82 protein-coding genes and 2 pseudogenes (1 of these 84 running past the window's edge) are annotated in these 115,343 nt (G+C 72.2%); 42 read left to right on the plus strand and 42 right to left on the minus strand.

All coding sequences use genetic code 11. The annotated features are described in order from the left end of the window. Positions 1-1,067 (plus strand): 2-oxoglutarate dehydrogenase, E2 component, dihydrolipoamide succinyltransferase (sucB, locus tag ABD330_RS15800; protein WP_344465328.1); only part of this gene is annotated, 1,067 nt, incomplete at its 5' end. Between the two features lie 176 nt (positions 1,068-1,243). Beyond that, positions 1,244-1,759, plus strand: coding sequence for a DUF4240 domain-containing protein (locus ABD330_RS15805; RefSeq protein ID WP_344465553.1), 516 nt, complete (start codon positions 1,244-1,246; stop codon positions 1,757-1,759). Between the two features lie 8 nt (positions 1,760-1,767). Here the strand turns inward: ABD330_RS15805 and ABD330_RS15810 are convergent, their stop codons facing one another. Beyond that, on the minus strand, positions 1,768-2,265 hold the full coding sequence (locus ABD330_RS15810; RefSeq protein ID WP_344465330.1) for a GNAT family N-acetyltransferase: 498 nt from the start codon (positions 2,263-2,265) through the stop codon (positions 1,768-1,770). A gap of 81 nt (positions 2,266-2,346) precedes the next feature. On the opposite strand from ABD330_RS15810, the gene ABD330_RS15815 reads away from it, so the two are divergent. Both ABD330_RS15815 and ABD330_RS15820 read left to right on the plus strand, forming a co-directional pair. Next, positions 2,347-3,261 (plus strand): TIGR01777 family oxidoreductase, encoded by a 915-nt coding sequence (locus ABD330_RS15815; protein WP_344465332.1) that lies wholly within the window; start codon positions 2,347-2,349, stop codon positions 3,259-3,261. Positions 3,262-3,700: 439 nt separating this feature from the next. Continuing rightward, a complete protein-coding gene (locus tag ABD330_RS15820; RefSeq protein WP_344465335.1) occupies positions 3,701-5,044 on the plus strand; it encodes an NAD(P)/FAD-dependent oxidoreductase in 1,344 nt (447 codons plus the stop codon). A gap of 135 nt (positions 5,045-5,179) precedes the next feature. Here the strand turns inward: ABD330_RS15820 and ABD330_RS15825 are convergent, their stop codons facing one another. Then, positions 5,180-6,817, minus strand: a complete 1,638-nt coding sequence (locus tag ABD330_RS15825; protein ID WP_344465337.1) for a S53 family peptidase — start codon at positions 6,815-6,817, stop codon at positions 5,180-5,182. 249 nt (positions 6,818-7,066) lie between these two features. Next, positions 7,067-9,826 carry a helix-turn-helix transcriptional regulator gene (locus ABD330_RS15830; RefSeq protein WP_344465339.1) on the minus strand — a complete coding sequence of 920 codons (2,760 nt, stop codon included), beginning with the start codon at positions 9,824-9,826 and terminating at the stop codon, positions 7,067-7,069. Positions 9,827-10,031: 205 nt separating this feature from the next. Between ABD330_RS15830 and ABD330_RS15835 the strand changes: the two genes are divergently transcribed. Continuing rightward, the gene (locus tag ABD330_RS15835) at positions 10,032-11,258 is read left to right on the plus strand and encodes a cation:proton antiporter (RefSeq protein WP_344465341.1); all 1,227 of its coding nucleotides are present in this window, start codon (positions 10,032-10,034) and stop codon (positions 11,256-11,258) included. Positions 11,259-11,383: 125 nt separating this feature from the next. Here ABD330_RS15835 and ABD330_RS15840 read toward each other — a convergent pair whose 3' ends face one another. After that, positions 11,384-13,096, minus strand: a complete 1,713-nt coding sequence (locus ABD330_RS15840; protein ID WP_344465343.1) for an NsdA family TPR-like regulatory protein — start codon at positions 13,094-13,096, stop codon at positions 11,384-11,386. Between the two features lie 605 nt (positions 13,097-13,701). Between ABD330_RS15840 and lipB the strand changes: the two genes are divergently transcribed. From lipB to ABD330_RS15860, 4 genes are all read left to right on the plus strand, one after another. Next, positions 13,702-14,472 (plus strand): lipoyl(octanoyl) transferase LipB, encoded by a 771-nt coding sequence (gene lipB, locus ABD330_RS15845; RefSeq protein ID WP_425555550.1) that lies wholly within the window; start codon positions 13,702-13,704, stop codon positions 14,470-14,472. Positions 14,473-14,591: 119 nt separating this feature from the next. Next, a complete protein-coding gene (locus tag ABD330_RS15850; RefSeq protein WP_344465347.1) occupies positions 14,592-15,545 on the plus strand; it encodes a lipoyl synthase in 954 nt (317 codons plus the stop codon). A 226-nt stretch (positions 15,546-15,771) separates the two neighbouring features. After that, positions 15,772-15,969, plus strand: coding sequence for a hypothetical protein (locus ABD330_RS15855; protein WP_344465349.1), 198 nt, complete (start codon positions 15,772-15,774; stop codon positions 15,967-15,969). Positions 15,970-16,201: 232 nt separating this feature from the next. Continuing rightward, the gene (locus tag ABD330_RS15860; RefSeq protein ID WP_425555544.1) at positions 16,202-16,900 is read left to right on the plus strand and encodes a DUF4191 domain-containing protein; all 699 of its coding nucleotides are present in this window, start codon (positions 16,202-16,204) and stop codon (positions 16,898-16,900) included. 106 nt (positions 16,901-17,006) lie between these two features. Here ABD330_RS15860 and ABD330_RS15865 read toward each other — a convergent pair whose 3' ends face one another. Next, positions 17,007-17,474, minus strand: a complete 468-nt coding sequence (locus tag ABD330_RS15865; RefSeq protein WP_344465353.1) for an RDD family protein — start codon at positions 17,472-17,474, stop codon at positions 17,007-17,009. A gap of 311 nt (positions 17,475-17,785) precedes the next feature. On the opposite strand from ABD330_RS15865, the gene glnA (ABD330_RS15870) reads away from it, so the two are divergent. Next, positions 17,786-19,198, plus strand: a complete 1,413-nt coding sequence (glnA, locus tag ABD330_RS15870; RefSeq protein WP_344465355.1) for a type I glutamate--ammonia ligase — start codon at positions 17,786-17,788, stop codon at positions 19,196-19,198. Positions 19,199-19,453: 255 nt separating this feature from the next. Here the strand turns inward: glnA (ABD330_RS15870) and ABD330_RS15875 are convergent. Next, positions 19,454-19,609 (minus strand): annotated as a pseudogene (locus ABD330_RS15875) (DUF255 domain-containing protein); the annotation flags it as partial. 126 nt (positions 19,610-19,735) lie between these two features. Between ABD330_RS15875 and ABD330_RS15880 the strand changes: the two are divergent. The 3 genes and pseudogenes from ABD330_RS15880 to ABD330_RS15890 form a co-directional block, all read left to right on the plus strand. Then, positions 19,736-20,185, plus strand: a pseudogene (locus ABD330_RS15880) (hypothetical protein); the annotation flags it as partial. 20 nt (positions 20,186-20,205) lie between these two features. After that, complete coding sequence (locus tag ABD330_RS15885) at positions 20,206-20,745, plus strand: hypothetical protein (protein ID WP_344465357.1); 540 nt, start codon at positions 20,206-20,208, stop codon at positions 20,743-20,745. A gap of 253 nt (positions 20,746-20,998) precedes the next feature. Further along, the gene (locus ABD330_RS15890) at positions 20,999-21,565 is read left to right on the plus strand and encodes a Uma2 family endonuclease (RefSeq protein WP_344465359.1); all 567 of its coding nucleotides are present in this window, start codon (positions 20,999-21,001) and stop codon (positions 21,563-21,565) included. A gap of 451 nt (positions 21,566-22,016) precedes the next feature. On the opposite strand, the gene ABD330_RS15895 is transcribed toward ABD330_RS15890, so the two are convergent. Next, positions 22,017-33,110, minus strand: a complete 11,094-nt coding sequence (locus tag ABD330_RS15895) for an isopeptide-forming domain-containing fimbrial protein (RefSeq protein WP_344465361.1) — start codon at positions 33,108-33,110, stop codon at positions 22,017-22,019. Between the two features lie 176 nt (positions 33,111-33,286). Here ABD330_RS15895 and ABD330_RS15900 point away from each other — a divergent pair, with 176 nt between their 5' ends. Beyond that, positions 33,287-33,916, plus strand: coding sequence for a hypothetical protein (locus ABD330_RS15900; RefSeq protein ID WP_344465363.1), 630 nt, complete (start codon positions 33,287-33,289; stop codon positions 33,914-33,916). A gap of 302 nt (positions 33,917-34,218) precedes the next feature. On the opposite strand, the gene ABD330_RS15905 is transcribed toward ABD330_RS15900, so the two are convergent. From ABD330_RS15905 to ABD330_RS15920, 4 genes are all read right to left on the minus strand, one after another. Continuing rightward, positions 34,219-36,345, minus strand: coding sequence for an InlB B-repeat-containing protein (locus ABD330_RS15905; RefSeq protein WP_344465365.1), 2,127 nt, complete (start codon positions 36,343-36,345; stop codon positions 34,219-34,221). A 132-nt stretch (positions 36,346-36,477) separates the two neighbouring features. Then, positions 36,478-36,882 (minus strand): TetR/AcrR family transcriptional regulator C-terminal domain-containing protein, encoded by a 405-nt coding sequence (locus ABD330_RS15910; RefSeq protein WP_344465367.1) that lies wholly within the window; start codon positions 36,880-36,882, stop codon positions 36,478-36,480. Positions 36,883-36,981: 99 nt separating this feature from the next. After that, complete coding sequence (locus tag ABD330_RS15915; RefSeq protein WP_344465369.1) at positions 36,982-37,167, minus strand: DUF6011 domain-containing protein; 186 nt, start codon at positions 37,165-37,167, stop codon at positions 36,982-36,984. A gap of 152 nt (positions 37,168-37,319) precedes the next feature. Further along, a complete protein-coding gene (locus ABD330_RS15920) occupies positions 37,320-38,537 on the minus strand; it encodes a cytochrome P450 (RefSeq protein WP_344465371.1) in 1,218 nt (405 codons plus the stop codon). A gap of 159 nt (positions 38,538-38,696) precedes the next feature. Between ABD330_RS15920 and ABD330_RS32485 the strand changes: the two genes are divergently transcribed. Continuing rightward, positions 38,697-39,284: a lytic transglycosylase domain-containing protein gene (locus ABD330_RS32485; RefSeq protein ID WP_425555545.1), complete on the plus strand. Its 588-nt coding sequence runs from the start codon at positions 38,697-38,699 to the stop codon at positions 39,282-39,284. Between the two features lie 114 nt (positions 39,285-39,398). Continuing rightward, positions 39,399-39,758 carry an ArsC/Spx/MgsR family protein gene (locus tag ABD330_RS15930; RefSeq protein WP_344465374.1) on the plus strand — a complete coding sequence of 120 codons (360 nt, stop codon included), beginning with the start codon at positions 39,399-39,401 and terminating at the stop codon, positions 39,756-39,758. Positions 39,759-39,866: 108 nt separating this feature from the next. On the opposite strand, the gene ABD330_RS15935 is transcribed toward ABD330_RS15930, so the two are convergent. Then, a complete protein-coding gene (locus tag ABD330_RS15935) occupies positions 39,867-40,337 on the minus strand; it encodes a pyridoxamine 5'-phosphate oxidase family protein (protein ID WP_344465376.1) in 471 nt (156 codons plus the stop codon). Positions 40,338-40,403: 66 nt separating this feature from the next. Here ABD330_RS15935 and ABD330_RS15940 point away from each other — a divergent pair, with 66 nt between their 5' ends. Then, positions 40,404-40,955 carry a DUF1697 domain-containing protein gene (locus ABD330_RS15940; protein ID WP_344465378.1) on the plus strand — a complete coding sequence of 184 codons (552 nt, stop codon included), beginning with the start codon at positions 40,404-40,406 and terminating at the stop codon, positions 40,953-40,955. A 63-nt stretch (positions 40,956-41,018) separates the two neighbouring features. On the opposite strand, the gene ABD330_RS15945 is transcribed toward ABD330_RS15940, so the two are convergent. From ABD330_RS15945 to ABD330_RS15960, 4 genes are all read right to left on the minus strand, one after another. Next, positions 41,019-41,744, minus strand: coding sequence for a class I SAM-dependent methyltransferase (locus ABD330_RS15945; protein WP_344465380.1), 726 nt, complete (start codon positions 41,742-41,744; stop codon positions 41,019-41,021). Positions 41,745-41,819: 75 nt separating this feature from the next. Beyond that, on the minus strand, positions 41,820-42,542 hold the full coding sequence (locus ABD330_RS15950) for a tRNA-dependent cyclodipeptide synthase (protein ID WP_344465382.1): 723 nt from the start codon (positions 42,540-42,542) through the stop codon (positions 41,820-41,822). Further along, on the minus strand, positions 42,539-44,056 hold the full coding sequence (locus tag ABD330_RS15955; RefSeq protein WP_344465384.1) for a class I adenylate-forming enzyme family protein: 1,518 nt from the start codon (positions 44,054-44,056) through the stop codon (positions 42,539-42,541). The genes ABD330_RS15950 and ABD330_RS15955 overlap by 4 nt, the downstream gene beginning before the upstream one ends. 307 nt (positions 44,057-44,363) lie before the next feature. Further along, positions 44,364-45,326 (minus strand): DUF1152 domain-containing protein, encoded by a 963-nt coding sequence (locus ABD330_RS15960; RefSeq protein WP_344465386.1) that lies wholly within the window; start codon positions 45,324-45,326, stop codon positions 44,364-44,366. A gap of 54 nt (positions 45,327-45,380) precedes the next feature. Here ABD330_RS15960 and ABD330_RS15965 point away from each other — a divergent pair, with 54 nt between their 5' ends. After that, on the plus strand, positions 45,381-46,001 hold the full coding sequence (locus ABD330_RS15965; RefSeq protein WP_344465388.1) for a DUF6891 domain-containing protein: 621 nt from the start codon (positions 45,381-45,383) through the stop codon (positions 45,999-46,001). Between the two features lie 196 nt (positions 46,002-46,197). On the opposite strand, the gene ABD330_RS15970 is transcribed toward ABD330_RS15965, so the two are convergent. Together ABD330_RS15970 and ABD330_RS15975 are read right to left on the minus strand one after the other, a co-directional pair. Continuing rightward, positions 46,198-46,926, minus strand: coding sequence for a hemerythrin domain-containing protein (locus ABD330_RS15970; protein WP_344465390.1), 729 nt, complete (start codon positions 46,924-46,926; stop codon positions 46,198-46,200). A gap of 453 nt (positions 46,927-47,379) precedes the next feature. Next, the gene (locus tag ABD330_RS15975) at positions 47,380-48,405 is read right to left on the minus strand and encodes an alpha/beta hydrolase (protein WP_344465392.1); all 1,026 of its coding nucleotides are present in this window, start codon (positions 48,403-48,405) and stop codon (positions 47,380-47,382) included. A gap of 590 nt (positions 48,406-48,995) precedes the next feature. On the opposite strand from ABD330_RS15975, the gene ABD330_RS15980 reads away from it, so the two are divergent. After that, positions 48,996-49,766: an SDR family oxidoreductase gene (locus tag ABD330_RS15980; RefSeq protein WP_344465394.1), complete on the plus strand. Its 771-nt coding sequence runs from the start codon at positions 48,996-48,998 to the stop codon at positions 49,764-49,766. Between the two features lie 97 nt (positions 49,767-49,863). Here the strand turns inward: ABD330_RS15980 and ABD330_RS15985 are convergent, their stop codons facing one another. Further along, the gene (locus tag ABD330_RS15985) at positions 49,864-51,597 is read right to left on the minus strand and encodes a carbohydrate-binding module family 20 domain-containing protein (protein WP_425555546.1); all 1,734 of its coding nucleotides are present in this window, start codon (positions 51,595-51,597) and stop codon (positions 49,864-49,866) included. Positions 51,598-51,872: 275 nt separating this feature from the next. Here ABD330_RS15985 and ABD330_RS15990 point away from each other — a divergent pair, with 275 nt between their 5' ends. Continuing rightward, complete coding sequence (locus ABD330_RS15990) at positions 51,873-52,379, plus strand: SigE family RNA polymerase sigma factor (protein ID WP_344465396.1); 507 nt, start codon at positions 51,873-51,875, stop codon at positions 52,377-52,379. Between the two features lie 58 nt (positions 52,380-52,437). After that, positions 52,438-53,265: a hypothetical protein gene (locus ABD330_RS15995; protein WP_344465398.1), complete on the plus strand. Its 828-nt coding sequence runs from the start codon at positions 52,438-52,440 to the stop codon at positions 53,263-53,265. Between the two features lie 164 nt (positions 53,266-53,429). On the opposite strand, the gene ABD330_RS16000 is transcribed toward ABD330_RS15995, so the two are convergent. Together ABD330_RS16000 and pulA are read right to left on the minus strand one after the other, a co-directional pair. Beyond that, positions 53,430-55,760, minus strand: coding sequence for a M4 family metallopeptidase (locus tag ABD330_RS16000; protein ID WP_344465400.1), 2,331 nt, complete (start codon positions 55,758-55,760; stop codon positions 53,430-53,432). Positions 55,761-56,343: 583 nt separating this feature from the next. Further along, positions 56,344-61,833, minus strand: coding sequence for a pullulanase-type alpha-1,6-glucosidase (gene pulA, locus ABD330_RS16005; RefSeq protein ID WP_425555551.1), 5,490 nt, complete (start codon positions 61,831-61,833; stop codon positions 56,344-56,346). A 315-nt stretch (positions 61,834-62,148) separates the two neighbouring features. On the opposite strand from pulA, the gene ABD330_RS16010 reads away from it, so the two are divergent. Continuing rightward, positions 62,149-63,111 carry a phosphatase PAP2 family protein gene (locus ABD330_RS16010; RefSeq protein ID WP_344465404.1) on the plus strand — a complete coding sequence of 321 codons (963 nt, stop codon included), beginning with the start codon at positions 62,149-62,151 and terminating at the stop codon, positions 63,109-63,111. A 202-nt stretch (positions 63,112-63,313) separates the two neighbouring features. Here ABD330_RS16010 and ABD330_RS16015 read toward each other — a convergent pair whose 3' ends face one another. From ABD330_RS16015 to ABD330_RS16045, 7 genes are all read right to left on the minus strand, one after another. After that, on the minus strand, positions 63,314-64,978 hold the full coding sequence (locus ABD330_RS16015; protein WP_344465406.1) for an MFS transporter: 1,665 nt from the start codon (positions 64,976-64,978) through the stop codon (positions 63,314-63,316). 191 nt (positions 64,979-65,169) lie between these two features. After that, on the minus strand, positions 65,170-68,211 hold the full coding sequence (locus tag ABD330_RS16020; RefSeq protein WP_344465408.1) for a bifunctional [glutamine synthetase] adenylyltransferase/[glutamine synthetase]-adenylyl-L-tyrosine phosphorylase: 3,042 nt from the start codon (positions 68,209-68,211) through the stop codon (positions 65,170-65,172). Positions 68,212-68,469: 258 nt separating this feature from the next. Then, positions 68,470-69,603 (minus strand): FAD-dependent monooxygenase, encoded by a 1,134-nt coding sequence (locus ABD330_RS16025; protein WP_344465410.1) that lies wholly within the window; start codon positions 69,601-69,603, stop codon positions 68,470-68,472. 26 nt (positions 69,604-69,629) lie between these two features. Beyond that, the gene (locus ABD330_RS16030) at positions 69,630-70,226 is read right to left on the minus strand and encodes a GTP-binding protein (RefSeq protein ID WP_344465412.1); all 597 of its coding nucleotides are present in this window, start codon (positions 70,224-70,226) and stop codon (positions 69,630-69,632) included. A 5-nt stretch (positions 70,227-70,231) separates the two neighbouring features. Further along, positions 70,232-70,594, minus strand: a complete 363-nt coding sequence (locus tag ABD330_RS16035) for a DUF742 domain-containing protein (protein ID WP_344465557.1) — start codon at positions 70,592-70,594, stop codon at positions 70,232-70,234. 56 nt (positions 70,595-70,650) lie between these two features. Then, positions 70,651-71,085: a roadblock/LC7 domain-containing protein gene (locus ABD330_RS16040; RefSeq protein ID WP_344465414.1), complete on the minus strand. Its 435-nt coding sequence runs from the start codon at positions 71,083-71,085 to the stop codon at positions 70,651-70,653. Continuing rightward, the gene (locus tag ABD330_RS16045; RefSeq protein WP_344465416.1) at positions 71,082-73,562 is read right to left on the minus strand and encodes a sensor histidine kinase; all 2,481 of its coding nucleotides are present in this window, start codon (positions 73,560-73,562) and stop codon (positions 71,082-71,084) included. The genes ABD330_RS16040 and ABD330_RS16045 overlap by 4 nt, the downstream gene beginning before the upstream one ends. Positions 73,563-73,906: 344 nt before the next feature. Here ABD330_RS16045 and ABD330_RS16050 point away from each other — a divergent pair, with 344 nt between their 5' ends. Further along, on the plus strand, positions 73,907-75,184 hold the full coding sequence (locus tag ABD330_RS16050) for an acyltransferase family protein (RefSeq protein WP_344465418.1): 1,278 nt from the start codon (positions 73,907-73,909) through the stop codon (positions 75,182-75,184). On the opposite strand, the gene ABD330_RS16055 is transcribed toward ABD330_RS16050, so the two are convergent. Then, a complete protein-coding gene (locus tag ABD330_RS16055; protein WP_344465420.1) occupies positions 75,151-76,362 on the minus strand; it encodes a hypothetical protein in 1,212 nt (403 codons plus the stop codon). The genes ABD330_RS16050 and ABD330_RS16055 overlap by 34 nt on opposite strands. A gap of 437 nt (positions 76,363-76,799) precedes the next feature. On the opposite strand from ABD330_RS16055, the gene ABD330_RS16060 reads away from it, so the two are divergent. Then, complete coding sequence (locus ABD330_RS16060; protein ID WP_344465422.1) at positions 76,800-78,191, plus strand: lysine N(6)-hydroxylase/L-ornithine N(5)-oxygenase family protein; 1,392 nt, start codon at positions 76,800-76,802, stop codon at positions 78,189-78,191. A 181-nt stretch (positions 78,192-78,372) separates the two neighbouring features. Here ABD330_RS16060 and ABD330_RS16065 read toward each other — a convergent pair whose 3' ends face one another. Together ABD330_RS16065 and ABD330_RS16070 are read right to left on the minus strand one after the other, a co-directional pair. Next, complete coding sequence (locus ABD330_RS16065) at positions 78,373-79,290, minus strand: LysR family transcriptional regulator (protein WP_344465424.1); 918 nt, start codon at positions 79,288-79,290, stop codon at positions 78,373-78,375. Positions 79,291-79,357: 67 nt separating this feature from the next. After that, entirely contained in the window at positions 79,358-80,122 is a 765-nt protein-coding gene (locus ABD330_RS16070) for an SDR family oxidoreductase (RefSeq protein WP_344465426.1), read from the minus strand. A gap of 638 nt (positions 80,123-80,760) precedes the next feature. Between ABD330_RS16070 and ABD330_RS16075 the strand changes: the two genes are divergently transcribed. Further along, entirely contained in the window at positions 80,761-81,222 is a 462-nt protein-coding gene (locus tag ABD330_RS16075) for a prevent-host-death family protein (RefSeq protein WP_344465428.1), read from the plus strand. Positions 81,223-81,459: 237 nt separating this feature from the next. Here ABD330_RS16075 and glnA (ABD330_RS16080) read toward each other — a convergent pair whose 3' ends face one another. Next, complete coding sequence (gene glnA / locus ABD330_RS16080; RefSeq protein WP_344465430.1) at positions 81,460-82,821, minus strand: type I glutamate--ammonia ligase; 1,362 nt, start codon at positions 82,819-82,821, stop codon at positions 81,460-81,462. A 274-nt stretch (positions 82,822-83,095) separates the two neighbouring features. Between glnA (ABD330_RS16080) and ABD330_RS16085 the strand changes: the two genes are divergently transcribed. Beyond that, on the plus strand, positions 83,096-84,880 hold the full coding sequence (locus tag ABD330_RS16085) for an NAD+ synthase (protein WP_344465432.1): 1,785 nt from the start codon (positions 83,096-83,098) through the stop codon (positions 84,878-84,880). A gap of 35 nt (positions 84,881-84,915) precedes the next feature. On the opposite strand, the gene ABD330_RS16090 is transcribed toward ABD330_RS16085, so the two are convergent. From ABD330_RS16090 to ABD330_RS16105, 4 genes are all read right to left on the minus strand, one after another. Beyond that, positions 84,916-85,482 carry a maleylpyruvate isomerase N-terminal domain-containing protein gene (locus tag ABD330_RS16090; protein WP_344465559.1) on the minus strand — a complete coding sequence of 189 codons (567 nt, stop codon included), beginning with the start codon at positions 85,480-85,482 and terminating at the stop codon, positions 84,916-84,918. A gap of 23 nt (positions 85,483-85,505) precedes the next feature. Then, positions 85,506-86,522 (minus strand): endonuclease/exonuclease/phosphatase family protein, encoded by a 1,017-nt coding sequence (locus tag ABD330_RS16095; protein WP_344465434.1) that lies wholly within the window; start codon positions 86,520-86,522, stop codon positions 85,506-85,508. A 120-nt stretch (positions 86,523-86,642) separates the two neighbouring features. After that, on the minus strand, positions 86,643-87,317 hold the full coding sequence (locus tag ABD330_RS16100; RefSeq protein WP_344465436.1) for a TetR/AcrR family transcriptional regulator: 675 nt from the start codon (positions 87,315-87,317) through the stop codon (positions 86,643-86,645). A gap of 130 nt (positions 87,318-87,447) precedes the next feature. Beyond that, a complete protein-coding gene (locus tag ABD330_RS16105) occupies positions 87,448-89,058 on the minus strand; it encodes an MFS transporter (RefSeq protein ID WP_344465438.1) in 1,611 nt (536 codons plus the stop codon). A gap of 250 nt (positions 89,059-89,308) precedes the next feature. On the opposite strand from ABD330_RS16105, the gene panB reads away from it, so the two are divergent. From panB to ABD330_RS16120, 3 genes are all read left to right on the plus strand, one after another. Beyond that, positions 89,309-90,193 carry a 3-methyl-2-oxobutanoate hydroxymethyltransferase gene (gene panB, locus ABD330_RS16110; protein WP_344465440.1) on the plus strand — a complete coding sequence of 295 codons (885 nt, stop codon included), beginning with the start codon at positions 89,309-89,311 and terminating at the stop codon, positions 90,191-90,193. A 202-nt stretch (positions 90,194-90,395) separates the two neighbouring features. Next, positions 90,396-91,439 (plus strand): ATP-binding cassette domain-containing protein, encoded by a 1,044-nt coding sequence (locus ABD330_RS16115; RefSeq protein WP_344465442.1) that lies wholly within the window; start codon positions 90,396-90,398, stop codon positions 91,437-91,439. Further along, positions 91,436-92,245 (plus strand): ABC transporter permease, encoded by an 810-nt coding sequence (locus ABD330_RS16120; protein WP_344465444.1) that lies wholly within the window; start codon positions 91,436-91,438, stop codon positions 92,243-92,245. Before ABD330_RS16115 ends, ABD330_RS16120 begins: the two co-directional genes overlap by 4 nt. Before the next feature lie 52 nt (positions 92,246-92,297). Here the strand turns inward: ABD330_RS16120 and ABD330_RS16125 are convergent, their stop codons facing one another. After that, positions 92,298-95,624 (minus strand): ATP-binding protein, encoded by a 3,327-nt coding sequence (locus ABD330_RS16125; RefSeq protein WP_344465446.1) that lies wholly within the window; start codon positions 95,622-95,624, stop codon positions 92,298-92,300. Between the two features lie 288 nt (positions 95,625-95,912). On the opposite strand from ABD330_RS16125, the gene ABD330_RS16130 reads away from it, so the two are divergent. From ABD330_RS16130 to ABD330_RS16140, 3 genes are all read left to right on the plus strand, one after another. After that, entirely contained in the window at positions 95,913-96,728 is an 816-nt protein-coding gene (locus tag ABD330_RS16130; protein WP_344465448.1) for a site-2 protease family protein, read from the plus strand. 198 nt (positions 96,729-96,926) lie between these two features. Further along, positions 96,927-98,942: a transglycosylase domain-containing protein gene (locus ABD330_RS16135; protein WP_344465450.1), complete on the plus strand. Its 2,016-nt coding sequence runs from the start codon at positions 96,927-96,929 to the stop codon at positions 98,940-98,942. 432 nt (positions 98,943-99,374) lie between these two features. Then, positions 99,375-101,171, plus strand: coding sequence for an ABC transporter substrate-binding protein (locus ABD330_RS16140; protein ID WP_344465452.1), 1,797 nt, complete (start codon positions 99,375-99,377; stop codon positions 101,169-101,171). A gap of 130 nt (positions 101,172-101,301) precedes the next feature. Here ABD330_RS16140 and ABD330_RS16145 read toward each other — a convergent pair whose 3' ends face one another. Beyond that, positions 101,302-101,490: a hypothetical protein gene (locus ABD330_RS16145; RefSeq protein ID WP_344465455.1), complete on the minus strand. Its 189-nt coding sequence runs from the start codon at positions 101,488-101,490 to the stop codon at positions 101,302-101,304. A 109-nt stretch (positions 101,491-101,599) separates the two neighbouring features. Next, entirely contained in the window at positions 101,600-102,292 is a 693-nt protein-coding gene (gene npdG / locus ABD330_RS16150; RefSeq protein WP_344465457.1) for an NADPH-dependent F420 reductase, read from the minus strand. A gap of 46 nt (positions 102,293-102,338) precedes the next feature. Here npdG and ABD330_RS16155 point away from each other — a divergent pair, with 46 nt between their 5' ends. Further along, complete coding sequence (locus tag ABD330_RS16155) at positions 102,339-102,920, plus strand: hypothetical protein (protein WP_344465459.1); 582 nt, start codon at positions 102,339-102,341, stop codon at positions 102,918-102,920. A 36-nt stretch (positions 102,921-102,956) separates the two neighbouring features. Here ABD330_RS16155 and ABD330_RS16160 read toward each other — a convergent pair whose 3' ends face one another. Continuing rightward, on the minus strand, positions 102,957-104,048 hold the full coding sequence (locus ABD330_RS16160) for a DUF4190 domain-containing protein (protein WP_344465461.1): 1,092 nt from the start codon (positions 104,046-104,048) through the stop codon (positions 102,957-102,959). A 134-nt stretch (positions 104,049-104,182) separates the two neighbouring features. Between ABD330_RS16160 and ABD330_RS16165 the strand changes: the two genes are divergently transcribed. Beyond that, positions 104,183-105,499 (plus strand): MFS transporter, encoded by a 1,317-nt coding sequence (locus ABD330_RS16165; protein WP_344465463.1) that lies wholly within the window; start codon positions 104,183-104,185, stop codon positions 105,497-105,499. A 61-nt stretch (positions 105,500-105,560) separates the two neighbouring features. Here the strand turns inward: ABD330_RS16165 and ABD330_RS16170 are convergent, their stop codons facing one another. Then, positions 105,561-105,779: a hypothetical protein gene (locus ABD330_RS16170; protein WP_344465465.1), complete on the minus strand. Its 219-nt coding sequence runs from the start codon at positions 105,777-105,779 to the stop codon at positions 105,561-105,563. A 121-nt stretch (positions 105,780-105,900) separates the two neighbouring features. On the opposite strand from ABD330_RS16170, the gene map reads away from it, so the two are divergent. Next, a complete protein-coding gene (gene map / locus ABD330_RS16175) occupies positions 105,901-106,746 on the plus strand; it encodes a type I methionyl aminopeptidase (protein WP_425555547.1) in 846 nt (281 codons plus the stop codon). A 49-nt stretch (positions 106,747-106,795) separates the two neighbouring features. On the opposite strand, the gene ABD330_RS16180 is transcribed toward map, so the two are convergent. Then, complete coding sequence (locus ABD330_RS16180) at positions 106,796-107,497, minus strand: bifunctional DNA primase/polymerase (protein WP_344465467.1); 702 nt, start codon at positions 107,495-107,497, stop codon at positions 106,796-106,798. A gap of 371 nt (positions 107,498-107,868) precedes the next feature. Here ABD330_RS16180 and ABD330_RS16185 point away from each other — a divergent pair, with 371 nt between their 5' ends. The 7 genes from ABD330_RS16185 to ABD330_RS16215 all read left to right on the plus strand — a co-directional run. After that, the gene (locus tag ABD330_RS16185) at positions 107,869-108,090 is read left to right on the plus strand and encodes a hypothetical protein (RefSeq protein WP_344465469.1); all 222 of its coding nucleotides are present in this window, start codon (positions 107,869-107,871) and stop codon (positions 108,088-108,090) included. 350 nt (positions 108,091-108,440) lie between these two features. Further along, positions 108,441-109,475 (plus strand): alpha/beta hydrolase, encoded by a 1,035-nt coding sequence (locus ABD330_RS16190; protein ID WP_344465471.1) that lies wholly within the window; start codon positions 108,441-108,443, stop codon positions 109,473-109,475. Between the two features lie 544 nt (positions 109,476-110,019). Next, on the plus strand, positions 110,020-111,111 hold the full coding sequence (locus ABD330_RS16195; protein WP_344465473.1) for an ATP-grasp domain-containing protein: 1,092 nt from the start codon (positions 110,020-110,022) through the stop codon (positions 111,109-111,111). Continuing rightward, positions 111,108-112,334, plus strand: a complete 1,227-nt coding sequence (locus ABD330_RS16200; RefSeq protein ID WP_344465475.1) for an AMP-binding protein — start codon at positions 111,108-111,110, stop codon at positions 112,332-112,334. The genes ABD330_RS16195 and ABD330_RS16200 overlap by 4 nt, the downstream gene beginning before the upstream one ends. Continuing rightward, positions 112,331-113,635, plus strand: coding sequence for an MFS transporter (locus tag ABD330_RS16205; RefSeq protein WP_344465477.1), 1,305 nt, complete (start codon positions 112,331-112,333; stop codon positions 113,633-113,635). Before ABD330_RS16200 ends, ABD330_RS16205 begins: the two co-directional genes overlap by 4 nt. Continuing rightward, positions 113,632-114,543, plus strand: coding sequence for an SDR family NAD(P)-dependent oxidoreductase (locus tag ABD330_RS16210; protein ID WP_344465479.1), 912 nt, complete (start codon positions 113,632-113,634; stop codon positions 114,541-114,543). The genes ABD330_RS16205 and ABD330_RS16210 overlap by 4 nt, the downstream gene beginning before the upstream one ends. A gap of 29 nt (positions 114,544-114,572) precedes the next feature. Further along, positions 114,573-115,343: the 5' portion of a phenylacetate--CoA ligase family protein gene (locus ABD330_RS16215; protein ID WP_344465481.1), read on the plus strand. The gene runs 486 nt beyond the window's last position; 771 of the gene's 1,257 nt are visible here — the first part of the coding sequence; the start codon lies at positions 114,573-114,575; its stop codon lies off the right edge, out of view.

The raw sequence follows: 115,343 nt of genomic DNA on the forward strand, positions 1-115,343 counted from the left end.
CGCCGGCCCCGGTGGCTGCCCCGGCCCCCGTCGCCGCGCCGGCCCCGGCGGCCGCGCCCGCCGCCCCGGCTCCGGTCGCCGCCGCCCCGGCCCCCGTGGCCGCTCCGGCTGCCCCGGCCGCCCCGGCTGCCGACAGCTCCGACGCGTACGTCACCCCGCTGGTCCGCAAGCTCGCGGCCGAGCAGGGCGTGGCGCTCTCCGCCGTCACCGGCACCGGTGTCGGCGGGCGCATCCGCAAGCAGGACGTCATCGCCGCCGCGGAGGCCGCCAAGGCCGCCGTCCCGGCCGCCGCTCCGGCCGCCGCCGCTGCGAAGGCCCCGGCGACCATCGCCGAGGTCTCGCCGCTGCGCGGCACCACGGTGAAGATGTCCCGCCTGCGTTCGGTGATCGCCAAGCGCATGGTGGAGTCCCTCCAGGTCTCCGCCCAGCTGACCACCGTGGTCGAGGTGGACATCACCAACATCATGCGGCTGCGCAACAAGGCGAAGGCGGGCTTCCAGGCCCGCGAGGGCGTCAAGCTCTCGCCGATGCCGTTCTTCGTCAAGGCCGCCATCGAGGCCCTCAAGGCCCACCCGGTGGTGAACTCGCAGATCAACGACGCCGAGGGCACCGTCACCTACCACGGTGCCGAGCACGTCGGCATCGCGGTGGACACCGAGCGCGGTCTGCTCGTCCCGGTCATCCACGACGCGGGCGACCTCAACATCGCCGGCATCGCCAAGAAGACCGCCGACCTGGCCGCTCGCACCCGCGACAACAAGGTCACCCCGGACGAGCTGGGTGGTGGCACCTTCACCATCACGAACACCGGCTCGCGCGGCGCCCTGTTCGACACCCCGATCATCAACCAGCCGCAGGTGGCCATCCTGGGCATCGGCGCTGCCGTCAAGCGTCCGGTGGTCATCAACCACCCGGACCTGGGCGAGACGATCGCGGTCCGCGACATGGTCTACCTGGCCCTGTCCTACGACCACCGGATCGTGGACGGCGCCGACGCCGCCCGCTTCCTGGGCACCGTCAAGGCCCGCCTCGAAGAGGGCGCCTTCGAGGGCGACCTCGGTCTCTGAGCCGGCCTCCGGGAGCCCGCTCCCACGCCTGACCGCCGAGCCCCTGTCCCCGTCTGCCGACGGGGACAGGGGCTCGGCGCCGTCCGGGCCCGCCACCCGCTCCGGCGGGCGCGCGCCACTCCCGGGCGCGCCTATCACGTGCGTGGGTGCGGTCGACCAGCGATGCTGTAGCAGTGATGTACGAGACGGACTTCTGGCAGCTGATCGACGAGAGCAGGGACGCCGCCGACGGCGATCCGGACGACCAGGCCGATGCGTTGGTGGAGCGGCTCGCCCAGCTGACTCCGGACGACGTCATCGACTTCGCCCGGCTGTTCGAGGCCCGGTTCCAGCGGGCGTACCGCACGGACCTGTGGGGTGCGGCCCACCTGCTGCTCGACGGGGCCTCGGAGGACGCGTTCGACTTCTTCCGGTGCTGGCTGATCGGGCAGGGCCGGGAGGTCTTCGAGGGCGGTCTGCACCACCCCGACGACCTGGCCGACCTGCTGTCCGACTTCGACGACGAGGAGGACGGCGACGCCGAGGACCTCGGCTACGCCGCCGACGAGGCGCACGAGCAGCTCACCGGTCTGCCGCTGCCCGACCTGGGCATCGAGCAGCCGCGCGCACCCGAGGGCGAGCCGATCGACTTCACGGACGCGGTCGCGATGGCCGACCGGTTCCCCAAACTCTGGGAGCGGTACGGGGAGTAGGCGGCGGGTCAGCCGTTCAGGCGGCGGCTCATCCAGACGTCGTCCACGTACGCGCCGTTGATCCGGAACTCCTCCGGCGAGACGCCGTCGACCTGGAAGCCGCAGCGGCCGTAGAGCCGCCGGGCGGGGGCGTTGTGCGCCAGCACCCGGAGGGTCATCCGGCGGATGCCCTCGGCCCTGGCCTGCTCGCAGGCCGCCTCGACCAGGGAGCGGCCGATGCCCCGGCCACGGGCCCCGGGCGAGACGGCGAGACCGCGGATCTGGCGGACGTGACTGTTGCTGGCGAGCGGGGTCGGCGCGGCCTGGCGGATGTACCCGAGGATCAACGGGCCGGCCTCGGCGACCAGGAACTGTCCGGGCGGGCAGCGCTCGTCGAAGACCTGGGCGTCCTCGGGCGGCTGCGGGACGACGTCGCTCAACCAGGACCAGGCGGCCCGGTCCAGTACGGCGAGCGGCCGCTCGTCCGCCGCCCGCGCGGTGCGTATCGTCACAGTCTCGGCTCGCATCCCGACATGCTAACGACCCGTCGGGCGGGCGGGCAGGCGATTCTCCGGAGAGCGGCCGGGCGGACCTGCGAGGATGGCCGCATGCGTATCGCGGTGACAGGTTCCACGGGTCTGATCGGCTCCGCACTCGTCCGCTCGCTGCTGGCGGACAAGGCGGGCGGGCACGAGGTGGTGCGGCTGGTCCGCCACCGGAGCCGGACCGGACGGCAGTCGGACGGCACGGTCGGGGTCGGCTGGAACCCCCACCTGCTGCAGGTGGACCGGCACGGGCTGGACGGCGTGGAGGCCGTCGTGCACCTGGCCGGCGCCGGGGTCGGGGACCGGCGGTGGACGGACGCCTACAAGCGGGAGATCCGGGACAGCCGGGTGCTGGGCACCGAGACGATCGCCGCCGCGCTGGCCGAGGCGGAGCAGCCGCCCCGGGTGCTGGTGAGCGGTTCGGCGGTCGGCTACTACGGGCAGACGGCGGCCCGGGTGATCGACGAACAGGCCCCGGCCGGAGACGACTTCCTGGCACAGGTGTGCGTGGAGTGGGAGGCCGCCACCCGGCCCGCCGCCGATGCCGGCGTGCGGGTCGCCCACGCGCGGACCGGGCTGGTGCTCTCCGCCGCCGGTGGTGCGGGGGCCCGGCTGTTCCCGCTGTTCCGGCTGGGGCTGGGCGGCCGGCTGGGCTCGGGCCACCAGTTCTGGAGCGTGATCTCGCTGGCGGACGAGGTCGCGGCGCTGCGCTTCCTGATCGACACCCCGGGGCTCAGCGGGCCGTTCAACCTGACCGGCCCCGAGCCGGTGACCAACCGTGAGCTGACGGAGGCGATGGGGCGGGTGCTCGGGCGGCCGACGCCCTTCCCCGTACCGGAGTTCGCCCTGAAGGCGGCACTCGGCGAGATGGCCGTCGAGGTGGCCGGCAGCCACCGGGTGGTACCGCAGCGGCTCCTCGACGCGGGCTTCGCCTTCCGCCACCCGGACATCGACTCGGCGGTTCGAGCCGCGCTCTAGGCTCCGCCGGTACACCTTCGCCTCGGGGCCCTTGCCCGTACGGGTGGCCACGGACGGGGACGCGTGGAGGCGGCCAGGCGCGTACGGACGGCCACGGCAGGGGCGCCGGGGCATCCCTCCGTGTACGGCGGGTCATCGCGGACACGGGTGCGAGCCCCCCGGAGGGTGGGGCGGCGCGGGGGCGCACGGTTGCACGGATACGGCGCGCCGCACGCCCCCGGTGACCGTACGCGCCTGCTCGGGCGCCGCTTCGGCGTCCCGGGAGCACGCTGCGTGACCGCGCTCCCGTCCCGTGCCGCCGCGCCCCTCCCGTCCCGACGATTCGAGCGGATGTCCCTGCCTGATCGCCGCTTTGACGGGGCATCACATGGATGGACCGTGTCCCGGCGCCCTGTGGCCCTCCTCGGCCGCACCCCGGGGCCAGGGAGGGAGCACGCTCGTGCCCGCATATGACTTCACCCGCCGCACCCGCCGTCAGTCCGACCCGGACGTCGTCGTGGTGGGCGCCGGACTCGCGGGCCTGGCCGCCGCCCGCGCGCTGACCGGCCGCGGCCTCACCGTCCAGGTCCTGGAGGCGACGGAGAGCATCGGCGGCCGGATGGCCGGCCGTCAGCTCGACGGCTTCCGGCTGGACAACGGCAGCCAGCTGCTGAACACCGACTTCCCCGAGCCCGCCCGCCGGCTCGACCTGGACCGCCTGGAGCTGCGCCCGCTCGCCCCCGGCGTCCTGCTGCACAGCGCGGGCCGCCGCTACCGGGTCGGCGCCCCGCAGCAGAGTCTCGTCCGGCAGACCACCGTCCGGCAGGCCGCCGCCCGGGGCCCGCTGGGCAGCCCGCTCGACAAGGCCAGGCTGGGCAACGCGCTCGGGCGGCTCGCCGTGACGCCGGTCTCCCGCCTGCTCGCCAGGCCGGAGACCACCGCCGCCCAGGCCCTGGCCGAACGCGGCCCGGGCCCCCGGACGGCGGACGGGCTGCTGCGCCCGCTGCTCGGCGCCCTGCTCAGCGACCCCGCGCTCGGCACCAGCAGCCGGGTGGCCGACCTGGTGCTGCGCTCGTACGCGCGCGGGCGGCTCTGCCTGCCCGCCGCCGGGGTCGCGGCCGTGCCGGACCAGCTCGCCGAGGGCCTGCCGCCCGGGACGCTCCGGCTCGGGGTGCAGGTCACCTCGATCGCGGCGGACGGTGTCGACACGGCCGCGCACGGCCGGATCGCCGCCCAGGCCGTGGTGATCGCCACCGATGCCAGGTCCGCGGCCGTCCTGCTGCCCGGGCTCCGGCTGCCGGACTTCCACCCGGTGACGACGTACTTCCACGCCGCCGACCGCTCACCGCTCGACGAGCCGGTGCTGCTGCTGGACGCCGACCGGCCGGCCGGCCGCTCGGGGATCTCGCACTCGCTGGTGCTGAGCGAGGTCGACCCGTCGTACGCCCCGCCCGGGCGGGCGCTGGTGGCCACCACCGTGCTCGGCCGCCGGACCTTCGACGGCGGCGGCCCGGCCGGGCACGAGCCGGTGGTGCGGCGGCGGCTGGCGGAGCTGTACGGGACGGCGACCGCGGGCTGGGAGTTCCTGAGCGTGCGGCACCTGCCGGACGCCGTACCGGTGATGCCGCCGCCGCACAACTTCCGGCGGTCGGTGCGGGTGCTGGCCGGGCTGTACGTCTGCGGCGACCACCGGGACACCAGCACCGTGCAGGGCGCGCTGGTCTCCGGGCGGCGCGCGGCGCAGGCCGTGCTGCGGGACCTCGGGCTGCCGGCGCCCCGGCAGGCGGCCGAGGCCGCGGCGTGACGGCCCGCCCGGGGAAGGCCCGCCCGGGAACGGCCTGAACCGGGGAAGGCCCGCCCGGGGAAGGCCTGAAGGGGCGCTGCGCGGCATCGGTACCGGCCGATGCCGCGCAGCGCCCCTCACCGGTGGCGGGCCGGGTCAGCCGAGCTGGGCCTTCAGGAAGTTCGCGCCGTTGTAGGAGCCCCAGCCGGTGACCTTGTCGTAGCCGGCGGCCGCCTTGTAGGCGCCGTTGCTGCCGCTGGTCACGTCGTGGAAGGCGCTGCCGTAGTTGGAGCCGGCGGCCAGCGCGTAGACGGTGCCGTTGGCGAAGCCGAAGGACGGCTTGCCCTTGGCCGCGGCCTCGCTGTTGTAGACGGCGGTGAAGGCCGCCCAGTTGGGCGCGGCCGCGCTGGTGCCGCCGAACACCTGCCAGGAGCCCTGGGTGTAGATCGCCCAGCCCGAGGACGGGTTGGCGACCGCCGCGACGTCCGGGACGGCGCGCTTGGCGCCGGTGTTGACCTTGCTCTGGAAGCTCGGGGTGGCGAAGCCGGAGGAGACGCCGCCGCCGCTGCCGGACCAGGCGGTCTCCTTGCTCCACGCACCGGACGAGGAGGTGGTGAGGGTGGTGCCGCCGGTGCCGGTCACCCACGGGTCGGAGGCCGGGAAGTCGACGCTGGTGCCGCCGTTGCCCTGGTCGTCCGAGCCGCTGTCACCGGACGCCGCGTAGACCGACTGGCCCTGCGCGGCGGCCTCCTTGAGGTCGGTGTCGACGGCGACCAGGTTGCTCGGGGTCTCGCCGGCCTCGTAGGTGCCCCAGCTGATCGAGACGACCGGGACGTTGTCGCTGACCAGCTTGGCGTAGATCGCGGTCTCGCCGGCGTCGCTGTTCGGCGCCTCGTAGACCTTGACCGCCGCGCCGGGCGCCAGCGCCTGGACCACCTCGATGTCGAGCTCGACCTCGTCCTGGCCGGACAGGTCGGTGGTGCCGCCGCCCGCGTTCACCACGGTCGGGGTCGACGGGGTCAGCGAGAACTGCTTGTCGTAGGCGGCGATGTTGGACTGCTGGAAGCCGGAGAACTCGACCAGGCCGACCGTCGATCCCTTGCCGGTGTACCCGGCGTTGATCGTCGAGGTCAGGTTGTACGCGCTGCGGGCCTTGGCGGGGGTCAGGCCGGAGATGTTCGGCTTGGCGGCCGGAGCACCCTGCGCGGTGCTGAAGTGGGTGTACTTGGCGAAGTCGTTCAGACCCGAGACGTCGCTCACCACGGCGGCGATGCCGGCCGGCAGGACGGGGGCGGCGGTGTTGGCGAAGAAGTCCCGGCCGGAGGCGTTGTCGTGGAAGGCCGCCAGGCTGGTGCCGAACGCCTTCTGCACCTGGGCCGCGCTGCCGGAGGCCTCGATGGTGAGCCGGTTGGCCGTCGTCGCGCCGACCTTGAGGCCCTGCGCCTTCAGGTAGGACACCACCTTCGCGACGGACGCCGGGGCGGCGCCGAAGCGGTCGGCGAACTGGTCGACCGTCAGGTAGTGCTGGTACTGCGCCGACTTCGGATCGGTCACCTGGGCGAGGAAGGCGTCCAGCCCGGCGGCGTCGCGGGACTGCAGGCTGACGGCCAGTGATATCTGCCGGTCGGCGGCCACCGTGCCGGTGCGGGTGGCGTGGCTCACCGCCTGGACGACGTCGCCGCGCAGCGCCACCTGGGCGTCGGGGGCGACGGCGAGGGCCGGGGAGGCGGCGAGGGCGAGGATCGGGAGCGGCGCGGCGATCAGGCCGATGAGGGGCTTGAGACGGGACTTCACTGGGGTCCTCCTGGGACGGTGGGGTGTCGCACGGGAGCTGATGGGTTCCACGTTAGAAATGTCGAGCCACCGTCAAAAGCGGGGTTACCCTTGCCTTGCTTGTGAACGAACCGTGTCCTGTGATTGCCCCGGATGTCGGTGCGTTCCGGCCGGGGACGGCCCGGCCCCGCGCACGCGGCCCGGACCCACCGCGTGCGCGGGACCGGCGGAACGGGACCGGTGGGACCGGCGTCGCCCTCCCGGCGGGCCCTACCGCACCGGAGCGGACAGGGCGCGGGCCAGCGTCATCCGGGAGCTGACGCCGAGCTTGCGGTAGATCCGGGAGAGCGTCCCCTCCACCGTCTTCACGCTGACGAAGAGTGCGGCGGCCACCTCACGGTTGGTCGCCCCCTCCGCCACCAGGCCGGCCACCCGGTGCTCACCGGCCGTCAGCTGCTCCGCCGTCAGCCGGACCGCCGCCGGACCGGAGCGGTCCCCCGGGCCCAGCCGCTGGAGTTCCCGCTCGGCGCGCTCCCGCAGTGGCGGCGCCGCGTGCGCGAGGCAGAGCTCGCGCGCCTCCAGCAGCGCGGCCCGGGCGGCCGCCCGGCGCCGGGCCCGGCGCTCCACGGCGCCGAGCGCGGTCAGGGTGGCGGCCAGTTCGAGCGGCAGCGCCGAGGCGCGCAGCCGCTCGGCCGCCTCCCGCAGCAGCGTGGCGCCCTCGGCCGGATGCCCGAGCGCGGCCTGCCGCAGCCCCTCCGCCCGGTCCAGCGCCGCCGTCGCGCTCGCCGCCCGGTCCGGGAGGTTCCGGGCCTCGGCCAGCACCTGCGCGGCCTCGCCGTGCTCCCCCAGCGCCACCAGGCCCTCGGCCAGCAGCGCCAGGCGGTGCACCGCGGCCGCGTCGGCCAGCTCCATGGCGGCGGCCGACGGCCGGGTCTGCTGGAGGGCCTCGACGGCCAGCGCGGTGGCGGCCGGTTCGCCGGTGAGCAGCAGCGCGCGGGCGAGCACCTCCGTCGAGCGGAGCAGGAAGAGCTGGTCACCGTCCGAGGTGGCGGCGTCCACCGCCTCCTCCGCCAGCTCGACCGCCCGGCGCAGCTCGCCGCCCGCGAGTTCGGCCAGCGCGCCGGCGTAGGCCGCCGGCGCGGAGCGCACACCGCTGCCGGCGAGCAGGCGGCGAGCGCGCCCGGCCGCGTCGAGGGCGGCCCGGCAGCGCCCGGCCCGGACGTCGAGCCGGACGGCCGCCACCAGGGTGGCCAGCACCTCCTCGACGGCGGTGCCGTCCTGCGGGAGGGCGTGCAGCTCGGCGATCAGCGCCTCGGCGGCGGCCACCCGGTCGGCGTCCAGCTCGATCAGCGCCCGACGGCGGATCAGCCCGGCCGAGACGGCCGGGGACAGGCCGGGGGCCTGGGCCTGCCGCAGGGCCTGCCGGGCCCGGTCGTCCTCGCCGCGCATCGCCCGGACCGTCCCGAGCAGGCCGAGCGCCGCCGCCCGGGTGTCGGCGTCGGCGGCGAGGTCGGCGGCGTGTCCGGCGTACTCGGCGGCGTGGTCCGTCCGGCCGCCGAGCAGTGCGCGGACGGCGGCTCCGTGCCAGAGCGGCGCCGCGAGGGCGGGGTGTCCGGCGGTGTCCAGCAGGCCGTCGCGGAGCACGTCGCCGCTGGCCTGGAGCGCCTGGCCGGCGGCTTGCAGCAGGAGCAGGCGGGCCCTGGTCCGGCGGGCCAGGTCGGGCGGCGGTCCGTCCAGGACCGGGCGGACGGCGCGGCGGGCCTCCTCCGGCAGGCCGCCGTCGCAGGCGTACCCGGCGGCGGCGAGCAGGCGGTCCCAGCGCCGGGCGGGCGGGCCGGGCGGGGTGCGGGCGGCGGCCAGCGCCGCCAGCTCGTACGCCGTCCGGTGGGCGCCCCGGCGCCGGGCCGCGGCGGCGGCCTCGGTCAGCTCGGCGGCGACGCCCTCGTTCTGCTCCGGGTGGGCGAGGGCGAGGTGCCGGGCCCGTTCGGCGGGCTCGGGGACGGCCGCGGCCAGGGCCTGGTGGGCCCGCTGCCTGGCCTCGCGGGCAGCGTCGGCGAGCAGGGCGGCGGGCAGCAGCGGGTGCCGGAACCGGGCGGTGCCGTCGGCCGCCAGGTCGAGCACCCCGAGGGCCGCCCCCAGGGCCAGCGCGGACGGGGCGTCGGCGGCCCCGGCGGCCGTCAGCAGGGCGGCGCTCGGGCGGGAGGCCGCGGCGGCCAGCAGCAGGACGTACCGGGCCTCCTCGGGGAGTCCGCGCAGGCGGTCCAGCAGCAGTGTGCGCAGGCGTTTGGGGACGGGCAGCTGCTCGCCGGGGGCGCGTGGGCCGGTGGTCCGGGCCAGTTCCAGGGCGTAGTGCGGGTTGCCCGCCGCCGCGCGGCCGATCTCGCGCAGTTCGGGGGCCAGCTGCCGGGCGCCCGGCCGGGTGGCGAGCAGCTCGGCCATCGCGCCGGGCGCGAGCGGGGGGACGGGCAGTTCGGCGGTGCCGGGCGGGCAGGGCTCGGGGGCGCCGGGCTCGCGGGGGCCGGGCAGTTCGCCCTCCGGTACGCGCTCGGTGGCCAGGATCCGGACGCCGATCGCGCCGGCCCGGCGGGCGACGAAGTCGAGCACCTCGGCGCTCGGGCGGTCCAGCCACTGGATGCCGTCCAGCACCAGCAGGACGGGCGCCAGCGCCCGCAGCAGCTCGACCACGGCGACCGGGACGGCGAGCCGCCCGAGGTCGCCGTCCGGGTACGCGCCGCGCAGCAGGGCTGTCCGCAGGGCCGTGCGCGGGGCGTCCGCCAGGGCGTCGATCCGGGCCTCCGGGAGCTGGCCGAGCAGGTCGATCAGGCCGACGAACGGCATCGCGCGCTCCCGCTCGGCCGGGGTGCAGCGCAGGACGGTGACGCCGGAGCGCCGGGCCTCGGCGGCGAGCGCGGCCACCACCGTGCTGCGGCCGATGCCGGGCGGCCCGTACAGCAGCACCCCGGTGTGTTCGCGCAACAGGTCACTGGCCGTGGCCAGTAGTTCGGCCCGGCCGATCGCCCTACTCGGCATCCGCCACCCCCTTCTCGCCATGCACCTGGCAATCCCCACTCGCCATCCCAGCCCAGGACCTGGCGGACCGTCAACAGCCGGGCGGCACCGGAGCACGCCCGAAACGAGATGTTCACGGCCCTTGATCACCCGGCCACGGACACCCGGCGTGCCAGTATTCCGATATGACGCACAGTGGGACATTCCTCGCATCCGGCCGACGCCGGTGACCGCCCCCGCCGTCGACCCCCAGTCCCTGGTCCTGATCCCCGCCTGCGCCCTGGCCGCGCCGCTGCTCGCGGACCGGCTCGACCGGTGGCTGGCGGTGCCGACCGTGGTGTTCGAGATCGTGCTCGGCGTCCTGGTCGGGCCGGACGTACTGGGCTGGGCGAACGTCGGCGACCTGCTGAACACGCTCTCCCAGTTCGGGCTGGCGATGCTGATGTTCCTCGCCGGGTACGAGCTCGACTTCGTCCGGCTGCGCGGCGGGCCGATCAGGCGCGCCGGCGCCTCCTGGCTGGTCACGCTGACCGTCGCGCTCGGCGCGGGCGCGCTGGCCGACCGCAGCGCCCTCGACGGCACCTTCGCCGGACTCGCGCTGACCACCACGGCGCTAGGCACCATCCTGCCCGTCCTGCGGGACGCGGGAGACCTGCCGACCCCGTTCGGAGCGATGGCGATGGCCACCGGCGCGGTCGGCGAGTTCGGGCCGATCATCGCCGTCGCCCTGCTGCTCAGCGGCAACGCCCCGGCCAGGTCGGCCGTCATCCTGGCGGCGTTCGCCGTGCTGGCCGGGGTGGCGCTCGCCTACGCGCGGCGGCCCCGGCCGGCCTGGATGAGCAGACTGATCGGCCGGACCCTGCGCACCTCCGGGCAGTTCGCGGTGCGCACCGTGATGCTGGTGCTCGCCGCCATGGTCGCCACCGCGATCTGGCTCGACCTGGACATGCTGCTCGGCGCGTTCACCGCCGGGATCATCTCCGGCCTGCTGCTGGCGGACGTACCCGAGGCCGCCGAGGAGGTGATCGAGGCCAAACTCGAAGGCATCGGGTTCGGCTTCCTCGTCCCGGTCTTCTTCGTGGTCAGCGGCATGAACTTCGACCTGAAGGCCCTGCTGGACGACCCGGGGACGCTCCTGCTGCTCCCCGCCTTCCTGCTGCTCTTCCTGCTGCTGCGCGGCCTGCCCGCCGCGCTGCTCGCCCCGGCGGCCCTCGGCCGCCGGGACCGCGTGGCGCTCGGCCTGTACGCGGCCACCGCGCTGCCGCTGGTCGTGGTCATCACCACCATCGAGGTCGAGGCCGGACACCTGCACTCGTCCACCGCGGCGGCCCTGGTGGGCGCGGGCATGCTCTCCGTCCTGCTCTTCCCGCTGCTCGCCCAGCGCCTCCGCGGCGGGGCTGCGCCCCCGACCCCGCACCCGGACGGGCCGCGCGTCCACGCGGAGAGCTGGTAGGCCTGAGTGCGGCGCCGTACCTGCCGACTTCGCGCAGTTCCCCGCGCCCCTGGGGGGGTGAGCCCGGGCCGGTGGGTGGGTTTCCCGTGCCCCTGGGGGTGGGCACGGGTCGACGGGGGTGGGGGTCAGATGACGCCGGCTTGGCGGGCTGCCTCCTCGAATGCGCGGGCGGCCTGGCTGACCCGGTACGGGGCGAGGCGGCGGTGGAAGTCGCGCAGGTACTCGACCGTACGGGCGGACCGCATCTCGCCGGCCGCGCGCAGCGCCTCCGCCGCCATCGCGCAGGCCTCGTCCACGTCGCCCATGCCGAGCCGGGCGGTGGCGAGCACCATCCGGCAGAAGATCCGGCTGCGGGCATAGGCGGGCGCGCGCAGCCGCAGCGACTTCTCCGCGTGCTGGGCGGCGGGCCGCCACTGCTGGAGGTCGCGGTAGCAGTGCGCGAACTCGTCGGCGAGCTGCGCCTCGTCGAAGAACCGGGCCCAGGGCGGCACCTCGTCACTGGGCCGCCCGGCCGCGAGGGCCCGCTCGCAGCGGACCAGGGCCGTGGTGCAGGAGCGGACGTCGCCCATCAGCGCGTGACCGCGCGCCTCGGCGGCGTGCATCAGCGACTGGACGACGGGCGCGGCGGCCGTGCCGACGCCCTGCTGTGCCACCCGGGCGAGCTGGATCGCCTCCCGCCCGTGCCCGAGGTGCACGGCCTGCTGGCTCATGGTGGTGAGGACGTACCCGCCGAGCACTCTGTCGCCCGCCGCCTGCGAGAGCCGCAGGGCCTGGACGAAGTACCGCTGGGCGAGTCCGTGCGCGGCGATGTCGAACGACGTCCAGCCCGCGAGTCTGGTCAGGTCGGCGACCGCGCCGAACAGCGCCCGGCCGATCTGCTCGCCGTAGCGGCCGCGCAGCATCGGCTCGGCCTCGCTCTCCAGGTAGCGGACCAGCGCCTGCCGGGCGTGTCCGCCGCCGTACGCCTGGTCCAGGGCGCGGAACAGGTCGCCGACGGCGCGGATCGCCGCGATGTCGCCCCGGCCGACGCGCAGCGGGGGGCGCTGCTCGCGGCCGGGCTGTTCGGCGGGCTCGGTCCCCGGCGGGCGGCCCGGGACGGCGGGGCCGCGGTTCTGCACCGGGACCCGGCCGAGGGCGGGCAGCGGCTGGCGGGCGCCCGGGACCGCCGGTTTCACCCCCGTGTCGGTCAGGCCCGGCACCGAGCCGTCCCGCGCGACGCGTTCGTCGGTGCGCCCGATCAGCCAGTCCCGGCTGGGGACGACCAGACCGGCCGGGGTGAAGGCGATCCGGCGCAGCTCGGACTGCGAGCCGCTGTCCTTGCGCCACATGCTGGCGACGATGTCGACGGCCTCCTGCGGCGTCTCGGCGAACTCCAGCCCGGCGTAGACCGGGGCGCAGGCGTCCAGGCCGATGTCCTGGGCGGTGAAGCGGCGGCCGAGCCGGCGGGTGAAGACCTCGGCGATCAGCGCGGGGGTGGCGCCGCGCGGCTGCTGCCCGCGCAGCCAGCGGGTGACGGAGGTCTTGTCGTAGCGCAGGTCGAGGCCGTGCTCCAGGCCGAGTTGGTCGACCCGGCGGGCCAGGCCGGCGTGCGAGAAGCCGGCCTCCTCGATCAGTGCCGCCAGGCGCGGGTTCTGCGTCCTGGCCGCTGCCAGGGCGGCGGCCTGGGCGGCCGTCTGGACAGCCGTCTGGACAGTGCCCGGCCCGGCACTGCGAGCGGTTGGCTCGGCGGCGCCGGCCGGGCCGGACGCGTGCGCAACGACCCCGTCCTGCCCACCGTGCGGGTCGAGCGGGTCGAGCGGTCCGTACGCCGGGCTGTCGGTTGCAGGCCGTTGGGGCATATCAGTCAACACCTCTCGAGCGCCGTACCGGTCCCCCCGGTACCCGGAGCGGCGCCCCCTGTCGGGAATCGGCGTGAATGTAGCGAGCATTTTGCCGCTATGGGTGGATCTGGGCGGGCAATCCTCCGAACGGGTGAAGCAACGGCGTCCGTTATGGGGAAGGTGGGGCCGGACGTGTTTCGGTGAGAGGGCTGCTATGCCCCTTTCGGGTCCCTGGTCTGCGGCACCATGACACCGAGCCCGGATATGGCGATCCGTCACATAGGCGTGCGGGCCGGGGTTTCCACCGATCCGGGCCATGGACACCCCTTCAGCAGGACCGCTCGGCGACCGTACGACACCGGGCAGGGCACCGGACCGGATCGAGACCCTGTTCGACCCCGGCCGGAACCACCCTGCACGCAACCTCGAACACAACCCCGAACGCGCCTTCGAGCGGCGGCCCGCCCTCCGCCCGCGCCTCCTCGCGGACAGGTGGGCACAGTCCGCCCCCGGCCGGTCGTGAACCTCGAAACCCGAGCGGAAGGCGGAGGCGTACCCTGACGAGGTTGGCCTCGAACGCCTGGCAAGGAGCAGCGGTGAGCGAGCACGTACGGTTCGTACGCATGGGCATAGGCGAGGAGTCGGTGCCGTACGAAGTGGCCTGGGCCGAGCAGCAGCGGCTGCACGCGCTGCGGGTCGCGGACGAGATCCCGGACACCGTGCTGCTGCTGGAGCACCCGCCGGTCTACACCGCGGGCCGCCGCACCAACCCGGAGGACTACCCGCTGGACGGCACCCCCGTGGTGCCGGTGAACCGGGGTGGCGAGATCACCTGGCACGGCCCCGGCCAGCTGGTCGGGTACCCGATCGTGAAGCTGCCGGACCCGATGGACGTGGTCGCGTACGTCCGCCGGCTGGAGGAGGCGCTGATCCGCTCCTGCACCGAGATCGGCGTGGGGACCACCCGGGTCGAGGGCCGCAGCGGGGTCTGGGTGCTGGGGCAGGACATCCCGGACGCGGTGGTGGACCCGTCGCAGGTGGTCGAGATCGGCAAGCTCACCCTGCGGATGGGCCTCCCGCTGGGCATCGACCCGCGGCTCGCGGGCCCGGAGTACGCCGCCTCCAACGCCGGGCAGCGCGGGGACGACCGCAAGCTGGCCGCGATCGGCGTGCGGGTCGCACGGGGTGTGACGATGCACGGGTTCGCACTGAACTGCGACCCCGATATGACCTGGTTCGACCGGATCGTCCCCTGTGGGATCCGCGACGCCGGTGTGGGTTCGCTCACCTCGGAGCTGGGCCGGGCCTTCCCGGTCGGCGCGGCGCTGCCGGTCGTCGAACGGCACCTCTCCGAGGTGTTCGCCGAGCTCGCGGAGCCCGCGCTCGCCCGCTGAGCCCGGGAATCCTGAATACCACCGGGCTGTTGCCCTGCGAAAGCGGGGCCAACGCCCGGCGCAAGCCGTACAAGCACAGGCGTACCCTGGGGGTACCCGTCTAGTTCTAGGAGTCGCACGTGTCCGCTGTCGCACCCGACGGCAGGAAGCTCCTTCGCCTGGAGGTCCGCAACAGCGAGACCCCCATCGAGCGGAAGCCTGAGTGGATCAAGACCCGGGCGAAGATGGGCCCGGAGTACAACGCCCTTCACTCCCTGGTGAAGAAGGAAGGGCTGCACACGGTCTGCCAGGAAGCCGGCTGCCCCAACATCTTCGAATGCTGGGAGGACCGCGAGGCGACCTTCCTCATCGGCGGTGACCAGTGCACCCGCCGCTGCGACTTCTGCCAGATCGACACCGGCAAGCCCGCCGACTTCGACCGGGACGAGCCGCGCCGCGTCGCCGAGTCCATCGTGACGATGGACCTCAACTACGCCACGATCACCGGCGTCGCCCGCGACGACCTGCCGGACGGCGGCGCCTGGCTGTACGCCGAGACCGTGCGCCAGGTGCACGCGCTGACCGCCGGCCGTGAGGCCGGGCGGACGGGCGTCGAGCTGCTGATCCCCGACTTCAACGCGGAGCCGGACCAGCTGGCCGAGGTCTTCTCGTCCCGCCCCGAGGTGCTGGCGCACAACGTCGAGACCGTTCCGCGGATCTTCAAGCGGATCCGTCCGGCCTTCCGCTACGAGCGCTCGCTCGACGTCATCACCCAGGCCCGCGCGGCCGGCCTGGTGACGAAGTCGAACCTGATCCTCGGCATGGGCGAGACCCGCGAGGAGGTCAGCCAGGCGCTGGCCGACCTGGTCGGGGCCGGCTGCGAGCTGATCACCATCACCCAGTACCTGCGGCCCTCGCTGCGCCACCACCCGGTCGAGCGCTGGGTGAAGCCGCACGAGTTCGTGGAGCTCCAGGAGGAGGCCGAGGAGCTCGGCTTCGCCGGCGTCATGTCGGGTCCGCTGGTCCGCTCCTCGTACCGCGCCGGACGGCTGTACCGCCAGGCGCTGGAGCACCGCGCCAAGACCGCGGTCTGACCCGTCGCACACCGTGGTGAACGGCGGGGCGGGCACGGGTGCCCGCCCCGCCGCTGTTCTGCCGGCGGTTCCCGCCGGCCGGTCCCGGTGGGGTCCTGAGCCCAGTTCGGCCTTTAGTACGTCAGGCTTTCATCAGGCTTTGACGGCGGGGTCACCGGCCGGTAACACCGTGCAGCCATGATGGAAGAGTCCCGGTCCCGTAGGGCATCGAGGGGAGTTGCTCGGCATGCAGGGTAGGCAGGTAGCACGTGGTGGGGCGCAGCGCGGCTTCGCACTGGGCCAGGTCCGCTCGGTCGGCGACGCCCTCCGGCTCGCCGAGAACGTGCTGCTGGCCGGCGGTCAGCGGCAGGCCCGGCGGAACGCCTGGGCGTCCGTCTGCGAGAACCGCCGGTACGCGGCGGACCGGGAGCACGGCGCGGCCTGACGCGGCGCGCACCGCGCGGGCCTCCGGCCCGGGGGTCTGCGGCCCCTCGGTGCCGTTGAACGCCCGCGGCGCCGTTGAACGCCTGCCGCGCCGTTGAACGCCCGCGGTGCCGGTGAACGCCCGCGGTGCCGGTGCGGTCGGGCATCGGTTCCGTCTCGGAGGGACTTCCGATCGGTTGCCCTTTCGACTGATTGGGGGCGCCCTTGGATATCCCGTAGCCCGGCCACGTACCATGAGCGTTATGGCGAGGCAAACATCCGAGAACCCCGGGCGGCTGAAGCAGATCCGCACGGCGTACCAAATGACCAAGAAGGTCGACACCAAGATCGGCCTGATCATCGCAGGCGTCGGCCTCATCGTCTTCGGCGTGTTCCTCGCCATCGGCTTTGCGATCGACCACCCCGTCTACCTGGGGATCCTGGGCTTCATCGTGGCCTTCCTGGCCATGGCGATCGTCTTCGGGCGACGGGCCGAGCGGGCCGCCTTCGGGCAGATGGAGGGGCAGCCGGGCGCGGTTGCGGCGGTGCTGGGCAACATCAAGCGCGGCTGGAACGCCAACCCGACCCCGGTCGCGGTCACCCGCAGCCAGGACGCGGTCTACCGCGCGGTCGGCCGTCCCGGGATCGCGCTGATCGGCGAGGGCAACCCGAACCGGGTGCGCCCGCTGCTGGCCTCCGAGAAGAAGAAGATGTCCCGGGTGGTCGGTGACATCCCGGTGCACGACATCATGGTCGGCGACGGCGAGGGCGAGGTCCCGCTGAAGAAGCTGCAGATCACGCTGATGCGGCTGCCGCGTGCGATCACGCCGGCCCAGGTCACCGAGACCAACGACCGCCTGCGCGCGCTGGGCGACCTGCTCTCCAAGGCGCCGATTCCCAAGGGCCCGATGCCCAAGGGTGCCCGGATGCCCAAGGGCGGCCAGGCTCGCTGACCAGCCCCCTCCGACTTCAACGGCCCCGCCGCGATCTCCTCGCGGCGGGGCCGTTTCACATCCGTCGCAGCGCGGCACCGCGCTGCTGCCCAATGGGGGCCGCCGGTCAGATGCGGACCTCGACGGTGCCGACCGCCTTGTCGTGCAGCCCCCGGCCGTCCCGGTCCCAGACCAGGGCCGGCACCACCAGGCAGAGCATCAACGTCCGCAGCAGCACCTGCGGGATCGAGGCGCGGCCGCCGCCGAGGCGGACCACCCGCATGCCGAACAGCCGCTTGCCGACGGTGGTGCCGGTGGTGGCGAGCAGCAGCACCGTCACGGTGTAGAACAGCGGCGTGCTCCACAGGTTGGCCGACGACTGGTTGCCGTGCGCGATCATCCCGTACGCGACCAGGCTGCAGAGCCAGCCGTCGACGCACAGCGCGCCGATCCGGCGGCCGGTGCCGACCAGCGAACCGGGGCCCTCCTGCGGCAGGCCGAGACGCTCACCGCGGTAGCCGAAGTCGGCGCCCATCTTCTCGGCTGCGGCCTTCGGGCCGTCTATCCACGATCCCAAGACTTCTCTGGTGTCCACGAATCCACACTATCCGGGCAGGACGGCCGATCTTCGCGCGCCTCCCCCGCGCGGCGCGCGCATCCGCCCGGATCCGGCCGGAGTTCCCCGTACGCGCTCCCCGTCCGAGTGAATCGCGGTCCACCGCCCACCACAAGTGGTCCAGACCACTCCTGGAACGGCACCCCGGCGGGTGGAGCGTTTTGCCCGGAAGCGTGGGCCTTTGCCACCCGCCCGGCAGGGTTGGTTAACATTCAGGAAACGGTGGGGTCACCGACCGGAAACGGCCGATTCCTAGGGTGAGCCCCCAAACCGCACGCTGAGGAGGATGGATGTTCAACAACGCCGCCGAGGTGAAGCAGTACATCGCCGAGAACGACATCAAGTTCGTGGATGTCCGGTTCTGCGATCTGCCGGGCGTCATGCAGCACTTCTCCGTGCCGGCCGCGACCTTCGACCCGTCCGAGACGCTGATGTTCGACGGCTCGTCGATCCGGGGCTTCCAGGCCATCCACGAGTCCGACATGGCCCTCGTGCCGGACCTCACCACGGCCCGCCTGGACCCGTTCCGGAAGGAGAAGCACCTCAACATCAACTTCTTCATCCAGGACCCGATCACGGGCGAGGCCTACAGCCGCGACCCGCGCAACGTGGCGAAGAAGGCCGAGGCGTACCTCGCCTCCTCCGGCATCGCGGACACCGCCTACTTCGGCCCCGAGGCGGAGTTCTACGTCTTCGACTCGGTGCGGTTCGAGACCACCGCCAACGCCTCGTACTACCACATCGACTCCGAGGCCGGCGCCTGGAACTCCGGGTCGACCGAGGGCGACGTACGCGGCTACAAGGTCAAGTACAAGGGCGGCTACTTCCCGACCCCGCCGGTCGACCACTTCGCCGACCTGCGCGCCGAGATGTCCCTGGAACTCGCCGCGGCGGGCCTGGAGGTCGAGCGCCAGCACCACGAGGTGGGCACCGCCGGCCAGGCCGAGATCAACTACAGGTTCAACACGCTGCTGCACGCCGCCGACGACCTGATGCTGTTCAAGTACATCATCAAGAACGTCGCCTGGCGGAACGGCAAGACCGCCACCTTCATGCCGAAGCCGATCTTCGGCGACAACGGCTCGGGCATGCACGTCCACCAGTCGCTCTGGACCGCGGGTTCACCGCTCTTCTACGACGAGCAGGGGTACGCGGGCCTGTCCGACACCGCCCGCTACTACATCGGCGGCCTGCTCAAGCACGCGCCGTCGCTGCTCGCCTTCACCAACCCCTCGGTGAACTCCTACCACCGCCTGGTTCCCGGCTTCGAGGCCCCGGTCAACCTGGTGTACTCCCAGCGCAACCGCTCGGCCGCGATCCGCATCCCGATCACCGGCTCGAACGCCAAGGCCAAGCGCATCGAGTTCCGCGCCCCCGACCCGGCCTCCAACCCCTACCTGGCCTTCGCCGCCATGCTGATGGCCGGCCTGGACGGCATCAAGAACAAGATCGAGCCTCTGGAGCCGGTCGACAAGGACCTGTACGAGCTGGCGCCCGACGAGCACGCCTCCGTCCCCCAGGTCCCCGCCTCCCTCCCGGCCGTCCTGGAGGCCCTGGAAGCCGACCACGAGTACCTCCTCGCGGGCGGGGTGTTCACCCCCGACCTGATCGAGACCTGGATCGACTTCAAGCGCACCAACGAGATCGCCCCGATCGCCCTGCGGCCGCACCCGCACGAGTTCGAGCTGTACTACGACCTGTAGAGACGCCTCTGACCTGCGGAAACGCGATTCGATCTCTCGCCGTTTCCGCAGGTCGGCAACGATCTGACCTGCGGAAACGCTAAGCCGCCGACTCGCACCGAACGCTCCGGGGCTCGCGACGTGAAATGAGAGTGCACTGGCTTCGATCTCGGCAGGAGTTCTGTGCAGTGCCTCTCGCGCCTGGGTCCACGAACCCCGAGCGATGCGTCTTGTGGGTCTTCACGTGGCACCATTGACGGATCGTCAGAAACGTAACCAATGGCAGGATGCGTACCCCACCGAGAGGAGGACGGGTATGTCCCGCCATGCCGCTTCTGACATCGCCTCCTCTCCCCACTCCCACCAGTCCACAGGATTGGTGGCGTGCTGCTGGAGATAAGGCGACTGGGCACGGACCAGTCGATTCACCACGACGGCAGTATTCCAGCTCGCCGGCTCACTGAGGGGATCGTCTCGTGAACACGCCGAGCGCACCCGCACGAACCTCGGCACCGGCTCCAGGGATGTGCGCGACGAAGGTTGGCCTGGGGCCGAATGGCCCCGGGCCCTTCCTACAAACGCGGCCGGGTCAGGGGCGGCCCCTGGCGGTACTCGCACTACGCCTTCCGCCTGTTCCTGTTCACCCAGGACGGCATCCGCGAGGTCAGCTCCGAGTTCAACTTCTCCGACGCGACGTGCAGGAACGAGCAGCGGAGCAACTACCGGTTCGACGCACTGTCCTCCGTGCAGGTGACGGAGAACGTCGACGTCGGCTACGACCTGGAGCTCGTCCTCACCAACGGACCTGCCAGGAAGATCCGCATCAAGGACGCCGACGCCCATCAACTGGCGCCGAACGAGAACTCCCAGGAAATCTCCGAGATCAACCTCAGCGCGACCGGCTCCACCCACACCTTCCGCCTCCTGGAGGGGATAGCGGCGGACGGGAAGAGCTGGATCGAACGGCGCGGCCCCGACAACCTGGCACCCTTCCGGATCGCCAGCTGATCCTGGACTCGAGCATAGGAATGCCTGTGACCTCCACGGACGATGTCACCGAAAGCAAAATCCTGCTGGCCGAGTACGACTGTCTCAAGGAGGAGCAGAAGACCCGCATAGGGTTCCGCGACAACCTGCTCTACTTCACGCTCGCCGCGGCCACTGCGGTCGTGGCGGTCACCGTCCAGAGCGGACAGTCCCGTCTGCTGCTCTCGGTCCCCGCGATCTGCCTGGTCCTGGGCTGGACCTACCTGGTCAACGACGAGAAGATCTCGGCGATCGGTTGCTATGTCCGCGACCAACTGGGACCGCGCCTGGGAGAACTCGCCTCCGCCCACGGCACGGTGTTCGGCTGGGAGGTCTACCACCGCAACGTTGCGAGCCGCACCATGCGCAAGCGGCTTCAGACCGTGGTGGACCTGTTCACGTACCTGGCCCTGCCAATGGTCTGCACGACCGCGTTCTGGTGCTCTCCCACCGTTCAGCCCCTGCTCGTGCTCACTTCTCTCGTGCAGACGCTCGCCCTGGCCGTACTGGGCTGGCAGTTCCTGCTCCGCGCGGAGCGGTAGCACCAGCCCCGTCGGGCCCGCGTCCGTCGGCCGGCGCCTCCGAGCCGTGCGTCTGCGCCGCGATGCGGCCGGAGCAGGTGGGCCGGGTTCCCGTCGGCACCGGAGAGCACCACGTGCCCTGGGACCGCGGAGGCTCACGGCACCACTCTGGTGGGTACGGAGCGTCCGACACGCACAGCAGCGCCCCGGAGCCGCAGAACAGTACGCTGGGCCCAGCAACACCGAGCCCGTCGAGTCCCGAGGAGGTACGCCGATGACCGCCGAGATGGTCGCTCCCGAGTGGATGCACCACCAGATCACCGCGGACGAGTACGGCTCCTGGTCCGAGGAGCAGTGCGCGGGTATCGAGATCGTGGACGGGATGGTCATCGTGAGCCCGAGTGCGTCCAAACGGCACAACCGCCTGGCCCGGATCCTGGCGAACGCCCTGGATGCAGCCGCCGGTCCGGACTGGAACGCCGACACGGACTTCGATGTCCGGTTGCAGGACGTGCCACTCACCAACCGGCGGCCCGATGTCGTCGTCTACCGGGCCGAGACCATCGACATCACGCCTACCCGCCCGGAGCACGTCCTCCTGGTCGTCGAGGTCGTGTCACCGGGTTCGGAGACCACCGACCGCATCGTGAAGGTGGATCAGTACGCCCAGGCCGGCATCGCCTTCTACTGGCGGATCGAGCAGACCGCCAACGGCGTCCCTCTCGTCTACACCTACGTCCTCGACCCCGCGAGCCGGTCCTACCGCGACGCGGACGTGTTCACGGGCACGATCAGGACAACCGCTCCGTTCGCGGTCGAGATCGACCTCAGCGTAATCTGACCCGCCGTCCGAACATGTGACTGGTTGGCCTCGGGTGAGGCTTCCAGCTGGTCCTCAGCTCAGGCGACTACGTCCCGAACCGCTCGTCGTACGTGCCCGCGCCAGCACTCCTTGGAAACATCCCAGGTCAGCACTACCTGGTTGTCTACATTCATTGGCACCAGTGGCAGGCCGCGCACCCCGCCAAACAGCTGCGCGCTGGCACGCCGGGTCACACGAGCAATCAATATGGACGCCGCAGAAAAGCCGGGTTGGCTTTGACCCTGCCGAGCGGACGCCCTCCGGACGAACTGGCCAAGCTCTTGAAGGAGATCTGCGCGACCGCTTGGTACGACCGTCGAGGCCGCGCGCCGGCGATTGATCGGTGACCGCGACGGAACACGGCAGCGGGCGGAGTCCAGCTCTGGACTCCGCCCGCGTTGTCCTGGCAGTCGTGGAGTGGCGGGCCGGTTTAGCCGATCCGCCCCCGCCCGCGACGCCGGCGCCTGGCGGCTGCGAGCGCCGTGGCGCCCAGGGCCGTCAGTGCCGCCGCCCAGCCGAGCACGACCGCCAGCTGCTCCACGCCGGTCTTCGGCAGCGTTCCCTCGACCAGGACCTTGATCCCGTTCAGACCGCCGGTGCCTGCGGAGTTGTGGTCGGGCAGCCGGTTCGGGGTGTCCGAGTGCACCGTGGCGGTGTTGAAGATGTCCGACCCGTCCCCGCTGTAGGACGGAGACAGCTTCACCGAGATCCGCTCGGTGATCGTCCCGCCTGACAGCAGCGGATCGTGGACCGGGCAGGTGACCGACTGTCCGGAGGCGAGGCAGCCGGTGGAGGATCCGGCGAACACCAGGGCCGTGGGCAGCGGGTCGGTGACGAAAACCTTCCGTGCGGCGCTCGGGCCCTGGTTGGCCACCGTGATCACGTAGTCGAAGGGGTTCGACACCGTCACCGGCTGACCGTTCGCCGACGGGACCGCCGTCTTGGTGACCACCAGCCCGGCCTCGGCGCCCGGGATCTCGGTGCTCCAGGCCCCGGTGGCCTGCGCCGGACCGTCCGGACCGGCGTACGCGACCGTCAGGGGGCCGGTCACGGTGGTGCCGCCGACCGCCAACGGGTCCACCCGGAAGCGCAGTTCACCGGTCGTGTAGGTCCGGTTGTTGTCGGTCATCGACCGGCTACGGGGGCCGCTCGGCTTGAGGCCGGCCGGGATGGTGCAGGCGAGCCGGGTGTCCTTCAGCTCCTCCACGCACTCCGGCGGCAGCGGCTCCTTCGGTGCGAGGTGGAACTGCGGCAGGCCGATGGTCAGCGTGGCCGGCTCCCTGGTGGTGGACGGGCCGAGGTTGTAGACCTGGAAGTCCTGGTTCCGGATCTCCCCGGGGTACTTACGGTCGTGGTAGTGGCCAACGACCAGTGTGCTCTTCGGCTTTCCGGGCTTGCCCGGGCACTCGGGGCCCGGCGTCGCCGCCTTCGGGTCCTTGCAGTCCGGGTTCGGCAGGCCGGTCACCGCGTCGGTGTTGTTCGTCTGGTCCGGGTCGGCGTTGCGGGCGCTGACCGTGGCCGTGTTGAGGATGTCCGAGCCGTCACCGGCGTAGTCCGGGGACAGGCGGACGGTCATCCGCGTCACCACCTTGCGGCCGACCGCGAGCAGGTCGCCCACCGGGCAGACCCGGCTCAGCCCCTGGATCTCGCAGCCCAGTTGCTGCCCGGTGTCGGCGTTGGTGTAGCCGACCAGCGTCAGCGCCGGGGGCAGGGTGTCCACCACCCGGTAGAACCGCGCGGCCTCGGACGGCCCCAGGTTGGTGATCGTGATCAGGTAACTGTAGGTCTCACCCGGCGAGACCGGCCCCGGTGTCGCCGGGTCGAACTGCTTGCTCACCGCCAGGTCCGTAGCCGGCTCGTCGACGCCACCCGGGACGCCGGAAGCGGTCGCCGAGTTGTCGGAGGTGTTCGGGTCGGCGGCGTCGGAGGACACCGTCGCGGTGTTCGTGATCTCCGGAGCCTGGTCGGAGCTCTGCGGCCGGAACGACGCGGCGAGCCGGACGGTGACCTTCACCTCCCGCACTTCGCCGTTCGCGAGGTCTCCCAGCGGGCAGGTGATCTTCTCCCGGCCCGAGTAGGGCGTCCCCGACGCGGTGCAGCTGTTCGGGTCCGCCGACACGAAGGCCAGCTGGCTGGGCAGCACGTCGGCGATGACGGTGTTCTTCGCCGTCGACGGGCCCTTGTTGGTCACCTTGAGGTCATAGCCGAACGTACCGCCCGGCGGGACCTTCACCCCGGTGTCCACGCCCGTCTTGGTGATCGCCAGGTCGGCATTGGGCTTGGCCGGCGGGTTCGGGCCGGGACCGGGACCGGGCAGACCGCCGGCCGACGCGTCCGAGGTGTTGTTCGACTGGTCCGGGTCAGGCGTGTCGGACTTCACCGACGCCTGGTTCCTGATGTCCTTCCCGTCTCCGGCATAGCCCTCGGCGAGCTTGACCGTGATGGTGAACGTCTTGGTGGCCTTCGCCGCGAGGGTCGCCACCGTCGGGCACGTCACGCTCTCCGAGCCCGAGTTCGGGGTGCCCGACGACGTACAGCCGCTCGACGACGCGACGAACGAGAGCTGCGCCGGCAGTACGTCGGTCACCACCACGTTCACCGCCTGCGACGGGCCGTTGTTCGTCACGGTGACGAGGTAGTCGAAGTCGGTTCCCGGCCGGACCGGGGCGGTGCCGACGGGCTTCTTGGTGATCGCCAGGTCTGCGGACGCCGGCTTCGGCGGGTACGGCCCCGGTTCCGGGCCCGGACCCGGCAGGTGGCCGGTCGTGGCGTCCGAGGTGTTGTTCGACTGGTCCGGGTCGGCCGTGTCCGAGGACACCGACGCGCGGTTGGCGATGTCCGTACCGTCACCGGTGTAGGCGGCGTCGAGCCGGACGACGATCTTGAAGACCTTGGCCGTGTTCGCCGCCATCTCGCCGGCCGGGCCGCAGGCCACGTCCTGTCCGGTGGCGGCGCAACCGTCCGGGGAGGAGACGAACGCCAGGTTCACCGGCAGCTTGTCCGCCACCTTGACGTTCTTCGCGGGCGACGGGCCGTTGTTCGTCACCGTCAAGACGTAGGTGAACGTCTCGCCGGGCGCGACCGCAGCAGTCCCCTCGGCCTTCTTCGTGATCGCCAGATCGGCGCTCGGCTTGGCCGGCGGGTTCGGGCCCGGGCCCGGGCCCGGCAGGTGGCCGGTCGTGGCGTCCGAGGTGTTGTTCGACTGGTCCGGGTCGGCGGTGTCGGACTTCACCGACGCCTGGTTGGCGATGTCCGAACCGTCCTTGGCGTAGTGCGGATCCAGCATGACCTTGATCCGGTACGTCTGCGTGCCCTTCACCGCCAGCGTGGCGATCGGCCCGCAGGAGACCGCCTTGGCGTCCGCCGACGCGCAGTCAGCCCCGGACACGAACGTCAGCGCCTCGGGCAGCTTGTCCGCGACCTTGACGTTCTTCGCCGGCGACGGGCCGTTGTTCGTCACCACGATCTCGTACTCGAACTCGCCGCCAGGTGCGACCGGCGTGGTGCCGACCGGCTTCTTGGTGATCGCCAGGTCCGCCTTCGGCGGCGCCGGCGGGGTCGGGCCGGGGCCGGGCCCGGGCAGACCGCCGGTCGACGCGTCCGAGGTGTTGTTCGACTGGTCCGGGTCGGCGGTGTCGGACTTCACCGACGCCTGGTTCTTGATGTCCGTGCCGTCACCGCTGTAGGCGGGATCCAACTGGACCTTGATCGTGTACGAGTGGGCGGCCTTCGCAGCCAGCGTCGCCAGGGCCGGGCAGGTGACGGCCTGGCCGGAGGCCGTGCAGCCGTCCGAGGCGGAGACGAAGCTCAGGTGAGCCGGCAGGGTGTCGGTGACGACCACGTTCGCCGCCTGCGACGGACCCTTGTTCGTCACCGTGATGCTGTATTCGAAGGTCTCACCCGGAGCGACCGGCGTGGTGCCGACGGGCTTCTTGGTGATCGCCAGGTCCGCCTTCGCCGACACCGGAGGGTTCGGACCGGGGCCGGGCCCGGGCAGACCGCCGGTCGACGCGTCCGAGGTGTTGTTCGACTGGTCCGGGTCGGCGGTGTCGGACTTCACCGACGCCTGGTTCTTGATGTCCGTACCGTCACCGCTGTACGCGGGATCCAACTGCACCTTGACCGTGTAGACCTTGCTCGCGGCCGGGGCCAGCGTCGCCGGACCGGTGCACGTCACCGTCTGGCCGTTGGCTGCACAGCCGGTGTCGCCCGAGACGAACGACAGCTCCTTCTGCAGGGTGTCGGTGACGACCACGTTCGCCGCCTGGGACGGGCCCTTGTTCGTCACCGTCAGTTGGTACTCGAAGGACTCGCCCGGAGCCACCGGCGTGGTACCGACCGGCTTCTTCGTGATCGCCAGGTCCGCCTTCGCCGACACCGGAGGGTTCGGACCGGGACCGGGCCCGGGCAGACCGCCAGTCGACGCGTCGGACGTGTTGTTCGACTGGTCCGGGTCAGGGGTGTCGGACTTCACCGACGCCTGGTTCTTGATGTCCGTACCGTCACCGCTGTACGCGGGATCCAACTGCACCTTGACCGTGTAGACCTTGGTCGCGGCAGGAGCGAGCGTCGCCGGGCCGGTACACGTGATCGTCTGCCCGGACGCCGCACAACCGTCCGCAGAGGAGACGAACGTCAACTCCTTCTGCAGCACATCCGTCACAACGACATTCGCCGCCTGGGACGGACCCTTGTTCGTCACCGTCAGCTGGTACTCGAACGCCTCACCCGCAGCGACCGGCGTGGTACCGACCGGCTTCTTCGTGATCGCCAGGTCCGCCTTCGCCGACACCGGAGGATTCGGCCCGGGACCAGGACCCGGCAGACCACCGGTCGACGCGTCCGACGTGTTGTTCGACTGGTCCGGGTCAGCCGTGTCCGACTTCACCGACGCCTGGTTCTTGATGTCCGTGCCGTCACCGCTGTAGGCGGGATCCAACTGCACCTTGATCGTGTAGACCTTGCTCGCGGAGGGAGCCAGTGCCGACGGACCAGTGCACGTCACCGTCTGCCCGGCCGCAGCGCAGCCGGTGTCACCCGAAACGAACGTCAACTCCTTCTGCAGGGTATCGGTCACGACCACGTTCGCCGCCTGCGACGGCCCCTTGTTCGTCACCGTCAGCTCATACTCGAACGCCTCACCCGCAGCCACCGACGTCGACCCGACCGGCTTCTTCGTGATCGCCAGGTCAGCGCTCTGCTTGGCCGGCGGGTTCGGGCCCGGGCCGGGGCCGGGCAGGTGACCGGTCGAGGCGTCCGACGTGTTGTTCGACAGATCCGGATCCGCCGTGTCGGACTTCACCGATGCCTGGTTGCTGATGTCCGTACCGTCACCGCTGTACGCGGGATCGAGCTTCACCGTGATCTTGACGACCTTCGACGCACCCGCGCTCAACGAAGTACCCAGCGCGCACGTGATTTTCTGGCCCGAAGCCGTGCACCCGGAATCGGACGACACGAACGTCAGCGGGCTCTGGAGAGAGTCGACGATCGCCGGGTTCGCTGCCTGGGACGGGCCCTTGTTCGTCACCGTCAGCTCATACTCGAACGTCTCACCCGCAGCCACCGCCTTCGACCCCACCGGCGCCTTGGTAATCGCCAAGTCAGCGCTCGGCTTGGCCGGCGGATTCGGCCCGGGACCAGGCCCGGGCAGACCGCCGGTGGATGCGTCCGAGGTGTTGTTCGACTGGTCCGGGTCAGGCGTGTCGGACTTCACCGACGCCTGGTTCTTGATGTCCGTACCGTCACCGCTGTAGGCGGGGTCCAGCATCACCTTGACCGTGTAGACCTTGGTCCCGGCGGGAGCGAGCGTCGCCGGGCCGGTACACGTGATCGTCTGCCCGGACGCCGCACAACCGTCCGCAGAGGAGACGAACGTCAACTCCTTCTGCAGCACATCCGTCACGACCACGTTCGCCGACTGCGACGGACCCTTGTTCGTCACCGTCAGCTGATACTCGAACACCTCACCCGCAGCCACCGACGTCGTGCCGACCGGCTTCTTCGTGATCGCCAGGTCCGCCTTCGCCGACACCGGAGGATTCGGCCCGGGACCAGGACCCGGCAGACCACCGGTCGACGCGTCCGACGTGTTGTTCGACTGGTCCGGGTCAGCCGTGTCCGACTTCACCGACGCCTGATTCTTGATGTCCTTACCGTCACCGCTGTAGGCGGGATCCAACTGGACCTTGATCGTGTAGACCTTGCTCCCGGCAGGAGCCAGCGTCGCCGGACCGGTGCACGTCACCGTCTGCCCGGACGCCGCACAACCGTCCGCAGAGGAGACGAACGTCAACTCCTTCTGCAGCACATCCGTCACAACGACATTCGCCGCCTGCGACGGACCCTTGTTCGTCACCGTCAGCTGATACTCGAACACCTCACCCGCAGCCACCGACGTCGACCCGACCGGCTTCTTCGTGATCGCCAGATCAGCACTCGCCGACACCGGAGGATTCGGCCCGGGACCAGGACCCGGCAGACCACCGGTCGACGCGTCGGACGTGTTGTTCGACTGGTCCGGGTCAGCCGTGTCCGACTTCACCGACGCCTGATTCTTGATGTCCTTACCGTCACCGCTGTAGGCGGGGTCCAGCATCACCTTGACCGTGTAGACCTTGGTCCCCGAAGGAGCCAACGTCGCCGGACCACTGCACGTCACCGTCTGCCCGGACGCCGCACAACCGTCCACGGAGGAGACGAACGTCAACTCCTTCTGCAGCACATCCGTCACGACCACGTTCGCCGCCTCCGACGGACCCCTGTTCGTCACCGTCAGCTGATACTCGAACACCTCACCCGCAGCCACCGACGTCGACCCGACCGGCTTCTTCGTGATCGCCAGATCAGCACTCGCCGACACCGGAGGGTTCGGGCCGGGACCAGGCCCGGGCAGGCCACCCGTCGAAGCGTCGGACGTGTTGTTCGACTGGTCCGGGTCAGCCGTGTCCGACTTCACCGACGCCTGATTCTTGATGTCCTTACCGTCACCGCTGTAGGCGGGATCCAACTGGACCTTGACCGTGTAGACCTTGCTCCCCGCAGGGGCCAGCGTCGCCGGACCAGTGCACGTCACCACCTGGCCCTTGACCGCACAGCCAGTGTCACCCGAAACGAACAGCAATTCCTTCTGCAGCGTGTCGGTGACGACCACGTTCGCCGCCTGGGACGGACCCTTGTTCGTCACCGTCAGCTGATACTCGAACGCCTCACCCGCAGCCACCGACGTGGTACCGACCGGCTTCTTCGTGATCGCCAGGTCCGCCTTCGCCGACACCGGAGGATTCGGACCGGGACCAGGACCCGGCAGACCACCCGTCGAAGCATCCGACGTGTTGTTCGACTGGTCCGGATCCGCCGTATCCGACTTCACCGACGCCTGATTCTTGATGTCCTTACCATCACCCGCGTAAGCAGGGTCCAACATCACCTTGATCGTGTAGACCTTGGTCCCGGCGGGAGCCAGCGTCGCCGGACCGCTGCACGTCACCGTCTGCCCGGACGCCGCACAACCGGTGTCGCCCGAGACGAACGTCAACTCCTTCTGCAGCACATCCGTCACCACCACCTTCGCCGCCTCCGACGGCCCCTTGTTCGTCACCGTCAACTGGTACTCGAAGGACTCACCCGCAGCCACCGAAGTAGTGCCGACCGGCTTCTTCGTGATCGCCAGATCGGCGCTCGGCTTGGCCGGCGGGTACGGCCCCGGATCCGGGCCAGGGCCGGGCAGGTGACCGGTCGAAGCATCCGAGGTGTTGTTCGTCAGATCCGGGTCTGTCGCGTCCGAGGACACCGACGCCTGGTTCTTGATGTCCGTACCGTCACCACTGTAGGCAGAGTCGAGCCGCACGGTGATCTTGACGACCTTCGACGCACCGGCACTCAACGCCGCACTCAGCGCACAGGTGACCTTCTGACCCGAAGCCGTGCACCCGGAATCGGAGGACACGAAAGTCAGCGGGGTCTGGAGCGTGTCGACGATCGTCGTGTTCACCGCCTGCGACGGCCCCTTGTTCGTCACCGTCAGCTGGTACTCGAAGGTCTCGCCCGGAGCCACCGCCTTCGACCCCACCGGCGCCTTCGTGATCGCCAGGTCGGCCGTCGCCTTCGCCGTGGTCTTCAGCGTGAAGTCCGCCGAGTTGTTCGTGGCGACGCCGTCCTCGGTATTCGCCACGGCAGCCTTGCCGCCCGACAGGGTGGTGTCCAGCGGCGCGTCCTGGTCGATCGCCACGGCGACGGCGAACGAGGTCGAGGTGCCTGCCTTCAGACCGGCCGCGATGGTGCAGGTCACCGTCTTGCGGTCGGTCGCGGCCGTGCAGCCGGTCGGCTGCGTCGCGGCGGCCTTGGTGTTGGCCGGCATGGTGACCGTCACGGTCGAGGCGGAGGTGGTGTCCGACGGGCCGAGGTTCTTGACCGTCGCCGTGACCGTTGCCACGGTGCCCGGGGGCTGGGCGTCGGTCGGGGCCGACACCGCCATCGACAGGTCGTTGGACGCCTTGGCCGTGGTGGACAGCGCCACCGACGCCGTGTTGTTCGTGGTGTCCGGATCGTCCGGGGAGGCCACCACCGCCGATCCGCCCGACAGCGCGGTCGCGAGCGGGGCGTCCGAGGCGACGACAAGCGGGATCGCGAAGGTGCTCGTGGCGTCCTTGGCCAGGCCGGCGGCGATGGTGCAGGTGACCGACTTGCCGTCGTCGGCCTTGGTGCAGCCGGACGGGAGCGGCGAACCGAGCGTGGTGTGCTGCGGCAGGGTGAACGTCACGGTCGCCGCGGAGGCCGTCGCCAGCGGGCCCTTGTTGGTGACCGTCAGGGTCGCCGTGGAGGTGCCACCGGGCGTCACCGGGTTAGGTGCGGTGGCCGCGCTCATCGCCAAGTCGCTGGAATTGACCGAGACCTTGGCGTTCGGGCAAGTAGCCGGCTTCGAAGCATCCGTACACAGCGTGTTGCTGTCGAACGTGTCCGAGGTCAGCGCCGTCACGGCGTTGAGGAACTCACCCTCCTTGGCGGCCTTCGCCGTGATCTTCAAGGTCGCGGTCGCGTCCTTGGCCAGCCCGCCGACCGTCCACTTGCCGGTGGCCGTGTCGTACTTCTTCCCCGAGTCGTCCGACACGTAGGTGAGACCGCTCGGCAGCTGGTCGGTGAGCACGACGTTGACCGCCGCGTTCGGGCCGTCGTTCTTCACGGTGACGGTGAACACCATCTGACTGCCGATCAGCACCGACGGCTTGTCCACGGTCTTGGTCACGGTCAGATCCGCCTGCGGTGCGATCGCCACCGGCGCCACCTTCGACAAGGTGGTGAGACCGTCCCCGGAGAAGTCGTTGGTGGCCGTGCCGATCGTCGCCGTGCTCTTCACTTTCGCCTGGAAGGTGAACGAGTACGACGCTTTTTTAGCTACCGTGAACGCGCCGGCCCAGCCCACCTGGGAGCCGGTGACGGTCGGTTCCTCCAGGTCCGTCCCCTTGCTGGAGCCGGCAACGTAGTCCAGCCGGCTGTCCAGCGTGTCCGTGAAGCCGAAGGTGGTCACCGGATAGTCGTTCGGGTTGGTGAACTTCACCGTGTAGGTGACGGTGTCGCCCGGCTTCACCTTGCTCGGCGACACCGTCTTCTCCGACGTCATCTGCTTCACGTCCGACGGGCGGAAGTAGGTGTAGAAGCTGAAGGTCTTGGACGCACCCGCCGCCAGCTCATACGGCCACGAAATAGCCATGCCGCTGTCGACGTTGTTCGCGCAATCACAGGTGTTCGACAGCGCCTTGCCGCTCTGGACCTCGTCCCTGACATCGCCGTATTTCCCCTCCGAATACTTGCTGCCGGCAGTCAGCGGCACGAACATCATCGACTGGCCGGTGCCGTCCTTGTTCTTCACGCACGCGATGCCGCTGCCCAGCCCCGGAGCTGCCGGCAGCACCAGGCCGTAACTGCTGTCACTGCCCTGTAGGTAGCAGTCGCCGGCCCGGTACAGATTGCCGGTCTGCTTCTTGGTGTCGTTGTTCGTGACCGTGATGTCGATCCGGAACCCGTTCTCGCCATCGACGTAGGTCTCCGTCTGGGACAGGCTCATCACCGTGGCGGCTGTGAACTCCGTCGTCATCGTGTAGGGGTCGGCCGAGGTGCCCTTGCCGGTGGTCGGCGTCTGGTTGACGGCCTGGGTCCGGTAGGACGAGCCGCTCGACACGTAGTCCGCGCCACCGTAGGTTTTGCCCCCCACACTGAGGCCGGTACCGCAGCTGTCGCTGAAGAACTGCTTCGTGTCGTTGTAGTACGCATAACACCTGCCGGTCGTCGTCGTCTGGATCGAGGTCACCGGCTTGCCCGTGATGGTGCCGCTGCTGGACACGATGAGCCCAACGCTGTCGGTGAGGGCCTGTGCCCCGGTCGCCGTCTGGGTCGCGGTGTAGGTCACCTTGCTGGTGCCCGTGGTCTGACCGCTGGCGATGATCGACCAGGTCCCGTCAGTCGCGACGGTCGCCGAGCCGACGCTCGTCGAGCCGCGGGTGAGCGTCACCGTGGCCCCCGGCATGCCGGTGCCGGTGAACTCGGTGGTGGTCCCGATGGTCTCGCCGTCCGTCGGCGACGTGATCTTCACGGCTGGGATCTGCCACTCGACCACGACCGCTCCGGCGGTCTTCGGGGCACCGTACGTGTCCTTGTCGTAGAACGGGTCGTCCGTGCCACCGGCCGTCTTGCCCGAGCCGGCGGTGGTGGTGCCCTTCGGTACCTTGTCGGTGTTCACATAGCCGCTGCCGCCACCGCCACCGGCCGCGCTCTGGGTCACGGTGAGGACCACCGCACCGGCGTCACCGCCCGCCCCACCGGCGTAGCCGGCACCGCCGGCACCGCCGCCGTTGGCGGAGCTGCTCGCTGCCGCACCTCCGGCGCCACCGGCCCCGATCGGTCCGTCAGCGCCCGCCTTACCCGCACGGGTGCCGCCGATCGCCCCTGCGGCGCCACCGGTCTTACCGGTCGCACCGCTGCCACCCTTGGCGTCCGCACCGGTTCCTCCGGCATCGGCGCCGTTCGTGCCGTCCGCACCACCTCCGGCCCCGCCGGCACCCCCCGAGGCCCCCCGGCCACCGCCGCCGCCACCACCGGCGACCAGCAGCACGGTGCCGTCCTTGTCCTTCACCCAGGCCGCACCGCCACCGGTGCCCGCTCCGGAGCTGGTGGACGCCGCCGAGGCCACGTTGATCGAGTAGGACGCCGCCAGCGGCGCCGCGATGTTCCCGACGGTGTAGCCGCCGCCACCACCGTTACCGGCGCCCTTGGTGTCGTCCGAGTTGCCGCCGCCACCGCCCCACAGGTGGAAACGCACCGAGGTCGCCCCGGCCGGCGGCGTGAACGTCTGGGCGGAGGAACTGGCGCGGAACACCTGGCACTGGTTGTAACCCGAGGTCTGTGCGGTGCACGCCCCCGCTGCGGCTCGCGGCTGCGACGCCCCGGAGTCGGCTCCGGCCGGGATCGCGACCGACGGCAGGCCCAGGACCGTCGCCCAGGCCAGTGTGGCCGCGAACAGCCGTCTCATCCCGCTGACCATTGCGTTCCCATCGAAGCAGTTACCGGAACAAATCAGCCCAGGCGGCTATAAATGGGTGTATAGGTCGTAAGCGATGACGTCACGCACAAAAGCTATAAACAGCTCTCAGGTCAACCCGATCAGCGCACTCCCGTGCGCCCATGACCATCCGTTAGGACAAAGCCATGCCCCTGGCGCCGGCGATCCTCGTACTCGCGTTGAGCCTGCCGAACAGCGCGGCGGCCACCGACCACACCAACCCGCCCGCTCCGGCCACCGCCCCACTCGCCGTCACCGTCCACCGCGACACCGCCACCGTGGCCGAAGGCGACCGGGTCACCTACCGGATCGAGGTCGACAACCGCTCCGGGACCGACTACCCGGCGGCTTCGCTCACCCAGCTGATGCCGAGCGGCATGCGGGCGCTCGCCATCGACGAGAACGGTGTCGCCGCGAACGGCGGGGTGGAGTGGACCGCGCACCTTGCCCCGCACTCCGTGCTCCAACGCACCCTCACCGTCGAGGTCGGCAGCAAGCAGCAGGTCGAGCACGCGCAGGTCGTCCACGTCGTCCAACCCAGCCGGGCCGCGAAGCCGGACGGCGGCCAGTTCACCACGACGGCGTGCGTCCGGCCCGAGGCCGGCGCCGCGCTGACCTGCGGATCCGACCTCGCGGCCTGGAAGAGCCCCGACCACGGGCACGGACTGCTGTGGGGCGGCACGGCAGCCGCCCTGCTCAGCGCCTGTGCCGGATTCCTGGCCTGGCGCAGGTGGGGACGCAAGCGCACCGGACCGGCGGTGAAGACCGGCGACTGAAGGGACCCGCCCGGGCGACGAGGGCCCGGGCAGCGAGCAGTTGTGTCCTGGAGGCTCCGGCCGGCGCGTGGAGCCTCTTCCGGACGGCGCGATCGGCCGTCACCAGCGGTGTCCAGGTCGATCACCTGGTAGGCGGTGTCAGTGCCGGAGGAATCCCCACGGCCGGGCCGGAGCAAGCGGACAAGAGCTCTGGACCCTGCGCCCGACGATCCTGGTCGGCAGAGCGGAGCGGCTCTCCCGTCAGGTGAGAACGGCTGACGCCGGGACGGCGATCAATCACCGACCCGGCGCCCCGAAGCCACCTACCCGTCTTCCCTGGCCGTGGGAGCGTCGCCACGGTCCTTGCGTCGCAGCCGGGCCAGGAGCACGCCGCCGGCCGTCACAGCCAAGCCCGCGAGCAGCGAGGTCTCGACGAGCGGGACGGACGTACCGGTGGTGGCCAGCTCAGGCTTCGGGCTCGGGGGCACCGGCTTGGGGGGAAGCGGCGGGTTCAGCCCCGACGGGTCGGGGTTCGGGGTGGGAGGTGTGGGCGGCGCGGGCGGCGCGGGCGGGACCACGGCTGCCTGCGCGAAGGTCGCGGTCACCACCGTGTCCTGGTCGAGCGTGAACTGACGCACCGGCGCTGGAGCATCCCTGCGCGTCTGCGGGCCGTCCTCGCTGTTCCAGTCGGCGAACTGCCAGCCGGATGCGGCGGTGGCCGTCAAGGTCACCGTGGAGCCGCACTCGTACGGCGCCGGGCGGTCCGCCGTCACCGTCCCGCCTTCGGACGGCTCTGCCCGCAGGGTCAGCGCGCAGTCGAGCTGCGCGTAGCGGGCCTCCAGGGTGGAGTCGACGTCGACCGGAACGCTCACCGAGGCGTCGGTGCCCGCCGAGTCCAGTGGACTGCCGTTGAGGGACCAGCCGATCAGCCGGTAGTTCGGCTTCGCGGTGGCGGTGGCGTGGACCAGGGTGCCCCTGGTGTACGGGCCGGGGATGTCCACCGTCGTGCTGCCGCCGGTGTTCGGGGTGGGCTTCACCGTCAGGCGGCAGTACACGGCCGGGGTCTTCTCCGGCTGCATCGCGGCCATCACCGGCGCGTTCTTGCGGATCATCCGCACCGCGTCGGCGGGCTCGGGAGCGGAATCCGGCGCGCCCATCGGCTCGCCCTCGTAGGTCGCTTCGGCGTTGGAGTAGTAGTTGATCCGCCCGCAGTAGTCGCAGCCCTGGGGGTACGCCATGATGGTGCGCCACTTCTTGCTCGGCGGGAACCAGCCGTGGGCGTAGGGGTAATTCCCCGGGGCCGGGTCGGTCACCCAGTCGTGCTTCAGGCCGAGATTGTGGCCCAGCTCGTGCCCGAACGTCAGGTTCGAGATGTAGGAGATGTTCATCTTGAAGAACATGGATTCGCCGTCGGACGGCTTCGGGTCCTGGACCACGTAGCCGACGCCCGACCCGACGCTCTGGAACACCGCGATGTCGTCCGCCGCGTACTTCTTCCACAGGCCGTTGTCCGACGCCCACTGCCAGTACTTCCCGAGGCCGTCCTCCTCGGTCGGGAGTCCCGGCTCGTCGGCGGCCGGGCCGGCGTGGACCAGGCGGGCGCGCACCGGCAGCTTGCTGTTGGTGAAGCCCCGGTTCACCAGGTCCACGGCGAGCTGCGCCTGGGCCTTGGCCTGGTCGTCGCCACCGGCCGTGTCGGCCGCCTCCTTGGTGTAGAAGACGGCCAGGTCGATGCTGTTCACGTCCTTGGCGCCCTGGCAGTCGGACGACGCCCCGTCACGCGTGTCCGCCGGAGTGTCGTCGGCCTGGGGCGTTCCTGCCGGGGCCGGTGCGACGGCTGGAGCGGTGGACGGTGGCGCCGGGTCGCCCTTCGGCGGCACCGGATCGTCCGGCTCGCCCCCGGCACCCTCGCTCACCGCCGGGTTGAGCTCCGCCACGTGCGCCGTGCCCGGCGTGGTCGTGGCCAGCGTGTAGGTGTGCCCCCCGGTGGAGATCTGCGCGACCACCCGCACGGGGACGGCGTCCGCGTCCGCCGCGCCGCCCGGGCCCGTGCACAGGGCGTCGAAGTGGAAGTCGGCGGCCCCGTCCGTATCCCCCTTGACCTGCGCCGACCAGTCGACCGCCCCCGCCGGGCCCGGTCGTACCTGACCCCCGGTCACCTCGACCGTGACATCAGGGAACAAGGCGAGCGTGATGTCCGGGCCCGTCTCCGCGACCCGGGCCGGGTCGCACAGCAGCGACCGGGACGCAGCCGCGAGATGCCAGGGGATGTCGGCCGACCGCAGCACCATCCGCTGCCCGCCGGCCGGGCCGACCCCTGCGGGGCCACCGGTCGCGGAGCGACTCCCCGCCGACGCGCGGCGCGGGGCGGCCGCCCCGCCCGCAGACGCCGCCGACGGCCCGGCCGCGGCCGACAGGGCCACAGCTGCCAGGGCCAGCAGAGCCGGCACCCTGCCTGAACGCCTCACGCCACCATGTGATCGCATACCAACAGGATTAACATGCCGTCAGACGACTCTCTGTCATTGATCCGGCCGGTTCATCCTCTCGGCCACCGGGTGTGGCGCGCCACGCATCACCGGTCAGCGGCCCGCTCGGGCCGCGAGGCCGTCGAGCACGCATGCCAGGCCGAATGCGAACTCCGCGTCGGGGTCGGGTTCTTCGGCCTCGTGGACGCGGCGGGCGAGCATCGGGTGCTCGCCGGCGGCGAGGACGGCGCTGATGTAGGGGCCGAGGCTGCGCTGCCACTGCTCCTCACTCAGGCCGGTGCGTTGCTCGGCGCGCCGAGCGGCCTGCTGGGTGGCCACCGAACCCAGTACGTACGCGTGCACGGCACTGAGCGCCTGCGACGCCAGCGTGATGTCGGGCGTGAGCGCGACGGGGCCCTGCTCGTACGACCGGACGCGATCGTCGCGATGCGGGTCACGGCGCCGGCCCCGGACCCGGCACGGCTCCTCACCGACGTCCTGGACCAGGTGCTGGCCCACCCGGTCGCGGTACCGAGCACCTGACCCGCGATGACCCCGCCGGCGGCGCCCCGGACGGCCTCGCGGGTGCGCGGCGCCACTTCCCACGGGGTCGACGGCTCACAGACCCGGCAGGGTGTCCTGGTCGCCGGCGAGGGCGCGAGCGGCGGGGTCGGGGTCCCGGCATTCGGGGCCGAGGCGGAGGATGCGCGACTCGGGGTCGCGGAGAGGGCGGTCGCAGCGGCGGCAGCGGACGGTCTCCGGCAGCAGCCGGGGAATCGGAGGGATCAGCGTGGGATCGGGCATTCGGACAGTCTCTCGTGGTTCGGTGGTTCGGTGGTTCGGTGGTTCGGTGGTTCGGTGGTTCGGTGATGCGGCAGCTCGGCGGTGTGGTGTGACGGTTCGGCGGCCGGTGGGTCTGGCGGCCGGGGCCGGGTGGCCGGCCCCGGGTCCGACGGTCAGCGGATGGTGATCGGGAGGCTCTGGTAGCCGCGCAGGACGAGGCGGTCCCGGCGGACGGGTGGGCCGGCGGGGGCCAGTTCCGGGAAGCGGGTGAGCAGCGCGGGAAGCGCCACCGCGCCTTCCAGTCGGGCGAGTTGGGCGCCGAGGCAGTAGTGCGAGCCGCCGCCGAAGCTGAGCGGGCGGCTGTCCCGGCGGGTGGGGTCGAAGCGCTCGGGGTGCTCGTAGCGGAGCGGGTCGCGGTTGGCCGCGCCGATCAGCAGGACGGCCATGCTGCCGTACGGGGCCTCCGTCTCGCCGACCCGCTGCCCGTTCGCGAGCGAGATGCGCGAGGTGAGCTGGACGGGCGAGTCGAAGCGCAGCACCTCGTCGTTCAGGCCGGCCGGCGTCACGGTGCCGTCGCGGAGCCCGGCCGCCGCCTCGGGGTGGTCGAGCAGCAGGGTCAGGCCGTTGCCGAGCAGGTTGGTGGTGGTCTCGAAGCCGGCCACCAGCAGCAGCACCAGGTTGGCGAGCAGCTCGGAGCCGGAGAGCCGGCCATGGTCGGCGTCGGCGACCTGGACCAGGGCGCTGACCAGGTCGTCTCTCGGGTCGGCCCGGCGACGGGCGGCGAGTGCGGTGAAGTAGCCGGCGAGTTCCTCGGCGGCCTCGTCGGCGGCGGCCAGTTCGGAGTCCTCGGCGATCATCTCCAACGAGACCGTGAGGTCGGAGGCGAGGGCGCGGAAGAGGTGCCGGTCGGCCGCCGGTACGCCGAGCAGCTCGCAGATCACCCCGACCGGGAGCCGGTAGGCGAAGGCGTCCATGAAGTCGACCGGGGTGCCGTCGGCGCCCTGGTCGGCCATGTCGTCGAGCAGCCGGTGCACCGCCTCGACCACGGCGGGCTCCAGCGCGGCGATCCGGCGGGCGGTGAAGACCGAGGCGATCAGCGAGCGCATCCGGCTGTGGTCCGGCTCGTTCCGCTCCAGAATCGAGCGGCTGAACATGACCTTCGAGGAGTGGTCGGCGAAGCCCTCCTCCCACCGCCCGCGCAGTTCCGCGTCGGGGACGCGGAAGGTGCCGTCCCGCAGCACCTCGTTGACCTCCCGGTACCCCACGGTCATCAGCAGGGCCTCGCCGGCGGGTGTCACGGCGCCGAGCGCCCGGGCCTGTTCGTAGAGCGGGTACGGGTCCTCCCGCCCCGCCACCGTCATCAGCTGTTCCAGGATCGCCGCGCCGTCCATGGCCACTCCTCCCCGGACTCACCGGGACATCTTCCTGCCGGTTACCGATCGGTAAACGCCCTGTGGGTCCGCCGAGTTCCGATCCGACCGGATTCCGGCCGGGCCGATGCGGGCCACCCCCCGTCCGCAGCGGTCCGCCGCTCCGGGGATGCTTGGGCGATGAGCAGCGGAAACGGGACACGATCACGGGCGCGACGGCGATGGCTGATCGGGCTGAGCACCCTGTTGGTACTGCTGGGCGGCGGGGTGGTCACCGTGGTGCTGGTGGTGCGGGCGCACCAGAAGGTGACCGTCCCGGCCGCGCTGATCCCGCTGATCGACGCGGCGGCGAAGACCTGCCCCGCGCTCTCCCCCTCGCTGATCGCCGGTCAGCTCTACGCCGAGTCGCGCTTCCGAGCCGGGGCCGTCTCCTCGGCCGGTGCCCAGGGAATCGCCCAGTTCACCCCGGAGACCTGGGCGGAGTGGGGCGTGGACGGCGACGGCAGCGGAGCGAAGAACGTCTTCGACCCGGCCGACGCGATCCCCGCCCAGGCGAAGTACGACTGCTGGCTGGCCCGGCAGGTCGCCTCGGTGCCGGGCGACGCGACCGACAACATGCTCGCCGCCTACAACGCGGGCCCCGGCCGGGTCACCCAGTACCAGGGCCTGCCGCCGTATCCGGAGACCCGGGCCTACGTCAGCAAGGTCGACAAGTACGCCGCTCAGTTCCGGCACCTGGACGGGCCCGTCGGCTCACCGGCAGGCTGACCGAGGGTGACCGTCCAGCGGGCCGACCCGTGCAGAACCCGCGCGGGAGCCGGGCCGGCCCCCCGTGGTCCCCGACGGCCGCCACGGGGGCCGCCGATCTCCTAGGCTGTGCGGATGGAGATCTGGATCAACCCGCGCTGCGGGAAGTGCCGAAGCGCGCTCACCGAGTTGGACGCCGTCGGCGCCGAGTACACCGTCCGCCGCTACCTGGAGAACCCGCCGACCGCCGAGGAGCTGGTGCAGGTGCTGGAGCGGCTCGCGCTGGAGCCGTGGGACATCACCCGGCTGGACGAACAGGCCGCCAAGGACCTGGACATGAAGAAGTGGACCCGCACGAAGGCCGACCGGGAGCGTTGGATCGCCGCGCTGGCCGAGCACCCGATCCTGATCCAGCGCCCGATCATCACGGCCGACGACGGGCACGCCGTGGTGGCCCGGACCCCGGAGGTGCTGAAGTCGGTACTGCCCGGCTGAGCCCGGAGCGGGCGGCGGGACGAAACGGGCGGCGGAGCGGGCAGCCGGGAACGGCGGGCCGCCGGGTGACCGGTCGGCCGGGTGGCTCGGCCGCGCGGCCCGGCCCGGTCAGTCCCGGGTGACCGACTTCACCGGCTCGCCCGGACGCCAGGAGCGGATCAGCAGGTGATCGCCCTCGACGGTCGTCAGCACCACCTCCGTCAGGCCGAGCCGGAAGGCGTGGTAGGGCCCGGGCGGCGGCTGCGGGAGATCCGACTCGTACGCGGAGACCTCGACCTCGTCGACGATCTCCACGGCGACACCGGAGATCTTCGCGTCGCCGTCCGCCATCGTCCCGTCACCCGGATTGCTGTGCAGGGCGAAGCGCCCGTCCCGCCGCAGGTCCAGCGCCTTCACCGCGCCGTACATCGAGCCGATCGTCAGATCGGCGCCGACCACCCGGACCTCCGTCCCGCTCACCCGGGGTGCACCGCTCTTGCGCAGGGTGGCCAGCACGTGGTGCCGGTGGGCCTCGAAGCGGGCCCGGACGGCGGGCTCCAAGTCCGGGGCCTCCTGCTCGAAATCCTGCCAACTGGTCATGCGGCCAGTCTGGCAGCGGCCACCGGCAAATTCCCGGACCGCCGTGTCGTGCGCCAGACTGGGCCGGTGACAGACACCACGTACATCGCGTTCCTGCGGGCGGTCAACGTCGGCGGACGGACGGTGAAGATGGAGCCGCTGCGCGCACTCTTCGCCGAGCTGGGGCTGCGCGACGTCCGCTCGTACATCCAGAGCGGCAACGTCTTCTTCGGCACCGACGAGACCGACCGCGCGGCGCTGACCGCGCGCATCGAACAGCACCTGGAGTCGGCCCTCGGCTACCCGGTGCCCGTGATGCTGCGGACGGTGGCGGAGGTCGAGGAACTGGTCGCGGCCGACCCCTTCGCGGGCATCGAGGTGACGCCGGAGCTGCGGCTCTGCGTGGTCTTCCTCTCCGAGCCGCTGCCGGCCGACTACGTCTTCCCGGTCCACTCCCCCAAGGGCGACTGGGACATCCTCGGTGCCACGCCCGGCGCGGCCTTCGTGGTGATGCACCTGCGCAACGGCCGGCTCGGCGCCAACCCCGCCGCCGCCTTCCCGAAGTCGTACGGCGGCCAGGGCACCGCCCGCTTCTTCCACACCACCGTCAAGATCCTCGCGGCCGCCCGCAAAAGCTAAGAGGGCCAACAGGGCCAGTGGGGCCCGGCCGGGGTCCTCGGACCCGGCCGGGCCCCACCGGGTTCAGTCCCGGTACGCGCTGAGCAGGAGCCCGAGCGGGCTCTTCAGCAGACGGCCGAGGCGTACGGCGGTGTCGGCGGGGACGGCGGCGTGCGTCATCTCCTCCCAGCCGATCCGGGTGAATCCGGCGGCCTCCACGGCCCCCGCCAGAGTCGCCGCCGGCCAGTAGTGCACCTGCACCGATGCGGGGGGAGTCGCGGGGATCGTGATGGTGAAGGGCTCCCCCTCCCGGATGCCGGCCGGGCGGTCCACCACGTAGCCGAACTCCCGTGCCGTGTCCGGGTCGCAGTCCGCGTTCCCGACGTAGGCCAGCAGCCTGCCGCCGGGGGCGAGGTTCGAGAAGATCCGCCGGCACATGTCGTCCAGCGTCGCCCTGCCGTCCGCGTAGTGCAGCACGTTGACGGCGACGACCAGGTCGAACGGGCCCAGCTCCGGCATCGTCGCCACGTCGTGCACCTGGTACCGGATGCCCAGCGGGTGCTCCGCCTCGGCGGCTTCGGCCAGCCGGATCATCTCGCTGGAGGAGTCCGTCCCGACCACGTGCCCGGCGCCCCGCTGCGCGACCAGCCGTGCGTAGACGCCGTCGCCGCACCCCACGTCCAGCACCCGCTTCCCCTGCACCGGCCCCAGGGCCCGGAAGAACGAGGGGAACTCCACGTTGTCGCGGTAGAAGCCGATGGTCTCCTCGATATCGGCCAGTCGTGCGGCGAGCGTGTTGTACTGCGTCATGAGCCCCTCACAGTAATGTCGACAACCGGGCCGGCCCTGCCTGACCCGTCGTGGCGTGGCCTCGGGATCGGCTGCTCACCGAGCCGGGCGGATGGTGGCGTACGCCTGTCGGGGTGACGCCTGGATCAGGGACTTCCCGGAGAAGACGAGCTCCGCCAGCGGAAGTTCCCGGTGGTAGAAGTTCAGCGAGGACGGCACGCCGAAGATGTCGCTCGACGCCAGGAAGAAGGGGAGTTCGGCGGTCAGGTACCGCATCGACCGCTCGATCTGGGCATCGGTGGCCGGCCCGTCGTGGCCTCTGGCGGCCAAGACCTCCCGGCTCATCGCGGCGCAGGTCTGCCAGAGGGCGTCGTCCTCGGTCAGGGCGCGCTCGCACTCCGCCAGCTTGGCGCGGTAGACGGCGCCGGAGGCCAGCTCCGACATCCGGTGCAGGCCGTCGCCCGCCCTCGGTCCGCCACTGCTCCTCCAGGCCCGGGTCACCCTGTTGACCAGCGCGTTGATCTCGCCGCGGGTCTTCTTCGCCGCGCGCTGCGGGTCGTAGCCGAGCGCGTGGTAGGTGTGCTCCAGCGCGGAGTCCGGGATGACGACGTCGACCTGCTCGAACTCCTCGCAGAGCCAGCCGAGCAGGTCCGTCAGCAGCGTGAGCTGGAAGTAACTGTTCCCGGGACTTATCCCGCAGACCACGTGCCGGCGCTGCTCCCAGATCAGCCGCGACTCCTCGGTGAACGGCTCTACGGTGAAGGCACCTTGCTGGAACATCAGGTTCAGCTCCGCGTCGTCGACCCGTGCCGTGGTCACGTCCACCTGCCGGTACCGACGTGACCGGCTCCGGTCAGGTGACGCCGGCGGAGCTCCTCCCGGAGGATCTTTCCGGTGCCGGTGCGCGGCATGTCCTTGAAGGCGATCACGATCGGCTCCGCCATTTCGGGCAGCCCGCGCACGGCCTTCCGCCAGTGCCCCCGGTCCAGCAGGCCATCGGGGGTCGCGACCACGGGTACCGGGGGGCCGTCGGGCACGGGGAGCAGCGCCACGTCGTGCCCTTCGGGCAGGTAGTCGACGATCACGTCCTCCTGCTCCAGGCAGCTCGCCCCGGGCGCGTAGTTGACCTCGCGGTCGAGCAGTTTGAGGGCGCCCGTCCTGGTCTTGACGCCGATGTCACCGGTGTTCCACCACTCGCCCACGGCCTTCTCGTTCCAGCGTTCGGGTTCCTGGTAGTAGCCGACGCACCGGGCCTTCGTCCGCGCGAGCACGATCCCCGGCCGGCCGTTCGGCACCGGGCTGAACGTCTCGGGGTCCACCACCTTGAGCTGGACGAAGCCGGGCATCGGCCGGCCCACCTTGCGGGGCCCCGGCTGCTGGTCCCGCCGCTTGTTGGCCCGGTACCGCGTGATGACGGTCATGCCCAGTCCGCCGGTCTCGGACTGCCCGTACCCCTCGCGCCAGACCGGGAAGCGGTGCCGGGAGGAATTCAGGAAGGTGCGGATCGTCGACCAGTGCATCGCGTCGAAGTTCCCCACGAACATGCGCACCGAGGAAAAGGCGTCGTCCTGCTTCTCCTTGGCGAGTTTCTCCAGCTTGAGGAAATCGATCGGCAGTGCCTCGATCACCGTGGGACGGTGCTGCCGGAACATCGGGCCGACGATCTCGGGGTCGTTCTCGCTCATCAGCAGGACCTTCGCGGGCGACAGGGTCAGCACCGAATAGATCCAGGTGAAGGAGCGGGCGTGCACGTACGGCAGGAACATCGCCACCGTGTCGTTGCGGCCGAAGGTGATGGGCGGCAGGTGCCGGCATTCCAGCCTGGCCATCTGCCCCTGGAGCTTCTCCGGGGTGTACATGATGAGCTTCGGGATCCCGGTCGTGCCCGAGGTGTGGGTGAGCATCATCAGCTCGTCGTCGCCGCGCGGGACGGGGGCGGGGTCGGGGCCACCGAGGAGGTCCGCGAGGGCCAGCGCGTCCGGTACGCCGCCGTCGAGGCACAGGGTCCGGTCGGCGAAGGAGGAGAGCGCGCTCCCGTCGCTCCCCTTCTCCTCCAGCAGCCTGCGGTTGGTCACCAGCAGCTTCGGTTCGACACGCTGGAGCAGCGGGCGCACCGAGTCGGGGGGCAGCAGCCCCGACAGCATGACCGGGATCGCGCCGATCCTGATCCCGGCGGCGGCGAGCAGCAGGCAGTCGAAGTGGTTCTCCTTGTAGACGGCGAACCGGTCGCCGGGGCGGACCCCGGCCGCGTGCAGCGCACCGGCGGTGTTCCTCACGCATTCGGCCATCGCTGCCACGTCGAGAATGGTCTGACCGGCCGGGTCGATATCCATCGGACGACTGAGGCGGAAAAGCATCGACTTTCCCTTTTCCGCCCTGTGGTCGAAGAGGAGCCCGACGCTCGACTTCCATAATTGGCTTCCAGGCACTGCTTTCCCCGTTCCAGCTGAGCAATCCTGACAATCGAAGACGCTACGGTCGGGTTGCGCGGCCGGTCAAGAAGTCCGGGCGGGCCCGGCGGGATTCGTGAATTCCTCACGGCGCACCCATGACCGTCCCATCGGGTACCGACCGCCGAAATCACCGGCGGGTACTCCTGGCACGCCCGGTGTGCCGCGTCGCCTGATATGCCCGGTCCGTCTAGTGCGGGAACTGCCTGGGCGGCCGCCGGGCCGGGAGGCCGTCGCGGAAGTCCTCGACGGCCGAGCTGATCTGCCGGGTCTGCCAGGTCCGCTCGATGCGGTCGAGGTAGAGGTGGCGGGCGGCCAGGGCCTCGACGGTGACGCCGAAGTAGAGCGTCATCAGCGGGTTGACGAAGAGTTCGCTGTGCCTGGTCCGGTCGGTGAACCGGACGTCGCCGAACTCGCCGCGCAGGGCGGCCGCCACCGAGCCCTGGACGATGCTCGGGTGCTCGGGGAAGGCCGCCTGGGCGTGCGCGACGGCGTCCAGGTAGAGGGCGCCCTCGCGGCTGTCGCGCGGGATGGAGAAGGCGCCGAGGTAGCCGCCGGCCCGGTCGAGGGCGGCGAGGTTCTCCAGCACGAGCGAGTGGTTCACGCCGTGGTACGCGTCGACGCCGAACCCGAGGCAGACCACCAGCCGTTCGGGGATCTCGGGCATCCCCGCCACCGCGCCGAGGCTCGCCATGTCCTCCTCCGGCGTCCCGAGGCCGGCCTCGTCGCCGCGCATCAGGATGTCCGTCCCGCCGTCCACCAGCACGATCGCGTCGACGCCGAGCCGGGCCGCCAGCGCGCGGTACGCGCTGCGCAGCGGCTTGACCCCGGCCGACTCGAAGGCCCAGACAGTGTCGGGCATGCCGTGCAGCCGCAGCCAGCGGGCGAGGGTGCGCTCGGGGAAGTACCGCTCCGCCGAGCGGGTGTCGGGGCGGATCTCGGCGAGCCCCGGCGCCTCCCACACCTCGGAGTCCAGGCCGTAGAGGTGACTGAACGACAGGTTGGCGAGGTGCACCTCCCGGCCGTCCGCTCTCAGCGCCAGCGCGAGCGGCAGCCCGGCGTAGACGTCGAACCCGCCTCCCGCGCCGGCGATCAGGATGCGTTCGGCTCCCCGGAGCCTGCTCAGCAACGGTGGTTCGAAGAAGGAGGACATCCACGGACGCTACCAAGGGCAGGGGTTGTCCCCGGCAGGTGGGAGGATGCCGCTATGACTGAGATCATTCTCGACCTCGACCCTGAGCTGGTACGCGACGCCGAGGAGCGGGCGCGGGAGTTGATCCGCTGCGGCTTCCTGGAGCAGGACGAGGTCGCCGAGGTACTGCTCGACTCCTTCGACGACCCGGGGCTGGACGTCGAGCACGCCGACGAGATAGTCGCCCCGCTCTGGGAGGCCCGGCTCGCCGAACAGGAGAGCTGGCCCGAGGTCACCGACGTGGACCGGCTCGCCGAGGCGTTCGACGCGCTGGAGGCCCAGGGCATCGTGGCGGAGATGGACTTCACCTGCTGCGCCCGCTGCGGCTACGCCGAGATCGGCGCGGAGGCCGACGAGGACTCGCACGGTTTCGTGTTCTTCCACGAGCAGGACACCGAGCGTGCGGCCGCCGGGCAGGGCCTGACGCTCCGTTACGGCGCCTTCCGGGCCGCCGAAGGCACCGAGGACGCGGCCGGCCCGGGCGACTCGGCCGCGGAGACCGAGGAGACCGCCGCGGTCGGGCGGGCCGTGGTCGCGGCGCTGGCCAAGGCCGGGCTGCGGACGCAGTGGGACGGCTCGCCGGACGAGGTCATCCTCGTCACGCCGCTGAACTGGCTGAACCGCCTGCCGGAGTGACGCGGCCCCGGATACCCGCCCACCCCCGTGCGAACGGGTATCCGGAGTTCGAGGTGCCCGCGCCCGCCCTGCCGCACCGCCGGGGCGCGGGCGGGGCAGGGGCACGGGCGGGGCAAGGGCACGGGGAGCAGGGCACGAACCGGGCCGCGGGCTGCCGACCAGCCCGGCCGCGGCCCTGCGGGACAGAGCTGCGGGGTCAGAGCTGCGAGCCCCAGAGCAGGTCGGTGCAGCGCGCGTACGTGTCGCGCCAGTGCGGCCACTGACGGGCCGTCGCGTCGTCGCAGTCCGCGATCAGCCGGTCGACCTGGCGGTCGTCCACGCCTTCCAGCAGCCAGACCAGCGCGTCGGAGGGCGCCGGGCCGTCGGCCGCGCGCAGCAGGTCCAGCAGCTCGGGCAGGGTGCCGATCCGCGATCCCGCCGGGAAGATCCCGGTCATCCGGGGCAGCAGCTGGCGCTCCTCGATCCGCAGGTGGGTCTCCAGCCGCGCCGCCAGCTCCTCGACGGCGTACGCGACCGGCCAGCTGCTCGCCGGGTCCCGGGTGGCGATCCGGACCAGGGTGGTGACCCGGGTGAACGAGTGGTCGAGGTTGTGGTGGTCGGACTCCAGCCAGTTGAGCAGCAGGCGCAGTTCGGGCGCGAAGCGGCGCAGCAGCGGCCAGAGGCGGGTGTCCTGCTGCTCGTGGTGGCAGGTGAGCATCGCCGTCAGGAAGTCCCAGTGCCGCTGCAGTGCCTCGGCCCCGGCCAGGTCGTCCGGCTGGAGCAGCCGCAGGGCGTTGGGCAACCGGGCCAGGTCGCGGCGCAGCGCGGCGTGCACGAGTCGCAGACCGGCGAAGGGCATCGGGCCGACGACCGGCTGGACGTCGCGCTCCTGGCCCGACTGGGCGGGGATCTTCGGGGACTCGACGGGCAGCAGGTAGCTGGGCATCGCACTCTCTTCACGACTGGCTGAGACTGGGCCGGTTCGGATCCTGCGACCGCAGCACCCCGACTCGGATCTCCAGGGTGGTGACAGCTCATCAGAATCGAATCAATGTCTGATTGACGTGCAGGTCAGAGCCCTGCCGGGCATTCACGGAGCCTTCGGCGGACCTCGTGCCTTCAGAGGTCAGTTCTAGCCTGCCGGTACGACAACAGCGGTGCCTCACCGGCGGGCACGGGACACCCGGCCGCCTCCCGGGGGCGCCGGGGATCCACTCTACGACCGCCCGCCCGCGAGCGGCCCGGTGCGCGGGTACGCCATGAGCGGATCCGCGGACCGCTCGTGGCGGAGGGTGCCGCCTCCCCTCTCGCACTCCCCCGGCGGACGCGCCGCAGCCCCGGCGCCGCAGAGCGGCACCGGGGCTGCGGGGTGCAACGTTTTTGCGCCCGGGTCGGACGATCAGTCGTTCTCGGGGCCGTCCAGGTTCTTGGTCAGCCATTCGAGCGTGTTGGGGATCATCTTCTTGAAGTCCGAGGTCAGGTGCTTGCCACCCGGCTGCTCGTAGTACTCGATGGTGGTCGGGGCGGCCGCCTTGGCCACCCACTTCTTCACCAGGTTGGTCTCGTACGGCGTCCCGCCGGCGGCGGTGGCGAGCATCTTGACGTCGGCCTTGCTGGTGGCCACCAGCATGTCGGGGCTGTTGGCGAGGCGCTCGGCCTCGTGGCCCCTCCAGAGGTGCGAGTCCGGGTTCCAGTAGCCGTCGATCGGCACGGCCACCTTGTAGAGGTCGGGGTGCTGCAGGGCCAGCTTGGCGCTGCAGAACCCGCCGGTCGAGGCGCCCATCACGCCCCAGCTGTCGCGGCCCTTGAGGGTGCGGAAGTTGGCGCGGACGAAGTCCGGGATGTCCTCGGCCATCCAGGTCCCCATCTTCGGCTGGCCCGGGATGTCGCTGCAGTCGAAGGCGTTGTTCTCGTCGCTGATCAGGTTCTGCACCGGCATGATCATGATGAACGGGTGCGCCTTGCCCTGCTTGACGAGGTCGGCGTCCTCGGCCTGGATCGGCAGCTGGTTGTCCGTCCAGGTGTTGTAGCCGTTGCTCTGGCCGCCCGCGTACAGGGTGAGCACCGGGAAGCCGTAGTTGGCGTACTTCGGGTCGTTGTACTGCGGCGGCAGCCAGACCCAGACCTTGGCGGAGACGCCGGACTTCTTGCCCGTCAGGGTGGTCATCAGGATCGGCCCGGCGGTCGTGTCACGCGCCTTGGTGAAGTTGGTGGCCGGGCCGGTCGGCATCAGCACCTTGGTCGGCTTCGGCGGAGCGCTGCTCACGGGGGCGCTGGGACTGTCGACCGCGGCCGGCTTCCCGTCGACGGCGGGTGCGGTGCTGCTGCCGCCGCCACCACAGGCGGCCAGGGCCCCGGCGAGGGCGAGCGTGGTGGCCGCGACGAGGACGGCGCGGGTACGGGTGGGGTGCGACAGCGGCTGCACGGTGAGTCTCTCCGACCGATCTCACGCCCGGTCGACCGATCCGGGCGGTGGCCCCCTGGCGGGGCCCGTTGTGGTTCGCGGCTGGGGCACGCGAGGTTCCGGCCAACGCGGACACCTGACTGCCGCGGGCGTCCGGTTTCAGCCGACCCCAGGAAGGCGCCACCACTCCGTTCGGAGCAGCGTGCCGTTCACGAATCCTATGACGTGAAACCACCCCTCACAGGTTGCCGGCCGACCGTGGAAACCTCCGTATGCCCGCCGATCAGCGGGGGTTCACCCCCGCCGAAGGTCGGAGTCGTACCCGCGGTGTGCCGCACCCGGACCCGTGATCACCTGCTCCACACCGAAAACGCCCACCTCGCTGCCGAGTCGGACACCCGCGGCAGTCTCCCGGCCGTCGGCGGGCTCCGGCCGACGGCCCGGCGCGGCCGTGACCAGACTCACACCGCCGGCCGGCCCCGGGCCCGGATCCCACCAGCCGGAGCCGCCCGCCGCCGACCGGTCCTTGGACGCTCTTACAGTGCCCCCGGCCGGGCCGATGGGCGATCATGAGGGCGTCTGCACAGCCTGCGGAACCCGAGGAGCACGCCATGAACGCCAGCCCCGCCCCCCTTGCCGCGCCGGGCCAGGTCGCCGTCGTCACCGGAGCGGGCACGGGTGTCGGGCGGGCCGTGGCGCTGGAGCTGGCGGCGGCGGGCTGGCGCGTCGTGCTGGCCGGCCGCCGGGCCGAGCCGCTGCACGGGACCGCGGCACTCGCGGGGCGGCCCGCCGCCGTCGTCCCGACCGACGTGACCGACCCGGCGGCCGTGGACGCGCTCTTCGACGAGACGGCGGCCCGCTTCGGCCGGCTCGACCTGCTGTTCAACAACGCCGGGACGTTCGGCGCCCCCGTGCCGGTCGAGGAGCTCTCGTACGCGGACTGGCGGGCGGTGGTGGACCTCAACCTGACCGGCGCCTTCCTCTGCGCCCAGGCGGCCTTCCGCCTGATGAAGGACCAGCACCCGCAGGGCGGCCGGATCATCAACAACGGTTCGATCTCCGCCCACGTGCCGCGGCCGCACAGCATCGCGTACACCGCCACCAAGCACGCCGTCACCGGGCTCACCAAGTCGCTGTCGCTGGACGGCCGCCCGTACCGGATCGCCTGCGGCCAGATCGACATCGGCAACGCGGCGACGGACATGACCTCCGCGATGAGCACCGGTGTCCGCCAGGCCGACGGCCGGATCGCGGCCGAACCGACGATGGACGTGGCCGACGTCGCGCGGACGGTGCGGCACATGGCGGAGCTGCCGCTGGAGGCCAACGTCCAGTTCGCGACCGTCATGGCGACGACGATGCCCTACATCGGGCGTGGCTGAGGAAAGGCGACCGCTCGACCACGGACAGGGGCGCGTGGGGGGACCTACGCGAGATCGGAAGGCGACGACCTTTCCCCGCGCCCCTGTCCGTGGCTGGTCAGTTGCGCCAGGTGTCGTTGAGCGCCAGCATCCCGTTCGCCGGGACGGTGGCCGTCCGGTTGGCACCGGACTCCCAGGTCACCGAGCCGTCGGCCTCCTTGCGGAGGTACTTGTACTGGAAGGCGGTGCCCGCCGGCATCGTGACGTTCAGCTTCCAGACCGGGTAGCTCGCCGAGGAGAGCAGCAGGGCCTTGCTGGTGTCCCAGCCGCCGAGCGCGGCGTTGTCGCCGACCACGTAGATGTTCTGGCCCGGCACCGTGGTGGCGTTGACCGCGAACGCCGCACCGGCGGTGGCGGACGGCGCGCCGGGGGCACCGACGTACAGCGCGACGGAGTCACCGGCGCCGACCGTCGCGGTGAACGTGCCGTTCGAGCCGACGGTGTACGTGGTGCCGGTGCAGCCGCCGCCCGTCGGGTCGCCGTGCTCGACGTCGCAGTAGCTGCCGGCCGGCAGCGAGGTCTGGAAGGTCTGGGTGACCGGGTAGCTCTCGTGGTTGATCGCCACGTAGCCCTTGGAGCCCCGGCCGAAGCCGATCGCGTTGCCGCCGTCGGACCACCAGTTGGTCACGCCGGTGCCGGAGACGGCGTTGCGGAAGCCGACCATGTTGGCGACGGGCTGCCAGGCGTGCGTGCAGTTCCAGCCGTCGCTGTAGCAGGCGTTGACGGTGCCGCCGCCCGGCGGGCCGTCGTCGTTGCCGGAGAAGGCGTAGCCGGAGTAGACGTTCGGCGAGCCGTAGGGGAAGGCCAGCATGAAGACGTTGGCCAGGGTGTACGTGTTGCCGTACTTGTAGTTCAGGGTCGAGCCGTTGCGCTCGGTGTCCCAGTTGTCGACGAAGGTGCGGGCCTGGCTGCTCGGCAGCAGGCCGGAGCCCCAGTTGGACAGGGAGGCGATGCTGCCGCCGCTGAACGCGCTCTTCAGCCAGGTGCCGGAGCGGAACTCGTCGACGTCGCCGGTGCCGGTGTACTCGGCGGGCTGGATCGGCTCGCCCGCGCCGTAGATGACCTCCTGGACCCAGAAGGCGTTGGGGTTGCTCGTCCTGGCCTTGATGGCGGCGAGGTCGGTGGCGGCGATGTGCTTGGCCGCGTCGATCCGGAAGCCGTCCACGCCGAGGGAGCCCAGGTCGCTCAGGTAGTTGGCGATGGTCTGCTGGACGTACGCGCTGCCGGTGTCGAGGTCGGCGAGGTTGACCAGCTCGCAGTTCTGCACGTTGGAGCGGTCGTCGTAGTTGGTGATCGGCTGCCGGCAGGAGTGGAAGTCCTGGTCCTGGTAGTAGCCGGGGTAGTTGTACTTGGTGTAGTTCGTCCCGCCGGTCCCGGTGCCGGAACCGGCCGTCATGTGGTTGATCACCGCGTCGGCGACCACCTTGACGCCTGCCGCGTGGCAGGTGTTCACCATGTTCTGGAACGAGGTGCGGTCGCCGAGCCGCCCGGCGATCCGGTAGCTGACCGGCTGGTAGGAGGTCCACCACTGCGGACCCTGGATGTGCTCCTCGGCCGGGGAGACCTCGACGTAGCCGTAGCCCTTGGGGCCGAGGGTGTCGGTGCAGGCCTTGGCGACGGAGTCGAACTTCCACTCGAAGAGAGTGGCGGTGACGTCCTTGCCTCCGGGCGGGGCGGCGCTGGCGGCGGGGGCGAGGGTGAGGCCGGTGCCTATCGAGAGCAGCAGGGCGGCGGACGCGCTCAGCGCGCCGACCGCGCGGGCGCGCCGACGGGTGGGGGAATCGGTGACCACAGTGTCTCCAGGGGGCTGGGGTGGCAGCCTGCTACGCCCGTGGACGTGGGGGTGGCACGGGCGGTCAGCGTTACACCTGAGTAGCTTGCTGCAAGAAGATTGAAACTTGCAGGAAACTTTCAGTGCGCTGAATTTATGAGCAGGCCCACACCGCGTCAAGGGTCCCGAAGGCAACGGTTGGATGTCGGCGAAATCCGCGTGATACCTGTGGGCGGCCCACCGCATCTAGTACCGGTGACGTCATCACCAGCACCGATCACACAGGGGACCACCGGATGGACAAGGCACTCGGCTTCGAGGAGTTCGCGAGCACCAGGGCTCGGCGGCTCTTCCAGGTCGCGTACCTGATGTGCGGGGACTGGCATCAGGCGCAGGACCTCGTCCAGACGACGCTGGCCAAGATGTTCTCGGTCTGGGGACGTCTGCGGCGCGGCCGGGACGAACCCGGTCTGGACGCGTACGCCCGCAAGGTACTACTGCGCACCTACCTGTCGCAGAAGCGGCTGCGGCGCTCGTCGGAGATCGTCACGGACGAGCTGCCCGAGCCCGCCACCGCCGACGACGGCAGTGATCTGCGGCTCACCCTGGCCAGTGCGCTGGCCCAGCTGCCGCCACGGAACCGGGCCGTGGTGGTCCTGCGCTACCTGGAGGACCACTCGATAGAGGCGGTGGCCGACATGCTCGGCGTCTCGGCGGGCGCGGTGAAGAGCCTGAACACCCGCTCGCTGGCCATGCTCCGGGAGACCCTCGGCACGGACCGCGAACTCCTCTTCCGTCGCTGACCCCGCCACCGGCACGCCCGCAGCCCCGACCCGAAGCCGACCGACGAGGAACCCGGCCATGGACCTGGAACACGAACTGACCCGCATGCTCGAAGAGAGCACCGACCGGCTGAGCCCGCCGGTCCACACCATCGTCGCCGAGGCCGACCGGCGCGGGCGCAGGCTCCGCCGGCGCCGGCGCGCGCAGATCGGCGGGTCGGCCGTCGCGCTGGCGGCGCTGGTCTGCACCGGTACCGCGCTGGGCCTGCACCCGGCCGTCGGCCCGACGCTCAACGTCAGCTCCTCCGCGAGCGGCACCGTACCGGTCACCGGCGCGGCGATGCTGCAGACCCTCGCCGACCTGCTGCCGCCCGGTGCCACCCTGAAGAACTTCCGCTCCGGACCGCCACTGGGCCCGCAGGCCGACTCCGTCCGCTTCACGGTGGACTACCTCGACGGGCACGGCGGCCCGGCCACCATCACCGTCTCCGTGCAGCGGACGAACGGGCAGCCCGGGGCGCTCGACTGCGACCCGATGCTCCGGCTGCCGGCCGGGCCCCGCCCGGCCGGTGCCGATCCCGTGGCCTGCACGGCGGACCACCTGCCGGACGGCGCCGACCGGCAGACCCTGGTCGGCCAGGCCGTGCCGGCCGGTCTCGTCTACCAGGAGCAGGTCCGGGTGCAGCGGCCGGACGGCGTGGCGGTGCAGTTCGCGGTGGCGAACGGCGTCCTGCCCACCGCGGTCGTCGGCGGGACCAACGGCCTCATGACCCGGGCCCGGCCGCCGCTGACGGTCGAGCAGGCCCAGGCCATCGCGCAGAGCCCGTCCTGGCAGCTCCAGGTGCCCGGCGCCCTCACGGCCCGGGGGGCCGAGCTGGCCGGGCGGGTGGCGGCCCCGACGTCCTAGGCCGGGGGTCCAGGGCCGGGAAACAGGCCCAGGAACCAGGGCCGGGAAACAGGCCCGGGAACCAGGGCCAGGAACCAGGGCCGGGAACCGCTGCCGGGACGGCGTCCCCGCACGCGACGGGGCCCGGCAGCCGCGGCTGCCGGGCCCTGCTCACACGTTCAGCGTCAGCTGGTGCTGATCGCCGTGTCGTCGATCACGAAGCTCGTCTGCAGCGAGGAGTCCTCGGTGCCGGTGAACTTCAGGGTGACCGTCTGGCCCGCGTAGGCCGAGAGGTCGAAGGTGCGCTGCTGGTAGCCGGCGGCCGCGTCCGCGTTGGAGTAGGTCTTCAGCGCGGTGCCGTTCACCGTCACGGCCAGCTTGTCGTAGGCCGTGGTGCCGGTCTCGGCGGTGTCGATGTGCAGCCAGAAGCTCAGGCTCGCCTTGCAGCCGGCCGGGATGGTCACCGTCTGGGAGAGGGTGTCCGTGTGGGTGGAGCCGTAGCCGTCCATCCACGCCTTCCAGGAACCGCCGTGCGCGGCCTGGCCGGAGGAGTTGTCGACGACGCCCGAGGAGGCCGTCCACGGAGCGGCGGTGCCGGTCTCGAAGCCGGCGTTGCCGAGCAGCTGGGCCGGGGTGCAGCCGCCGCCACCGCCGCCGCTGACCGTCCAGGTGAAGCTGGTGGTGCCGGACTTGTTGGCGGTGTCCTTGGCGGTGACGACCACGTTGAACGTGCCGGCGGCCGTCGCGGTGCCGGTGATCTTGCCGGTCGAGCTGATCGACAGGCCGGTCGGCAGGCCGGTGGCCGAGTAGGTCAGCGCGCCGGTGCCGCCGGTGGCGGAGATCTGCAGGCTGGCCGTGCCGTTCAGCGCGGTGCTCTGGTTGCCCGGGTTGGTGACGGTGACGCCGCCGGTCGGGACGGAGCCGACGTTGACGCCCGCCCAGGCGGTGGCGACCGCGTTGTACTCGGCGCCGTTCGCGCCGTACAGGTCGGAGGCCGCGCTGAGGGTCGCGGTGCGGGCGGCCGCGTAGTCGGTGGTGGAGGTGAAGTACGTGGTCAGCGCGCGGTACCAGATCTGCGCGGCCTTGTCCCGGCCGATGCCGGTGACGGCGATGTTGTTGACCGTCGGGCTGTTGTAGTTCACGCCGTTGACGGTCTTCGCACCGCTGCCCTCGGACAGCAGGTAGAAGAAGTGGTTGGCGACGCCCGAGGAGTAGTGGACGTCGAGGTTGCCCACGCCCGAGGACCAGGAGTCGGCCGAGTTGCCGTCCTTGGAGGGCTGGTCCATGTAACGGAGCGGCGTGCCGTTGCCGTTGAGGTCGATCAGCTCGCCGATCAGGTAGTCCGGGTTGTCCGCGGGCAGGTTCGCGTAGAACTCCACCATCGTGCCCATGATGTCCGAGGTGGCCTCGTTGAGGCCGCCGGACTCACCGGAGTAGTTCAGGCCGGCCGTGGCGGCGGTGACGCCGTGGCTCATCTCGTGGCCCGAGACGTCGATCTCGGTCAGCGGGTGGGTGTTGCCCGAGCCGTCGCCGTAGGTCATGCAGAAGCAGGTGTCGTCCCAGAACGCGTTGGTGTAGTTGGTGTCGTAGTGCACCCGGCTGAAGGCACCGACACCGTCGTTGCGGATGCCGCTGCGGTTGAAGGTGTTCTTGTAGAAGTCCCAGGTGGCCGAGGCGCCGTAGTGGGCGTCGACGGCGGCCGACTCGCCGTTGCTGGCGAGGCCGTTGCCCCAGGTGTCGGTGGACTTGCTGTAGAGCGTGCCGTTGCCGGACGTCCCGTTGGCCATGTTGGTGGTGTACTGCCCGCCGCGCGTGGCGTCCTTCAGCGAGTACGTCGAACCCGACAGCGTGGTGCCCAGGTTGACGCTGCCGACGAAGACGCCCTTGCCGGTGCCCGTGTCGGTCTCGATGCCCTCGACCTTGCTCAGCACCACGCCGGTCTTGGCGTCGGTGACCACGTGCAGCTGGCTCGGGGTGCCGTCGGGCTGCTTGCCGGAGACGACCGTCTCCCAGGCCAGGGTCGGGGCGCCCTTGGCGGCCCAGACGACCAGGCGCGGGGCGGTGGCGACCTTGGAGCCGGCCTCGGTGGCCATCGCGGCGGCCGCGGCCTTCGGGGCGGCCAGTGCCGGGGTGATGCTCAGGCCGGTCAGCGAAGCGGTGCTGGCGCGGTCCACGCTCTTGGTGGCGCCGGCCGCGGTCTGGTGGACCACCAGGTCGCCGCCGATCACCGGCAGGCCGCCGTAGGTACGCTCGTAGCGCAGGTGGCGGGTGCCGTTCGCATCGACCATCGCGTCCTTGACGACCAGCTTCTCCTGGCTGCCGAGGCCCAGCGACTGGGCTATCGACGCGCTCCGCTGGGTGGCGTCGGAGAACAGCTGGGCCCGGCCGGCCAGAGCCTGCTGTGCGGCGGGGGCGGTCGGCGCGGCGTTCGCGACGAACGGGACTGCGGTCACCAGCAGAGCGGTCGTGGTCGCCAGGGCGGCCATCGTCACCCGGGCTTGGCTGTAACGGGACATGCAGACTCCTTGTCCGACCGGTCGCGGGGTTCACGAGCGGTGGAGAGAACCTGGCCGCGGGGTTGCGGCGCAGCGGGGGCCCCTGGCGCTGGTGGGCGGAGGGGTGCGGTGCAACAGGCGCTGAACATGCGCGGGACAGCTGCACCGGGGGGTGGGGGACCCTCTCATCTGCAGCCGGGGGAATCGTGGCAGCAAACGACCCACCGGTGACAGATGCATGCCATGGATTGGCCAATAAGCGTTCACCGCACGGCAAAGAAGACCAAGGGTCAGGTCAAGTCCGGACCAAGGTCGTTCCGCTTCCCGGCAACTTCGGTTCCCAGTGGCACCGGAGGGCTCTCATCCGGCCCGACCAGCAGTTGGGCGGGGTTGACCCGGTCTTGACCGGATGCCGGGGCCGCGCGCGCTGCGCGGACGAACTGTCACAGCGTCAGCCGCCTTGTCCATGTCACACCCTCTCGGACACGACCGATCGATTCCGGCCATCCGGCACAGGAGCCGTGACGCCCGCAGGGGCCCCGCCGGTCGGCGGGGCCCCTGCGGGGTGTTACGGGAGCGTGTCGGCGCCCGTCGCGGGTACGGGTCAGTTCTGGACGAAGACCGCCACCGTCCGGGCCGGCACCGTGAAGCTCCCGGTGGCGGCGTCGAAGGCGGACTGCTCCACCACCGGGTCGGCGCCGGCCGCCTGCACCGGGTGCAGGCTCTGCCGCGTCCCGGCCAGACCCGCGACGGTCTGCGTCTGCGCGGCCGGGGTGGCGTTGAAGACCACCGTGAGCCCCTTCTCCGCGCCGGGCAGGCCCGTCCCGTCCAGGTGCAGCGTGATCACCCCGGGGGTCTCCCCCGCCGTGCCGGAGAGCGGGTACGAGAGCCGCTGCTGCACCTCGGCGGCGCTGCTCAGCGCGAACAGCGGCGAGGACTGCCTGATCCGCAGGAACTGCTGGTACTGCGTGGTGGTGGCGTCGGTCTGCGCACAGCCCATCGTCAGCTGCGGGTTCGCCAGCAGCTGTTGGGCGGCCGGCCACATCGACTTGTTGTCCGCCGCCATCGGCAGGCCGTGGCCCCAGCCGGTGCCCTGGGTGCAGTCCCAGTGGATCGCGTTGAACCAGTCACCCGAGTCGAAGGAGTTCGAGTCCAGCGACTTCGAGCGCAGCAGGTCGCTCCCGGCCACCGCGAATCCCGGGCCCTGGGCCAGCGCGGTGAGCGAGAGGCCGAGCGCCTGCATCCTGGCCCGGTCGGCGGGCGCGGTGCCGGCCGGGAGCTTGTAGGCGAGCGCGTCGAACAGGTCGGTGTTGTCGTGCGCGTCGACGTACTCGACCGCCTCGCCGGGGTTCGCCGCGTAGCCGGTGGGCGAGCCGTTGTAGTCGACTCCCGCGCCGGTGACGGCCTTTCCGGAGCTGTCGGTGAACGAGTACCCCGCCAGGTTGCCGGTCAGGCCGACCTTCAACTGGTCCATCTGGTGCAGCAGTACGGCCTTCTGCTGGTCCGGGGTGCCGTTGGCCGCCGACCCGTTGGGGTCGGTGTAGAGCCCCGAGGCGAAGCCCTGCTGCGGCGCGGAGGAGAGCATGAAGTTGCCGCCGCGCGCGGCGTCCCGGACGCGGTCGTTGAAGGTCGCGATGCCGGTGCCCGCCATGTTCGCCTGCGTGGCCTGCACGAACCGGGCGTTGTTCGCGACGACGCCGAAGTTCCAGCCCTCGCCGTAGAGGAAGACGTCCTTGCCGTCCACCCCGTCCTTGGCCTTCGTCAGCCCGCGCAGCGCCGACTGGACGTCCAGCATGGTCGACTTGGGGTCGATGCCCATCAGGTCGAAGCGGAAGCCGTCCACCTTGTACTGCCGGGCCCAGGTGACGACGGAGTCGACCACCAGCTTGTTCATCATGGCGTGCTCGGGCGCGGTGTCCGCGCAGCAGCTGTCGGTGGTGACCTTGCCGTCGTCGCTCAGCCGCTGGTAGTAGCCGGGCACGACCTGGTCGAGCACCGAGTGGTCCGCCTGGCCGCTCGCGGCGGTGTGGTTGTAGACCACGTCCAGCACGACCCGCAGCCCGGCCGCGTGCATCGCCTCGACCATCTGCCGGAACTGCACCGTCCGCGCGGTGCCCGTCGGATCGGTGGCGTACGCGCCCTCAGGCACGGTGTAGTGCAGCGGGTCGTAGCCCCAGTTGTACGCGTCCTGGGCCTGGACGGCCGCCACGCACTCCTGCTGCTTGTCGCTGTCCGGCGGCAGCGAGGCGAGGTCGCAGGCGGGCAGCTTCTGGTCGGCGGCCGGCGGGACGGAGGCGATGTCGAAGGTCGGCAGCAGGTGGACGGTGGTGATCCCGGCCTTGGCCAGCGCCCGCAGGTGCTGCATCCCGGCCGAGCCGGACTCGGTGAAGGCGAGGTAGGTGCCGCGCTCGGCGGCGGGCACGGTGGTGTCGGCCGCCGAGAAGTCCCGGACGTGCAGCTCCTGGATCTGCTGCTTCACCGCCGGGATCGCCTGCGGCGCCTGCTGCTGGTCCCAGCCGGCCGGCTTGGTGGCACCGGCCGCCAGGTCGGCCACCAGGCTGCGCTTCGAGTCGGGCGAGAGCGCGACCGAGTACGGGTCGCTGACCAGGTTGGTGACCAGCTGCTGGACGCTCGGCGCCCACACCTTGACCTGGTACAGGTAGTACTTGCCGGACAGCTGCCCGGTGTCCAGGGTCAGCGACCACACGCCGCTCGCCTCGTCACGCCGCAGCGGGACCGCCTTCGGGGTGCCGCCGGTCGCCGTGTCGAAGAGCTGGACGGAGACCTCGGCGGCCGTGGGCGCCCAGAGCGACAGGGTGACCCGGCCGTTCCGGTAGACCGGGCCGAGCTTGGCCGCGGCCGCCTTGGCCGCGTAGAGGTCGTCCAGCGCGCCCGGGATCTGCACGCCGGTCGCCGCGAGCACGGCGCCGCTCGGCAGGTGCTCGGTGAAGACCAGCTGGCTGCGGAGCGCCTGGGTGGTCCGCGCGGTGTCGCGGGGGTCCACGGTGAAGGCGCGGTAGCCCGCGAGGTTCGGGTACTTGGCCTTCTGCGCGGCCGTCAGGGCGCCGGGGTTGAGCCGGATCCAGTGGCCGGGCCTGCTGAGCGCGCCCTTGTCGACGGTGATCCCGCCGGCCGGGTCGTAGACCAGCTGCGCGCTGGTGCCGCCGGCCAGCGAGCCGTCGGAGGCGCCGTAGCCGGCGGGCACCACCACGGTCTTCGCGTCGATCCACTGCGCCTTGGCGGTGGAGAGGTCGAGCTGCGCGGAGCTGCCGGACGGCTCCGGCAGCAGGTAGTCCTGCTGCCCGCCGAGGATCCAGATCTCCCGGCCGCTGGTGGCGAAGTCGAGCGACTGGTCGTTCGGCAGGTCCTTGTCGTTGCCGTTGTGCAGGATGTAGCTGAGGCTGGTCGCCCCGGCCGCGAGCGGCACCTCGAAGACGTCGCCGAAGCCGTCCCGGCGGGCCGGCTGGAGCGGCTTGCCCCAGTCGGTGGGCGTCGCGGCGCCCGTCCAGTCGTGCAGGCCCCAGCCGTCGTAGTTCCCGTCCGCGCGGTGGTAGTGGATCACCGCCGTACCGGCGGGGACGGGTGCGGCCGGGTCGGGGTCGGTGCTGTGGACGGCCGGGTCGCCCTCCTTGAGCCAGATCTCACCGGTGCTGCCGATGTCGATGTGGCGGTCGGCGTCGACGTCCTTGGTGCCGTTGTTCTCCACGAGGAAGCCGAGGTCGGCGGCGCCGTCCTTCAACTTGACGTAGGCGAAGGCCCCGTACGCGTCCCGGCCGGTGAACCCGTGCCCGGCGGGCCAGTTGGTCTGCTCGCCGTCGGCGAGGTCGCCCCAGGCGTAGAGGTTCCAGCCGTCGTAGTCGCCGTTCTTCCGCTGGTAGTGCACCACCGCGTACGGGCGCGAGGTGGTGGTCGGCACCGGCTTCGGATCCGGGGTGCCGGTGGTGAAACCGCCCGCGACGGACCGCAGTTGGCCGCCGGAGGCCTGCACCACGGCCTTGTAGCGGACGACGGTGCCGGGCGCGACGGTGCTCAGGTCCTGGGTCACCTGGTACGTCCCGTCGTCGGCCGTCCCGAGCCGCTGCCAGGGCCCGTTGCCGATCTGCGCGGCGAAGGAGACCCGGTCGAATCCGCCGCCGGGGACGTCCGCGCCGACGGTGACCGTGCCGGTCGCGCCGTCCGCCGGTGCCCGCAGGGCGAGTTGCGGGGCGGCGGTGGTCTTCGCCAGTTTCCCGGCGGCCTTGAACACCACCGAGGAGAGCGGCGGCACGGTGACGGTCAGCTTCTTGTCCGCGCCGCTGGTGGCGGACGGACCGGCCTGCGGGTACAGCTGGTCGAAGCCCATCCCGGCCGAGAAGGTGTCGAGCGGGACGGTCTTGGCGTCGGTGGAGTTGTTCACCGCGACGACGTACTCGACCTGCTGCTTGGCGTCGATCCGGGAGAACGCGTACACGCCCGGCCCGTCCGCCGCGTACCGCTCGACCTGCGCGCCGTCGGCGAGCGCCGGGTTGGCCTGCCGCAGCTTGGCCAGCGTGGATATGCCCTGGTAGAGCGCGCCGTCCTGGCCGTAGCGGTCGGCGGAGCCGGGGGCGGAGCCGATCACGTTGTCGCTGTTGTACGAGGGCGTCTGCGAGGCGAACATGTCCTGCCGGGCGTCCTTGTCGCCGCCCGCGCCGGTGAAGCCCTGCTCGTCGCCGTAGTAGACCACCGGCTGCCCGCGCGTCAGGAACTGGAGCTCGTTGCCGAGCCGGTCCTTCTTCAGCAGGGTGGCCTGGTCGGCCCCCGGGTTGTCGCTCTGCAGGAAGCTGCCGAACCGGCCCATGTCGTGGTTGCCGAGGAAGGTCGGCAGCTCGTACGCGTTGGTGTCGGCGGTGGTGTAGCGGTAGTCCTGCGCGTACACCGCCGAGAGGGCCTTGGCGGAGCCGTTCTGCGAGACGAAGGTCCGGGCGCCCTGCTGGAACGGGAAGTCCAGGGTGGCCTGGAGCTTGCCCTGGGTCACGTAGGGCGCGGTGACCGTCGGGTCGGCGGCGTAGACCTCGCCGAACATGAAGAAGTTCTTGTTGCCCTGCTGGGCCGCGAACCGCTTGAGCGAGGGCGCCCACTGCCGCCAGAACGCCATGTCGACGTTCTTGACGGTGTCGATCCGGAAGCCGTCGACCCCGGTCTGCGCCACCCAGTCCTGGTAGACCTTCTCGAAGCCCTTCACCACCGCCGGGTTCTGGGTGTCCAGGTCGTCCAGGCCGGAGAAGTCGCCCTCGGTGCCGGACTCGCCCGCGAAGGTCGAGTTGCCCCGGTTGTGGTAGAGCGAGGTGTCGTTGAGCCAGGCCGGGGTCTTCGCGGCGGCGTCCGCCGGGGTGCGCAGGACCGGGGTGTACGGGAACGAGTCCGGGGTGAGCTTCGGCCACCTGCCGCCCGCGTTCGCCAGGGCGGTCTCGTCGACCGGGTTCCCGTCCGCGTCGAGCGTCGGGTAGGCGCCCGTCGAACGGTAGTCGTAGCTCTGCTGGGCGTAGTCGATGACGTCGGCGGTGTGGTTGGTGATGACGTCGAAGAAGACCTTCATGCCCTTGCCGTGCGCCTTCGCGATCAGCTCCTTGAGCTGCTCGTTGGTGCCGAAGTGCGGGTCGACCTGAGTGAAGTCGGTGATCCAGTAGCCGTGGTAGCCGGCCGAGGCGGCGGCGCCGGTGCCCTGCACCGGCTTGTTCTTGAAGATCGGGGCCAGCCAGATCGCGGTGGTGCCCAGACCCTGGATGTAGTCCAGCCTGTCGATCAGGCCCGCCAGGTCGCCACCGTGGTAGAAGCCCTTGTCGGTGGGATCGAGGCCGTTGTCCATCCGCGAGCCGGTGATGCCACCGGTGTCGTTGCCGGTGTCGCCGTTGGCGAACCGGTCCGGAAGGACGAAGTAGAACTGCTCCCTGGTGAGGTCGTGCCGGGCCGCCGAGGACGCCAGGGCGGCGTCCGAGGGCGGGGGCGGCGGCGCGGCGGCGGCGGCCATCGGGGCCGATCCCAGCGTGGCCGCGAGCAGCGGAACGGCGAGCAGCACGGCCGAGCGGCCGGATCTGCGACGGGGGGTGGTGCTCCGTGGGCGGCGGGGCGGCACTTCGGCCACTTAAGGCTCCCTTGAGGCGGCTCGTCGACGTTGAGTGGCGTGGACGCTAGTGGCTGCAAGAAGTTTCAGCAAGATGCCGAAAACGTTGCAATCAAGGTCTTCACCGAACCGTTGCGAAGCGGGCCGGGACGGCCGGGGGACGGAGCGGAGGGGGTCGCCTCGACCGGTGGTCTGCGAACGAGTCACAATGGACTTCATGCCCACCTCCGGTACCCACCCCCTCACGCTTTTGGGGGACAGCTGGTGACGAATCCCCTACCGCAGGATGAGCAGGCGGCCACGAACCGTCTGGCAGACTTCTCGTCCATGGGGGAACCGACCGAGATCCGTAACGCGAGCGCAGACCGCGCCGCCGCGGCTCGCGGGTCTGGTTCCGTCCCGGGCGAGGGCCGTACGGTCCACCGGCCCGGCGGAGCCACCCGCGCCGCCCAGACGCCTGCCGCCGCGCTGCGCAGCCGTGTCCGCGAACAACGCCGGACGCCGCTCAGACCTCGGCTCTGGTTCGAGCTGGCCCTGATCGGCTTCAGCTACCTGATCTACTCGATGGTCCGCAACGCGGTCCCCGAGCAGGAGAAGGCCGCCCAGCAGCACGCGAGCTGGATCTGGCACTTCGAGCAGCACCTCGGCATCGCCGTGGAGCGCTCGGTGAACCACGGGGTCAACTCGGTCGGCTGGCTGATCGTGGGGATGAACTACTACTACGCGACGCTGCACTTCATCGTGACCATCGGCGTGCTCGTGTGGCTCTACCGCTCGCACCCGGGCCGCTACGCGGCGGCACGGTCGGTGCTCTTCGTGACCACCGGGATCGCGCTGGTGGGCTTCTACTTCTTCCCGCTGGCCCCGCCCCGGCTGATGACCGGCGGCAACTTCGTGGACACCGTGTACGTGCACCACACCTGGGGGTCACTGGCCTCCGGCGCGGGCGCACAGGTCTCCAACCAGTTCGCGGCGATGCCCTCGATGCACATCGGCTGGTCGCTCTGGTGCGGCCTGACGATCTTCTTCCTGGCCCGCCGGCCCTGGGTCCGGGCCCTCGGTCTGGCCTACCCGCTGGCCACCCTGATGGTGATCATCTCGACCGCCAACCACTTCTGGATGGACGCGGTCGGCGGCATGGTCTGCCTCGCGGTCGGCTTCACGGCCTCCCGGGCGATCTACCACGTCTGGGTCTACCAGCTCCCCCGGGTCACCGGCGGGGCCGACACCGAAGCCCCGGTCACCGTCCCCGAACAGTGGACCACCCCGGTCGGCGCCACCCGCCACTGACCGGCCCCCACGGGGCACATACAAGGGGCGCGTGGGGGCACCTCCCGGCCGAAGGCTGGGGGAGAACTGCGCGAAACCGGAAGGCACACCGCCGCACCTTCCAACCTCGCGCAGTTCCTCGCGCCCCTTGCATGTGCCTGGTCGAGTGCGAACGTGGCCGTCAGGCCTTCCCGCAATGGCCGGCCCGGGTGCGAACCGGCCGTCAGGCCTTCTCACAGGGCGCGCCGCGAGGCAACCCGTACCGGCTGGCCACCTGGTAGGTGCCCGCATGGGCGGCGTGCAGGACCGTCCAGTCGCCGCCGCCCTCGGTGAGGCAGCTCCCGGTGCCGCCCGCCTCGGCGCCCAGCGAGAGCCACGGGGACCACGGGATCCGCAGCAGGACGGAGCCCGCCTGCGGCACCTCGATGGTGACGGCGGCCGGCCCGGCGAGCTGGACGGTCGCGGGCGGCGCCACCAGCGGCAGTGCGTCCGTGACCCGGTAGAGCTGCCAGTTCGCGTCCTTCCAGACCGGGCTCAGCCAGCTGTGCGGCTCCTGGACGATCCTGGCCTCGTCGACCGCCGCGTCGTCCGGCTGCCCGGCCGGGAGCACCACGAAGCCGACGCCCCAGTACTGGAGCCAGGCGTGGTAGTCGTCCGGGGCGAGGGCGTCCTGGTAGAACAGCGGGTTGCGGGCCACGTCGGCCTGCCGGTTCCAGCCACGGGCCAGGTTGACGTACGGCGCGATGTCGGAGGCCTCGCCGTGGGTGCGCAGCGGCACCACCTCGACCCGGCCCCGGTCGGCGCCGACCCGCCGCAGTTCGTCGATCAGCGGCTGCGGGTGCAGCGCCGTCGCCTGGGCGGGCACGGTGGTGACCAGGTCGCCGATCGGCTTGGTCACCTGCCAGAGCACCCCGGCGCACAGCAGGAGGGCCAGCGCCGCCCGGCGCCGCCGGTCCACCGGCCGGCCGCCGTCCGGGCGGCGGAGCACGGCGGCGAGCAGCACGGTGGGCCCGAAGAGCAGCGGCAGCCGTTCGACGTTGCTGCCGACCGGCGACGGGATCAGCCAGGTCAGTGCCGCTCCGAGGGCGTAGACCGCCGAGCCGGCCCGCAGGACGCGCCACTCGCGCGGCAGCAGCACGGCGGCGCAGGCGGCGCTGACGGCCAGCGGCCAGGCCAGCCACCAGTCGAAGGGCTGCACCCCCTGGAAGGGGAAGAGCAGCGCCGTGCCGCCTATCACCAGCACCGGCCCCGCCGCGAGGGCGTAGGACTCCGACCGGCGGCGGTCGAGGAAGAGCGCGGCCGCCACCACCTCCAGGAACAGCCCGGCCACCGGGCTGGCCGTACTGGCCAGGGCGCCGAGGCCCAGCACCGCGACCAGCCGGGCGCGCTCCCGGCCGGCCGCCGGGAAGAGCAGTGCCACCGCGCCCAGGGCGAACAGGACGCCGAGCGCGAAGGTGACCCGGCCCGAGTAGAGGTCGGCGGAGAGCGCCACGGCCGTCCACAGCGCGAGCGGCAGCGGGCGCGCGGCCCGCACCCGCAGCAGCAGCCAGGCGGCGACCGTCGTGGAGGCCGTCGCGGCCAGCACCCCGGTGGTGCGGACGCCCAGCCAGCCCATCAGGTACGGCGACAGCAGGCTGTAGGACGCGGTGTGCATCCCGCCGTACCAGGACAGGTTGTACGCCGAGTCGGGGTTCTGCCGGATGAAGTCCGTCCACGCGTACTGCGCCGCGAGGTCCCCCGAGTCCCTGGCCAGGAACAGGGCCCACAGCACGTTGAGTACGGCGGCGAGCGCGGTGGCGGCGGTCAGCGGGTCGCGCAGACCCCCCAGGCCCAGTCCCAGCCGGGGTCGTTCGCCCGCAGCGGGCTTCGCCCATCCCCAGGTGGCCATACGGTCTCTCTCTGCCTGGACCGGGCTGGATCGGGCTGGTCCGGGCTCGGAAGCACCCACCCGGGCCGGCGCGGTCGTCCATGATCGACGGGATGGCTTCGAGCCTACCGGGCCTACACGACGTCAGGTCGGAGTTTCGCACACCTGTCTTTCGGCGGCCCGGGCAGGTCACCCGACAGGCCCTGGGGTCCTCACGGCCCGTAGAAGATCCGCTCCACCACCGCGCGGGCCCGGCGGGTGGTCCGGCGGTAGTCGTCCACCAGCTCGCCGGAGTGCCCGGCGCCGTAGCCCAGGTAGCGCGCCACCCCGGCCAGCTCGCGGGCGTCGCCGGGGAAGCTGTCGCCCGGACGGCCGCGTACCAGCATCACCGCGCTGCGCACCCGGGAGGCCAGCTGCCAGGCCGCGTCCAGCACGGCCGCGTCCTCCGCCTCGACCAGCCCCGCGTCGGCGGCGGCGGCAAGCGCGGCCCTGGTCCTGGTGGTCCGCAGGCCGGGCAGCTCGTGCCCGTGCTGGAGCTGGAGCAGCTGGACCGTCCACTCGACGTCCGCCAGGCCGCCCCGCCCTATCTTGGTGTGGGTGGTCGGGTCGGCCCCGCGCGGCAGCCGCTCGGACTCGACCCGGGCCTTGATCCGGCGGATCTCCATCAGGTCCCGCTCCGGCACCCCGGTGCCCGGGTAGCGCAGCGGGTCGATCAGCGCGCGGAACCGCTCGCCCAGCTCGGCGTCGCCCGCCACCGGCTCGGCGCGCAGCAGCGCCTGGCTCTCCCAGACGTGCGACCAGCGCCGGTAGTACGCCTGGTACGAGGCCAGGGTGCGCACCAGCGGACCCTGCCGGCCCTCCGGGCGGAGGTCGGCGTCGATCAGCAGCGGCGGCTCGGGCGAGGGGGCGGAGAGCAGGGTGCGGAGCCGGTTGCAGACGGCCTGGGCGGCGCGGGCGGCGTCCGCTTCGAGCGAGCCGAGCACCGGCTCGTGGACGAAGAGCACGTCCGCGTCGGAGCCGTAGCCGAGCTCGCGCCCGCCGAACCGGCCCATCGCGATCACGGCCAGCCGGGTGGGCAGGTCGCCGTGCTCGCTCTCCCACGCGGCGACACAGGCCCGCAGCGCGCCCTGCAGGGTGGCCGCGTTCAGGGCGGTCAGGGCCTCCCCCGCCGCGTCCAGCGCGGCGCCCGGCTCGTCGCCGAGGCGGCCGAGCACGTCGGCGGCGGCGGTGCGGAACAGCTCCCGGCGGCGTACCGACCGGGCCGCGGCCACCCCGGCCTCGGCGGATCCGGCCCGGCCGACGGCGGAGAGGATCTCCTGCTCCAGCGCGGCCCGCCCGCGCGGGGCGAGGCCGTTCGGGTCGCCGAGCATGGCGACCGCCTCCGGCGCGCGGAGCAGCAGGTCGGGGGCGAGCCGCCCGGCGGAGAGCACCCGGGCGAGCTGTTCGGCCGCGGCGCTCTCGTCCCGCAGCAGGCGCAGGTACCAGGGGGTGCGGCCGAGCGCGTCGGAGACCTGGCGGAAGCCCAGCAGCCCGGCGTCCGGGTCGGCCGAGTCGGCGAACCAGCCGAGCAGCACCGGCAGCAGCGTGCGCTGGATGGCGGCCTTGCGGCTGACACCGGAGGCGAGCGCGGTCAGGTGCCGCAGCGCACCGGCCGGGTCGGCGTAGCCGAGCGCCTCCAGCCGCTCCTTGGCGGCCTGCGGGCTGAGCCGGGTGGCGGGCAGCGGCAGCTCGGCGACGGCGTCCAGCAGCGGCCGGTAGAACAGCTTCTCGTGCAACCGCCGGACCTCGACGGCGTGCCGCTTCCACTCCCGCTGCAGCGCGGCGACCGGGTCGGCCCGGGTGTCGTCGTTGATCAGCCCGGACAGCGAGCGGGCCAGCCGGCGCAGCTCGGCGTCCTCGCGCGGCATCAGGTGGGTGCGGCGCAGCCGGTACAGCTGGATGTGGTGTTCGAGGGTGCGCAGGAAGCGGTACGCGGCCTCCAGCGAGGCCGCGTCGGCACGGCCGACGTAGCCGCCGTCGCTCAGCGCGGCCAGGGCTTCGAGGGTGTTGCCGCTGCGCAGGCGGTCGTCGGTGCGGCCGTGCACCAGTTGCAGCATCTGGACGGAGAACTCGACGTCGCGCAGCCCGCCGGGCCCGAGCTTGAGCTGCCGGTCCAGCTCGGTGGCCGGGATGGAGTCCACCACCCGGCGACGCATCTGCTGCACGTCGGCGACGAAGTTCTCCCGCTCGGCGGCCTGCCAGACCAGCGGCCCGGTGGCCTCGGTGTACGCGGCGCCGAGTTCGGCGTCGCCGGCCACCGGCCGGGCCTTGAGCAGCGCCTGGAACTCCCAGGTCTTGGCCCAGCGCTGGTAGTACGCCAGATGGCTGGCGAGGGTGCGGACCAGCGGCCCGTTCCGGCCCTCGGGGCGGAGGTTGGCGTCCACCGGCCAGATGGTGCCCTCGCCGGTGGTGTCCGAGCACAGCCGCATCATCCGGGCCGCGAGCCGGGTGGCGGCCTGCACCGCCGGGTGCTCCTCGGAGCCCTCCCGGGCCTCGGCCACGAAGACCACGTCCACGTCGGAGACGTAGTTGAGCTCCCGCCCACCGCACTTGCCCATCGCGATCACGGCCAGCCGGCAGAGCCCGGCCGCCGCAGGGTCCTCGCCGACGGCGATGTCGAGCGCCGTCTGCAGGGTGGCTCCCGCCAGGTCGGCGAGCTCGGCGGCGGTCTGCGGCAGGTCGGTGGTGCCGCTGAGGTCGCGGGCCGCGATGGCCAGCAGGCAGCGTCGGTAGGCGACGCGCAGCGCGTCGGCCCGGTCGCCGTTGCCGTGGCCGTTGCCGTTGCCGTTGCCGTTGCCGAACACCCGGGTGTGCAGCTGGCGGCGGAAGTCCTCCGGGCCCGGGTGGATGTCGCGCACCTCGAAGGTGACCAGGGTGTGCCAGTCCCGGGGGTACCGGGCCAGGTGGTCGCCGAGTGCGGTGGAGGCTCCGAGCACGCCGAGCAGACGGTCGCGGAGCGGCTTGGAGCTGGTCAGGGTGTCCCGCAGGGTGTGCCGTTCGGGCTCGTCGAGCGCCTCCAGCAGCCGGGCCAGCCCGAACAGCGCGAGGTCCGGGTCGGCCGTGGCACCCAGCGCGTCCAGCAGCACGGGATCGGTGGCGAGCCCGTGCAGCCCAGGCCCGTCCAGCAGCCGCACGGCGGCCTCCGGATCGGTGAAACCACGCCGGACCAGCCTTATCTCCGGCCTGCTGGTCCGGTTACCCGTCCGTTCCTCCACTGCGATCCGCCCCTCCGCCGCGTGAGATGCCGCCCTCTCAGCAGGTTACGTTCCCACCCCGGGCCACGCCCGCGTTTGCCCTCGGGGCACCGAGAGCAGGGCCGCGGAACTGTTACAGCTCAGAGCAACCACAACAGGGGCGCGGGGAACTGCGCGCGCAACCGTGCACCTCCGTAGAGCCCTGGTCGCGCAGTTCCCCGCGCCCCTATGGGTACCCCGTCCTGAACGGTGAACCCCGACCGCCCCGGAGGGGAATCCTCAGTAGGGCTGGACCAGGACGTGCGCCGCGCCCGGGATGCCGGTCTTGAGGAGGGTGTCCTCGTCGGGGGTGGTGGGGGTGCCGGTCTCCTGCTTGAGGACCGCGCGGGAGAGGGCCTGGACCCACATCGCGCGGGGGCGGCGACGGGCCTCCCACGCGGCGAGCGCGGTGGGGACGTCCGGCTCGGCGTCCAGGGTGAGGGCGAGGACGAGGGCGTCCTCGCAGGCCATCGCCGCACCCTGGGCGAGGTGCGGGGTGCTCGCGTGGGCGGCGTCGCCGGCCAGCACGACCCGGCCGACGTGCCAGGGCTCCTCGACGGTGACCTGGGAGATCCGGGAGTGGACCACGGCGGCGGGGTCGGTGACGTGGACGAGTGCGTCGGCCACCGGACCGCCGAAGGCCGTGAGCCGTTCGGCGAGCTGCCGGTGGGCGAGCTGCGGGTCGGGGCGGAAGTCCTCGGACTCGGCGAAGACCGCGCCCAGGTACATCAGTTCCTCGGTGATCGGGGTGAGCAGGGCCTTCGCGGCCTGGTGGCCGGCGCTCATCACCACGCCCCGCACCTCGGGGGCGCGCGGCACGGTGACCCGCCAGTTGGCGAAGCCGGTGTACTCGGGGGTGTAGCGGTCGCCGTACAGGCGGGTGCGCAGCGGCGAGCCGATGCCGTCGAAGCCGACCACCAGGTCCCAGCGGGCGGACGAGCCGTCGGACAGCGTGACGTCCACGCCCTCGCCGTCGTCGGCCAGTGCGGTGATGGTGGTGCCGAAGCGGATCACCGCGCCGGCCGCCGTGGCGGCCCGGCCGAGCAGCTCGGCCAGGGCGGGGCGCGGTATGCCGTTGTTGGCGGGGGCCTCGCCCATCCGGGGCTGCGGGATCTTGGCCAGGACGCCGCCGGCCGGGTCGCAGACGGTCAGCGTGTCCCACGCGAAGCCCGCCGCCAGGCAGTCGTCCAGGACACCGATCCCGTGCATCACGTGCAGGGCGTTGGAGGGCTGGATGATGCCGACGCCGAGGGCGTCCAGCTCCCCCCGCAGCTCGGCGACCTCGACCTGGTGGCCGCGTCCGGCGAGCGCGGTGGCCAGCGTGAGACCGCCGATGCCGCCGCCGTGGATCAGGACGCGCAGGGGTGATGCCATGTCAGTGTCTCCTGGTTCGGGGGGTGTCAGCCGACGGGGGCGGGGCTGGGCATCGGAAGGCTCATCAGGTGGTCGACGAGGGCGAGCAGGACGTCCCGGCCGAACAGCCGCTCCCGGACGTCGCCGACCAGCATCGGCACCTGCGGGTCGAGGTCGAGGGCGGCCCGGATCTCCGCCGGGGAGCGGGTGTTCAGGCCGTGGAAGCAGTTGATCGCCACCACGAACGGGATGTCCCGGCTCTCGAAGAAGTCGATCGAGGCGAAGCTGCTCTCCAGCCGCCGGGTGTCGGCGATCACCACCCCGCCGAGCGCGCCGTTGACCAGGTCGTTCCACATGAACCAGAAGCGCTCCTGGCCCGGTGTGCCGAACAGGTAGACCACCAGCTCGGGGCTGACGGTGATCCGGCCGAAGTCCAGGGCCACCGTGGTGGTGTCCTTCTGGTCGATCCCCGCGAGGTCGTCGACGCCAACGCTGGCCCGGGTCAGGTACTCCTCGGTACGCAGCGGCGCGACCTCGCTGACCGCGCCCACCAGGGTGGTCTTGCCGACACCGAAGCCGCCGGCGATCAGGATCTTGACGGCGGCGGGAGCGGGCTGACCGCCCGTGCTGTGACTGGTTGTCATCTGGCTCAGAGTCTCCGGAGTCCTTCGCGAACGGCCGTCAGCAGGCCGAGGTCTGCACCGCCGGCCGCGCGGGCTACCGACAGTGGGGCACGGGCGAGCAGCAGGCCCTGGGCGACGAGGTCACCGAGCAGGATCTTGGTCACCGAGACCGGCAGGTCCAGGTCGGCGGCGACCTCCGCCACGGCGGCCGGGCGCCGGCAGCGCTCCAGGATGACGCGGTGCTCCGGCTGGAGTCCGCGCCCGCCGGGCCGGAAGGGCCTGCCGTACTCGTCCAGCTCCTGGTGAGTGGTCGTCAGCACGGTGATGAGGGTGAGGTCGTCCCGCTCCGGGGCCGTCCGGCCCCGGGTGATGGTGTACGGGCGGACCATCGTGCCCGCGCCGTCGTCGTCCTCCTCGCCCTCGTCCTCCTCGGCCCAGTACCGGGTCACCCGCGCCCGCCCCGGGCGCCGAAGGCGTCGAAGTCGCCCCGGGCCGGGGTGCTCAGCTTCTGACCGACCTGCTGGACGAGGTTGTGCATCGCCAGGGACATCACCTCGGCGTCGACCTCCTGCGAGGCGACCACGGCCAGGTGGGTGCCCTGGCCCGCCGAGGTGATGAAGAGCCAGAGCTCGGCCAGCTCGACGATCACCTGGTGCACCGTGCCGCCGTCGAAGAGCTGGCCCACGCCGCGCGCCAGGCTCTGCTGCCCGGTGGCGATGGCCGCCAGCCGTTCGGCGTCGGCGCGCTCGATGGTGCGGGAGTGGCTGACCACCAGGCCGTCGTCCGAGAGCAGCACCGCGTGCCTGGTCCCGGCGACCGAGTCGGCCAATCCGTCCAGCAGCCAGTCGAGGTCCTGGTGGGTGGCGGTTGTGCGCGTCATGACCGGTCTTCCGTCGTAGGAGTGGGGGTTTGGTGCCAGGGCTCGTCATCGTGGAACGGGCCCTGGACCGGTGGGGCGGGGAGGTGCTGCCCGGGGAGGCCCTGCTCGGGGAGGTACGCCTCGGGGAGGTACTGCTGCGGCGGGGTGGGCTCGGCGGGCGGCCAGGCCGTCTCCCGGGTCTCCTCGCGGGCTGCCCGGGACCGCCGCTGGAAGGCGCCGATCGCGGCGCCGGCCCGCCGGGGGGCCGGGCGCAGCAGCGGGTTGTCGTCCCAGCGGGGTGGCCTGGGCACGGTCGGCGCGGTGCCCTCCGGGAGCCGGAGTTCGGCCGCCAGGTGGGCCTGCCGGACGCGCTGGGGCAGCGGCGCCTCGGCGTCCGGCAGCTCGACGGCCGAGGACTCGACGGCGGCCGTCGGGACGTCGGCCTGCGAGGCGACGGCCTGCGGGGCGTACTGCGCCGTGACTCCGGCGAGCGCCCGGCCCCGGGAGCGGGACGGCAGCGCGGTGCCGGGGCCCGCGCCGAGGGCGGGGGTGGTGGCGGGGGCGACGACCGGGGCGGGGGCCGTGGGGAGCGGCTGCACCATCACCGGACGCGCCGGGCGCTCCTGGCTCTCGCCGCTGCTGACCAGTTCGTCGGGGACGAGCAGCACCGCCCGGGTGCCGCCGAACGCGGACGGCCGGAACTCGATCCGCAGCCCGTGGGCGGCGGCCAGCCGGGCGATCACGTAGAAGCCGAGCCGGATGTCGTCGGCGCGGGCCAGCACGTCCATCCGGGGCGGGCTGCTCATCAGCTCGTTCGCGGCCCGGAGCTGGTCCTCGTCCATCCCCAGGCCCCGGTCCTCGACCTCGATCGCCAGGCCGCGGCCGACCTGCGCGGCCCTGACCTCGACGGGGGTGGGCGGCTTGGAGAAGCTGAGCGCGTTCTCCATCAGCTCGGCGAGCACGTGGGCGACCGGACCGACCACCCGCTCCGACAGCCAGGGGCTGCCCTCGACGTCCAGCACGACGCGCCGGTAGTCCTGGACCTCGCCCTGCGCCGCGCGCAGCACGTCGAGCAGCGGGACGGGCTTGCGCCAGCGGCGGTGCGGGGTGCCGCCGGCCAGGATGACGAGGTTCTCCTCGTAGCGGCGGAGCCGGGCGGTGAGGTGGTCGAGGTCGAAGAGGCCGTCCAGCACCTCGGGGTCCTCGTAGCGGCGCTCCAGTTCGTCGAGCTTCTTCAGCTGGAGGCCGATCAGCAGCTGGGTACGGCGGGCGATCCGCTGGAGCAGCCGCTCGAAGCCCCGGTGCTGGTCGGCCTGCCGGACGGCGGCGTGCAGCGCGCTGGTGCGGGCCAGGTTGAGCGCCTCGCCCAGGCGGGTGAGCTCGTCCTCGCCGCCGTCGTGGGTGCCGCGGTCGATGGCGCGGGCCTCCGCCTCGACGTCGACCTGCTCGCCCTGGGCGAGCCGTTCGACCACCTCGGGCAGCGTGCGCTCCAGCTCCTGCGCCTGGTCGTGCAGGCCGACGATGCGGCGGCGCAGCGAGCGGGTCAGCCGCCAGGTGGTGAGGATCACGGCGATCACCGCGAGCAGGCCGATCACGCTGGTCAGCACCACCCGCAGCAGCAGCGAGAGGATCTTCCCCTTGCCGGTGGAGACCACCCCGGCGGTACGGGCCTCGATCACCTTGACCAGCAGCGGGTTCAGCTGGTCGACGGCCTGGCGCCACTGGTCCTGGTACGGCCCGAGCGCCACGGTGCCGGAGGCGTCCGGGGCGGAGGGCTGCAGCAGGCTCTGCTCGACGACCGACTTGGACTTCCACGCCGGGGTCGCGGCGAGGTCGCGCCAGGCCGAGGCCTCGGCGGGCGGCAGGTAGGGCGCGATCTTGGTGTCGATCAGGAAGGTCTGCGCGGAGACGGACAGCTGGACCTGCCGGATCTCCTGGGTGCCAAGCCGTCCGCTCGGCCAGCCGCGCGCCAGCAGCGCGTCCGTCCGGGAGATCATCTCCTTGGTCCAGAACAGGTCGACCAGCGGCCGCGACACCCAGGTGACCTCACCGTCGTCGACGTGGCTCAGTGCGGTGAACAGCCGCAGGTCCACCGCGATCAGGTCGGTGTAGTAGGTGTAGACGTCGGCCTGCCGCGCGCTGCCGCCCTGGTCGACCAGGGTGCGCTCGGCTGGCAGTTCGGTCAGCGCGTGCTGGGCCTCGGCCACGGCGTCGCGGACCTCGGCGGGCGCGTACTTGGCAGCGACCCGGGACAGGTCCTGGAAGGTCTGGATCGCCTGGTCCGTCAGCTTGCGCTGCCGCTGGAGCGCCCCGGCGTCGGCGCTCTGCCCGCTGCCGCCCTGCCCGCCCGCGGCCTGGCCCGCCAGCACCTGGGCGCTGAGCCGGCGTTCCTCCTGCAGGTTGTAGTAGACGATGTTGGACGGCTGGCCGGCCTTCTGCGCCAGCAGCCCCTGCGCGGCCTGCCGCCGGAAGTCGGAGAGGGTCTGACCGGTGGTCACCGCCCAGAGCGCGGCGAGGGCGATGCTGGGGACGATCGCGAGGACGAGCAGCGCCGTCCGCAGCGAGATCCTGCTCCGCCTGTTCCGGTCCTTGTCCCTACGCCTCTTCTTCTTGTCAGCGGCCGATGTGGTCCGCCGGTTCGCCCGTGCGCGCAGGACATGCTCCTCGGAACAGGCGACAGTCGGTCACGACCGGCCAAACCTGATAAGAACTTTGACGCGTTGATATTAGACACACCACATAACAACCATGAAAACGCGGCCCGCTGTCGCACCGTCGTCACCTTATGGGCACCTCGCCGTTAGGCCCTGAGCACCCCGGCCCTCCGTCAGGACATCCGCCCATGCCCGCACTCCCACCTGCGCAGCCGCCCTCGCACCCACCCGCGCCCGCCCGGCTGCCCACACCCGGGCCCGCGCGCCTTCCCGCCCAACTGCCCACCCGACTGCCCGCCCGACTGCCCTCGCTGACCGGGCTCCGCTTCTGGGCCGCGCTGCTGGTGGTGCTCTACCACCTCTCCCGCCAGGTCGGCACCGTCCCCCTGGTCAGCCCGGTGGCCTGGTACGGGCGCAGCGGCGTGACGTTCTTCTTCGTGCTGTCGGGCTTCGTACTCGCCTGGACGTACGCGGACTCGCCCGTCCCGGCACTGGTCTTCTACCGCCGCAGGCTGGCCCGGATCTGGCCGCTGCACACCCTGGCGACCGGGCTCTCGCTCGCCGTGTACGCCGCGATCGGCGCCGCCGTGCCGGTGGCGGCCGCGCTCTGGTCGCTGCTGCTGGTGCACCCCTGGATCCAGGCGATGACGATGGGCGGAAACCCGGCCGGGTGGTCGCTCGGCGACGAGGGCTGGTTCTACCTGCTGTTCCCGCTGCTTCTACCGCTGCTGACCCGGTGCCGGCTGCGGCTGCGGGCGGTGCTCCTGCTCTGCGCGGCGCTCGGCCCGGCGCTCTGGCTCGGCGGGTCCGCCGTGGCCGATCCGGCGTTGCGGAGCTGGCTGCTGGACTACCTGCCGCTCACCCGTACCCCGCAGTTCCTGCTCGGTGCCGCCGCCGGGCTGGCGCTGCGGCGCGGGCTGCTCCCCCGGGTGCCGCTCGTCCCGGCGGTGCTCGCGGCGGCCGGCTGGCACCTGGTGCTGGTGCCGTGGTCCCGGTCGGTGCCGGACGCCCTCTGGTACGGCCCGTACTCGGCCTCCCAGTTGCTCTCCGCCCCGCTCTTCGGCGCCCTCGTCGTCGCGGCGGCCCAGGCCGACCTGGACGGCGGCAGCCTGCTCGGGCACAAGGTGCTCACCCGGCTCGGGGACTGGTCGTTCGCCTGGTACCTGGTGCACGAGATCGGCGTCCGCTGCTGGCTCCACCGCTTCGGCCACCCCGCACCGGGCCCGGCCACGGCCGGGGTCTGGCTGCTGCTCGCCGGCGGCACGCTGGCGGCGGCGGGCGCGCTGTACCGCTGGGTGGAGCGCCCCTGCGAGCGCCGCCTGCGCGGCGGGGGCGGCGGGTCCGGCGGGTCCGGACCGGGCTCCGTCGGCGGCTCCGGCACGACGGAGCTGCCGCGCGCCCGTCGTACGGGAGCGCGGCAGCCGGCGCCGGATCAGAGCTCGGTCGAGCTGTCCAGGTTGACGTAGGCGTAGAAGACGCCGATGTCGTACCCGTCCTTCTTAGTGTCGAAGGTCGTCGTCAGATCGGTGTCGTTGTTGCGCAGCGCGTGGGAGATGTCCCAGCGGTTGGAGTCGTAGCCGAAGTTGTTGCGGTTGTACGGGTTCCGCGCGAACTGGTCGGCCGGCGTGAGCTCCTCGATGGTGGAGTTGAAGGCGTCGTCCGGCGAGTGGTTGACGTCGCTGAACATCGTCTTCGGGCCGTTGGTGGACTTCACCGCGAGGGTGTCACCCGTCCACTTGAGGTCGCCGTCGTAGACCACGAACCCGATCTTGCCGTGCACGTCCCCGGTCTGCGGGGTCATCAGCCCGGAGAGCTTGATGCTGAGCTCGGGGCTGTCCGGCAGTTCGACCTGGAAGCCGTCCCAGACGTGGATGTGGCGGTACGGCTTGCACGGGTTCTCGTACGCGACCACGATCGTCCAGCCGCCCCAGCTGTGCGGCTTCACCACGGAGTCCATGTCGGCGACGGTGTAGGTGCCGTTGCCGTGCTGCTTCACCATGTCGGTGATGTCCGCGGAGGCCTGGTAGCTGCTCTCGTCGGTGGTGGTGATGTAGCCGATCGAGGGCTGGTCGTTGGCGATGTTGGTGTACTGCGAGTCGCCCGGCGACTTGAGGTAGACCTCGTCGATCACGCTCTCCGGCAGGACGGTGTCGCCGATGCCCCGGGTGCCGCCCCAGTACAGCCGGGCGTACTTGACCGTGGAACCGTCGATCAGACCGAGGTCGGCGGAGCTGGCGGAGTAGATCGGGTCACCGAGCGGGCCGGTGCTGCCCGGGTCGATGTTGATGTACTTCATGTAGTAGTTGTTGTTGATCGGCCGGGAGCCCGCACCGGTCCGCGCCTGCTCGCACGGCGGCTGCGCCGGGTCGAGCGGCGGCTTGGTCTCGTCACAGGTCATCAGGCTGTTGCTGATCCTGGTGACGGAGCCGTGGAAGTCGCCCTCGAACCGGGTGGTGAACGGCAGCTTGTTCTCGGCCAGCGTCGCGGCGTCGGCCCGCAGCGTGTGGTGCGGCCCGGGGCCACGGGCGTCCGCGACGGGGCTGGCCAGCAGCTGGGCCGCGACGGCGGCGAAGGCCGCACCGGCGATGCCGAGCCGGCGCGCGAGCCGGCGGGCTCCGGCGGCGCGACTTTCAGTGGTAGGCATATGTACCTCTCGGATCTGGTGACGGCCGGGGGGCCGCCGGTCTTGCCAGGAAGAGCACTTCCCATCGGACCACAACCCTGTGTGACAGGCTTGCCACGTTGAGCCATCGGTGAGCACCGTGGTACACGAACGGGGCCGCCGCACGCGACCGCGGAGCGGACCCGTCCGTGGCCCTTCCGTGGCCGTCCCCCATCCGTAGTCCGCACTTCGTACCCCGTGCTCCGTGCTCCGTGCTCCGTGCTCCGCGAATCGTGCGCAAGCTGACAGAACGTCCGCGTGCTGCTCGCCGAGCGGTCGGCGGGTGGTCCAGAGTGCCGGTGGTCTCGGATCCGGCGCGTCGGTCAGCCCCATCGGCGCCCGGCGTCCGGCCCGGCGTCCGGCCCGGCGTCCGGGCCGTCTCCGGCCGGAGAGAGCAGGAACGACCAGGAAGAGTGGGAATGACGAACGACTTGCGCCCGCGGACGGAGCCGCTCGACCTGTTGGGCGTGGGGGTCGGGCCGTTCAACCTCTCGCTGGCGGCGCTGGCCGACCAGGTCCCCGGGCTGCGGGCGGAGTTCCTCGAACGGGCCCAGGACTTCCCCTGGCGCCCCGGCCCGACACCGGACGGCGGCACGCTCCAGGTGCCGTTCCTCGCCGACCTGGTCAGCCCGGTCGACCCGTCGAGCCCTTGGTCGTTCCCCGGCTACCTCCGCGCCTCAAAGCGCCTCCTCCCGTCCTCCTTCGCCGAACGGCTGCACATCCAGAGCACGGAGTACGACGCCTACTGCCGCTGGGTGAGCCACGGGCTGCCGCAGTGCCGCTTCGGCCACCGGGTCGACTCGGTCTGCTGGGACGAACCCCGGCAGGCGTTCGCCGTGGACTACACGTACGAGCACGCGACCGGCGGTGAGGTGGTCGCGGGCCGCGCCCATGCCCGCAACCTGGTCCTCGGCATCGGGACGGAACCCGCCGTACCGGCCGCGCTCCGCCACCTGCTCGCGGACAACGGCGCCACGGCGCTGCACGCGGCCGACTACCTCTCCCGCCGGGACGAGCTGCTCGGCAAGCGGCACGTCACCGTCGTCGGATCGGGCCGGTCCGGCGCGGAGGTCTTCCTGGACCTGCTGCGCGCCCGTCCGACCGGCCGGGAGGGCCTGCACTGGATCACCCGCTCCCCCTCCTTCGGCCCGACGGAGTACTCCGGGCCGGGGCCGCAACAGCTCATCCCGGACCGCACCCGCTTGTTCCACCGGCTCCCCGGGCAGAACCGGGACGGGCTGCCGCCGCAACAGGGGCAGTTGCAGGAGGGGACCAGCGCCGAGACCATCGGCACGATCCACGACGAGCTGTACCGCCGCACCGTGGCCGGCGGCCGGCCGGACGCCGCACTGCGGGCAGCGACCGCGATCCGCACCGGCCGGGTCCGGGACGGCCGTATCGACCTGGAGATCGAGCACGCCCGGCAGGGCCGTACCGAGACCCTGACCACCGACGCCGTCGTCCTCGCCACCGGCCGCACCGAACGCCGGTCCGACAACCTGCTGCACGGACTCGCCCCGTACGTGGTCCGCGACCGGTCCGGCCGGGCCCTCGTCGACGCCGACCACCGCCTCGCCCTCGACGGACCGGCCCGGGGCTCCGTCTTCGTCACCCATGGGTCCGGGTTCGGGGCCCCCAACCTCGGCACGGCCGCCTGGCGTTCGGCCACCATCCTGAACGCCCTGACGGGCCGCGACATCCACCACCTGCCCACCCGCCCCGCCTTCCCCACCCCCGGCGGCACCCACGACACCCCGGCCCCCGCCCCCGGCACCACCCGGCCACCCACCTCCTGGGCCGCCCTCCGCTGACCCGGTTCGGCCCAGCCACCTGGGCGGAGCTCTGCACGCGCCTGGAAAGCGAGTCGGGGCAACCCTTCACGACTTCGAATCCCGTATCCTCCGCCGGCGGGCGGCCCAAACCGCACAGCGGTCCGGGCCATCGCCGTTTCACAGCCTCAGCAGCAGGCTCAGCTTCTCTGCTTCCGGAGCCTCAGACCGAGGCAACCGCGGCCTCGACGAAGGCAACGACGGCCGGGTCCGGGTTCTCGGCGGGCCAGGCCAGCACCACGCGGCTGGGCGGGTAATCGGTCAGCGGGACGAAGGTCACGCCTTCGGTCCGGTGGTGTTGCGTGGCGCCGACCGGCAGGATGCCGACGGCGCCCTGCCAGACCACGGCGTGCAGGCACTCGGCCACCGCGCGGACCACCGGCCCCCCGCCGTCGTGCGCCCGGGGCAGCCCGGCCTCGGGCTCCGCCCGGTCGAGCGGAGCGGAGGCGGCGCTGCCCGCCTGGCCGAGCCAGTAGCGCCGCCAGGCCGGGTCCGCCTCCTCCGGCAGTCGCATCCACGGCCGGTCGGCGAGGTCGGCGACCGCCACCTCCGTCCGCCGCGCCAGCGGGTCACCGGACGGAACGACCGCGACCACCGGCTCGCTCGCCAGCACCCGGACGGCCAGTCCCGTGGTGTCGAACGGCAGCCGGGTCAGCGCGACATCCGCCGTACCGGCCCGCAGTCCTGCGGTCGGATCGCTGATCCCGGTTTCCCGCAGCCGGACCAGCGCCTCCGGGTGGCTGCACCGGAAGAGCTCGGCGGCGCGCGGGCCGAGGCCGCGACCGGCCCCGGCCACGGTGCCCACCACGATGGTGCGCCGTCCGGCGGTCTGCCGGACGCGTTCGCTCGCCCGCTCCGCCGCCTCCAGCAGTTCCCGGGCCTCGGCCAGCAGCACCCGCCCCGCCTCGGTCAACCGCACGCCCTGGGCGGAGCGGTCGAACAGCCGCGTCCCCAGCCAGTCCTCCAACTCGCGGATCCGCCGGCTCAGCGGCGGCTGCGACATGTGCAGCCGGGCCGCCGCGCGGCCGAAGTGCAACTCCTCGGCCACGGCCACGAAGTACCGCAGACGGCGTAGATCCATGCCCGGCACGATAGCCTGCCGGGCTGCCGGACCATCACGGCTCAGGTACGGCCGCCGCTACGGCCCGTCACCAGAGCACCGGGCCGTCCTCGCCGAAGAAGCCGCCGGTCGGGCCGTCCGGTCCCAGAGTCGCCAGCCGCACGACGACCGCGGCGCCCTGAGCCGCCGTGCGCGCCATCGGGAAGCCCGTTGTCTGCAACTCCTTGGTCAGGTCGGTGTCGCACGGGCCGGGCGACACGGCGTTGACCAGGAAGCCGCCCCGGCGAAGTTCCTTGGCGTACTGGACGGTCAGCGCGTTGAGCGCGGACTTGGAGGCCGGGTAGGCGGCCATGGCGGGCACCTGGGCCAGGTAGCTGTCCGGTGAGCTCTGAGTGGCCAGCGACCCCATGCCGCTCGACACGTTGACGATGCGTGGGGCAGGCGACCGGTGCAGCAGCGGGAGCACCGCGTTGGTGACGGTCAGCACGCCGAAGACGTTGGTCGCGAAGACCTCGCGGACCAGGTCGAGGTCGGCGGTGCTGGGCCGGTGTCCCGGGTGCTCGGCCGCGCCGGCGTTGTTGACCAGCACGTCGAGCCGCCCGAACCGTTCTTCGATCCATCCCGCCGCCTGCCGCACGGTCGCCGGATCGGTGACGTCCAGCGTCACCGGGTGGGCGTCGGCCCCGGCGGCCCGCATCTCGTCGGCGGCAGCCCGTCCGCGCTCGGGGTCACGAGCGCCGACCACCACGGTCAGCCCGCGCTCGGCCAACTGGACGGCGACCTGAAATCCGATGCCTTTGTTCGCCCCGGTCACCAGTGCCACCGCACCGGTCGGGTTTGCAGTCTCCATCATGCCGCCAGCCCATCACGCACCCCGCACCGCTGGCCAAGACCATGTCGGCATCGCACCGTCCGTACTGGTATCAGGGCTGATCAGGCCCCCTGGGAGGGTGAACTCCCGCTCGCCCGGGCCCACCGCGGATCTGCTCCGTGAAGGCGGCGTGGTGCGCATGGCATTGCTGCACTCGACCGTCCGCCTGGTGACCGCCGCCGACTGCGAGCCGGGCTGACGGCCCCCTCCCGTGATCGTCGTGCTGCGGTCAGTGCGGGGGCGCCAGGAGGCGCCGGAGGACCGTCGGCGACTGCGGCATCGCCGCCGACATCCTGCTCAGCCACGTCACCGGCTTCGTCCTCCAGGAGCAGAGCCAGCCGGCCACCCCACCGCCCGTCACCGCCACCCTCCACGCCGACCTGTGCGAGCGGTTCCCCCTGGTCATGGGCCCGCTGATCCCGCGCCTGAACCAGGACGAGAAGTTCACGCGGAGCGTCCGCCTGCTCTGCACCGGCTTCGGGGCACTCTCCTAGCGGGGCGGGAACCCGGTCCACGACGAGATCACTTCGAACGACGTCCGGACGGGAGGGCGCCATCGCGCCACCCGACACCGAAACCCCACCTTGACTTCGGAATGTGTTCCGAAGCAGCCTCGATCCATGTCCACACTCACCGTGTCGTTCTCTGACTTGTCGAAGAACTCCAAGCGAGTCGCCGAGACCGTTGAACACACCCAGCGCGTCCACATCACGCGTCGCGACGGCGAGGACCTCTACCTCACGACCGAACGCCATGACCGCCAGCGCGAGGAGACCGCGGACGTCACCGCGCGCCTGTTCGCGGCACTGATCGGCAACGACCAAGGCGTACAGGCAGTCCTCGTCGCACTACCCACGGTCTTCCCTTGGACCCGGCACCTGTCGGCCGACGAGGTGCGGCAGTTCGTCGTCGACCTCGTGGACACCACTCGTGACGCCGTGGAACTCGACGTGCATGCCAACCTGCACCGCGTCATCGCCGAATGGCGCGCCACCGCGAGAATCCTGGCAGACCCCGAACCGACCGCACAGCTCACCGGGCCTCTCCCCGGAGATGACCACGGCGAGGTGCTCGCTCCATGAGCCCCAAGCGCGGTGACGACGTCCCGCCGCCACCCATCAGCGGCGAGTGACGACTTCGGTTCGCCACGAACGAGGCAGCCAAGGGATGGGGCGACCTCTGCGCGGAGGCCGCAGGGAACACCCGCCTCGCTGACGGCCCACAGGCGGCCCGGAGTGACGGGAACGGGCCCGGTCCGGCGACGGTGAGTCGCCGGACCGGGCCCGTTCGTCGTACGGCGGAAACCCGCTGACCAGCGGTTACAGCACCTGGAGGTTCTTCCGCAGCTCGAACGGGGTGACCTCGGAGCGGTACTCCTCCCACTCCTGGCGCTTGTTGCGCAGGAAGAAGTCGAAGACGTGCTCGCCGAGGGTCTCCGCGACGAGCTCGCTGCGCTGCATCAGGTCGATGGCCTCGCCGAGGTTCTGCGGCATCGGCTGGATGCCCATGGCGCGGCGTTCGGCGTCGGTGAGGGCCCAGACGTCGTCGTCGGCGCCCGGGGGGAGCTCGTAGCCCTCCTCGATGCCCTTGAGGCCGGCGGCGAGGGTGACGGCGTAGGCGAGGTAGGGGTTGCAGCCGGTGTCCAGGGAGCGGACCTCGACGCGGGTGGAGCCCTGCTTGCCCGGCTTGTACATCGGGACGCGGATCAGGGCCGAACGGTTGTTGTGGCCCCAGCAGATGTACGAGGGGGCCTCGCCGCCCGCGCCGGCGGTGCGCTGCGAGCCGCCCCAGATCCGCTTGTAGGAGTTGACCCACTGGTTGGTGACGGCGGCCGTCTCGGCGGCGTGCCGCAGCAGGCCGGCGATGAAGGAGCGGCCGGTCTTGGAGAGCTGGTACTCCGCGCCGGACTCGTGGAAGGCGTTGCGGTCGCCCTCGAACAGCGAGAGGTGGGTGTGCATGCCCGAGCCCGGGTGCTGGGAGAACGGCTTCGGCATGAAGCTGGCGTGCACGCCCTGCTCCAGCGCGACCTCCTTCATGACCAGGCGGAAGGTCATGATGTTGTCGGCGGTGGAGAGCGCGTCGGCGTAGCGCAGGTCGATCTCCTGCTGGCCCGGCGCGCCCTCGTGGTGGGAGAACTCCACCGAGATGCCCATCGACTCCAGCATGGTGATGGCCTGACGGCGGAAGTCGTGGCCCACCCCGCGCGGGGTGTGGTCGAAATAGCCGGACTGGTCCGCCGGGATCGGCGGGGTGCCGTCGCCCGGGAGGTTCTTCAGCAGGAAGAACTCGATCTCCGGGTGGGTGTAGAAGGTGAAGCCGAGCGAGGAGGCCTTCTCCAGGGTGCGCTTGAGCACGTAGCGCGGGTCGGCGTACGAGGGTGAGCCGTCCGGCATCAGGATGTCGCAGAACATCCGCGCGGTGCCCGGCGTCTCCGAGCGCCAGGGCAGTATCTGGAACGTGGTCGGGTCGGGCCGGGCGATCATGTCGGACTCGTACACCCGGGCGAACCCCTCGATCGCCGAGCCGTCGAAGCCGATGCCCTCCTCGAAGGCCTGCTCCAACTCGGCCGGGGCTACCGCCACCGACTTGAGGAACCCGAGCACGTCGGTGAACCACAACCGGACGAACCGAATGTCACGCTCTTCCAGCGTGCGAAGCACGAACTCCTGCTGCTTGCCCATGGGGACAGTCTCACCTCTGCTCTTTACGTTCGTGTTACGCCCGGGAGCGGCTCACAGGCCGGTCGGATGCGCTCCGGAAGCGGCCCGAAGGCGACTGCTCCCATCATGGCTGATCTTCCGCTGCTTGCCGACACCCGAACTGCCCCGGACCTCCCGGAGCGCACCCGTCCCGCCCCCGACGGAGATCGCGGCAGAGTCCCGGCAGAGATCTTGACGGAGTCCCGGCGGAGACCCGGCAGAGACATAACGTCAGTTAGACGATTAGACTCGGGCCATGCCCAGTCTCCGCCTCGCCCTGAGCCAGATCGACCCCACCGTCGGCGACCTCGCGCACAACTGCGCGGAGGTGGTGCGCTGGACCGGACGGGCCGCCGAGGCCGGTGCGCAGCTGGTGGCCTTCCCCGAGATGGTCCTGACCGGCTACCCGGTCGAGGACCTCGCGCTGCGCGGCTCCTTCGTCGAGGCCAGCCGGACCGCCCTGGTGGAGCTGGCCGGCCGGCTGGCCGCCGAGGGCCTGGGCGAGCTGCCGGTCGTGGTCGGCTACCTCGGCCGCTCCGAGCCGGGTACCGCTCCCGGCCGCCGGACCGGCGGAGAGCCCTCCGGGTTGGGCCGCCCGGCCGGCTCCCCGCAGAACTGCGCCGCCGTGCTGCACCGGGGCGAGGTGGTCACCCGGTTCGCCAAGCACCACCTGCCCAACTACGGCGTCTTCGACGAGTACCGCCACTTCGTCCCCGGCGACACGCTCGCCGTGGTCCGGCTGCACGGCGTCGACGTGGCGCTGGCGATCTGCGAGGACATCTGGCAGGACGGCGGCCGGGTCAGCGCCACCCGCGAGGCCGGGGCCGGACTGCTGCTGGTGGTCAACGGCTCGCCGTACGAGCGCGAGAAGGGCGACACCCGGCTGGAGCTGGTGCGACGCCGGGCCGCCGAGGCCGGCTGCACGCTCGCGTACCTGAACATGGTCGGCGCGCAGGACGAGCTGGTCTTCGACGGCGACTCGCTGGTGGTCTCCCCCGCCGGGGAGGTGCTCGCGCGGGCCCCGCAGTTCGAGCAGAGCCTGCTGGTGCTCGACCTGGAGCTGCCCGCCGCGACCGCCGACCACACGGACGGCCTGCTGCTCGCCGACGGGCTGCGCCTGGCCCGCACCGACCTGGGCGGCGCACCGCTCGCCGGCCCCCGCGAACCCCTGACGGCCGGTGTCGCACCCCGGCTGGGCGACGAGGCGGAGATCTACCGGGCGCTGGTCGAGGGCACCCGGGCGTACGTCCGCAAGAACGGCTTCGAGTCGGTGCTGATCGGCCTCTCCGGCGGGATCGACTCCGCGCTGGTCGCCGCCGTCGCGGTGGACGCGGTCGGCGCGGGGAACGTGCACTGCGTCTCGATGCCGAGCCGGTACTCCTCGCAGCACTCGCGCGACGACGCCGCCGAACTGGCCCGCCGCACCGGTCTGCACTTCCGTACGGTGTCGATCGCGCCGATGTTCGACGCGTACGTGGGCGCGCTCGGGCTGAGCGGCCTGGCCGAGGAGAACCTGCAGTCCCGGCTGCGCGGCACGCTGCTGATGGCGATCTCCAACCAGGAGGGGCACCTCGTGCTCGCCCCGGGCAACAAGAGCGAGCTGGCGGTCGGCTACTCCACGCTGTACGGCGACTCGGTGGGCGCCTACGGGCCCATCAAGGACGTCTACAAGTCACTGGTCTTCCGGCTGGCGCGCTGGCGCAACGAGGCCGCCGCCGAGCGCGGGGAGGCTCCGCCGATCCCGGCGAACACCCTCACCAAGCCGCCGTCCGCCGAGCTGCGGCCGGGCCAGGTGGACACCGACTCGCTGCCCGACTACGACCTGCTGGACAGCATCCTCGACCGCTACGTCGAGGGCGACCAGGGCCGCGACGCGATCGTCGCCGCGGGCTTCGACCCGGCCGTGGTGGACCGCGTCGTCCGCCTGGTCGACGGCGCCGAGTACAAGCGCCGCCAGTACCCGCCGGGCCCGAAGATCTCCGCCAAGGGCTTCGGGCGCGACCGCCGCCTCCCCGTCACCAACGCCTGGCGCCGGGGCTGAACATGGACGGCCGGACTCCCTGGAGCCCGACGGTTTCAGGAGACGGCGGCCCGCCACACCCAGGAGGCGGGGCGGGGGCGGCCGTTCAGTTCGGCCCGGCCGGTGCACCAGAGCAGGACGTCGGCCGGGTCGCCCGGCGGGGCGTCGGGAAGGAGCCGTTGCAGCACCGCCGCGCAGAGCGGCTCGGGCGGTAGCCAGGGGAGGCCGAGGCCCTGGCTGATGTCGTAGGTGTGGAGGAGGGTCTCGGCGACGCCCATCGCGGCGAAGCCGGACGGGTCGCAGGGGCCGTAGTGCCAGGCGCGGGTGGCGGGGTCGGCAGTGGCGAGGGCGCTGCTCAGCAGTCCGCCGCAGGCGGCGACCACCTGGAGGACGTCACTCGGCGGGGCTCCGGCGTCGACGGTGAGGTCGAAGGGCAGGTACGCGACGGACGGGCGGGCCGCCAACTGCCCGGCGTAGGCGAGCAGGTCGTGGGCGACGTGGACGGCGGTGTCCAGGCAGCTCCACTCCAGCGATCCCGCGCGGGCCCGCCAGTCCAGGCCCGTGTGCGGGCCGAGCACCCGCAGCAGCTCGGCCACGGCTCGGTCGACGTCTCGGTGGTCCATCACCCGGCCAGTCTGCCCCACCGTCAGTAGCGGTACGCCGCCGCGACGGCGAGGTGGTCGCTGCCGTCGCGCGGGAGGACCCAGGAGTCGGTGGGCCGGAGGCCGCCCTTGCTGAGGATCTGGTCGATCCGCGCCATCGGGAAGGCGGCCGGCCAGCTGAAGCCGAAGCCGTCGCCCGCCGCGCCCTGGGCGGAGCGGAGCTGGGAGGTGACCGGGGCCAGGCTGCGGTCGTTGACGGTGCCGTTGAGGTCGCCGAGCAGGAGGACCTTCTTCAGCGGCTCGGCCTGGATGGCGTTGCCGAGGGCCTGGGCGCTGACGTCGCGCTGGCCGGCCGTGAAGCCCGCGTCGAACTTCACCCGGACGGACGGCAGGTGCGCCACGTACACGGCGAGCGGGCCCTCGGGGGTGGTGACGGTGGCGCGGAAGGCCCGGGTCCAGCCGATCCTGATGTCCACCACCGAGACGTCGGCGAGCGGGTACTTCGACCAGAGGCCGACGGTGCCCTCGACCGCGTGGTACGGGTACGTCGCGGCCAGGCCCTTGGTGTAGGCGGGGAGGGCCGCGCCGGCGAGCTCCTCCAGGGCGACGATCTGCGCGCCGGAGCCGTTCAGCAGCCGCACGGTGCCGGCCGGATCGGCGTTGTCGGCGGCCACGTTGTGGGTGAGGACGGTGAAGTCGCCCTTGCCGGTGCTCTTGTCGGTGAGCAGCCCGCCGAACAGGTTGAGCCAGACGATCGCGGGCAGCAGCACCGCCGAGAGCGCGGTGGCCGAGCGGCGCAGCAGCGCGAGCAGCAGCAGGACCGGGACGGCCAGGCCGAACCACGGCAGGAAGGTCTCCAGCAGGCTGCCCAGGTTGCCGAACTCGTTGGGCAGCGAGGCGTGCAGGCCGAGCAGCAGGGCGACCAGCACCGCGAGCACCGCGAGGATCCAGCCGCGCCGCCAGTCCCGCCAGTCGGCCCGGGCCGGGGTGGACGGGCGGGCCGGGCGGCCGGCCGGATCGGAGCTGTCCTCCGGTACGACTGTCCTGTCCGTCTGCGTCATCCCGCGATCCTCCGAACTGTCCCGCTTCACCTGACCGATCCCGGTTTAGTCGGATTCTCGGCTCAGCCTATGACGGGACAGACGCGGCCGGGCCGCGGCGGGGTTGCGACGCGCCCCCGATCAGTGAGATTCACCACCGGGCGGGGCCGTGCCGACCCCGAGCAGCACCGCGTCGACCATCCGCTCGGCGAGGTCGGGGTCGTCCAGGGCGGTGTCGTCCCACAGGACGGTGCGGACCAGGATCGGGCCGAGCACCACCTCCACCAGCAGCTCCAGGTCGAGGTCGGAACGGAGCAGCCCCTCGGCGACGCCGCGCCGGACGAGTTCGCGGGCCCGCTCGCGGCGCGGCTTGATCACCTGCTCCTGGTAGGCCGCCTTCAGCTCCGGCCAGGCGCTCATCTGGCCGAGCGCCGCCTTCAGCACCCAGCGCGAGCGCTTGGCCAGCCCGCGCCGGCGCATCGACTCGACCATCGCGATCAGGTCCGCGCGGACGTCGGCGCCGGGGACCTGGGGTTCGAGTGCGTCGAGCCGGGCGACCAGGTCGACGAGCAGCGCCTCCTTGTTCGGCCAGCGCCGGTAGATGGTGGCCTTGCCGACCCCGGCGGCGGCGGCGATCCCCTCGATCGAGAGGCTGCTGAGCGCGGCGCCGTCCGCCATCAGCTGCTCGACGGCCGCGAAGATCGCCTGTTCGGCGGCCTCGCTGCGGGGGCGGCCCCGCCGGGGAGCCCCGGGCTGCCCGGACAGTCGGCAGTCGCGGTCGGCGGTGGCCACCGGAGCCGGGATCTCGGTCTGCATGGCCCCATTCTCCACGGCGGCCGACGCGGCCGGGCGGCGCGGCCCGGCGGCCCGGCGCTCGGGCGGCCCGCCGGGCGGCCTCCCGGGCCGCCCGGCGGCCGAGCCTGTCAGCTGCACGTTCCCGCCGTCCTCAGGCCTCGGCGGGCTGCGGTTCGGCGGCCGGCCGGTCGGCGGCACCGGGTGCGGGCGCCGGCTGGGCGACCCGGCCGGGGAGCAGCAGCACGGCCAGCAGGACGCCGACCGCGGCCAGCCCGGCGGAGAGTCCGGCCACCACGTGCATGGCGTGGACGAAGGCCTCCTTGGCGGGGTCGACCAGGCCGTCCCGGTGGGTGCCGCCGGCGATGGCGAGGGTGGCCTCCAGGGACTCCCCCGCCTTGTCCCGCAGGGCGGCCGGCAGCTGGGCGAGCTGACCGGAGACGCCGTTGCGGTAGACGCTGGAGAGCACCGCGCCGAGCACCGCGACCCCGAGCGAGCCGCCGACCTGACGGAAGGTGTTGTTGATCGCGGACCCGGCGCCCGCCTTCTCGCGGGGCAGCGAGCCCATGATCGCGACGGTGACCGGGGGCATCACGTGGGCCATGCCGGTGCCCATCAGGAAGCCGATCGCGACCAGCAGCCAGATCGAGGTGTGCACCCCGAGCAGCAGGTAGCCGAGGAAGGCCACCGAGATCAGGGCCATGCCGCCGGCGCAGGTGGCGCGGACGCCGAAGCGGTCGACCACCAGCCGGGCCCGGGGGGCGAAGACCAGCTGGGCGGCGGCGAGCGGCAGCATCAGCACGCCGGCCTGCAGGGCGCTGTAGCCGCGCACGCTCTGGGTGTAGAAGACGCCGAAGAACGAGACGCCCATCAGCGCGAAGAAGACCAGGCCGACCACGGCGACGGAACCGCTGAACTGCTTGTTCCGGAACCAGGTGACGTCCAGCGCCGGGTGGTCGGTGCGCCGCTCGTGCAGGACGAACAGGGTGAGCGCCAGCACGCCGCCGAGCACCGGGCCCCAGGCCGAGACGCTGGTGAAGTCGGCCAGCTCGCCGCCCTTGATGATGCCGTAGATCAGTGCCACCAGGCCGATGATCGAGAGCAGCACGCCGACCGGGTCCAGCTTGCCGGGCTTCGGGTCCTTGGAGTCCGGGACGAGCAGGGTCATCGCGACCAGCGCGACGATCACGATCGGGACGTTGACCAGGAAGACCGAGCCCCACCAGAAGTGCTCGATCAGCACGCCGCCGGTGATCGGGCCGATCGCGATCGCCAGGCCCACCGCGCCGGCCCAGATGCCGATCGCCTTGGGCTGCTCGTGGCGTTCGAAGACGTTCATGATGATGGCCAGCGTGGCGGGCATCACGAACGCGCCGCCGAGGCCCATCACCGCGCGGAAGGTGATCAGTTCACCGGGCGAGGAGGCCATCGCGGAGAGCAGCGAGCCGAGGCCGAAGACCACCATGCCGCCCAGCAGCGTCCACTTGCGGCCGATCCGGTCGCCGAGCAGGCCGGCGGTGAAGAGCAGGCCCGCGAAGACCAGGGTGTAGGAGTTGATCGCCCATTCGAGGTCGCTCTGGCTGGCGCCGAGCCCGGTGGGGGCGGGGGAGGCGATGGTCTTCATCGCGACGTTGAGGATCGAGTTGTCGAGGACGACGACGAGCAGGGCGAGGATCAGGGTGCCCAGGATCGCCCAGCGGCGGCGGTGGACCGCCTCGGGTATCCGGGAGGGTGCGGGCGCGCCGGGCGCGGTGTGGGTGGCCATGTGCTGTGTTCCCGTCCGTACGTGTGTGCGCGGACTTACGAGCCGAATGCGTCTCGTAACCCCTTGGGCTCCAGGGTAGCCCCGATTTCGATACGAGTCGGTATCGTATCGTAAAGTCGGGGCAAAGGACACGGGTGGACGATCTACCCGTACCCGGCTCTTTGCGCGTGGCCGCGCGCGTGCAAGCATGGAGGAGATCCGGGGACGCCGTACGGCGCCACGAGACGACAACCCTTCAGGAGCCTGTTCGATGAACGCTTCTCCGCTTTCGCCTGCCCAGACGCCGGAGCGCCCCTCCGCCCAGCAGGGCAGCACCCTCTACGGCGGTGTGACCAACCGCCGCGTCACCGTCCGCGACCTGGCCGCCGCCAAGCAGCGCGGCGAGCGGTGGGCGATGCTCACCGCGTACGACGCCCTCACCGGCGGGGTCTTCGACGAGGCCGGCATCCCGGTGCTGCTCGTCGGCGACTCGGCCGGCAACTGCCACCTCGGCTACGAGAACACCGTGCCGGTGACCATGGACGAGATGGTGATGCTCTCCGCAGCCGTCGTCCGTGGCACCAAGCGCGCCATGGTCATCGGTGACATGCCGTTCGGCTCGTACCAGGAGTCCCCCTCCCAGGCCATGCGCAATGCCGCCCGGCTGATGAAGGAGGCGGGCGTCGGCGCGGTCAAGCTGGAGGGCGGCGAGCGCAGCGCCCGCACCATCGAGCTGCTGGTCGAGGCCGGCATCCCGGTGATGGCCCACATCGGCCTCACCCCGCAGTCGGTGCACGCCTTCGGCGGGTACCCGGTGCAGGGACGCGGCGACGAGGCCGCCCACCAACTGCTGCGGGACGCCAAGGCCGTCCAGCAGTCCGGCGCCTTCTCCGTCGTCCTGGAGGCGGTGCCCGCCGAGCTGGCCACCCAGGTCACCGAGCAGCTGGCGATCCCGACCGTCGGCATCGGCGCGGGAGCCGGCACCGACGCCCAGGTGCTGGTCTGGACGGACATGGCCGGCATGACGGCCGGGCACATGCCCAAGTTCGTCAAGCAGTACGCCAACCTGCGGGCCGTACTCGGCGACGCGGCACGGGAGTTCGCGACCGAGGTCGGGGCGGGCGCCTTCCCGGCGGCGGCGCACAGCTTCAAGTAGGACGGCCCCGGGGCGCGGCGGACGGCGCGGGACGGCGGGTGCGGCACAGCACACCCTCCGGCCCCCGCCGTCCCCCGCGCCCTTTCGCCTGCCGCCCTTTCACCTGCCGCCCGGCGGGCACTGTCAGCGGGATGACACCGGCGCGACAGCGGCGCGGCGGCGGTGACAGCGGCCCGACAGCGGCGCCCGGCAGCCTGAGGGCATGACACGAATCGCCACCGCCCCGAACGACCGGGGACCGCTCAGCACGGCGGACGCGGCCGGGAGCGCCACCCGGAACGCCATCGAGGTCCGCGGCCTCGTCAAGCACTACGGGGACACCAAGGCCCTGGACGGCGTCGACCTCACCGTCCCGCAGGGCACCGTGCTCGGGGTGCTCGGCCCGAACGGCGCCGGGAAGACCACCCTCGTCCGGGTGCTGTCCACACTGATCAAGCCGGACGCCGGGACGGCGTTCGTCGGCGGGTACGACGTGCTGCGCCAGCCCAAGCAGCTGCGCCGCACCATCGGCCTCACCGGCCAGTACGCCTCGGTCGACGAACTGCTCTCCGGCTACGAGAACCTGTACCTGATCGGGCGGCTGCTCGACCTCTCCGGCAAGGAGGCCAAGGCCCGCGCCGCCGAGCTGCTGGAGCGCTTCTCGCTCACCGAGGCCGCCAAGCGCCCGGCCAAGACGTACTCGGGCGGCATGCGGCGCCGGCTCGACCTGGCCGCCAGCATGATCGGCCGGCCCAAGGTGCTCTACCTGGACGAGCCCACCACCGGCCTCGACCCGCGCACCCGCAACGAGGTCTGGGACGAGGTGCAGCGGATGGTCGGCGAGGGCGCCACCGTGCTGCTCACCACCCAGTACATGGAGGAGGCCGAGCAGCTCGCGCAGAGCCTGACGGTCATCGACAAGGGCCGGGTGATCGCCGAGGGCGGCGTCCGGGAGCTGAAGGCGCAGGTCGGCGGACGGACGGTGCAGGTCCGGCCGGTCCGGCCGGCGGAGCTGCCCGAGATGGCCCGCTGCCTGCGCGAGGCCGGCATCACCACCGCCACCGTGTCCAAGGACGCCGGCCTGCTCTCGGTGCAGATCACCGAGGACGCCGAACTCACCGCCGTGGTCGGCGTCCTGGGCACCCGGGGCTTCGGCATCGCGAGCATCGACACCAAACTGCCCAGCCTGGACGAGGTCTTCCTCGCCATCACCGCCAAGCCCGGCGTCGCCGCCGTCCCGACCCTGCGGAAGGAGGCCGTGGCATGAGCGCCGCGACCCTCGCCCCCGGCCACCTGGCAGATCCCCGGATCGGCCTGCGCGGCAACCTGCGCCACGTCGGCGCGCTGACCCGGCGCAACCTGATGCGGATCAAGGCCGACCCGGAGTCGATGCTCGACGCCCTGCTCGTCCCGATCGTCTTCACGGTGCTCTTCGTCTACGTGTTCGGCGGCGCCGTCAAGGGCAGCCAGCAGGAGTACATCCAGTACATGGTCCCGGGCCTGCTCGGCACCACCGGTCTCAACCTGGCGATGGCTGTCGGGACCGGCCTGAACAGCGACTTCCAGACCGGGGTGATGGACCGCTTCCGCACCCTGCCGATCGCACGCTCCGCCGTGCTGCTCTCCAAGCTGGCGGCGGAGACGGTGCGCGGGCTGGTCTCCTTCACCATCCTGATCGGCTTCTCGATGATCCTCGGGCTGCAGGTCAGGACCGACGCCCTGCACCTGCTCGCGGCGGTCGGGCTGTCCCTGCTGTTCGGGATGTCGATCGTCTGGATCTCCATGCTGCTGGGCATGTCGCTGCGCAGCGTCCAGGCCGTCCAGGGGGTGTCGATGCTGGTCATCATGCCGCTGCAGTTCGGCAGTTCGATCTTCGCGCCGACCGGCACCATGCCGGGCTGGCTCCAGGCCTTCACCAAGTACAACCCGCTCTCCGCACTGGCCGACGCCTGCCGCAACCTGATCAACGGCGGGCCGCTGACCCACTCGGTGCTCATCGTGCTGATCTGGTCGGTGACGATCACCTCGGTCACCGCGCCGCTGGCCGTGGCGAGGTTCCGCAAGCGGACCTGAAGCCCCGCCCACCCCCCGGCCCGCCCGGCCCGGACCAGGGGTGCGGGCGGCGTCAGAACGACCCCGGATCGTCCAGCAGGGCGGTCGCCTCGGCGAGCGAGAGGCGGCCGCCCTCGGCCAGTGCCTGTTCGAAGGCCTCCGCGCCGAGCATCGAACGCAGGGCGCGGTCGTCCGACTCGCGCTCGCGCCGCTCCAGGTAGGACCCGACCTGGCCGTGCAGCCCGTGGTGCGCCCCGAGCAGGACGGCCGCCCGGCGGGCCGGCCGCAGGTCGCCGTCCCGCTCGGCGAGTGCGAGCAGGACGCCGAGGGCGGGCAGGAACAGCATCACCGTCATGTGCTCGGCGAACACCGACGCCGAATCGTCCGCCGAGCGGATCTGCCGGCGGCCCTCGGCCACCAGCTCCACGCCCCGGCCGGGGTCGCCGCCGCGCGCCGTCGCCCAGCCGCGGATGCAGGTCACGACCCCGCGGAAGACCTGCGGCACCACCTGCCCGAACGACCGCTGGCTCCGCTCCAGCCGGTCCAGCTGGCCGAGCGCCTCGGCGTACTCGCCGCGTCCGACGTGCAGGGTGCAGAGCACCATCCGTCCGTAGAGGTCCGCGCCCTCGGCGGAGTGGGTGCCGAGGTCGACGGCCTCCAGCGCCTCGCGGACCAGCCGCTCGCCCTGCTCCGGATCGCTCTCGAACAGGGCCTCACCCAGCCGCACCTGGAGCATCGGCACCTCGTGCGCGGCGCCCAGCTTCTCGGCGAGGTCGATCGCCCGCCGGTAGGACTCCGCCGCGAGCACGTACTCCCCGCGCTTGGCCGCGCTCTCCGCCCCCGCGGCGAGCGCCTCGGACATCCCCCAGCGGTCGCCGGCCCGGGTGAACAGCGCCAACGCCTCGTCACTGTCCCGGACGGCCTGCTCCAGCCCGCCGACCCAGTCGTTCAGCATCCGGGACCGGACCTGCAGGATGAACGCGAGGTCGACGTCGCGGCCGTGCACCCGGCAGCCCGCCACCGCCTTGTCCAGCATCGAGCGCAGCCGGTCCGTCTCCCCCGTCAGGAAGCCCGCGAACACCCGCATCAGCACGGGGAACCGGTACGACTGCGGCAGCTCCGGGGTGTACGTCCGCACCACCGCGGCGGCCAGGCGGACGGCCTCGGTGTCCCCCAGCATCGCCAGGTTCCCGTCGAACATGCCCACCAGCAGGTGGATCCGAAGGTGCCGCCGGGCCTCCGCCAGCATGTCGGGGTGCATCGGGAGCGGCGCGTCCAGCGGGCCGGTGAGCAGCGGGGCCGGAGCCGGGGCGCCGTCGGCGAACGGGTCCGGGCCGAGCGCGGCGACGGCCCGGTACCAGCCGTTCGCCTCCTGGTGGTAGTCGCGCAGCGTCCAGAACCAGCTCATCCCCAGGACGACGGCCAGCGCCTCCTGCTCCTCGCCGCCGTCCACCGCGCGGCGCAGCGCGGCCCGGATGTTGTCCTGTTCGCGCTCCAGCACGGCGAGCAGGTGCAGCTGTCCGGGGCCGTGCAGACCCGGCTCGGCGGTGCGGACCAGCTCGCGGAAGCAGCTGAGGTGCCGGGCCGCGGCGCCGTCCCCGGGCGCCTCGGCGAGGCGTTCGGCGGCGTACTCGTGGATGGTCTCCAGCATCCGGTACCGGGGTTCGGCGCCGAGCCCGGCGACCAGCAGGGACTTGTCGACCAGGGAGAGCAGCAGGTCGGCGACCTCCTCGCGCGGCACCTCGGTACCGTCCGCGCAGACCTGCTCGGCCGCCTCCAGGGTCCAGCCGCCGGCGAAGACGGCGAGCCTGCGCAGCACGGTGCGTTCGCGCTTGCCCAGCAGGTCCCAGCTCCAGTCGACCACCGCGCGCAGGGTCTGCTGACGGGGCAGCAGGGTACGGGAGCCCGCCGTGAGCAGGGCGAACCGGCCGTCCAGCCGGTCGGCGATCTGCCGGGTCGTCAGCCCGCGCAGCCGGGCGGCGGCCAGCTCGATGGCCAGCGGCAGGCCGTCCAGGCGGCGGCAGATCTCGGCGGCGGCCGGGTCCTCGGCCGGGTCGAAGCCGGGGCGGGCCGCCGCGCCGCGCTCGGCGAACAGCCGCAGGGCGGCCGGCCCGGGCAGCGGCTCGACCGGGACGACCACCTCGCCGGGGACGCCGAGCGGCTCCCGGCTGGTCGCCAGCACGGTCAGCCCCGGGCACTCGGCGAGCAGCCGGTCGGTCAGCTCGGCGGCGGCCTGGATCAGGTGCTCGCAGTTGTCCAGCACCAGCAGCAGCCGGCGGTGCGCGCAGTGCTCGACGATCCGCTGTACCGGGTCGTCGGTGCGGACCGCCTCGGCCACCGCGCCGGCGGTGTGCAGGACGGTCTCGCGCAGTCCGAGCGCGGAGAGCAGCGCGCCCGGGACGGCGGCCGGGTCGTCCAGCGGCGCCAGTTCGGCGAGCCAGACGCCGTCCGGCCAGTGCCCGGCCGCCTGGGCCAGCCGGCCGGCCTCGATCGAGAGCCTGGTCTTCCCGGAGCCGCCCGGACCGGTCAGGGTGGTCAGCCGGCCGGCCGCCAGCGCGACGCCCAGCGCGGCGAGGTCGGTGTCCCGGCCGACGAAACTGGTCAGCCTCGGCAGCAGGTTGCCCGCCGGACGGGGGCCGGGCGGACGGGGGCCGGGCGGCGGGGCCGGGAGGAGACCGGGAGAGCCGGCCGGCCGCAGCAGGTCCTGGTGGAGCGCGCGCAGTTCGGTGCCCGGGTCGGCGCCGAGCTCGTCCGCGAGGGCGCGGCGGGCGGTGTCGAACTGGCGCAGCGCGTCGGCGGTGCGGCCGCTGTCGCGCAGGGCCCGGATCAGCAGGACCTGCGCCTGCTCGTCCGAGGGGCGCAGTTCGCAGAGTTCGGCGAGTTCGGCGGTCAGCCCGGCGGCCCGGCCCAGCGCCAGTTCGGCGCGGATCCGCTGCCGCCGGACGTCCTCGCGCTGTGCCTCCAGCCGGGTCGCGGGGCCGGCCCGGTCCGGCAGGTCGGCCAGGGCGGGGCCGCGCCAGAGTGCCAGCGCGGCGCCCAGCCGTTCGGCCGCCAGGCCGTGGTCGGCGGCGTCCAGTGCCTTGCGCCCTTCGGCGGTCAGCCGCTCGAACTCGCCGAGGTCGGTGGCGCCCCCCGTCAGCCAGTAGCCCGCCGGGCCCGAGCCGACCTCGTCCCGGCCGACGGTCCGGCGCAGCCGTCCGACCAGCGTCTGCAGGGCCGCGGAGGCGTCCTGCGGCGGGTCCGCGCCCCAGACCTCGTCGACCAGCAGGTCGGCCGGGACGGGCCGCCCCTGCCGGAGGGCCAGCGCGGTCAGCAGCGCGCGCAGGCGGGCGCCACCCAGCGGTATCGGGGTGCCGTCGTCCTGCCGGGCGCTGGTGGTGCCAAGGATGCTGTAGTACACCGCACCATTTTGACTGCTCCCCCGGCCCGGACCGGCGATTTGCGGTTCCCGCCGCGGGATCCACGCCCGTACCGCTACCGCCCGGCCCGCCGGTCACGCGGTGCCGGGGCGACGGTCAGGGGGCGGCGGCTCCCGTACACCCGCCCGGTCGCGGGGTGCGGGGGCCGCGCGGAACCAGGGCCGGATACCACGCGTTCACCAGGGGCCGCTTGTCGGGGCCCGTCCCGGCCCGGCATGATCGGACCTCTGCCCGCCGCCCCCGCCCCCGACGCTCGGAGCCCCACCGCCATGACCTTCGCCGATACTCAGCGCTCGCGCAGCGAGGACCGCCGGATCAGCCCGGTCTTCTGGGTGCTGCTCGCGACCCTCGCCACCGCCGGCTGGGCGGTGTGGTCGGGCTACGGCAACGCCGGCTTCGGGGTGTTCCTCTTCGTGGTGGCGGGCTGGATGGTCTCGCTCTGTCTGCACGAGTACGCGCACGCCCGGACGGCGATGCACAGCGGCGACATCTCGATCGGCGCCAAGGGCTACCTGACCCTGAACCCCTTCAAGTACGTCAACACCCTCTTCAGCTTCGTACTGCCGGTGATCTTCGTGATCCTCGGCGGCATCGGCCTGCCCGGCGGTGCGGTCTACATCGAGCGGCACCGCATCCAGGGCCGGCTGAAGCACAGCCTGATCTCGGCGGCGGGCCCGCTGGTCAACGTGGTCTTCGCGGCGCTGCTGCTGATCCCGGTCGGCGCCGGCTGGCTGGACGACTCCACGGTGCACGCGTTCTACGAGGGCCAGGAGCTGAACGTCTCCCCGCTCGCGGTGGCGCTCGGCTTCCTCGGCATGCTCCAGCTGAGCGCCGCGCTGCTGAACCTGCTGCCCGTCCCGGGCCTGGACGGCTACGGCATCATCGAGCCGTGGCTCTCGCCGCAGGCCCGGCGCGCGGTCGCACCGTTCGCGCCGTACGGGATGCTCGCGGTGTTCATCGTGCTGTGGCAGTCGGCGGTCAACCAGTGGTTCTTCGGCCTGGTCTACGACCTCATGGGCTTCTTCGGCGTCGACGGCGGCTACGCGCAGCTCGGTCACTACCTGTTCCAGTTCTGGCAGAACTAGGGCCTGTTTGGATCCGACACGATCGAGCCTTGCCCGGCAAGGCCGGGCGGCCGGTCGGGCCGGTCCACGGCGCCGGCCCGCCGGGGGGAATCTGTCGCAATCCTGTGACGGAAGACGCCTGCCGTTCTGTCCGATTTCTCATTCCGCGTACTTACGCTCAGAGGCATGTCTCCGTCGCGCTCTCGCTCCTCCGCACGCATGATCAGGCTTGCCGTCCAGCTGGTCGGCATCAGCACGGTGGCCGGTGTGGTCACCGCCGGGCTGGCGCTGCCCGCGATAGGCAGCGCGGGGCTGGGCGCGAAGGAGGCCGTCTCGGGCTTCAACAGCCTGCCGAGCGACTTCACCGCTCCCCCGCTCTCCCAGGCGTCCACGGTCTACGACGCGGACGGCGGCGTGATCGCCACCGTGTACAACCGGGACCGCACCGTCGTGCCGAGCGACCAGATATCCCCGCTGATGAAGTCGGCGCTGGTGGACATCGAGGACAACCGCTTCTACGAGCACGGCGCGATCGACCTGAAGGGCGTGCTGCGGGCGATCAACAAGAACGCGGCGAGCGGCGGCGTCTCGCAGGGCGCCTCCACGCTCACCCAGCAGTACGTGAAGAACGTCTTCGTCGACGAGGCGGGCGACGACCAGCAGGCGGTGCTGGCCGCCCAGGCGCAGACCATCGGCCGCAAGCTCAAGGAGATGAAGTACGCGATCAAGCTGGAGGAGACCCTCACCAAGGACCAGATCCTCACCAACTACCTGAACATCACGTTCATGGGTGAGCAGGCGTACGGGGTCGAGGCCGCCTCCCAGCGGTACTTCAGCGTCCACGCCAAGGACCTCTCGCTCCCGCAGGCCGCCCTGCTGGCCGGCATCGTGCAGTCGCCCACCGGGTACGACCCGATCGTCAACCCCAAGCAGTCCAAGGAACGCCGGGACACCGTGCTGCGCAAGATGGCGCAGTACGGCACCATCACCCAGGCCCAGGCGGACCAGGCGATCGCCTCCCCGATCACCCTCAACGTGAGCCGCCCGCAGCAGGGCTGCATCACGGCGGCGCAGGGCGAGGGCTTCTTCTGCGACTACGTGAAGAAGGTGGTCACCACCGACCCGGCCTTCGGCGCGAGCTCGGCCGACCGGCAGGCGCTGTGGAAGCGCGGCGGCCTGCAGATCCACACCACGCTCGACCCCAAGGCGCAGCAGGCCCTCCAGCAGTCGGTCAGCACCCACGTCTACGCCTCGGACAAGGCGGCCACCGCGATGAGCGTGGTGCAGCCGGGCACCGGCAAGATCATCGCGATGGGCCAGAGCCGCCCGTACGGCGTCAACGACAATCAGACCACGATCAACCTGAACGTGACCAAGGCGATGGGCGGCGGGCTCGGCTTCCCGACCGGCTCGACCTTCAAGCCGATCGTGGCCGCCGCCGCGCTGGAGAACGGCATCACGCCCTCGCAGTCGTACCCCTCGCCGTACAGCATGCCGTGGCCGGACATGAAGAGCTGCAGCGGCACCCGTGTCCACACCAGCGGCGACGTGCACAACGACTCCACCAGCCTGGTCGGGCCGTTCACCATGGGGCCCGCGATGGCCCAGTCGGTGAACACCTACTTCGTCTCGCTGGAGGGCGACGCCGGACTCTGCAACGTGGTGCAGATGGCCAACAAGCTCGGCATCAGCCAGCAGGCCGGCGGTGACACGCTCCAGCAGGTGCAGTCCATGACGCTGGGCAGCAACGCCCTCACCCCGCTGGAGATGGCGAGCGCGTACGCCGCCTTCGCCGCGCACGGCACCTACTGCACCCCGACCGCGATCAGCTCCGTCACCACGGCCGACGGCAAGTCGCTGTCCGTCCCGGCGCCCGACTGCCGCCCGGTGATGTCCACCGGTACGGCCGACTCGATCACCACCATGCTCAAGGGCGTGGTGCAGGACGGCACCGGCGCCCAGGCCGGCCTGAGCGACCGCGACAGCGCCGGCAAGACCGGCACCACCAACGCCGGCCGCCAGGTCTGGTTCGTCGGCTACACCCCCGAGCTGTCCGCCGCCACGGTCGTCAGCGACGTCGCCGCCCCCACCTCCCTGGACGGCCAGAGCATCGGCGGCCACACCGTCGACCAGGCCTTCGGCGGCACCCTGGCCGGCCCGATCTGGCGCGACGCGATGAGCGGCGCCCTCGACGGCACCAGCCCGCAGTCCCTCACCACCGTCCCGCTGCAGTAACGGCCCCCGGCACCACAGCCCCCGGCCCGAACGGCCCCCGCACCGCCGCCCTTCAAGGGCGGCGGTGCGGGGGCCGTTCGGCGTTCCGGGGGTGCCTGTCCGCCGGGCAAGGTGACAACGCCGTACCCAACGCGGTTGACCGGGTGCGGGAGCTGGCCGGAGAGTCGTGAACCAGTCAGCCAAACATGCATTTCGAGACATCCTCGAAAGGCAACGCACGTTGTGTCCAAGGGAGTTCAGTCGCACGAACCGGCAGGCGCCGGCTGTCGGCCGAGGACGACCTGACCGCCGGGAAGCACGGCGGGAAGCACGGCCGGAAGCACGGCCGGCGCGGAGCATCCGCGCGCACGTCCGGACCGGCAGGACGCCCGCCGCCGATGCCCGCCGTCCGTGCACCACACACTCTCACTCCGAGCTCTGGGGAAACACCTGATGACTCGTATGAACGACATGTTCCGTACGGCGAGAAGCAGATCCACGCTGGCGGCCCTCGCCGTGGGATCACTGATCCTCACCTGCACCGCCGCCGGCACCTCCGCGACAGCGGCCGCGCAGGACGCGCTCGCGAACCCGGCGCAGATCACCTTCGCCGACGCGGCCGGCTCCACCGGCCCCGCGCAGCCGATCCCGGGAGCCACCGGCGGCGGCACCCTGAACGTGCTCCAGCAGGACACCTTCGGTCACCTCGACCCCGCCCAGGTCTACGTCAACAACCAGGCGCAGCTGGCCACCCTGCTGGACCGGGGCCTGACCACCTACAAGCTCGACAACGCGGGCGCGTACTCGGTCGTCGGCGACCTGGCCACCGACAGCGGCAGGATGACCGACGGCGGCCGGACGTGGACCTACACGCTCAAGAACGGGATCCGCTGGGAGGACGGCACGCCGATCACCTCGGCCGACATCCGCCAGTCCGTCGAGCGCCTGTTCGCGCCGTTCATCACCAACGGCCCGACCTACCTCCAGCGGTGGCTGGCCGACACCAGCGGCACGGACTACCGCAACCTGCTGCCCGACGGCCCCTACACGGGCAGCCACCTGCCCGACTCCGTGCTCGCCACCCCGGACGCGAGGACCGTCGTCTTCCACTTCAAGCAGGCGCAGCCCGACCTGCCCTACGCGCTGGCGCTCGCCGGGTACAGCGCGGTCCCGCTGGCCAAGGACACCAAGCAGGCGTACGACCTGGCGCCGGTGGCCTCCGGCCCGTACCGGATCCAGGAGTTCAAGCCGGGCGTCTCGATGACCCTGGTCCGCAACACCCAGTGGGACCCGGCCACGGACTCGGCGCGGCACCAGTACCCGGACCGGTTCCAGATCTCCTTCAACGTCTCCAGCGTGGACGCCACCCACCGCCTGATGAGCGACAGCGGAGACGACCGGACCGCGACCACCTTCACCAACTCGGTGGACCCGGCCGACATCGCCCAGGTCATGGCCGACCCGCAGCAGGCCGGGCGGACCCTCGCCGGCTACCAGTCGTACGTCGCGCAGATCAACTTCAACACCAAGCTGATCACCGACCGCCGCCTGCGGCTCGCCCTCGCCTACGCCGTCCCGACCCAGGCCGTGTACGACGCCCAGGGCGGCGCGTACGGCGCCGAGTTGGCCGGCAGCTTCATCAGCCCGACCCTGCCGGGCTACAAGAAGAGCGACCCGCTCGGCAAGGTCGCCCACCCCGCCGGTGAGCCGGACAAGGCCCGCCGGATCCTCAAGAGCCTGCACAAGGTGGGCATGAAGATCCGCTACGCCTTCGTGGACAGCCCGGCGGCCCAGCAGTACTCGGCCGCCGTCGAGGCCGCGCTGGACAAGGCCGGCTTCGACGTGGAGCGGGTCGCGATCCCGGGCCGCAACTACTACGACACCATCGGCCGGACCGACAACAGCTTCGACATGTACGGCTCGGCGTGGGGCGCGGACTGGCCCAGCGGCCTGACCGTGATCCCGCCGCTCTTCGACGGCCGCACGGTCGCCGACGGCGCCTCCAACCACTCGATGATCGACGACCCCGGGGTCAACCGGCGGATCGACCGCGCCAAGACCGTCACCAACCCGCAGAAGGCCGCGGCGGCGTGGATGAAGCTGAGCGACTACATCGCCAAGGACGTGGTCCCGGCCGTCCCGACGGTCTACTACAAGCAGCTGCAGATGTACGGCTCGCGCGTCGGCGGGGCGGCCTACAACAAGTTCTTCTGCAACATCGACGCGACGCGGCTGTACGTGAAGCCGTAGCGCGACCGGTGGCCGGAGTCCGGGCCCGGCTGCGGCCGGGCCCCTACTCCGGCTTCCAGTTCTCCGGCTCCGGCTTGCGGCTCTCCGGCTCTCCGGCTCTCCGGCTCTCCGGCTTACGGCTCTCCGGTTTCTAGCTCCCCGAGGATGCCGACGCCTTCGCCAGGCGCTCACGGCGGATGTAGAACCAGGCGATGTTGCTGGAGACGCCCGCGAGCAGGACCCACACCACCCCGAACCAGTTGCCCTGGACGAACGAGACCACAGCGGCGGTCACCGCCAGCACGAAGACGATCGAGGCCATCAGGGCGTTGCGGGGCATGCGGGGGCTCCTAGGTGCGGGGGCGGTCGGCATCCATTGTCCCGGAAGCCCCCGCTCGCGACGGCGGGGGGGGCTTCCGGGCAGACCGGCGGCGGGCCGGCCGACGGTCCTAGACGTCCGTGACGCGAAGGCCCGCGTGGGCCTTGTAGCGGCGGTTCACCGAGATCAGGTTGGCCACCAGCGACTCCACCTGGTGGGCGTTGCGCAGCCGTCCGGCGAAGACGCCGCGCATGCCGGGGATCCGGGCGGCCAGTGCCTGCACGGTGTCGGTGGCCTCGCGGTCCTCGCCGAGCACCATCACGTCGGTGTCGATCTCCGCGAGCGACTCGTCCTGGAGCAGCACCGCCGAGAGGTGGTGGAAGGCGGCCGTGACCCGGGAGTCCGGGAGCAGCGCGGCGGCCTGCTGGGCGGCGCTGCCCTCCTCGGGCTTCAGCGCGTAGGCGCCCTGCTTGTCGAAGCCCAGCGGGTTGACGCAGTCGACGACGATCTTGCCCGCCAGCTCCTCGCGGAGCGCGGACAGCGTCGCGGCGTGGCCGTCCCACGGCACCGCGACGATCACGATGTCGCTCTCCCGTGCGGTGGTCGCGTTGTCCGCGCCGCGTACGCCGAGGCCCAGCTCGGCGGCGGACGCCTCGGCCCGCTCGGCCGTACGCGAGCCGATGACGACCTGCTGGCCGGCCTTGGCCAGCCGGTAGGCCAGGCCGCGGCCCTGGTCGCCGGTGCCGCCCAGGACGCCGACCACGAGCTGTGAGACGTCAGGGAGCTGGTGGGCCGGGTTGGTCACTGAATCGTGGGTACTCATGGGGAGATCCTGCCAAAGCGTGGATGGCGGCTCCATCCTGAACGGCATGGACGCCGTGAGAGTTTCAGCACTACGCCAGTCCCTGGCCGGCACCGGCTGGCCGGAGTCGGCCGGGGTGTTCGCGGGCGCGCTGCGGCACTCGGTCAGCCGCCGCACCGCCGACGGCCTGCTGCTGGTCGGCACCGAACGCTACGAACCGTGGCACCTGGCCGCTCATCTGGACGACGAGGCGCGCTGGTCGGGTGTCCCCCGACTGGCCCCCACCCTGCTGCGCCATCAGGTACCGGAGGGCGCACCGGCGCACCTCGGGTACGGGCTCGGACGGCTGACGGAGGTGCGGCGCGGCGTGACGGTGCTGGTGGTGGCGCCCGCCACCGCCGGGGTGCCGCTGCTGGAGCGGGTGCAGGACGCCCGCCGCGGCGGTGCCACCGTCCTGGCCCTGGACACCGGTGACCGCGAGCTGGCCGGCCTGGCGCACGAACGGCTGGCCGTGCCGGGGGCCGGGGAGGAGCCCTTCGAACTGGTCCAGCACCTGGTCAGCGCGGCCGCCGGCTCCGCGCCCGGCCTCCGCGCCCGGCTGGCCCGCCTCGCCGAGCGGCTCACCGCGCCGACGGCGGTGCGGTGGTAGCCGCCTGGCGGCCGCGGCCGCCGGGCGGGTGGCCGTTCAGCTCGGACGGGTCCGCAGGGAGAGCAGCTGTCGGACCGCCGCCTGGTCCTCGAGGGAGGGCGTGGCCTGCGCATCCGCCACCTTGGCGTCCCGCTCGGCCCCGGTCGGCGGCCAGGCCAGCACGGCCTTGGCGGAGTCGAGTTCCCTCTGCAGGGCCCGCTCCAGGTCCTCCATCGCCGGGGCGGTGCCGCCGGGCCAGGTCCTGGCCCGCAGTTCGAGCAGAGCGTAGGTCAGTCCGTACACCCGCTGCTGGGCCCAGTCGTGCCAGGCCGCCGGGTCCGTACCGGGCGAGTCGGTCGGCGACTTCCAGTCCAGGTGGCGGGTGGCGTCCAGATAAGCGTTCTGGTCGTGGGTCAGAGTCGACGAGTCGAACCGCAGGCTCCCCCGCATCCGGGCGGAGTCGTCGACGAAGGCACAGACCGCGAGGTGCGGGTCCCGGTCCCACGCGGTCTGGTCGCCTGCGGCGAAGTGGACTCTCCGCAGGCGGGCCGGGACTCCCCAGGGGTCGGCCGCGTAGCTCACCGTCATCGTCCCGCAGAGCTTGGCGGCCATGGTGGAGACGGCGTCCCGACCCGGGAAGTGATCACCGAACAGCTCGGTGGTGCCGGTCACCTCGCCGAAGTGCGGCTGCCCACACGGCACGACGAGGAACCTGTCCGTCATCAGCTTCGGGGCGCGGTCGAAGCACTGGCCGGTGCGCAGCGCGGAAACCTTCACCGAACCGAACACCGAGCCGCCGAGCAGCAGCGCCGTCACGCCTCCGACCACGGTCGCGCACAGGCCCAGGCCGCCGAGCACGACGCCGGCGACGGCCAGCGCCTTGCCGCGCTGCCCCCGCCGCCGGAGTTGGATCAGGGCGGTGATGCCGAAGCCGAGGGCCAACGGCCAGACGCAGCAGAGCAGGCCGGTGACCAGCGAGGCGATGGCGAACCGGTTGCTCCCCGAAGCGGCGGCGGGCAGCGGCGGCTCCGCGTGCCAGTCCTGCGGAGGCCGGGGCGGCTGGTCCGGGTCAGGGCCTGGGTCCGGCGGGGCCCACGGGTCGGCCCCGGATCTCCCGGCCTCCGGCGCGCTCGACTTCTCGGACTTCACGGCGTTCCCCCACAAGCACTCTGGTCCGCACTTGTGTGCGATATCGCACGAGACTGTATCGGGCTGGTGACACGGCTCGGACCACCGTTAATTCGATTGCGGCGCCGCGCCCGCAGAGCGGATCATCACCCCCGATGACTTCCGAACCCCCTGGCCTGCCCCGGCTCCGCGCACTGATCCGCAAGATCCGCCCCGATCTGGCCCCTTGGCGTTCCTCGCGGGACTTCCGCCTGCTCTGGAGCTCGGGGTGCGTCTCCGCCTTCGGCAGCTTCCTGACCTACGTGGCGGTGCCGCTGCAGATCAAGGACCTGACCGGCTCCTCGCTGGCCGTCGGCCTGGTCGGGGCGGTGGAGCTGCTGCCGCTGATCGTCTTCGGCCTGTGGGGCGGAGCGCTCGCCGACGCGCTGGACCGCCGCAGGCTGGTGCTGTTCTCGGAGGCCGGGCTCGGCCTGCTCTCGGGGCTGCTGCTGCTCAACGCGCTGCTGCCGACCCCGCTGCTGTGGCCGATCTACCTGGTCGCGGGCCTGGTCGCCGCCGTGGACGGGCTCCAGCGCCCGGCGCTGGACTCGCTCACCCCCAGGATCGTCGCGCACGACCAGCTGACCGCCGCGTTCGCCCTCAAATCGCTCTACCGCAACGCCGCTTCGGTGGCCGGCCCGGCCCTGGCGGGCGTCATCGTGGTGGCGGCGGGCGTCCGGTGCGCGTACGCGCTGGACGTGGCCACCTTCGCCGTCTCGCTGCTGCTGCTCGCCCGGATGCGCGCCGTCCCGCCGTCCACCGGCGCCGAGAAGCCCTCGCTGCGGGCGATCGGCAACGGGGTGCGGTACGCCTGGAGCCGCAAGGACCTGCTGGGCACGTACGCCATCGACACCTGCGCGATGCTCTTCGCGTACCCGGTCGCGATCTTCCCCTTCCTGGCCGCCGACCTGCACGCGACCTGGGCGCTCGGCCTGATGTACGGGGCCTCGGCGGTCGGCGCGCTGGTGGTCTCGGTGACCAGCGGATGGACCTCCCACATCCACCGGCACGGCCGGGTGCTGGTGCTCGCCGCGCTCGGCTGGGGCGCCGCGATGGCGCTGGCCGGGCTGGCCGGGCAGATATGGCTGGTCCTGCTCTGCCTGGCGCTGGCCGGCGGCGCCGACCAGATCAGCGGGGTCGCCCGCTCGACCATGTGGAACCAGTCCATCCCGGACGGGCTGCGCGGCCGGCTGGCCGGGGTCGAGCTGCTCAGCTACTCCGTCGGCCCGCAGCTGGGCCAGGTCCGGGCCGGCGGCACGGCGGCCCTGATCGGCGTCCGGGGCTCGGTCTGGGCGGGCGGCCTGGCCTGCGTGGTCGGCGTGATCGGCCTGACCGCCGCGCTCCCGAGACTCCTCGCCTACGACGACCGGACCGACCCGCACGCGGCGGCGGTGCGCGCCGAGCGCGAGGACACCGCCGCACTCGCGGCCTGAGGCCGGACCGGGCCGGGGCCGGGGCCGGGCCCCGACAACCTCGCCCGGCCCGCCCGGCCCGTCAGTCCTCGTCCCCCTCGGCGGGCTCGTCCTGGCGCCGCCACTCGCGGTTGCGCTCGGCGGCGGTCTCCAGCGCGCGGCCGGCCTCCTCGCGGGTGGTGTACGGGCCGAGGCGGTCCTTGGCCGGGCACTCGGGGCCCTCCTCGACCTTGGCGTGCTTGATGCAGTAGAACCACTCCCCCGGCTTACCGGTGGGCTTGCTGCCGAACCCCAGTGGCATGGCCGTCTCTCCCGTCCTCGCCCGGCGCCGTCCTCCGGCGCTCACACGTACTGATCTTTCCCGTGCCCCGGCTCGTACACACAGCCGGGGCGCCGGGCACCCGGCCGATAGAATCGCCGGCATGGCTCTCGTTCCCGGCATCCAGTCCCCCGTCCGCAAGGTCCCCGCGCACATCGCACGCCCGGAGTACGTCGGCAGGCCGGCGCCGACCCCGTACACCGGGCCCGAGGTGCAGACGGCCGAGACGGTCGAGAAGATGCGGATCGCGAGCCGGATCGCCGCCCGGGCGATGGCGGAAGCCGCCAAGCTGATCGCCCCCGGGGTCACCACCGACGCCCTCGACGTCGTCGCCCACGAGTACATGTGCGACCACGGCGCCTACCCGTCGGACCTCGGCTACCGGGGCTTCCCGAAGTCGATCTGCACCTCCGTCAACGAGGTGATCTGCCACGGCATCCCGGACTCGACGGTCCTTCAGGACGGCGACATCGTCAACATCGACGCGACCGCCTACATCCACGGCGTGCACGGGGACCTGAACGCCACGTACCTGTGCGGCGACGTGGACGAGGAGTCCCGGCTGCTGGTCGAGCGGACCCGCGAATCCCTCAACCGGGCGATCAAGGCGGTCAAGCCGGGCCGGCAGATCAACGTGATCGGCCGGGTGATCGAGTCCTACGCCAAGCGCTTCGACTACGGCGTGGTCCGCGACTTCACCGGGCACGGCATCAACACGTCGTTCCACTCGGGCCTGATCATCCCCCACTACGACAGCGACCGGGCCACCGAGGTCATCAAGCCCGGCATGACCTTCACCATCGAGCCGATGCTCACCCTCGGCACCTACGACTACGAGATCTGGGCCGACGGCTGGACGGTCGTCACCAAGGACCGCAAGCGCACCGCCCAGTTCGAGCACACCCTGCTCGTGACCGCGGACGGCGCGGAGATCCTCACCCTCCCCTGAGCGGTCGCGCCCCACGCCCCCAGGGGTTTGTCCCCCGGTCGGCGCCGGCTCAGCCGATCAGCCACTGCTCCTCGGCGACCGCGCCGACCTCGGTGCAGGCGTCGGTGAGGACGTCCAGGACGCGAAGGGCGTCGGGCAGCGGCTGCTCGGGCCCGCGCAGCCAGCGGACCTCGGAGCCGTCCGGCAGTGCGGCCGGCGGGACGAGCGTGTACGAGCCCCGGCAGTGCCACCGCAGGCCGGGGTGCTCGGACATGGTGTCGGGCGTGCTGTCGAGCACGCTCGGCCACCACTCGTCCTCGTCGGCCGGGGTGCCCTTGGTGGCGGTGAAGAACAGGTAGCGGTCCTCGCCGACGGCCGCGACCGGACCGCCCACGCCGAGCAGGTCGAGCCGCTCCAGCGCCAGCCGGCCGGCCTCCGCCGGGACGTCGAGGACGTCGTGGGCCCGGCCGGTGGCGGTGACGAAGTTCGCCTGCGAGTCCCGCGAGAGCCAGTGGGCCAGCTGCTCGGGGTCGGTGGTCGCCTGGGACTGCCAGGCGAACGAGACCGGGTGCTGGGCGGGGGCCGGACAGCCGACCCGGTCGCAGGAACAGCGGTGACCGGCGGGGTGCGCGGCGGGCGCCACCGGGAATCCCGCCCGTACCGCTCCGAGCAGCAGATCCAGCCGGACGGCCGCGTCCGGACCGGCCGCGGGTCCGACCCGACGCCGGTCACGCCGCTGCCACCAGGTCGTCCACCTACTGCTGGCTTCCATCGGGCCCCTTCCGCACCTGCTGTGACCTGCTGTACCGGTACGGCACAGCAATCGACGCAACATCCGACGCAACGCCCGAGCCCGCCCGTTGCTTCCCGGGTCCGGCTCGGTCCGACACGTCCGCCACGGGCCGGAGCCGGGGTTGCCGGACGGCCGACGCCCGGGGTCACGTGACGGAGTACGAGAGTTGAAGCTCGGCGGGCAGGCGCACCGATGCGCGCCCGGCCCGGCCCGTACGGGGCCCGCTTGCCCGGGAGAACCCCGGGGGCGTACAGAGCAGGATAAGGGTGCGGGCGGGGTCCTCCCGACCGGGGGCGGTGCCGCACAGGTCACACCGGCCGCCGCACACCGGGCGGGCATAGGCTGGCCAGGTGAGAAGCGCAGACACCGAATTCATCGGCGGCCCCCTGGACGGCAAGGTCCTGCCCATCCCGCTGGGCCCCTTCAACGGCGTGCCGAACCTCTACAAGGTGCCCGTCCCGGCCCACGGGGATGTGCCCAGCACCACACTGATCTACCGCAAGGCGAAGGAGTACGACAGCAAGGGCCGCTCGCGCTGGCGGTACGAGTACGACCGGTCCGTCTCCGGCTGACTGCGCCCGCCCACCGCGGCCGCACCGCACGTGCAGTCCCGGCCACCTTCTCCGTGGCCTCGGCCCCTACTGCGCCCCCAGATCCCGACAGCCCGGCCGCTGGAAGGGCCGGCGGCCGATCCCGGGGCGGTCTCCCGAACAGCAGGGCGAAACCCGGCAACTGCCGAGGGCTGAAGCAACGTCATGGATCAAGGACAGCGCGCCACTCCACCCGGGGCAGGCGCGCCGCCCTGAGGTCGGGGGAGTGCCTCGGACGGCAGCGCGCCGCCGGTACGCCGGAACGCCGCTCGCGACCTCCCCGACGGCCTCACCCGGGGGCCGCCGCCCGGTTCGATCGGAGATTCCCCACCGTGCAGCAGTCGCAGTCGCAGCCCACCCGCACCCGCACCCGTCCGGTCCTGGCCGGTATGACCGCGCTCGCGCTCCTCACCGCCCTGGCGGCCTGCAGCAGCAACGGCAAGCCGGCCACCGACGCCGGGGCGGGCGGCAGCGCGGCGGCCGCCCCGACCACCCCGGCGAGCAGCGCACCGCCGAAGAACTCCAAGGTCGTGCTGCCGACCGGTCCGGCCGCCGCTCTGAAGAAGGTCCGGGACACCAAGGCCGGTCCGATCATGATGACCACCCTGGCGGGCAAGAAGTCCGGCGTCTCCGCCGCCGTCTGGGTCTGGCTGCCGCCGCAGTACAGCGACCCGAAGTACGCCAAGTTCGGCTTCCCGGTGCTCACCCTCTACGCGGGCGGCCAGAGCAACGGCTACAACACCTGGACGGACAACCAGCTGCCGATCCAGGAGATCGACGCCCAGCTCGCCCAGGAGCAGAAGGCGCACCCCTTCATCATGATCATGCCGGTGCAGAACCTGACGGGCGACGAGCACCGAGCCCTGGACTGCTCCGACATCCCCGGCCAGCCCAAGATGGGCACCTGGATGTCCCAGGACATCCCGGACTTCGTCCGCGCCAACTTCCGCACCCTCAAGGGCCGCGACAGCTGGGGTCTGATGGGCGCCTCCAGCGGCGCCGACTGCAGCGCCAAACTGGCCATGCAGCACCCCGACATCTACGCGGCCGCCGTGCCGATCGACGGCGACTTCAAGGCGGACTCCCTGCTCTGGAAGGGCCACCCGGCCGAACAGGAGGCCAACGGCCCCGACAAGCTGATCTCCACCAGCAAGGCCGACGTCAAGATGCTCGCCACCGCCGGCGGCGCCAGCGCGTACGAGGTCGGCGTGGTCAAGCACTGGGTCGCCAAGGCCGTCGCCCCGACCACCGTCGAGTACTACGAGCAGCCGGGCGGCAACCACCTGACCTCGGACTTCAAGAAGCTGATCCCCAACGCCCTCGAATGGCTGACCAAGAACCTCGCCGGACCCGAGAGCGACGACTGACGGCCCACCGAGGGGCGGGTACGTCACCGTCGAACCCGCGGGCCGGACGGCCCGGGGGTACGTCCCGCCCCGAGGCCGCCCCCGAGGCGCGCCGACCCTCCGGCGGTGACCCCGTACCGGCTTGACGTCCCGTGATTTGACACCACGTCACGTCAAGTCCGGAGCATTGACACGCCTCGGCGCCGTTGCCAGAGTTGGCCCGTCCGGAGCGGGCCGGTGCGAGAGCACCGGCCGGCCCTCCAGCGACGCGCCCGAGCCATGCTGGAGAAACGGGACCGGACGAGCCCCGACACCGATGCGACGCCCCGGCCCGGCGCCGAGTCGATCCGACCCCCGACACCCGCGATCCGCACCTGTCGGACACCCGGCGTCGCACGGGCCGGCCTCCCCCGTCGGCCGACGCCGTGCTGCCCCTCGTGGAATCGGACGGGGACGACCCTCCCGCGTCCGGCCGGGCGGCCTGCCGCAGCGTCCCCGGCCGGAGCGCCACCCCTGCCGACCGGCCTTCGACCGCTTCTCTGTGAGGACGACGATGACCCTACCCATGACACGGGAGCGCGGCGGTCCGACGCCGGTCCCCGGCGGTCCGCTGCGCCGCATGTGCTGGATCTTCCCCGACCGGGAGTCCACCAGGACGGCCGCGATGTGGCGGCACTACTTCTGGGACCTCTACGCGGAGGTCGCCGCGGACGCGGGGATGAGCTGGACCAGGCACGCGCCCGAGGCGGTGACGGTGGACGCCACGGTGCGCGGCCGGCCGCTGGTCTACGTGGACGACGAGCCGGTCACCCCGCAGGACACGCTCTTCATCACCGCGCTGTACTCGCTGCCCTACCAGTCGATGGACGTCTTCAACCAGTACGAGCTGTACGCGGTGCTGGAGCAGGCGGGCTTCTACCTGCCCTTCCCGCCGCAGATGTCGCTGATCGGCAACGACAAGCTGGCCACCCTGCTCCACCTCGACGGCTCCCCCGTGCCCCCGATCCCGTCGGTCCGGATCGGCACCGGCCGGGACGTCGGCAAGCACGTCTACGAGGTGGCGCTGGCGAACATGACCTACCCGGCCATCGTCAAGCCGGCCGGATGGTGCGGCGGCGGCGGGATCAACCTGGCGCACGGCCCCGAGGACGTCCGGGGCCTGGCCAGCCTGGCACAGGGCGGCGACACCACCCTGGTGGTCCAGCCGTACCTCGGCGACGGCACGGTCGACTACCGGGTGTACGTGATCGACGGCAAGCCGTACGCGGTGCTGAAGCGGACCCCGGAGGCCGGCTCACCGGTGGCCAACGCCAGCCGGGGCGGCACGATGGAGTTCGCCGCCATCCCGGACGAACTCGCCGAGGCGGCCGCCTACTTCGCCGAGCGGCTGCCGATCCCGTTCTTCTGCGTCGACTTCCTGTTCGACGGGGAGCGGTTCTGGTTCTCCGAGTTGGAGCCGGACGGGGTGATCGCCCCGGACTTCGACGATCCGCACCGCGCGGTGCAACGGGACATCACCCGTGCCCGCTTCGCCGCCTACCGGGACGCCCACGCGAAGTGGCTGGCCGACGGCGTCGCCCGCACCGTCGGCACATTCGCCACGAGCGGCACGAACATCGTTTCCAGAGCCGACAGTTCAGAGACGAGACCGAGATGACGGAGCCGTTCTCCCTGTCACCGGAGGCCGCCGGCCCGCACCTGCACGTCGCCCGCCGCTCGCTCGAACGCCTGAAGACCGTACCGGAGTTGGCGCAGCGCTACGCCGGCCGGGGCGAGCTGCTCGACCTCGACGACCTGGCCGCGCTCGCGCCGCTGGTGAAGGACGACCTGAACACCGCCCTGGCGCACCTGGAGCCCAAGGCCGAACACGGCGCCACCTGGCTCTTCCAGAGCGGCGGCAGCACCGGCGCGCCCAAGCTCGGCTACGCGCCCACCGGCTTCTACATGGCGGGCGTCCACGCGCAGTGGCAGCCGCTGGACCGCGCGGACGTCTTCGTCAACGCCTGGGGCGCCGGCCGGATGTGGGGCGCGCACTTCCTGGTCGCGGCCCTGGCCGACCTGGCGCAGTGCCAGGTCATCGCGCTGGGTTCGGTCTCCGAGGGCGAGTACGCCGAGTGGCTGGCCTTCTTCGCCGCCCGTGGGGTGACCGCGATCGGCGGGACGCCGAGTGTGCTGCGGCTGTGGTTCGCGCACGCGCGCGCCGCCGGGCTGAGCCTGCCGGCGCTGCGCAAGGTGCTCTGGCTCGGCGAGGCGTGGCAGCCCCGGATCGAGCAGGACATGGCCGTGGTCGCGCCGCAGGCGCGCCGCTGGGGCATGTTCGGCAGCACCGAGACCTGGGTCGTCGGCACCAACACCCCCGACTGCCCGGACGACACCTTCCACCCGCTGCCGGAGCAGTTGGTGCACGTCGGCCCGGACGAGCTGCTGGACTTCACCACGCTCGACCCCGAGATGCTGAACCCCGTGCTGCGGTACCGGACCGGCGACGCCGGGCGGCTGGTCGCCTGCCCGTGCGGACGGCCGGGCCGGGCGATGCGGGTGCTGGGCCGCCGGGACGGCGTGGTGCAGGTGCGCGGCCTGGGGCTGCACGTGGACGACCTCGTCGCGCGGGTGGAGCAGGAGCCGGGCGTCTCCCGGGCGCAGGTCCTGATCACCCGGCAGCAGGGCCGGGTCAGCGGGGTGGACGTCCTGCTGCTGACCGCAGGGGGCGCCGCGGTGGACGTCGAGCGGCTGCGCGGCGAGCTGCTGTCCGCGACCTTCACGCTCAGCACCGCCTTCCTGCACGATCCGGAGTCCTTCCGGCTGCGCGCGGTCGACGCGCTGATCAGCAACGACCGGACCGGCAAGACCTCGAACTCCGTCGTCCGGGAGGAGCCTTGAGACCGCGCCGCCCAGCCTCGCTGGGGCGCGGGTTCGACCTGTTCTGGTTCGGCCAGAGCGTCAGCACGGTCGGCGACCGGGTCACCGTGTTCGTGGTGCCGACCCTGATGATCTTCGTGTTGCACGCGAGCGCCCTCCAGGTGGGCGTCGTGGCGATGGCCCAGTACCTGGGCATCCCGCTGCTCGGGCCGGTCGCCGGGGTGCTGGTCGACCGGTGGGACAAGCGCCGGACGATGCTGGTCTGCGACCTGGTCCGGCTGGCGGCGGTCGGGGTCGTCCCGCTCGCGTACTGGCTGGGCCTGCTGTCCACCCCGCTGCTGTTCGGCTGCGTGGCGGTGGTCAGCGGCGCGACGATCTTCTTCAACGTGGGCTACCTGGTCGCCGTCCCCGCCGTGGTGGAGGAGCAGCACATCGTCCGTGCCTACGCGCGGTTGGAGGGCAGCGGCTCGGTGTCCGAGGTGGCCGGGCCGTCGATCGCGGCCGGCCTCTACAGCGCGCTGGGCGTGGGCGCGCTGCTGGTGGACGCGGCCAGCTACCTGGTCTCGGCCGTGTGCTTCGGCCGGATGCGGCCCTGGGGCGAGCGGACGGTCGTGCCGGGCTCGGTCCGGCAGCGGCTGACGCTCGGCTTCCGGCTGAACTGGGCCGACCCGGTGCTGCGGCGGGTGGTGGTGGCCGCGGTGACGCTCAACTGCGGCGGGCCGGTCTTCGTCACCGTGCTGCCGGTCCTCGCGTACCGGGGGCTCGGCCTCTCCGTCGGCGCCTTCGGTGCGGCGATGTCGGTCGCGGCCGTGGGGGCGCTGGCCGGCGCCGTGGTCGCGCCGAGGATCAGCGAACGGCTGGGCGTCGGAAGGACGTTGGCCTGGGCGCTGCTGCTGCACTGCCTGGCCGGCCTCGGCGTGCTCGCCGCGCCCGCCCTGGCGGCCGGGCCGGTGATCGCCGTGACGATGGGCTGCTACGGCTTCTTCATGTCGTGCATCAACGTGTGCAGCGCGCCCGCCAGGCAGTCCCGGATGTCCGCCCGCAACCAGGGCGTGATGCACGCGGCGTTCCGGACCGCGACCTGGGGCGTGATCCCGCTGGCCGCCCTCGCCGGCGGTCTGGGCGTCACCCTGCTGACGGGCTCGCTCGGGGTCCTCGACGCGGCGCGGGTGGTGATGGCCGTGGGTACGCTGCTGGCGGCCTGCTCCTTCCTGCCGGCCGTCCGGATCCAGCCGCTGCTCGACGCGGCCGAACGGCAGCGCGCCGGGACGGCCGCGGCGGTGGACCGGGTGCCGGACGAGCTGACGGACAGTGCGTCATGACGGCGGAGCACGGGATCGTGCTGGTGACCGGCACGTCCTCGGGGATCGGCCTGGCCACCGCGGTCGCCGCGGCCGAGGCCGGGTTCACCACGGTGGCGACCATGCGGGAGCCCGCCCGGGCCGGGGCGCTGCGCGAGGCGGCCGAGCGCGCCGGTGTCACGCTGGACGTCCGCCGGCTCGACGTCACCGACGCCGACTCCGTGACGGCCTGCGTCGACGGTGTCGCGCGGACGTACGGGCGGCTGGACGCGGTGGTCAACAACGCCGGTGTCTCCAACTCCGACCCGACGATGGAGATGTCGACGACGGCGGCGCTGCGGGCCAACCTGGAGGTGAACTTCTTCGGCGTGGTCGCGGTGAGCCGGGCCGCGATGCCGCTGCTGCGGGTCGGCCACGGGCGGCTGGTCACCATCGGCAGCGTGCACGGAGTCGTCGGCCAGCCGTTCAACGAGGCGTACTGCGCGGCGAAGTTCGCCGTCGAGGGGTTCATGGAGAGCCTGGCCCCGGTCGCCGGGGCGCTGGGCGTACGGGTGTCCGTCGTGGTGCCGGGCTTCGTGCCGGACACCTCGTTCGGGGTCTTCCCGGACATCGACCGGGCGACCGTCCAGGCCGCCTCCGGCCCGTACGCGTCCGTCTTCGCCGACTACCTCGACCGGATCGGCGGCCAGGGCTGGGAGGCGGCCGGGCAGCCGGCCCGGGAGGTCGCCGAGGTCGTGGTGCGGGCCCTGCGCGCCGACCGGCCGGCCTTCCGGATCCCGGCGAACCGGTGGGCCGCCGAGTACCTGGGGCACAAGCTGGCCGACCGGGACGGCTCGGCCGTGCAGACACTGGCCCGCACCTGGACCGGCAGGCCGGAGCCCGAACCCGGCCCCCTCCCCCCGCAACCCCACCGGCCGCAGTCCCGCTGACCACACAGGCTGACACCACAGGAGGAGCAGTGCCCGCGAAACCGCTTCAGGACCTGGTCGACCACGCGCGGAGGAACTCGCCGTTCTACGCACAGGCGTACCGCGACGTGCCGCAGACCGTCTCGCACATCACCGAACTGCCCGTCATCGAGCAGGGCGCCTTCTGGGCCGCGAACACCTGGCCGGACAACCGGCTGCTGACCGGACCGCTCACCGACGCCGGCGTCTACCGGACCGGCGGCACCACCGGCGTCCCGAAGTTCTCCCCCTGGACGCGCAGCGAGCACGCCGACTCGGTGACCGCGTTCGGCGCTGGCATGGTCCGGGCCGGGCTGAAGCCGGGCCACCGGGTGGCCAACCTGTTCTGCGCCGGCGAGCTCTACGGCGGGTTCCTCTACATCGAGGCTGCCCTGCACCACGCGCCGGTGGACAACGTCCGCCTGCCGGTCGGCGGCGCCGCGTCCGACGAGTACGTCGCCGACCTGATCGCCGGCTTCGGCGTGCACGTGCTGGCGGGCGAGCCGATGAAGCTCAGCTCGGTGGCCGAGTGCCTCGTCCGGCGCGGCCAGGTCGCCGACTCCGTGGAACTGCTGCTCTTCGGCGGCGACCTGCTCTTCGACGACCTGCGGCCGATCCTCGCCCGCGCCTTCCCGAAGGCGGCCGTCTCCTCCGTCGGCTACGCCTCGATCGACGCGGGGCTGGTCGGCGCACCGGTGCCGGGCGACGACGTCCGCGTGCACGAGGCCTTCCCGGACCGGACGTACGTCGAGCTGGTCGACGACGTGACCGGCGAGCCGGTC

Origin of the sequence: Kitasatospora kazusensis, assembly GCF_039529945.1 — a bacterium.
Taxonomy (GTDB): Bacteria; Actinomycetota; Actinomycetes; order Streptomycetales; family Streptomycetaceae; genus Kitasatospora; species Kitasatospora kazusensis.

Excerpts from the sequence above, each read along its gene's own strand:
- ABD330_RS15805 (WP_344465553.1), top strand. The coding sequence starts at position 1,244 with ATGTACGAGACGGACTTCTGGCAGCTGATCGACGAGAGCAGGGACGCC.
- ABD330_RS15810 (WP_344465330.1), bottom strand. The coding sequence starts at position 2,265 with ATGCGAGCCGAGACTGTGACGATACGCACCGCGCGGGCGGCGGACGAG.
- ABD330_RS15815 (WP_344465332.1), top strand. The coding sequence starts at position 2,347 with ATGCGTATCGCGGTGACAGGTTCCACGGGTCTGATCGGCTCCGCACTC.
- ABD330_RS15830 (WP_344465339.1), bottom strand. The coding sequence starts at position 9,826 with ATGCCGAGTAGGGCGATCGGCCGGGCCGAACTACTGGCCACGGCCAGT.
- ABD330_RS15840 (WP_344465343.1), bottom strand. The coding sequence starts at position 13,096 with ATGCCCCAACGGCCTGCAACCGACAGCCCGGCGTACGGACCGCTCGAC.
- lipB (WP_425555550.1), top strand. The coding sequence starts at position 13,702 with ATGGGCATAGGCGAGGAGTCGGTGCCGTACGAAGTGGCCTGGGCCGAG.
- ABD330_RS15855 (WP_344465349.1), top strand. The coding sequence starts at position 15,772 with ATGCAGGGTAGGCAGGTAGCACGTGGTGGGGCGCAGCGCGGCTTCGCA.
- ABD330_RS15860 (WP_425555544.1), top strand. The coding sequence starts at position 16,202 with ATGAGCGTTATGGCGAGGCAAACATCCGAGAACCCCGGGCGGCTGAAG.
- glnA (WP_344465355.1), top strand. The coding sequence starts at position 17,786 with ATGTTCAACAACGCCGCCGAGGTGAAGCAGTACATCGCCGAGAACGAC.
- ABD330_RS15885 (WP_344465357.1), top strand. The coding sequence starts at position 20,206 with ATGCCTGTGACCTCCACGGACGATGTCACCGAAAGCAAAATCCTGCTG.
- ABD330_RS15890 (WP_344465359.1), top strand. The coding sequence starts at position 20,999 with ATGACCGCCGAGATGGTCGCTCCCGAGTGGATGCACCACCAGATCACC.
- ABD330_RS15895 (WP_344465361.1), bottom strand. The coding sequence starts at position 33,110 with ATGAGACGGCTGTTCGCGGCCACACTGGCCTGGGCGACGGTCCTGGGC.
- ABD330_RS15900 (WP_344465363.1), top strand. The coding sequence starts at position 33,287 with ATGCCCCTGGCGCCGGCGATCCTCGTACTCGCGTTGAGCCTGCCGAAC.
- ABD330_RS15915 (WP_344465369.1), bottom strand. The coding sequence starts at position 37,167 with ATGCCCGATCCCACGCTGATCCCTCCGATTCCCCGGCTGCTGCCGGAG.
- ABD330_RS15920 (WP_344465371.1), bottom strand. The coding sequence starts at position 38,537 with ATGGACGGCGCGGCGATCCTGGAACAGCTGATGACGGTGGCGGGGCGG.
- ABD330_RS32485 (WP_425555545.1), top strand. The coding sequence starts at position 38,697 with ATGAGCAGCGGAAACGGGACACGATCACGGGCGCGACGGCGATGGCTG.
- ABD330_RS15930 (WP_344465374.1), top strand. The coding sequence starts at position 39,399 with ATGGAGATCTGGATCAACCCGCGCTGCGGGAAGTGCCGAAGCGCGCTC.
- ABD330_RS15935 (WP_344465376.1), bottom strand. The coding sequence starts at position 40,337 with ATGACCAGTTGGCAGGATTTCGAGCAGGAGGCCCCGGACTTGGAGCCC.
- ABD330_RS15945 (WP_344465380.1), bottom strand. The coding sequence starts at position 41,744 with ATGACGCAGTACAACACGCTCGCCGCACGACTGGCCGATATCGAGGAG.
- ABD330_RS15955 (WP_344465384.1), bottom strand. The coding sequence starts at position 44,056 with ATGGATATCGACCCGGCCGGTCAGACCATTCTCGACGTGGCAGCGATG.
- ABD330_RS15960 (WP_344465386.1), bottom strand. The coding sequence starts at position 45,326 with ATGTCCTCCTTCTTCGAACCACCGTTGCTGAGCAGGCTCCGGGGAGCC.
- ABD330_RS15965 (WP_344465388.1), top strand. The coding sequence starts at position 45,381 with ATGACTGAGATCATTCTCGACCTCGACCCTGAGCTGGTACGCGACGCC.
- ABD330_RS15970 (WP_344465390.1), bottom strand. The coding sequence starts at position 46,926 with ATGCCCAGCTACCTGCTGCCCGTCGAGTCCCCGAAGATCCCCGCCCAG.
- ABD330_RS15980 (WP_344465394.1), top strand. The coding sequence starts at position 48,996 with ATGAACGCCAGCCCCGCCCCCCTTGCCGCGCCGGGCCAGGTCGCCGTC.
- ABD330_RS15990 (WP_344465396.1), top strand. The coding sequence starts at position 51,873 with ATGGACAAGGCACTCGGCTTCGAGGAGTTCGCGAGCACCAGGGCTCGG.
- ABD330_RS15995 (WP_344465398.1), top strand. The coding sequence starts at position 52,438 with ATGGACCTGGAACACGAACTGACCCGCATGCTCGAAGAGAGCACCGAC.
- ABD330_RS16000 (WP_344465400.1), bottom strand. The coding sequence starts at position 55,760 with ATGTCCCGTTACAGCCAAGCCCGGGTGACGATGGCCGCCCTGGCGACC.
- ABD330_RS16010 (WP_344465404.1), top strand. The coding sequence starts at position 62,149 with ATGGGGGAACCGACCGAGATCCGTAACGCGAGCGCAGACCGCGCCGCC.
- ABD330_RS16015 (WP_344465406.1), bottom strand. The coding sequence starts at position 64,978 with ATGGCCACCTGGGGATGGGCGAAGCCCGCTGCGGGCGAACGACCCCGG.
- ABD330_RS16025 (WP_344465410.1), bottom strand. The coding sequence starts at position 69,603 with ATGGCATCACCCCTGCGCGTCCTGATCCACGGCGGCGGCATCGGCGGT.
- ABD330_RS16030 (WP_344465412.1), bottom strand. The coding sequence starts at position 70,226 with ATGACAACCAGTCACAGCACGGGCGGTCAGCCCGCTCCCGCCGCCGTC.
- ABD330_RS16035 (WP_344465557.1), bottom strand. The coding sequence starts at position 70,594 with ATGGTCCGCCCGTACACCATCACCCGGGGCCGGACGGCCCCGGAGCGG.
- ABD330_RS16040 (WP_344465414.1), bottom strand. The coding sequence starts at position 71,085 with ATGACGCGCACAACCGCCACCCACCAGGACCTCGACTGGCTGCTGGAC.
- ABD330_RS16050 (WP_344465418.1), top strand. The coding sequence starts at position 73,907 with ATGCCCGCACTCCCACCTGCGCAGCCGCCCTCGCACCCACCCGCGCCC.
- ABD330_RS16055 (WP_344465420.1), bottom strand. The coding sequence starts at position 76,362 with ATGCCTACCACTGAAAGTCGCGCCGCCGGAGCCCGCCGGCTCGCGCGC.
- ABD330_RS16060 (WP_344465422.1), top strand. The coding sequence starts at position 76,800 with ATGACGAACGACTTGCGCCCGCGGACGGAGCCGCTCGACCTGTTGGGC.
- ABD330_RS16065 (WP_344465424.1), bottom strand. The coding sequence starts at position 79,290 with ATGGATCTACGCCGTCTGCGGTACTTCGTGGCCGTGGCCGAGGAGTTG.
- ABD330_RS16070 (WP_344465426.1), bottom strand. The coding sequence starts at position 80,122 with ATGATGGAGACTGCAAACCCGACCGGTGCGGTGGCACTGGTGACCGGG.
- ABD330_RS16075 (WP_344465428.1), top strand. The coding sequence starts at position 80,761 with ATGTCCACACTCACCGTGTCGTTCTCTGACTTGTCGAAGAACTCCAAG.
- glnA (WP_344465430.1), bottom strand. The coding sequence starts at position 82,821 with ATGGGCAAGCAGCAGGAGTTCGTGCTTCGCACGCTGGAAGAGCGTGAC.
- ABD330_RS16085 (WP_344465432.1), top strand. The coding sequence starts at position 83,096 with ATGCCCAGTCTCCGCCTCGCCCTGAGCCAGATCGACCCCACCGTCGGC.
- ABD330_RS16090 (WP_344465559.1), bottom strand. The coding sequence starts at position 85,482 with ATGGACCACCGAGACGTCGACCGAGCCGTGGCCGAGCTGCTGCGGGTG.
- ABD330_RS16095 (WP_344465434.1), bottom strand. The coding sequence starts at position 86,522 with ATGACGCAGACGGACAGGACAGTCGTACCGGAGGACAGCTCCGATCCG.
- ABD330_RS16100 (WP_344465436.1), bottom strand. The coding sequence starts at position 87,317 with ATGCAGACCGAGATCCCGGCTCCGGTGGCCACCGCCGACCGCGACTGC.
- ABD330_RS16105 (WP_344465438.1), bottom strand. The coding sequence starts at position 89,058 with ATGGCCACCCACACCGCGCCCGGCGCGCCCGCACCCTCCCGGATACCC.
- panB (WP_344465440.1), top strand. The coding sequence starts at position 89,309 with ATGAACGCTTCTCCGCTTTCGCCTGCCCAGACGCCGGAGCGCCCCTCC.
- ABD330_RS16115 (WP_344465442.1), top strand. The coding sequence starts at position 90,396 with ATGACACGAATCGCCACCGCCCCGAACGACCGGGGACCGCTCAGCACG.
- ABD330_RS16120 (WP_344465444.1), top strand. The coding sequence starts at position 91,436 with ATGAGCGCCGCGACCCTCGCCCCCGGCCACCTGGCAGATCCCCGGATC.
- ABD330_RS16130 (WP_344465448.1), top strand. The coding sequence starts at position 95,913 with ATGACCTTCGCCGATACTCAGCGCTCGCGCAGCGAGGACCGCCGGATC.
- ABD330_RS16135 (WP_344465450.1), top strand. The coding sequence starts at position 96,927 with ATGATCAGGCTTGCCGTCCAGCTGGTCGGCATCAGCACGGTGGCCGGT.
- ABD330_RS16140 (WP_344465452.1), top strand. The coding sequence starts at position 99,375 with ATGACTCGTATGAACGACATGTTCCGTACGGCGAGAAGCAGATCCACG.
- ABD330_RS16145 (WP_344465455.1), bottom strand. The coding sequence starts at position 101,490 with ATGCCCCGCAACGCCCTGATGGCCTCGATCGTCTTCGTGCTGGCGGTG.
- npdG (WP_344465457.1), bottom strand. The coding sequence starts at position 102,292 with ATGAGTACCCACGATTCAGTGACCAACCCGGCCCACCAGCTCCCTGAC.
- ABD330_RS16155 (WP_344465459.1), top strand. The coding sequence starts at position 102,339 with ATGGACGCCGTGAGAGTTTCAGCACTACGCCAGTCCCTGGCCGGCACC.
- ABD330_RS16165 (WP_344465463.1), top strand. The coding sequence starts at position 104,183 with ATGACTTCCGAACCCCCTGGCCTGCCCCGGCTCCGCGCACTGATCCGC.
- ABD330_RS16170 (WP_344465465.1), bottom strand. The coding sequence starts at position 105,779 with ATGCCACTGGGGTTCGGCAGCAAGCCCACCGGTAAGCCGGGGGAGTGG.
- map (WP_425555547.1), top strand. The coding sequence starts at position 105,901 with ATGGCTCTCGTTCCCGGCATCCAGTCCCCCGTCCGCAAGGTCCCCGCG.
- ABD330_RS16180 (WP_344465467.1), bottom strand. The coding sequence starts at position 107,497 with ATGGAAGCCAGCAGTAGGTGGACGACCTGGTGGCAGCGGCGTGACCGG.
- ABD330_RS16195 (WP_344465473.1), top strand. The coding sequence starts at position 110,020 with ATGACACGGGAGCGCGGCGGTCCGACGCCGGTCCCCGGCGGTCCGCTG.
- ABD330_RS16200 (WP_344465475.1), top strand. The coding sequence starts at position 111,108 with ATGACGGAGCCGTTCTCCCTGTCACCGGAGGCCGCCGGCCCGCACCTG.
- ABD330_RS16210 (WP_344465479.1), top strand. The coding sequence starts at position 113,632 with ATGACGGCGGAGCACGGGATCGTGCTGGTGACCGGCACGTCCTCGGGG.